The organism is Variovorax sp. YR634, from assembly GCF_900106655.1.
GTDB lineage: Bacteria > Pseudomonadota > Gammaproteobacteria > Burkholderiales > Burkholderiaceae_C > Variovorax.
In genome coordinates this window covers 1-113178 of sequence record NZ_FNOL01000004.1, presented here as the reverse complement: position 1 = coordinate 113178, position 113178 = coordinate 1, and the positions used below count along the sequence as shown (strand labels likewise).

Here is a 113178-nt window from a genome sequence, read left to right as displayed (position 1 = left end):
GCGCATCGAGCATCTGGCGGCGCGGGGCCTCGGGCACAGGCCAGCTCTTGGCGTGGGCGAGGTCGAGCAGCTGCACCGTGAGCATCTCGCTGCCGGACAGCGAGGACTCGGGGAAGTAGCGCGCCAGGCCCTTGCCATCGATGTACTTGGGCAGCTGGGTCATCAGCCGGTCCCAACTCGCGCGGTCGTCGAGCGACACGTAGCGCGAGCTCTGCTGCTCGAGGCAGCTGTACGGGTACTGCGCCATCCAGCGCGTCGATTCGGCGAGTGCCGCATCCACGAGGCTGGATTGCAGCGCCACGCGCACGCCGCCTGTGAGCGGCACGGCATCGCGCGGTTGCACGACGGGCACCGCGCCCGCGTCGGCCACCGACAGCAGCGTCGACTGGCGCACCGTGGCGGTCAGTGCTGGCACCACGCGCTGCGTGATCTCCAGCGCGTCGCGCTCTTCGCCGCCCTGCGCGCTGATGCGCCAGCGCAGCGTACTGGCACCACCGGGCACGGCCACAGGCCACAGCACTTCCTGCGTCTGGCCGGCCGCAAGCTGCACGCGGCGCTCGATCTTCAGGCCGCGCGCGGCCAATGCATCGGCGGGCACCACATCGCGTGCGCCGGACCATTCGCCATTGGGCTCGACGACGGCCTCGGCCTTGAGCACCACAGCGAGCGGCGACGCGCCGGTGTTGCGCAGGCTGAGCTTCTGCACGATGGCATCGTCCGCGCGCAGCAGCTCTGGCAGGCCGCTGAAGATCTGCAGCGGCTGCGTGCTGGTGATGGTGGTTTCGCCCTGGCCGAACTGCGCCTCGCCCGCACTGGCGATGGCGACGATGCGGAACTGGGTGAGTGCGTCGTTGAGCGGGACGGTGGCGCGGGCGATGCCTTGGGCGTCGGTGCGCAGGTCGGTGCGCCAGAGGATGAGCGAGGAGAGGTCAGTGCGCGGGGGCGGCTCGTCCGGCGCGTCCGGCTTCGAGGCGCGCATCGCGGCGGCCGCGACCGGGGCCGGAGCGCCCGGTACGGCGCCGAACAAGCCGCGCGCGGCCTCGTCGTCCGGCCGGTGCTGCGGCTGCAGACCGAGCTCGACCCGGCGCAACAGGCGGGCATCGAGCGCCGTGCTGATGACCGAGTTGCCGCGCGCCGCGAACATCGCCCGGGCCAGCGCCCAGGTGCCATTGGGCTTGAGCGCCAGCAGGGCCTGGTCCACCGCGACCAGCGTCACGCGCGCGCCCCCCACGGGCTGGCCGGCGACATCGCGCACCGCGACTTCCATCGGCAGCTGCGTACGCGGCCGCGCCGTTGCAGCCTCGGGACGCAAACCGACGGAAAGCGTCCACGCGTCGGGACGCACCGGCACCTCCGCGCGCTGCACGCTCGCCAGCGGTGCGTCCTTGCCTGCGTCCTGCAGCGGATACACATAGCGCGCCGCCAGATGCACGTTGGGCGCATGTTGCGCAGTCAGCGGCAGTTCGATGCGCTGCGCCATCGCGGTGATCGCATGCACGCTGGCTGCCATCACACCTTCGCGTTCCACGGTGAGCAGCAGGTTCGCCGGCAGACGCTCGGGACGCGCGATCACGATGGCGGTCTCGCCAGGGCCGAAGGCCGGTCCGTTCTCCAGCTGCAGCGCTGAACGGGCCAGCGCCTCCTGCCAGCCCAGTGTCCAGCGGTACTGCAGCATGTTGGTGCGCACGACGGCGCGGCTGTGCTTCAGGCTGCTGGCGCTCGCGCTGAACAGCCATTGCTCGGGCACCTGCTGGCCCGACACTGCAGCGGGTAACTGCCACTCGCAGGCCCACCGCCCTTGCGCGTCGGTGCGGGTGCTGCACACATCCACCTCGGGGCCGAGGTCGGTGATTCGCATCTGTCCGTTGTTCCAGTTCCGCTGCACCGGCTTGACACGCACGCTCACGGGTTCGTCGGCCACCGGCCGGTTCTGGTCGTCGAGTGCAATGCCTTCGATGGCCTGCGGCCGATCCCGGTCTTTCGCCCGCACGCGCAGGCCGAGCTTCATGCGGTCGGGCCACAGCATGGTGCTGGCGCCGACGGTCTGGGTTTCGCCGTTGGGGTCCTGGAACTTCAGCTCGGTCTGCAGCAGCATCGGCCGTTCCAGCGATGGCGCCTTGAGCCGCAGTTGCGTCCTGCCGGCGGCATCGAGCTTCGTGGCCTGCGGTGGAATGGACGGCGGCATGGCAGGCACGGCATCGAGCGTTTCGTCGTAGAACGCGTAGCCGGGCTGCGGACCTTGCACCTGGCGCGCCCAGCCCTGCTGCACGGTCACCGGCAGCCCGGCCGCGGCGCCGCCGGCGAAGTAGCTCAGCCGCGCATCGACCACCGCGAGTTGAGCGTCGCGCTCCCACAGCGCCTTGGTGCGCAGTTCGCTGTCGAACACCGGCGTGCGGAACTCCTCGACCTGGAACTGCGCACTGGCCAGCTGCCGGCCGCCCTGCAACACCAACACGGTGTAGTTGCCGAGCTTGGCGTCGAACGGGATCGTCCATTGGCTGGTGGCGCTCCCGTCGGGGCCGAGCGGCACACTGGACGTGCTCACCTTGTCGCTCCAGCTGTAGCGAATCTCGATATCGAGCGTGCCTGCCGGCGGCAGCGCGAAGCCGCGGCTTTCAAGCAGCCGCACGACGTGCTGCATGCTGACGGTCTCGCCTGCCTTGAACAGCGTGCGGTCGAGCACGGTGTGGGCACGGAAGTTCTGCGCATCGCGGCCTACGGGAAAGCCGTTCCACCCTGCGAAGACCTGCATCAGCGCCATGTCGTCGCCGGCGCGCACCACCACCCAAGGGCTGTTGTTGCCGCCGCCACCGTAGCGTGGCGTCACGGCGCGGGTGTTGTTGCTGCACGCCAGCTTGCCACGCAAGGCCTCGTCCGGCCGGGCCAGGCCCTGCGCGTCGGTCTTGCCGCGCCAAAGCAGTTCGCGGTTGCACGAGTACACGGCCACGTCGGCGCCCGCCACCGGCTTGGCGCTGTCGAACGCGGTGACCCAGATCACCGAAGCACCTGCATTGCCGAAGCTCGCGCCGGGGTTGAGGTTGGTGGCCTGCACCACCGCATAGCGCTGGCGTGGCGAGGCATCCCGGGTTTCGTTCGGACCAAGCGGGCGTGTGTCGATGTATTGCGTGAAGGCGGCGCTGTCGGCGCGCACCACGTGCAAGCCGGGCGCGGCGAGCGGCACGCCGACGAATTCCATTGCATCGCCCTGCGTGGCCAGCGTCGATGTACGCGGTGCCCCTGCCTTGGCGTTCAGCTCTTCGGTGGGCCATTGGCCGGCCTGCTGGTTCTGCAGCAGTTCGATGGCGTAGGCCTCGATGCCCACGCCCATCTCGCCGCCGAGCCGCCATTGCCGCAGCGGCACCGACTTCTCGACGCGGCGCACGGCAAAGGCCGCCACTGCGTCGGACTTGCCGGCTTGCCACGGCATGACGGCGAGAGAGTTGGCCACACCCAGATATGGCGGCAGGCGAGCGAATTCGACTGTCTTGGGAAACTCCGACGCGTTGACCAGCGGCCGGCCGAGCACGTCGCGGAAGTCTTCGGGCAGGCGCGCAGTGAAGCGGGTTCCCTCGCCGAAGCTGCCCTTGGGCGGCATCACGCGCAACTGCCGGACCTCGTCACGACGCCATGTGTCGACGGCATCGAAAGACAGGTCGGCGCCCGACGCGTCGGTCAGGCGAATGCCGCCGGACCTCATGAGGCCGATGCCGGCGGAGAAAGTCAGTTCGACCGGCCGTCGCGGGTCGCAGGCCTTCTGTCCCTGGGGGTAGTCGAGCACCGTGCACTCGACACGCGCGGTGAAGCGCGGACGAGTCGTGTAGTTGAAGAGCTTCGGCTCGGCACCGCCCACGGGCGCCTGGCGCAAGCGCAATTGCACGCCTTCGGGCAGCGGCTGCGCACAGCGCAGTGCCAAGGCATAGGTACCCGACTGGGCTGCGCGCAGCGCCGAGGCCAGGGCGGCCCCGGTGACCAGCTCTGCCGGCTGGCTCTGCACCTTGTCGCCGTCGCGCAGCTCGCAGGTGAAGCCGGCCGCCAGCGTCTGCGGATCACCCACGGGCTGGGGGTCGTAATGGCGCAGCAGGAAGACCTGGTCGGGCGCAACCTGCGAGCCCTCGGCCGGAAAGGAAGTAGAGAAACCATGGGGGCCGGCCACGAAGCTCGCGGCCGGCGGCGTGGTCACGGCCTCGCCCGCCAGCGTCTTCAGCCCAGCCTTGAACACGACATTGCATCGCGTCCCACCACGCACATCCTTCTCGAACTCGAAGGCCCAGGCGCGCGGACCGATCCAGCGCGCGCGCCCTGCCGGCGTCTGCGGCGAGCACTGCACGTTCGCGGGCTCGGCGCCTTCGCTCTGGCCCAGCGGCACCATGTCGGCGTCGAAGCGGATCGACACCTGCCGCACGTCGCGCGCTTCGCCTTGCGGGCTCACGCTGAGCACGCCGGCAGCGTGCAGCGTCGGCGCCGCAACGAGCGCCACGGCCAGGGCCAGCAGCCGCCAGAGCGCGCCGCCGGCCGAAGCCGGGTTTCGGAAAGTCCTCGTGTTGTTGTTCGCAGCCATGTCTCCTCGGTCCTCTCTGGTCTTCTGATGCTGGACGCGGGATGCGTCCGGGTTTCTAGGCGGTCATGGCGAACTCTACGGAAGAAACGTTTCAGAACCCGAAGGATCGGAGAGACCCCGGCGACGGTGGCCGGGGGGCCTGCTTTTACTTGGCAGTCGGCATCACGAACTCGGCGCCCTTGCCGATGCTCTCGGGCCAGCGCTGCATCACCGACTTCTGCTTGGTATAGAAGCGCACGCCCTCTTCGCCGTAGGCATGCATGTCGCCGAACAGCGAGCGCTTCCAGCCGCCGAAGCCGTGCCAGGCCATGGGCACCGGGATCGGCACGTTGATGCCGACCATGCCGACCTGGATGCGGCGGCTGAACTCGCGCGCCACGTTGCCGTCGCGGGTGAAGCAGCTCACGCCGTTGCCGAACTCATGCGCGTTGACCAGGTCGACTGCGTCCTTGAAGTTGGCCACGCGCACGCAGCTGAGCACCGGACCGAAGATTTCTTCCTTGTAGATGCGCATCTCGGGCGTGACGTTGTCGAACAGCGTGCCGCCCATCCAGAAACCGTCGCCGCAGCCTTCACCGGCGGTGCTGCCATTGAAGTTGCGGCCGTCGACCAGCAGCTTCGCGCCTTCCTTCTCGCCCAGGTCGATGTAGCCGGTGATGCGCTCGTGCGCGGCGCGCGTGACGATCGGGCCCATCTCGGCGGCGAGATTGGTGCCGTTGAGCACCTTCAGTGTCTTCGTGCGTTCGATGAGCTTGGGAATGATCTTGTCGGCCACGTCGCCGACCAGCACCGCCACGCTGATGGCCATGCAGCGCTCGCCGGCAGAGCCGTAGCCCGCGCCGATGAGGGCGTCGACCGTCTGGTCGATGTCGGCGTCAGGCAGCACCACCATGTGGTTCTTCGCGCCGCCCAGAGCCTGCACGCGCTTGCCGTGGCGGGCGCCGGTTTCGTAGATGTAGTTGGCGATGGGCGTGGAGCCGACGAAGCTGATGGCCTTGACGTCCGGATGCTCGAGCAGCGCGTCGACCGCAGCCTTGTCGCCCTGCACGACGTTGAACACGCCGTCGGGCAGGCCGGCTTCCGTCAGCAGTTCGGCCATGCGCAGCGAGGCGCTCGGATCGGTCGGGCTGGGCTTGAGCACGAAGGTGTTGCCCGCGGCAATGGCCACCGGGAACATCCACATCGGCACCATCACCGGGAAGTTGAAGGGCGTGATGCCGGCGACCACGCCGAGCGGCTGGCGCAGCGTCCAGTTGTCGATGCCGGTGCTCACCTGGTCGGTGAAGTCGCCCTTGAGCAGTTGCGGAATGCCGCAGGCGAACTCGACGATGTCGATGCCGCGGCTGACTTCGCCCTGCGCGTCGGTGAAGACCTTGCCGTGCTCGGCGGTGATGAGGTGGGCCAGCTCGTCCTTGTGCTCGTTGAGCAGCTGCAGGAACTTGAACATGACGCGCGCGCGGCGGATGGGTGGGGTGTCGGCCCAGGCCGGGAAGGCGGCCTGCGCGGCGGCGACGGCTGCGGAGACCTGCGCGGTGTCGGCCAGGCCGACCTTACCGGTGACGGCGCCGGTGGCGGGGTTGGTCACGTCCTGCGTGCGGCCGGAGGTGTTGGCGGCAGGCTTGCCTGCGATGAAGTGGTCGATGGAGGTGGGCATGGGGAGGGCTTTGAGAAGGCTTTACTGGCGGAGGAGTGCAATCAGTTTAGGCAGCACCTTGTTCCGCGCCTAGTCACGAAGACTGAACTTATTGTTCAGAATAGCGAACAATAGAACCATGAAACCCCAAAATATCGAGTCGCTCTGGACGCACCTTCACTGGCTCACGGTGCTGGCGCAGCAGGGCAGCTTCACGGCGGCGGCGCTGCGCCTGGGCGTGAGCAAGGCAGCCATGAGCCAGCGCATCGCCGAGCTGGAGCGCGCGGCCGGCGCGCCATTGGTGCAGCGCACCACGCGCAGCGTGCGGCTCACCGAGGCCGGCCAGCGGCTGGTGGAAGACATGCGCGGCCCCTTCGAGCAGATTGCCCACAGCTTCGCGGGCGTGCGCGATCTCGCGGGGGTGCCGCGCGGGTTGGTGCGGGTAACGGCGCCGGTGGCCTTCGCGCGCCAGCAGCTGGTGCCGCGGCTGGCCGACTTCCTGCGCGTGCAGCCGGAGGTGCGCCTCGAGCTCGATCTGTCGGACCGGCTCAGCTCGCTGGCGATGGAGGGCTTCGACCTGGCCATCCGCCACACGGCCGCGCCGCCCGACACGCACGTGGCCTGGACGCTGTGCGAAACCCGCTCGGTGCTGGTGGCCAGCCGTGCCTACCTGCGCCGCCGCGGCACGCCGCGCGAGCCGCAGGCGCTGGCGGAGCACGACTGCCTGCACTACCCGCGCGCGCAGGAAACGCCGACCTGGCACTTCGAGGCAAAGGCCTCGGCACCGCGCATCACGGTGCCTGTCTCGGGGCCGCTGGTCGCGAACAACAGCGAGGCGCTGCGCGATGCGGCCCTGAGCGGGCTTGGCATTGCGCTGGTGCCCGATTTCAGCGCGCAGGCGGCGCTGCAGTCGGGCAAGCTGCAACAGGTGCTGCCGCAGTGGCGCTCGGTGGGTGCTTTCGGCGAGCGGCTGTATGCAATACGGCCCTACGCCACGCATGTGCCGCAGGCTGTGACGGCCTTTGTGGGGTGGTTGCGTGAAGCCCTGTCCGAGGGCTTTTCAGCGTGATCGCACCTGCCCTGAAGAAAACCCGAAGAAACGGCGTTGTGCCCTACGCAAACGAGGGGTCTGGAGCACCTTCACACAGGATGCACCCGGTTACGATGCGCGCTTCCACCCCCGCCTTTGTTAACTTTCCCGCTCACCCGCCCTATGTCCCCTGCCACATCGACTGCCGACGCCTCCGCCGCCGACAGCGCGTGGCCTCGCGTCGAGCAGCGGGAGCAGGAAGGCCGCCAGTGGACGGTGGCCAGCGGCTGCTGGACCACGCTGGCGATGTCGTCCAAGCCGGCCTGGCAGGCGCTGGCCAAAAGCCTGGAAACCGCCCCGCCCGCCGACGACCGCGCCTGGGACCTGCGCCCCATCGGGCAGCTCGACCACATCGGCGCGCAGTTGCTGTGGGAACACTGGCGCCACCAGTGGCCGGCCACGCTCGAAATGTTGCCGCAGCACAAGGCCGTGCTCGACCAGGTGGCGCAGTACACCGTCGCCACGCCGGACGAGCCCCCGCCCTCGCTGAGCGACCGCATCCGCGCGTTCTCGCACAACGGGCCGCGCGCGATGTACGTGGTGCGCGACTTCACAAGCCTGATCGGCCAGCTGGCGCTCGACGTGGGCCGGCTGATTCGCGCGCCGCACCGCGGGCCGTGGCGCGATTTCTCGGGGCACCTGTATCAGTTCGGCGCCACGGCGCTGCACATCACGGCGCTGGTCGGGCTGCTGATCGGCGTGGTGCTGGCCTACCTGATCTCGCAGCAATTGCGGCAGTACGGCGCCGAGACTTTCGTGGTGAACATCCTCGGGCTCTCGCTGATCCGCGAACTGGGGCCGGTGCTGGCAGCCGTGCTGATCGCCGGGCGATCGGGCTCGGCCATCACGGCGCAGATCGGCGTGATGCGGGTAACGGAAGAACTCGACGCAATGCGCGTGATGGGCATCCCGCACGGCTTTCGCCTCGTGATGCCGCGCGTGCTGGCGCTGGCCATCGCAATGCCGCTGATCAGCCTCTGGACTTCGATGGCGGCGCTCGCGGGCGGCATGCTGGCGGCCGATGCGGCGCTCAATATTTCGCCCGCCTACTTTCTTTCGGCGCTGCCGCGCGCGGTGCCGATTTCAAACCTCTGGCTGGCGCTGGCCAAGTCGGCGGTGTTCGGCATTCTGATTGCGCTGATCGGCTGCTACTTCGGCATGAAGGTCAAGCCCAACACCGAGAGCCTCGGGCGCGGCACCACGCAGTCGGTCGTCACGTCGATCACCGCGGTGATCCTCGTAGACGCGCTCTTCGCAGTGCTCTTCAAGGGCATCGGATTCAGGGCCTGACACCATGAGCATGCCCGTACGCTCCGACACCTACACCACCGTGGTGGACATCCGCGGCCTGTGGACGGTGTTCCAGAGTCCCGACGGCGAACAAGTGGTGCACCGCGACCTGCAACTGCACATCGACCGTGGCGAGGTGCTGTCGCTGGTCGGCGGCTCGGGCACCGGCAAGACGGTGCTGTTGCGCCAGATCCTCGGGCTCGAGAAACCCACGCGCGGCCACGTCGAGGTGCTGGGCCAGGAGCCTGGCGAGCTCAGCGCATCGGGCGCGGCCAACGTGGGCATGCTGTTCCAGCACGGCGCGTTGTTCTCGGCCTTCAGCGTGCTGGAGAACATCGCCTTTCCGCTGCGCGAGCTGAAGCTGCTGCCCGACGAGCTGATCCGCCACGCGGCGCTGGTGAAGCTGCAGATGGTGGGCCTCGGCCCGCAGCATGCGAACAAGAGCCCGTCGGACCTCTCGGGTGGCATGATCAAGCGCGTGGCGCTGGCGCGCGCGCTCATCATGGACCCGCCGCTGCTGCTGCTCGACGAGCCCACGGCCGGCCTCGACCCCGAGGCGTCCGACAGTTTCTGCGACCTGCTGCGCGGCCTGCACCGCGAGCTGGGCCTCACGGTGGTGATGGTCACGCACGACCTGGACACACTGTTCGACCTGAGCACCCGCATCGCGGTGCTGGCCGACCAGAAGGTGATCGTCACCGGCGCGGCACGCGAAGTCATCGCGTACCCGCATCCCTTCATCCACGAATACTTTCTCGGCGGGCGCGGCCAGCGCGCCCTGGAGGCTCTGCACGACAAGCCCGCCGAACAATCTCCGTCGCAGCCCGCCGCCGAGGCGGGCCGCTGAAAGGTAGGTAGCCACCATGGAAAACAAGGCCCACGCCCTCGCCGCCGGCGCCTTCGTGCTCGGCCTGATCGCCGCGCTCGTCGGGCTGGTGATCTGGTTCACGCGCGACAACACCGTGCGCAACATCTACGAGCTGTCCACGCGCGACGCCGTCAGCGGCCTGCAGCCGCAGGCGATGGTGCGCTACCGCGGCATCGCGGTGGGCAAGGTGGCGTCGATCGACTTCGACCCCAAGGTGAAAGGCAATGTGCGCGTGCGCATCACGGTCGACGAGCGCGTGCCGCTCACCACCTCCAGCTTTGCCACGCTGAGCTACCAGGGCGTGACCGGCCTGGCCTTCATCGCCCTGGACGACAAGGGCGAGTCGACGGTGTCGCTGAAGCCGGACGACGACAACCCGCCGCGCATTCCGCTCAAGCCATCGATGCTGGCGCAGCTGCAGGACCGCGGCGAGGCCATCATCAACCAGGTCGAGGAAGTGACGAAGCGCGCCAACCAGCTGCTGAGCGACCCCAACCAGAAGCGCGCGGCCGAAGCGCTGGAGAACATCGCGGCCGCCTCGTCCAGCGCCAACACGCTGCTCAAGACGCTCGACAACACGGTGAAGACCGGACTGAATCCCGCACTGACGAAGCTGCCCGACACGCTGGCCTCGGTGAAGAAGGCGGCCGGCGACGTCTCGCGCGTGGCCACCAACTTCAACACCACCGTGGGCCGGCTGAACGCGCCCGACGGCCCGGTCGAGCGGCTGAGCGACGGCACCAAGGCGCTGGCGCAGGCGGTCGATTCGTTCAACGCGGCGACGCTGCCGCGCGTGAACCGCGTGGCCGACGACACCTCGCACGCCGTGCGCCGGCTGGGCCGCGCGGCGGACAACATCAACGACAACCCGCAATCGCTGCTGTTCGGCAACGGCGGCGCAGTCGCGGGCCCGGGCGAGCCGGGGTTCAGCGCGCCCGCTGCGACGCGGCCCTGAGCAGCATCCAGGGAGGACCACCCACCATGAAGAACGCCATTCGCTCCTTGATGAACCCGGCCGCCATCGCGCTCGGCGCCGCGCTGCTGGTCGCAGGCTGCGGTGCGCTGCCGGACAAGCCCGCACGCACCACGCTGTACGACTTCGGCCCCGGCCTGACGGCGCCTGCTGCTGCCGCTGCGCCTGCCGCGGCCACCCTTCCCACGCTGGCGCTGGCCGAGTTCGACAGCAACTCCCGCCTGGACGGCACGCAGATCCTCTACCGGCTGGGGTACGCCGACGCCAACGAGCTGCGCCCCTACGGCCAGTCGCGCTGGAGCCTGCCGCCCGCGCAGCTGCTGCGCCAACGGCTGCGCGACACGCTGTCGGAGCGCCGCACCGTGCTCGGCCCCGAAGAAAGCGCCACCATCTCGCGCAGCCGGGGCGAGACGCCCGACACGCTGCGCATCTCGCTCGACGAGTTCAGCCACTACTTCGATTCGGCCAGCGCCAGCGTGGGCCTGGTGCGCCTGCGCGCCACGCTGGTCCGCAGCGCGCCCGCCGGTGACCGCGTGCTCGGCCAGCGCACTTTCACCGTGCGCCGCCCTGCTTCCAGCGCCGACGCCCCCGGCGGCGTGAAGGCACTGATCTCGGCCAGCGATGCCGCGATGGCCGAGGTGGTGCAATGGGTGGACCAGTTGCAACAGCAGACACCGCAGCAACCCCGGCAATAGCAGCCATTCAACGGACGGAGGATCGACCCCATGAACGCAACACGCATCGTCGGCATCCTGCTGATCGTGGCCGGCATCGCCGCCCTGGGCCTCGGCAGCTTCAGCTTCACCAAGGAAACCCACGAGGCCAAGCTCGGCCCGCTGGAGTTCTCGATGAAGGAGAAGCAGACGGTCAACTTCCCCACCTGGGCCAGCGTGGCCGTGATCGTGGTGGGCGGAGCGCTGGTGCTGCTGGGCGGCAAGAAGGGCTGATCGCCCTCAGCCCCTGAGGCCTGGCAAGGCTGCCAGCAGCTGTGGCAGCAGGTCTTCCGAGGCGCCGCGCAGCACCACGGTCGCGGCCTCGTCCAGGTGCGGCAGCGGCTCCAGGTTGAGCGCGATGAGCCGCGCGCCATGCGCCAGCGCGGTCTGCGGCAGCTCGGCCGCCGGGTAGACGATGGTCGTGCTGCCGACCACCATGAACAGATCGCACTCCTGCGCGGCCACCTGCGCATCGAGCAGCACGCCTTCGTTCAGCATCTCGCCGAACATCACCACGTCGGGCCGCGCGTGCGAGCCGCAGCGCAGGCAGCGGTGAAAGGGCCATGGGCCGCTGCGGTTGCCACAGCGGTCGCAGCGCCAGCGGCGCAATGAGCCGTGGAGTTCGAGCACGTCTAGCCCGCCCGCCTGGGTCAGCAGGCCGTCGACGTTCTGGGTGACCAGCCGGGTGGCAGGGCGCAGCCTTTGCAGCAGCGCCAGCGCGGTGTGGCCCGGGTTGGGCTGCGCCGACTCGATCAGCGACAGGCGCTGCGCCCAGAATTTCGTGAAGCCCGAAGGGTCGCGCTGAAGGTCTTCGGCATGCGAGAACTGCAGCGCGTTCTGGTTCTTCCACAGGCCGTCGGCGTCGCGGTAGGTCGGGATGCCCGAGGCGCGCGACAGGCCGGCGCCGGAGAAGACGACGATGCGCCGGGCATTGTTCAGCAGCTCAATGGCTGCGCGAAGAGAAGAAGAGATGTCTGGTGTGACTGGCGTCATCGCTCTGGTCTGGGGGGATTCGCGGCAGGCGGGTTGGCGGTGGCGCCCAGGCGTTGCGACACGGTGTCCGCGCAGGCCTTGAGCGCGCGGGAAATTTCGCCGTCCCACGCGGTATTGAAGATGCCGGCAGGGCCGATGGCGGTCACGGCCAGCACGATGGCGCCAGTGTGGTCGAAGACGGGCGCCGCCATGGCGCTCACGCCTTCGATGACCTCGCCGTCGGAGCGGCTGATGCCGTGCGTGCGCACTTCCTGCAGCTGGCGCTCGAAGTCGCTCCACGAGGGCAGCGGCTGCACCGGCGGCATGCCGGCCGGAACGGGCTCGGAGGCCTTGCGCTGCTTCTGGCGCTGGCGCTCGTCCTCGAGCAGCTGGCGCACCGCGTCGGCATCGAGGAAGGCTGCGAACACACGGCCCGAGGCCGTGTTGGTCAGCGAGAACACCGTGCCGTGCCGCATGTTCACGTGCACCGGCGAGGGCGATTCGGCCGTGCGCACGATGGTCGCGCCGCGCGCGCCCCACACGGCCAGCGCCACGGTGTGGCCGGTCTGCTGGGCCAGTTGGGCGATCAGCGGGGTGGCAATGTGCACCGGGTCGGCCTGCTGCAGGCTGATGAGCCCCAGTTGCAAGGCGAGCGGGCCGAGCAGATAGTGGCCGCTGGCGCGGTCCTGCTCGATCAGGCCCAGGCGCCCGAAGCTGACCATGTACGGGTGCGCCTTGGCGGCCGTCATGTCGGCTTCCCGCGCCAGGTCTTTCAGCGCCATGGGCCGGCCGTGGTGCACCAGCGCGCGCAGCAGCTGGCCGCCGACTTCGATGCTCTGGATGCCGCGCTGGGCGCGGTCGGTGTCACTGGCTGCCATGGCCGGCCTCGCCTTCTGGTCGTTCGTTCATGAAGAAGGGATTAGACATTAACTGATCAGCGGCTTACACTGCAGAAAATTCGTTCACCGCGAATTCGTTCAGATTAGACGAATCGCAAAACCAACCTCACCCACCCTACCAACGGAGACAACCGATGAGCCAAGCCAAGAAATTCGCCAGCCAGGCCGACATGGAAGAAAAGAAGATCACCTTCAGCCAGATCTCCGAACATGCCTGGGCCTACACCGCCGAGGGCGACCCCAACACCGGCATCGTCATCGGCGACGACTGCGTGCTGGTAGCCGACACCCAGGCCACCCCCGCCATGGCGGCCGACGTGGTGCGCCGCATCCGCGAAGTGACCGACAAGCCCATCAAGTACGTGGTGCTCACGCACTACCACGCGGTGCGCGTGCTGGGCGCGGCAGGCTACGGTGCCGAACACATCCTGGCCAGCCAGGACACGCGCGACCTGATCGTCGAGCGCGGCGAACAAGACAAGGCCAGCGAAATCGGCCGCTTCCCGCGCCTGTTCCAGAACGTCGAGACAGTGCCGCCCGGCCTGACCTGGCCCACCATGACCTTCACCGGCAAGATGACGCTGTGGCTCGGCAAGCTTGAAGTGCAGCTGATCCAGCTCGGCCGCGGCCACACCAAGGGCGACACCGTCGTCTGGCTGCCGGGCGAGAAGACGCTGCTGTCGGGCGACCTGGTCGAGTTCGGTGCCACGCCGTATGCGGGCGACGCCTACTTCAAGGACTGGCCGCAGACGCTGGACAACATCGCCGCCCTGAAGCCCGCCGCGCTGGTGCCGGGCCGCGGCGCCGCGCTGACCACGCCGGCCGAAGTGGCCGAGGGCCTGACCGGCACGCGCAACTTCATCTCCGACGTGTACGCCAGCGTGCAAGAGGGCGTGAAGGCCGGGCGCGACCTGAACGCGGTCTACAAGGACACCTACGAGAAGCTCAAGCCCAAGTACAGCCAGTGGGTGATCTTCGACCACTGCATGCCCTTCGACGTGAGCCGCGCCTACGACGAGGCCTCGGGCCATGCCGACCCGCGCGTGTGGACGGCCGAGCGCGACATCGAGATGTGGAAGGCACTGGAAGGCTGATTGCGCGAGACGACAGAAGAAGACACGGAGACAACACGTGATCGACTATCAGAGCCTGCGCTTCGACTATCGCCGCCACGCTGACCAGGACTCGGCCACGCCCGCCCGCCACCCGGTGGTGATCGTCGGCGCCGGCCCGGTCGGCCTCGCGCTGGCCATCGACCTTGCGCTGCGGCAGGTGCCCGTGGTGCTGCTCGACAACGACAACACCCTCTCAAGCGGATCGCGCGCGATCTGCTTCGCCAAGCGCACGCTGGAGATCTTCGACCGCCTCGGCTGCGGCGACCGCATGGTCGACAAGGGCGTGTCGTGGAACGTGGGCAAGGTGTTCTTCCACGACGAGCAGGTCTACCGCTTCGACCTGCTGCCCGAGCCCGGCCACGAGCGCCCGGCCTTCATCAACCTGCAGCAGTACTACGTCGAGGGCTACCTCGTCGAGCGCGCGGCCACGCTGCCGCTGATCGACCTGCGCTGGAACAGCAAGGTCACGGGCATCGAGCAGCGCGACGACGGCGCGGTGCTGACCGTGGAGACGCCCGAGGGCGACTACCGGCTGCACGCGGACTACGTTGCCGCCTGCGACGGCTCGCGCTCCAACCTGCGCCAGCTGCTGGGCCAGGAAGCAAAAGGCCGCGTGTTCCGCGACCGCTTCCTGATCGCCGACATCACGATGGACGCGCACCTGCCCACCGAGCGGCGCTTCTGGTTCGACCCTTCGTTCCACCCCGGCCAGAGCGTGCTGCTGCACAAGCAGGCCGACGGCATGTGGCGCGTGGACTTCCAGCTCGGCTGGGACGCCGACCCGGTGGAAGAACGCAAGCCCGAGAACATCACGCCGCGCGTGCGTGCGCTGCTCGACAGCATCGGCTTCGAAGGCGTGCAGTTCCAGATCGGCTGGGCCAGCGTCTACACCTTCGCCTGCCAGCGCATGGAGCACTTCCGCCACGGCCGCGTGCTGTTCGCGGGCGACTCGGCGCACGGCGTGTCGCCCTTCGGCGCGCGCGGCGCCAACTCGGGTGTGCAGGACGCGGACAACCTCGCATGGAAGCTCGCGGCGGTGGTGCGGGGCGACGCGCCCGATGCGCTGCTCGACAGCTACGCCAGCGAGCGCGAGTTCGCGGCCGACGAGAACATCCGCAATTCCACACGCGCCACCGACTTCATCACGCCCAAGAGCGAGGTGAGCCGCCTCTTCCGCGACGCGGTGCTGGAGCTGACCAAGCGCCACGCCTTTGCGCGCACGCTGGTCAACAGCGGGCGGCTGTCGGTGGCCACGGTGCTGCGCGATTCGCCGCTCAACACGGCCGATGCCGAAGCCTTCGCCGGTGTGATGGTGCCGGGCGCCGCGGCGGCCGATGCGCCTGTCGTGCACGCCGATGGCAGCACCGGCTGGCTGCTGCGCGAGTGCCATGTCTCGCAGTTCACCGCACTCGTGTTCGGCCAGGGTGAGACGGCCGAGCGGAGCCTGCAGGCGCTGAAGGCGAGCGACTTTCCGCTGCACGTGGTGCACGTGGAAGGCGGCGGCGCCGACGTCGCACTCGCCACCCAGCGCTACGACGCGCAGCCCGGCACCGTCTACCTGCTGCGGCCCGACCAGCACGTTTGCGCGCGCTGGAGGCAACCCACGGCGGCAAACATCCGCGCAGCCATCGGCCGCGCACTGGCAAAGGCGTGAACACCATGCAGCAGCAACAGCACCTGACCACCGCACCGAACCTCGAAGCGCCCGACGACTTCTACGAAGCGCTCATCGAGGCGCATCAAGGGCTTTCCACCGAGGAAAGCCATGCCTTCAATGCGCGCCTCGTGCTCGTGCTGGCCAACCACGTAGGCTCACTCGCCGTGCTGCGCGAAGCCTTCGAGGCGGCGCGTGCCGGCTAGGCTGCACGCATCCCGACCTCCTCATTGCGACTTTCGAAAGAGAAGCCCATGACCCCAGCAACCCCAGCCTCCGAACGGCGCTACCAGAGCGGCTTCGGCAACGAATACGCCTCCGAGGCGGTGCCCGGCGCCCTGCCCCAGGGCCGCAACAACCCGCAGCGCGGGCCCTTCGACCTGTACACCGAGCTGATCTCCGGCACCGCCTTCACCGCGCCGCGCCACGAGAACCGCCGCACCTGGCTGTACCGTCGCCAGCCCTCGGTGGTCTCGGGCCGCTACCAGCCCTACGCGCAGGCGCACTGGACGACCGGCGCCGACCGTGAGATCTCCCTGCCGCCCGAGCCCCTGCGCTGGCATCCGCAGCCGCTGGACGGCGCGGCCGACATCGACTTCGTCGACGGCATGCGCACCATCGCGGCCAACGGCGATGCCGAGTCGCAGGTCGGCATCGGCTCGCTGATGTATCTCGCGGGCCGCTCGATGGAGCGCCGCGCCTTCGTCAACGCCGACGGCGAGATGCTGCTGGTGCCGCAGCAGGGCCGCCTCGTCATCACCACCGAACTGGGCGTGCTCGACGTGAAGCCTGGCGAAATCGCGGTGCTGCCGCGCGGCATGGCCTTCAAGGTGGCGTTGCCCGACGGGCTCTCGCGCGGCTACGTGTGCGAGAACTACGGCGCGCACTTCCGCCTGCCCGAGCTCGGCCCCATCGGCTCGAACGGCCTGGCCAACGCGCGTGACTTCCAGGCGCCCGTGGCGGCTTTCGAATCGGAAGAAGGCGCCTACGAAATCGTCAAGAAATTCGGCGGCCGCTTCTGGCAGGCGCCGATGAAGCAGTCGCCTTTCAACGTGGTCGCCTGGCACGGCAACCTGTCGCCGGTGAAGTACGACACGGCGCATTTCATGGTGATCGGCTCGATCAGCTTCGACCATCCCGATCCGTCGATCTTCACCGTGCTGACTTCGCCCAGCGACACGCCCGGCACGGCCAATTGCGACTTCGTGATCTTCCCGCCGCGCTGGATGGTGATGGAGAACACATTCCGCCCGCCATGGTTCCACCGCAACCTCATGAGCGAGTTCATGGGCCTGGTGCTGGGCGAGTACGACGCCAAGCCGGGCGGCTTCAAGCCCGGCGGCGCGAGCCTGCACAACTGCATGGTGCCGCACGGCCCCGACGAGGAAGCCTTCGACAAGGCCACGCACGCCGACCTGAAGCCGCACAAGCTGGACAACACGCTGGCCTTCATGTTCGAGAGCCGCTACCGCTTCATTCCGACGAACTTCGCGCTGAAGAGCCCTGCGCTGGACACCGACTACGCGGACTGCTGGGCGGGACTGAAGGACCAGTTCAAGGCATGAAGAACGCATTCACCCTCACCCGCCGGGCGGCGGCCGTGGCGCTGCTGGCGGCGCCCTTCCTCGTGCACGTCGCACAGGCCGCAGACTTTCCGTCCAAGCCCATCCGCTTCATCGTGCCCTACACGCCGGGCGGCACCACCGACCTGGTGGCGCGCACCGTGGGCCAGAAGGTGTCGGAGAAGCTGGGCCAGCCGGTGCTGATCGACAACCGCGGCGGCGCGGGCGGCAACATCGGCATGGACGCCGTGGCCAAGGCCGCGCCCGACGGCTACACCATCGGCTTCGGCGCCATCTCGACGAACGCGCTGAACCCGCACATCTACAAGTCGATGGCCTTCGACCCACGCAAGGATTTCACGGCCATCAGCCTGCTGGGCACCTCGACCATCGTGCTCGAAGTGCCGGCCGCCTCGGCCATCAGGACCGTGCCCGACCTCGTTGCCGCCGCGAAGAAGAACCCCGGCCTGCCCTACGCCACCGCGGGCGCCGGCACCTCGATGAACCTGGCCGGCGTGATGTTCGCGCAGATGACCGGCACCGAGCTCGTGCACGTCGCCTACAAGGGCAGCGGCCCGGCCATCACCGACATGCTGGGCAACAACATCGGCGTGATGTTCGACAACCTGCCGGCCTCGCTGCCGCACATACAGGCGGGCAAGCTGCGCGCGCTGGCAGTGGCGGGCCCCACGCGCTCGCCTTCGCTGCCCGACGTGCCGACGATGGCCGAAGCCGGGCTCAAGGGCTACGCGCTGGAGCCGTGGTTCGGCGTGTACGGCCCGGCGAAGCTGCCGGCGCCGATCGTCAAGGCGCTGAACGAGGCCTTGGTCGAAGCGCTTGCCATGCCCGACGTGAAGGCCAAGCTGGCGCAGGCCGGCTTCTCGCCGCGCGGCTCGACCCCGCAGGAGCTGACCACGCTGACCGAGACCGAATACAAGCGCCTGGGCGATGTGGCCAAGAAGGCCGGCATGACCGCAGACTGAACCGATTCACAGAAAGACATCCATGACCGCACTGAACGCCACCCATGACCCGAAGCTGCGCAGTTGGGTCGCCTCGGCCAATGAAGCCGGCACCGACTTCCCGATCCAGAACCTGCCCCTCGGCCGCTTCCGCACGGCCGGCAGCAGCGAGGCTTTCCGCATCGGCGTCGCCATCGGCGACCAGGTGCTGGACCTGCGCGCAGCGGGCCTCGTCGACACCGACGACATGAACGTGCTGATGAACGCCAGCATCAAGGACCGCCAGGCCCTGCGCGCCGCAATCTCCGCCGGCCTCGCCGAAGGCAGCGACAAGCAGGCCGCGTGGTCGAAGGCGCTGCTGGCGCAGGCCAAGGCCGAGATGACGGTGCCCTGCCGCATCGGCGACTACACCGACTTCTACACGGGCATCCATCACGCGACCACCGTCGGCAAGCTGTTCCGCCCCGACCAGCCGCTGCTGCCCAACTACAAGTGGGTGCCCATCGGGTATCACGGCCGCGCCTCGTCCATCGTCGTGAGCGGTCAGAGCTTCAAGCGCCCACAGGGCCAGACCAAGGCGCCCGACGCCGCATCGCCGAGCTTCGGCCCCTCGAAGCGGCTCGACTACGAGCTGGAGCTGGGCTTCCTGGTAGGCCGCGGCAACGCGCAGGGCGAACCCATTGCCATCGGCGAAGCCGAAGACCACCTGTTCGGTGTGACGCTGCTCAACGACTGGTCGGCGCGCGACGTGCAAGCCTGGGAGTACCAGCCGCTCGGCCCCTTCCTCTCGAAGAATTTCGCGAGCTCGCTGTCGCCGTGGATCGTGACGATGGAGGCGCTGGCGCCGTTCCGTGCGAAGTTCGAGCGGCCCGCGGAAGACCCGCAGCCGCTGCCGTATCTCGACTCGGCATCGAACCGCGAGAGCGGCGCGCTCGACATCACGCTCGAAGTGCTGCTGCAGACCGCGAAGATGCGCGCCGAGGGCGTTGCACCGGCGCTGCTCACGCGCGGCAACACCACCGAGGCCGCCTACTGGACGGCCGCACAGCTCATCGCTCATCACACGGTGAACGGCTGCAACCTGCAGCCCGGCGACCTGCTGGGCTCGGGCACGCTGTCGGGCCCGAAGCCCGACGAGGCCGGCTCGATGATGGAACTGACGCTGGGCGGCAAGCAGCCGATCACGCTGCCGAATGGCGAGAAGCGCACGTTCCTGGAAGACGGGGACACGCTGATCATTCGCGGTTACTGCGAGCGCGCGGGCGCCGTGCGCATCGGCCTCGGCGAAGTCAGCGGAACGGTGGTCTGAAGGGGTATCAGGGCGCGGTGGCGGGCGTCGCCACAGGCGCCGGCCACGCCACTTCACTTGCCACGCGCGGCTTGCCGATCGGCGCGGTCGCCTTGCCGGTCTTGATGGCCGCCAGGTCGGCCTCGCTCGGGTACTGGTTCGCAAGCCAGTAGTCGAACACCCGGCGCGCGATGGGGGCCGCGGCGCCCGCGCCCCAGCCGGCGTTTTCCACGATCACGGCCACGGCGATCTTCGGGTCGTTCACGGGCGCGAAGGCCATGAAAAGGGCGTGGTCGCGCTGGTGTTCTTCGAGGGCGCGCGCGTTGTACTTGGTGTTCTGCGCCTGCGTTACCGCCTGCGCCGTGCCCGTCTTGCCGGCTGCCTGGTAGGCTGCGCCCGCAAACACGCCACGCGCCGTGCCGGCAGTGACCACGCTGGTCAGGCCGTCGCGGACCACCGCGACGTTGGCGGCCGAGAAGCCGAGGTTTTCCGCCGGCGGCTGTGGCAGCGGCACCACCTGCCCGCTGACGGTGTTGCGCGTGGCCAGCACGAGGTGCGGCTTGTGCTTCAAGCCACCGTCGGCCACGATGGCCGTGGCCTGCGCCAGCTGCAGCATCGTGAAGGCGTTGTAGCCCTGCCCGATGCCCAGCGAGATGGTCTCGCCCGCGTACCACTTCTTTTGCTCGGGACGCTTGTAGGTGTTGCGCTTCCACTCGGTGCTGGGCAGCACGCCGCGCACCTCGCCACCCAGGTCGATGCCGGTGATCTGGCCGAAGCCCAATGGCTTCATGAAGTCGTGGATCAGGTCCACGCCCATCTCGTTGGCCAGCGAGTAGTAGTAGATGTTGCTCGACAGCTGGATCGAGCGGCGCATGTCGACGCCGCCCAGGTTGCCTTCGGGGCTGCCGAAGCGGTGGCCGCCGAAGTTGAAGTAGCCGGGGTCGTTCACCACCACGTTGGGTCCGCGCTTGCCGGTTTGCAAGGCCGCCATTGCCATGAAGGGCTTGTAGGTGGAGCCGGGCGGGTAGGTGCCGCGCAGGGCGCGGTTCAGGAGCGGCTTGTCGAGGGACTCGGTCAGCGCCGCCCAGCTTTCGTTGTCGATGCCTTCGACGAACAGGTTGGGGTCGAAGGTGGGCTTGCTCACGAAGGCCAGCACCTCGCCGGTCTTGGGGTCGATGGCCACCAGCGCGCCGCGCCGGTCGCCGTACATGTCTTCCACCAGCTTCTGCAGCTTGATGTCGAGTGACAGCATCACGGTGTTGCCGGGCGTGGCCGGGTGGCTGGCCAGGCGACGCACGGCGCGGCCGCCCGCCGAGGTTTCCATCTGCTCGACGCCGGTCTGGCCGTGCAGCGTCTTCTCGTAGCTCTGCTCGATGCCGAGCTTGCCGATGTAGTCGGTGCCCTTGTAGTTGGCCTGGTCTTCTTCGTCCCAGTCTTCCATCGCGGTCTTCTCGCGCTGGTTGATGCGGCCGATGTAGCCAAGCACGTGCGAGGCCAGCTCGCCCTGCGGGTAGTTGCGGAACAGGCGCGCCTTGATTTCCACGCCCGGGAAGCGGTAGCGCTGGGCCGCGAAGCGCGCCACCTCTTCGTCGCTCAGGCGGGTGCGGATCGGAATGGAGTCGAAGCTGCGCGAGTCTTCGCGCAGGCGCTTGAAGCGGCGGCGGTCGCGCGGCGAGACTTCGAGCACCTGGGTCAGGCTGTCGATGGTTTCCTCGACGTCGTTCACCTTCGAGGGCGTGATCTCCAGCGTGTAGGCCGAATAGTTCGAGGCCAGCACGATGCCGTTGCGGTCGAGGATCAGGCCCCGGTTGGGCACCACCGGCACCACGGCCGTGCGATTGCTCTCGGCCTGCTCGGCCAGGTCTTCGTGGCGCGTGACCTGCAGGTACACCAGCCGCGCGCACAGCAGGCTGAACGCGAAGAGCACCGCCAGGCCAATGACGATCACGCGGCGCTTGAAGCGCGCGAGGTCGGCGGCGACGTTGCGGATTTCGGTCATGGCGGTGGGAGCTTAGGCGCGTGCAGTCGCTTTTGGCAAATGCGGCAGGCAGGGCTTAGAGGGGGCGGTTCTCGTCCGGTTCCGGGGTGCGGCGCTGGGGCGCGAGCAACAACGCCGTGACCAGCGGCCACAGCGCAGCCTCGATGGCGGGCGAGATCAGCACGGTCCACCCCGGGAACACGCCACCGCCGATCATCCGCGTGACGACCTCGATCAGCTGCGACAGCGCAAAGAGCGGCAGCACCTGCAGCGCCTGCGACAGCACCGGATACCAGAGCAGGCGCCGGTGGATGGTGATCGCGAAGAAGCCCAGCGTGGTGTAGGACAGCGCATGCTGGCCCAGCATCGACGACTGATGCACGTCCATGCACAAGCCGAACACGAAGGCCGCGCCGATGCCCACGCGCGCGGGCTGGTGCACGCCCCAGAACACGATCACCAGCGCCAGCAGGTCGGGCATCCAGACCGCGCGGCCGATGGGGATCATGTTGATCAGCAGCGCCACCACGAGGCTGCTCCACATGAAGAGCGGGCTGACGGGCAGCAGGAGCTGCTGCTGGCCTGGACGCTTGATCATGGGCGTGCTCCCGCAGGCTTCTTTTCGTTCTTGCCCGCGCCGGGCTTGCCTTCAGGCCGCTTGCGCTGGGCGGCGGCGGGCGCGGCAGGCGGCGGCGCGGCCGGCGTGCCGGTGGGCTCGAGCACCAGCACATAGCGCGCGGCCGTCACATGGGCCAGCGGCACGCAGTAGATGCGGGCGAAGGCCGAGTCGGCACGCCGCTCGATACGCTCGATCTTCGCCACCGGCAGGCCGGCGGGGTAGATGCCGTCGACGCCGCTGGTGGAGAGCAGGTCGCCCTCCTGCAGGTCGGCATTGGCGGCCATGAAGCGCAGCTCCAGCCCGCCGCCGTGGGCCGAGGCGTCGCCGAAGGCCACGCTGCGCACGCCGGTGCGGGTGTTCTGCACGGGAATGGAAAGATCGCGGTCGATCACCAGCGTGACCTCGCTCGTGAAGGGCAGCACCTGCGTGACCTGGCCGAGCACGCCGCGCGCGTCGATCACCGGCGAGCCGGGCGCCACGCCCTGGGTCAGGCCCTGGTCGATGACGATCTTGCGGGTGTAGGGGTCGGCCGCGTCGTAGAGCACCTCGGCGGCGCGGCCCGGCGTGGCCGTGGTCTGGCGCAGTTCGAGCAGCTCGCGCAGGCGGGCGTTGTCCTGCAGCAGCGTGTCGGCCTGGGCAGCGCGTTCGGCCTGCATCATCAGCGCCTTGCGGGCGTCTTCCTCGTTGCGCTGCGCGGTCTTCAGGTCTTCGAGGTAGCGCCCGCCCCCCAGCACGGCCTGCACCGGCTTCAGCGCCACCCATTGCACCGGGTAGAGCACCGCGCCGATGGCCGCGCGGATCGGCTGCACGATGTGAAAGCGCGCATCGGCCACCATGAGGAACAGGGACAGCGCGCCGAAGAAGATCAGCTTGCTGAGCGCCGACTGCCCCTGGTTGAACAGGGGTGGCGCTGTGCGATCGAGCGTGCCCAGAGGCATGAATTCAGACCCGGCGGTGGTGCGGAATCAAATAACAAAAAGCCGGCCTGCGCAAGCAGAGGCCGGCCGATGATGGCTTTCGCCTTTTACTCGCTCGTGAAGATGCTGCCGAGACGGTCCATGCGCTCCAGCGCAATGCCGCAGCCGCGCACCACGCAGGTCAGCGGGTCTTCGGCCACCAGCACCGGCAGGCCGGTTTCCTCGGCCAGCAGGCGGTCGAGGTCGCGCAGCAGCGCGCCGCCGCCGGTCAGCATCATGCCGCGCTCGGCGATGTCGGCGCCCAGCTCGGGCGGCGTCTGTTCCAGCGCGTTCTTCACGGCCGAGACGATGTTGTTGAGCGGATCGGTCAGGGCTTCCAGCACTTCGTTGCTGCTGATGGTGAAGCTGCGCGGCACGCCTTCGGAAAGGTTGCGGCCCTTGACTTCCATTTCCTTGACTTCGGAGCCCGGGAAGGCCGAGCCGATGTTCTTCTTGATGACTTCGGCCGTCGGCTCGCCGATCAGCATGCCGTAGTTGCGGCGGATGTAGTTGATGATGGCTTCGTCGAAGCGGTCGCCGCCGACGCGCACCGAGCCCTTGTAGACCATGCCGCCCAGGCTGATGACGCCCACTTCGGTGGTACCGCCGCCGATGTCCACCACCATCGAGCCCGAGGCTTCGCTGACGGGCAGGCCCGCGCCGATGGCCGCGGCCATGGGTTCTTCGATGAGGTAGACGGAGGTGGCGCCGGCTGCTTCGGCCGCGTCCTTGATGGCGCGGCGCTCGACCTGGGTGGAGCCGCAGGGCACGCAGATGATGATGCGCGGGCTCGGCGTGAGCAGCGTGCGCGGGTGCACCATCTTGATGAACTGCTTGATCATCTGCTCGGTGATCACGAAGTCGGCAATGACGCCGTCCTTCATCGGGCGGATCGCCTCGATGTTGCCGGGCACCTTGCCCAGCATGGCCTTGGCCTCGCGGCCGACGGCCTGGATCACCTTCTTGCCGTGGGGGCCACCTTCGTGGCGAATGGCGACAACCGAGGGTTCGTCCAGCACGATGCCCTTGTTACGGGCAAATATCAGGGTGTTGGCGGTGCCGAGGTCGATCGCAAGGTCGGTGGAAAAATACCGACGGAAAGCTCCAAACATGTGCGGAATTCCTCTGAGTACGGCCTGCGCATCGGCAGGTCGTCACTCTATTTTTTGGGTCGTTTGACGGGGTGAATTGATCGTTTTTGGCGCAAAAGCCGGCGCGTTCGCGGGGGTTGCGGCAAAGGCGGGATAATACCCGAATCCCCTCTGATTCCTGTATTAGCACCCGCTTCGGCGTGCGATTACCCTCGCTTTTTTGGGCCGTTCCGACCTATGTCACTCTCCGCTTCCGATATTGAGCGCATTGCCTCTCTGGCGAGGCTGCAGCTTGCCTCCGATGAAAGCGAGCGCATGCTCAGCCAGATCAACGGCTTTTTCGATTTAGTCGAACGTATGCGTTCCGTGGACACCACGGGCGTCGAACCGCTGGCCCATCCGGTGGCCGCGCTCGAAGACATCACGCTGCGCCTGCGCGACGACGTGGTGAGCGAACCCAATAACCGCGAAGCCAACCAGAAGAGTGCCCCGGCCGTCGAAGCCGGCCTGTTTCTCGTGCCGAAGGTGATCGAATAATGAGCAGCGGTGAATTGCACCAGATGAGCGTGGTCGCGCTGGCCAAGGCGCTGGCCGAGCGCAAGGTTTCGGCCGTCGAGGCCTCGCAGGTTTTTCTCGGCCGCATGAAGGCGCACGAGTCGCTCGGCACCTTCGTCGACGTCAATGAAGAAGTCACGCTGGCCCAGGCCCGCGCCGCCGACGCACTGATTGCCACCGGCAACGCACCGACGCTGGCCGGCGTGCCGATCGCGCACAAGGACATCTTCGTCACCGCCGATTTCGCCACCACCGCCGGCTCGAAGATGCTCGCGGGCTACCGCTCGCCCTTCGACGCCACTGTGGTCAGGCGCCTGGCCGAAGCCGGGGCGGTCACGCTCGGCAAGCTGAGCTGCGACGAGTTCGCCATGGGCTCGGCCAACGAGAACATCGCCGTGCCCGCCGTGGGCCACGACAAGGCCGTGCCCGTGCAGAACCCCTGGAACCGCGAGCGCATTCCGGGCGGCTCTTCCGGCGCCAGCGCGGCTGCAGTCGCGGCACGCCTGGCCCCCGCAGCCACCGGCACCGACACCGGCGGCTCGATCCGCCAGCCCGCGTCGTTCTGCGGCGTGACCGGCATCAAGCCCACCTACGGCCGCGCCTCGCGCTACGGCATGGTGGCCTTTGCGTCGAGCCTCGACCAGGCCGGCCCGATGGCCCGCTCGGCCGAAGACTGCGCGCTGCTGCTGTCGGCCTTCTGCGGCCCTGACCTCGACCGCGATTCGACCTCGCTCGACAAGCCCGCCGAGAACTTCGGCCGCTCGCTGAACGACTCGCTCGAAGGCCTGCGCATCGGCGTGCCGAAGGAGTTCTTCGGCGAAGGCGTGGCGCCCGGCGTGCGCGCGGCCATTGACGCGGCGCTCGCGCAGTACGAGAAGCTCGGCGCCAAGCGCGTCGAGGTCACGCTGCCGCGCACCGAGCTGTCGATTCCCGTGTACTACATCATTGCCGCGGCCGAGGCCTCGAGCAACCTGAGCCGCTTCGACGGCGTGAAGTTCGGGCACCGCACGCAAGCCTCCTACGATCCGAAGGACGAACAAGAGAGAAGCGCGCTCACGCAGATGTACGAACGCACGCGCGCAGAAGGCTTCGGCGACGAAGTAAAGCGCCGCATCATGATCGGCACCTACGTGCTCTCGCACGGCTACTACGACGCCTACTACCTGCAGGCGCAGAAGGTGCGCCGCATGATCGCCGACGACTTCCAGCAGGCCTTCAAGCAGTGCGACGTAATCGCCGGCCCCGCTGCGCCCACCACCGCATGGAAGCTCGGCGAACACGGCGACGACCCCGTGGCCGACTACCTCGCCGACATCTTCACGCTGCCCGCCTCGCTGGCCGGCCTGCCCGGCATGAGCGTGCCCGCGGGCTTCGACGGCGGCATGCCCGTGGGCCTGCAGCTGATCGGCAACTACTTCGGCGAAGCGAAGCTGCTAAATGCGGCGCACCGCTTCCAGCAGGCCACCGACTGGCATGCACGCACGCCGGAGGGCTTTTGAGATGAGCGAGACCGTGAACACATTCGAAGCACAACAACAGGGCCGCCCGACCGGTCCGCTGGTGCGCGGCTATGAAGTCATCATCGGCTTCGAGACGCACGCGCAGCTGTCGACCGCGAGCAAGATCTTCAGCCGCGCTTCCACCGCCTTCGGCGCCGAGCCCAACACGCAGGCCTGCGCGGTCGACCTGGCACTGCCCGGCACGCTGCCCGTGATGAACAAGGGCGCCGTCGAGCGCGCCATCAAGCTCGGCCTCGCGCTGGGCTCGCACATCGCGCCGCGCAGCGTGTTCGCGCGCAAGAACTACTTCTACCCCGACCTGCCCAAGGGCTACCAGATCAGCCAGTTCGAGATCCCGGTCGTCCAGGGCGGCTCGGTTTCGTTCTTCCTCGGCGAAGAACAGAAGACCGTGCGCCTCGTGCGCGCCCACCTCGAGGAAGACGCGGGCAAGTCGCTGCACGAAGACTTCATCGGCCAGAGCGGCATCGACCTGAACCGCGCCGGCACGCCGCTGCTTGAAATCGTGACCGAGCCCGACATGCGCTCCACTGCCGAGGCCGTGGCCTACGCGAAGGAGCTGCACAAGATCGTCACGTGGATCGGCATCTGCGACGGCAACATGCAGGAAGGCAGCTTCCGCTGCGACGCCAACGTGTCGGTGCGCAAGCCCGGCGACAAGCTCGGCACGCGCCGCGAGATCAAGAACCTGAACAGCTTCAAGTTCATGCAGCAGGCGATCGACTACGAGATCCGCTGGCAGATCGAAGAGATCGAGGACGGCCGCGAGATCGAACAGGCCACCGTGCTGTTCGACCCCGACACAGGCGAGACGCGCGCGATGCGTGCCAAGGAAGACTCGGCCGACTACCGTTACTTCCCTGACCCCGACCTGCCCCCGCTGGTCATCGCCGCCGACTGGATCGAGCGCGTGAAGGCCACCATGCCCGAACTGCCGCGCGCGATGGCCGAGCGCTACGTGCGCGACCACGGCCTGTCGGAATACGACGCGGCGCAGCTCACGCAGAGCGCGGCGCTCGCCGCCTACTTCGACGAAGCCGTGAACGCGGGCGCCACGCCCAAGCTCGCCAGCAACTGGATCACCGGCGAAATGGCGCGCCGCCTGAACGCCGCCGAGATCGGCATCGAGGCCGCACCGGTGAAGGCACAGCAACTGGCACAGCTGGTGAAGCGCATCGCAGACGGCACGCTGCCGAACAACGCCGCGCGCCAGGTGTTCGAAGCCCTGTGGACCGGCGAAGGCAGCGATGTCGACGCGATCATCGAAGCCAAAGACCTGAAGCCGATGAACGACACCGGCGCGCTCGACAAGATCCTCGACGAAGTGATCGCGAAGAACGCCAAGAACGTCGAGGAATACCGCGGCGGCAAGGAGAAGGCGCTCAACGCCCTCGTGGGTCAGGTCATGAAGGCCAGCGGCGGCAAGGCCAATCCGGCGCAGGTCACCGAGCTGCTGAAAGCCAAGCTGGGCTGATGGCAGGAAACCGGGGCCTTGGTGCAAGGCCCCGGCAGGTTCATCAGCGGGGATTCCCGCCGTTCTGCGGCGACCAGAGCGTCTTCAGACGCGTGCGCTCTTCGTCGAAGCGCGCATTCACCCGCTTCTTCTCTTCTTCCTGCTCCGCAATGAAGCGGTTCTGCACCGCCACGCTCTGGGTGTTGTCTTCAAGCTTGCGGCGCACCGCGCCCGGCGCCTTGCTGGTGTCCTGCTTGTAGAACTCCATCTCCTCGTCGATCTTCTTGCGGTCTTCGCTCAGCTCGGCAATGCGCTTGCGCGCCGCCTGGGTCACCGCATCGATCTGCGCCAGCGCCTCGCTGCGCTCGCGGTCGTGCGTGGCGAGGTTGGGGTAGCGCACCAGCAGCGCACGTTCGCGGCGCCGCTCGTCGGTCAGGCGCGCGGTCTGGATAGCGGCTTCGCGGGCGCGGTCTTCGCGCTCCTGCAGCTCGCGCGCGGTGTAGGTCGGCTCGACTTTGCGGCGCACCGAGCCGCTCGGGTTCAACTCGCGCTGCTCGCGGTCGGTGCACTCGGCAATCGGCCGGTCGGCCGTCAGCGTGCGGCCGCGGGCATCGGTGCAGGTATAGATGCCGGGGGAGGCGCCTTCCACTTTCTGCGGTTGCGCTTGCAAGGCGCCGCAGAACGAGGAAACCGCCAGGAAGAAAGAAGCCGACGCCAGCAGGCGGATCGGCTTGCCGTGATCGTCGCGTGCGTCGTGCATGGGCGCCCTTGCCTCAGCTGGTGGCGCCGTAGCGCGTGCGGTAGGCCAGCACGCGCTCGCGGTGCGCGCCCAGGTCGGCAGCGGCGTTGCCCGAGAGGTAGCTCAGCAGGTCGTCCAGCGTGGCGATGGCAATCACCGACAGGCCGAGCTGGTTGCGCACGTACTGCACGGCGCTGTGGTTTACGTCGACACCGTTCTCGGTGGCCTTTTCCTGCCGGTCGAGCGCGATGGCCACTGCATGCGGCGTGGCGCCCGCTGCCTGGATCGCCGCGATCGACTCGCGCACCGCGGTGCCGGCCGACATCACGTCGTCGACGATCAGCACGCGGCCCTTGAGCGGCGCGCCCACCAGGTTGCCGCCCTCGCCGTGCGCCTTGGCTTCCTTGCGGTTGTAGGCAAAGGGGTAGTTGCGCCCGCGCCGGGCCAGCTCGGCGGCTACCGTGGCGCCCAGTGGAATGCCCTTGTAGGCGGGGCCGAAGATCATGTCGAATTCGAGCCCGCTTTCGATCAGCCGGTCTGCATAGAATCCGGCGAGCCGGGCGATCTTGCCGCCGTCGTCGAAGAGCCCCGAATTGAAGAAATAGGGGCTCATCCGACCGGCCTTGGTCTTGAATTCGCCAAAGCGCAGCACGCCGGCATCCAACGCAAACTGGACGAAGTCCTGTGCGACCGCGCTGCTTTTCTCACCATCTACAGCCATCGGGAATTCCTTGTGTTCAAACTGACCAGTCTCAATCTCAATGGCCTGCGTTCGGCCGCTACCAAAGGCGTGGCCGACTGGGTGGCCGAACTTGCGCCGGATTGTATTTGCATGCAGGAGATCCGCGTCCAGGCCAGCGACATCGAAGGCCGGTTTGAGGAAATGGCCGGCCTCAAGGGCCATTTCCACTTCGCCGAGAAAAAAGGCTACGCCGGCACCGCCATCTACACCAAGCACAAGCCAAGCCAGGTCGTGGTGGGCTGGGGCGACGCCGAGTTCGACGCCGAGGGCCGCTACCTCGAACTGCGCTTCGACACGCCCAAGCGCAAGTTCTCGGTCATCAGCTGCTACTTCCCGAGCGGCAGTTCGGGCGAGGAGCGGCAGGAGGCCAAGTTCCGCTTCCTGAAAGGCTTTTTCCCGCACCTGGTGGCACTGAAGAAGGAGCGCGAGTTCGTGCTGTGCGGCGACATCAACATCGCCCACAAGGAGATCGACCTGAAGAACTGGCGCGGCAACCAGAAGAACAGCGGCTTCCTGCCCGAAGAACGCGCCTGGATGACGAAGCTGCTCGACGCCGGTGCCGAGGGCGCCGGCCTGGTCGACGTGTACCGCATGCTCAAGCCCGACACCACCGGCGATGCCTACACCTGGTGGAGCAACCGCGGCCAAGCCTATGCGAACAACGTGGGGTGGCGGCTCGACTACCACCTGGCCACGCCGAAGACCGCGGCGCTGGCGCGTACCGAGCAGATCTACAAGACCGTGAAGTTCTCGGACCACGCGCCGATCACGGTGGATTACGACTTCAAGCTGTAAGCCGCGGCCTAGCCGCAGCAGCCACCCATCCGCCCGCGCCGATAGAACGGCCCGAGGTCCTCGGCCAGCGCCTTGACGGTCCCGCGCCACGACAGGGCGCCAGCAGCATCCGCCGCCAGTGCGCCGCGCATGCGTGCCAGCAGTTCGGCGCGCAGCGCGGGCTCGTCGATGCCCTGCACGCGGCCCGCATCGACCACCACGCGCCCGCCGACCAGCACCTTGGCGATGTGGCTGCCGTTGCCGCGCGCCAACAGCAGGTCGAGCGGATCCGTCTCGGCGAAGAGCGCGTCGTCGTCGAGCGCATCCCAGTCCAGCAACACCAAGTCGGCCGCGGCGCCGGGCACGATGCTGCCGCCGCCAGCCAGCCCGCCGCGCACGCTGCGCGGACCGTTGCACGCGGCAAAGGCCCAGAGCTGGTCGCGCGTCATCGTGGTGTCGTAGCCCCAGCCGCGGTGCAGCGAGTACGCCAGCCGCATCTCGCGCAGCGCGTCGTCGTCTTCATCGAAGGCCATGCCGTCCAGGCCCATGGCCACGCGGCATCCGTGCCGCAGCATCTCGGGCACCGGCGCAATGCCCGACTTGAGCCCCAGGTTGGAGCTGGTGTTGACCGCGATCGTCGCGCCGCGCTCGCCAATCAGCGCCAGTTCCTCGGGCCGCGCCCAGGCGCAGTGCGCGAGCGTGAGGCGCGGGCCCAGCAGCCCGATGTCGTCGAGAAAACGGACGATGCCGCCGGGGTGGTTGGCATCGGCCCAGTCGCGCTGATAGCGCGTTTCGAGCAGGTGCATGTGAACGGGCCGGCCCGTGTCGGCCGATGCCTGCGCAATTGCCTCGAGCAGCGGCGTGCTGCACCACTGCACCGCCGTCGGGCCGTACTGGACGGTCGCGTGGCCGCCATGGCCGTCCTCTTCCACCATGCGCGCGACCTCGTCGACCAGCGCAAGCTGCTGCGCGGGAGCCACCGGCTTCACCGCCAGCCGTTCGGCCACTGCATGGCGGATGCCGGGGCGCAGCGCCGCCAGAACGCTCGCGTCGTCGCAGTAGGCAATGCCGTGGCGGTCGCGCATGGCAATGGCGAAGCCGATGCGCACGCCGACGTCGCGCGCCGCGCGCGCCACCGCCCTAGCCTCGTCGACATAGGCCATGCCGCCCTGCACGCGCGTGTAGTGGACCATCAGGTTCGCCACGCCATGCCGCACCGAACGCGCGAACGAGGTCGCGGCGCAAAGGTACGGGTCCATGCCCGGCACCACGCCCAGGAACGGCAGCCAGCCTTCGAGCGGCTGGCCGAAGGCGCCCAGCGTGGCGCTGCGGAAGGTGCGCGCATGATCGTGCGCGTTGGTCAGCGCCGGCAGCGCGAGCAGGCGCGGCGTGCCCGTGCCGGCGACGGCCTCTTCCGCCAGCGGCGCGATCGACCGGATGCAGCCGTCCTCCAGCCCGATGCGCACATCCGATTGCGCAAGCTGCGCGCCGGGATCGGCCAGCAGCCATGCGCAGTCGAGCGGGCCTTCGTGCATGCGAGCGGACATGGCGTTTCCTTCGTAGTCGGGTGGGCGTTCAGAGCGCAGCGATCTTGCGCTCCGCAAGCGGCGGCAGGAAGCGCCGGTCGAAGACCTCGCCTGCGGTCGGTGCATTCGCCAGTTCGAACGCTTCCTTCACCTGCCCGATGGCACGCGTCATGCGCGCGTCGTTCACGTCACCGATACCGCCGGTGCCAACCTCGGGCGTCAGCATCACGGTGCGAAGCGTGTAGAGCAGGCGCCGCTTCTCCAGCGCCTGGTTGAGCAGCGGCTCGCGCTTCATCAGCGCGGCAATGGCCGCGTCGGGGTCGGCCACGGTGTCGCGCACCGCCTTGTTGACGGCACGCACCAGCCCGGCCACGGCCTGCGGCTTGTCCCTGAGCAACTGGCGGGACACCAGCACGCCGTTGCCGTACAGGTCGACGCCGTGGTCTCCGTAGTGGAACCAGCGGATGTCCTTGTCCGGGTCCACGCCCTGCGCCACCAGGTTCATGTAGCTGGTCACCGAGAACACGGCCGAGCCCTCGACGTGGTCCTTCAGCAGCATCTGCTCCTGCAGGTTGGGTGCCATGCTGGTCCACTTGACCTTGCCCGCGTCCACGCCGTTGCGGGCCGCCATCAGCGGGAACATGCGTTGCGCGGCGCCGCCGGCCGGCGAGCCCAGCGTGCGGCCCTCAAGGTCCTTGAGGGTCCTGATGGGGCTGCCCGCCTTCACGATGAGCGCGAACGGCGCGCGGTTGTAGACCATGTAGACCATCACGGGCGCGGCGCCGGGCTTGGCGGCCGCGTTCTGGATGACCGCATTCACGTCGCCGAAACCCGCGTCGTAGGCCCCGGCCATCACCTTGGTCACGGCCGCCGCCGAGCCGTCGCCCTGGTCGATCGTCACCGCGAGCTTTTCCGCGGCGAAGTAGCCCCGGTCTTCGGCGAGGTAGTACCAGGCATGGATGCCCTGCAACTTCCAGTCGAGGACGAACTTGATGGGTGTGAGCTGCTGGGCGCGTGCTTCGCGCACCGGAAGCGCCGCGAGCGATGCGCCCAACGCGGCGGACACCGCGACGACCGCTGCGCGGCGGGATACTGGAAAGGACATGCGAGGCTCCCGTGGGTTGAATCAGATGGCTTCGAAGAGAACGTCCTGCGCGCCTTCCCACAGCACCCTGGTGCCGAGCGTGCGCAACTGCTCCCGCCCTTCGACGATGGTGAGGAAGTGGTTGCCCGCAAGCGTGCCCATCTTGCTGGCGAAGCTGCAGGCGCCGTAGGCCAGGATGATCTCGGTCTCGCTGTAGCCGCCGGGGTAGAACAGGATGTCGCCCACCGACGGATGGCTGGTGTGGTTCTCGAAGCCCACGCCCAGCTGGAAGTCGCCCAGCGGCACCCAGCAGCCTTCGCCGCTCCAGCGCACGTGAATGAGCTTCTGCCGGTAAGGCAGCAGGCGGCGGAAAGCCGCGACGGTGAGCGGCGCGTCGGGGTGCGTCTGCGCCACGAAGCGCAGGCCGCCGGCGGTGATACGGACGAGATCGCTCATGTCGTTCATGCCATTGCCATGTCGGTCTTGCGCTGGGCCCAGCCCGTCATGCGCCGCTCGACCAGCGACGAGACGGCATACAGCGCCACCCCCATCGCCGCAAGCAGGAAGAGCCCGGCGAACACCATCGGCACATCGAAGTTGCCGCTGGCGATCATCATCACCGTGCCGATGCCCTGGTTGGACGCGACCGTCTCGCTCAGCACGGTGCCCACGAAGGCCAGCGTGATCGCGATCTTGAGCGAGGCGAACAGGTAGGGCAGCGCACGCGGCAGGCCCACGTTCCAGAGAATGTCGCGCTTCCTCGCGCCGAGCACGCGCAGCACGTCCTCCAGCTCGGGCTCGGTGCTCGCGAGGCCGGTGGCCACGTTGACCACCACCGGAAAGATGCTGATCACCATCGAGGTCAGGATCGCCGGCACCGTGCCCGCGCCGAACCACACCACGAACAGCGGCACCACCGCCACCTTCGGAATGCTGGAGAACCCCACCAGCAGCGGATAGGTCACGTCGTAGGCCAGCTTCGAAGAGCCGATCATCACGCCGATGACGATGCCCGCTCCCACGCCCAGCACGAAGCCGGCGAGCGTGGTGTAGAGCGTCTGCACGGTGTGCGGCCACAGCAGCGGCATCTTCTGGACCAGCACCGCCGCGATCTGGCTCGGGCGCGGCAGGATCAGGTCGGACACGCCGAAGGCCAGGCACACCACCTCCCAGAGCACGAAGAAGCCGACGAGCGCGCCCGCGGAAAGCAGGCGTTGCCGTGCGAGCGGCGCGATCATGCGGCCACCTCTTCGAGCACATTCCCAGGCGGCACCAGCATCGGTACTGGCACCGCATCGCTTTCGCGGCGCGCCTGCGCGATGCGCATGCGCAGCTGCTGCACCAGCGCCGCGAACTCGGGCGCATAGCTGCTCTCCAGCGTGCGCGGCCGCGCGAAGCCCACGTCGCGCGTTTCGAGAATGCGCCCCGGCCGCGCGCTCATCACGCAGATGCGGTTGGCCAGATAGGCCGACTCGCGCAGGTCGTGCGTCACCAGCAGCACGGTCGGGCGCTTGGCGATCCACAGCGTCTGCATGATGTCCCACAGCTCCTCGCGCGTGAACTGGTCGAGTGCGCCGAAGGGCTCGTCGAGCAGCAGCAGTTCGGGCTCGTGCACGAGCGCACGGCACAGCGAGGCGCGCTGCAGCATGCCGCCCGACAGCTGCCACGGCCGCTTGTCGCCGAAGCCCTTGAGTCCCACCTGCGCCAGCAGCGCATCGGCGCGCTCGGCGTATTCGCCGCGCTTCTTGCTGCGGTAGTGCTGCCGGAAGGGCTCGACGATCTTGAGCGGGATCATCACGTTCTCGCGGATCGTGAGCCACGGCAGCATGGTCGGGTTCTGGAAGGCGAGGCCGATGCGAAGGCGCGGCGCCGCCGACGCATGCGCACCCGCCGGGGCCAGCGTGCCGGCCGCGCCCACCTCGCGCCCGCCGGCAATCACCGCGCCCGCACTCGGCCTCAGCAGGCCGGCCACCAGCTTCAGGATGGTTGACTTGCCGCAGCCGCTCGGGCCCACCAGGGCAACGAAGTCGCCCTTCTCGATGTCCAGCGTCGTATGGTCCAGCGCGATGGTGCCGCCGCCATAGCGCAGCATCACGTCGGACAGTTGGATGAATGCGTTGCCCATGAGGTCCTTCAGGAAAATGTGGAGTCCGTGTCGTCCACCCGCAGGATCGCGGCCACCGGGCCGCCGCCCGCGGGCCCCTGGTGCTCGGCGCCGCCCGACACGTACAGCGCCGTATGGCCGGCCACCGAGGCCAGCACACCGCCCACCACGGCACGCGCATGGCGCGTCGAGTGAATGTCGGAGTCGTTGAGCATGGTGTGGCGCGTGTCGCGCACGCGGCCGTCGGGGCTGGCCTCGGCCTTCGCGAGCAGGTTCACGAGCCGCGCCGACAAGGCCTGCGCATCGCGCTCCGGGTCGAGCCCGAAGGCATCGCGCAGCAAGGCGCGCACGCTCGCGGCGTCGATCGCATCGCGCATCACCGCATGGGCGATGCGGAACGCCGACGCGCTGCCTTGCGCCTCGCCGAGCACGATGACGACGTTGTCTTCCAGCTCGATGCCGGCCGAGGCCGATGCGCGCGCGGAGAACAGCCGCCAATCGCTCATCACGCTGGCATCGCAGACCTCTTCGCGCGCGACTTCGCCAAGCGCGACCGCCACACCGAGCGCCGATGCGCCGCGCGAATAGCCCATCGACTCATAGCTGTCGTGGGTCACGGGTGCGGCGCCGCGTGCCAGCGCGGCGGAGACCTTGGCCGCGGTAAGCAACGGGCACTTGACCTGCACGAAGTGCACGTCGTCCGCGCTCTCGATGCCCGCATCGCGCATGGCCTCGGCCACGGCTTCGGCCGTGGCGTCGACCTGTGCGGTGCGGCCCAATTCCTCCGGCAGGAAGGCGCGCGTGTGCGCGACGCCGACCACGAGGCGCTTGCCCAGGCCAGCCGGCGCTTCGGCCACCCAGCGCCGCGTGAACACCGTGAAGTGCGGCGACAGCACGCCCTCGGTGCCGCCCGACATCACCAGCGCCACGCGGGCATGCACCGCGTCGGGCGTGCAACCCAGCGCGGGCGCCAGCAGATGGCACCAGGCACTGGATGCGTACTCGCGCGTGAAGTCGTTGACGCAGCCGTTGCCTTCGGTCTTTCCCATCACGGCCACGATGTCGGCCGCGACGATCTCGCCCGCATCGATCAGCGCCCTGGCGCCGCTCAGGTCGCCCGGGCCGTTGCACGGAATGCGCCATACCTGCACCTGCTGCACGCGGCCCGCGTTCATGCGGCGCTCCAATCCACTGCACCCACCGGCACGGCCGTCGCAGGCACACCGGCCGGCGTCTGCAGGATGGCGCTGCTGTAGTGCTCGGTGTTGCGCGGCTTCGGAGTGGGCATCTTCTGCACACCCTTCACCGTGCGCCCCCAGCCGACCGCATCGCTCACCAGCTTGCCTTCGCGCATCACGAAGCGCCCGCGCAGCAGCGTGTGCAGCGGATAGCCCTTCACCGCGCGGCCGTTCCACGGCGATATCTTGCTGATGCTCTGCAGCCGGTTCTGCGACAGCGTGCCGGCGCGCTGCATGTCGACGATCGCGATGTCGGCGTGCGCACCCGGCGCGATCACGCCCTTGGTGCCATACAGGCCCCAGGCCCTGGCCGGGTTCACCGCGCTCCAGCGCACGTAGTCCATCAGCGTGGCGCGCTCGCGGTTCACCTCGGTCAGCATCAGCGGCATCTGCGTCTCCACGCCCGGAAAGCCGCAGTCGCAGTCCCAGATGCTCTCGCGGGTCTTCTCTTCGGGGGTGTGCGGCGCGTGGTCGGTCGCGATCATGTCGAGCGTGCCGTCGAGCAGCGCGTCCCACAACGGCTGGTTGTGGCGCGCCTCGCGGATCGGCGGGTTGAGCCGCATCACGCCGCCGAGCTTCAGCATGTGGCTGGTGTTCAGCAGCAGGTACTGCGGGCAGGTCTCGGCCGTCACGTCGACGCCGCGGCGCTTGGCTTCGCGCAGCAGGAAGAGCGAATCGGCCGCGCTGTGGTGCGCGATGTGCACGCGCGCGCCGGTCCACTCGGCCAAGGTGAGCACGCGGCCAATGGCTTCGATCTCGGCCACCGCCGGGCGCGCGGCCAGGTGCGCCATCGCATCGATGCGGCCGGCGGCCTGCATCTGCTTCTGGCGGCGCTGCAGGATTGACGAGTTCTCCGCATGCACCACGGTGCGGATACCCAACGGGGCGAGCTTCTCGAAACCCTCGAGCAACGCACCATCGGTGGGCGCGGGCAGGTTGCCGAAGGTGTTGCCGACAAAGGCCTTGAAGCTGGTGACGCCGGCGTCGAGAAGTTCTTCGAGCCGCTCGACCGTATCGTCGCCCAACAGGCCGTGGATGCCGAAGTCGCAATACGACGACTCAGCTGCCTTCTGCTTCAGGCGCAGGGCCTCGACGGTGCCCGTCGCCGGATTGGTGTTGGGCATCTCGAACACGGTGGTCACGCCGCCCATCGCGGCCGCGGCCGAGCCGGTCTTCCAGGTTTCCTTGTTCGGGTAGCCCGGGTCGCGGAAATGCACGTGGCTGTCGATGGCGCCCGGCAGCAGGAACAGCCCGTCGGCGCGCATCTCCTCGCGCGCCGGCGGCATGGTGTCGTCATGGCCGACGGCCACGATGTGCTCGCCTGCGATGGCCACGCTGGCTTCGATGATCTGGTCTGCGGACACGACGCGCGCGCCGCGAATGACGAGGTCGACTTCTTTCATGCCGGTCTCCTCAGAGCATGGCCCAGCCGCCGTCGACGGGCAGGTCGACGCCGGTGATCTGTCGGGACACATCGCTCGCCATGAAGAGGCAGGCGTTGGCAACGTCGGCATCGGTGGAGACACGGCGCAGCGCATAGTCGGCCGCGTGCCGCGTCATCGCTTCTTCCAGCGTGATGCCGAGCTTGTCGGCCATGTTGGCGCACACCTTCTCGCGAAAGCGCGGCCCGTCGACCATGCCGGGCGCCACGCAATTCACGTTGATGCCGTACGGGCCGGCCTCCAGTGCAAAGCTCTTGGTGATGCCGCGCAGGCCCCACTTCGAGGCCGAGTAGGCCAGGCGGCCGGCGCGTCCGCGCATGCCGAAGGTGCCGCCGACGTTCACCACCTTGCCGCTCCTGCGCTCGATCATCGAGGGCAGGACGGCGCGCATTGTGTTGAAGCAGCCTGTCATGTTGAGCTGCACGATCTCGTCGAATTCCTCGCTCGTGGTTTCCCAGCCGGTCTTGCCGATCGGGCCCGAGCCGCCAGCCACGTTGACCAGCACGTCGATGCGGCCGAAGGCCTCCAGCGCATGCGCGGCCAGTGCCTCGGTCTGCGCGCCCACGGTCAGGTCGCAGGGCACGACGACCGCATCGACGCCGAGCACGCGCGCCTCTTCGGCCACAGGCTCGATGGCATCGGTGTCGCGCCCGGCCAGCACCAGCTTCGCGCCTTCCCGTGCAAAGGCCAGCGTCACGGCGCGCCCCATGCCCTTGGCCGGGCCGGTGATGAGCGCCACCTTGTCTCTCAGTTGCAGTTCCATGTCGTTTCTCGCTTTCAGTTCAAAGTCTTGGAGGGGCGCTCGGCGCGCGCGGGCAGGAAGCTGCGGTCGAACACTTCGGCAGGCGCCGGTGTGCGCGGCAGCTGGTTGGCGTCCACCACGATGTCGATGGATTTCTTCAATCGCGCGTCGTCCACGTCGCCCAGGCCGATGCGGGCCACCTCCGGGTGGCTCATGTCGTTGCGCAGCGTGGCGAGCAGCTTTTCCTTCTCGACCTCGCGCTTGAGCAGCGGCTCGCGCTTCATGACGTAGTCGATGCCCATGTCCGGGTCGGCAATGACTTCCTTCACCGCGCGGTTCAGCGCCTTCACGAAGCCTTGCACCGCCTTGGGGTTGTCCCGGGCGAAGACGCGCGAGAAGAACACGGCGTTCGAATACAGGTCCATGCCGTGGTCGCCGTAGCGGATGAAGCGCAGGTCCTTCGCCGGATCGAGCCCCATCGCCTTCGCGCTGAAGCTCACGGTGGTGACGTAGCCGAAGGCGGCGTCGATCTGCCCGCGCGTGAGCATCTGCTCGCGCAGGTTGGGCGCCATGTTGGTGATGCTTACCTTCGACGCATCGACCTTCGCGATCCTGGCGAAGGCCGGGAACAGCTTCAGCGCGCCGTCGTTGGCGGGGCCGCCGATGGTCTTGCCTTCGAGGTCCTTGGGCGTCTTGATGGGGCTGCCCTCCTTCACCACCAGCGTGAAGGGCGGCGTGTTGTAGAGCATGTAGACCGCCACCGGCGCATCGGCCGGGCGTTTCGATGCCAGGTCGACCAGTGCGTTCAGGTCGCCGAAGCCGGCCTGGTAGGCGCCCGCCGCCACCTTCGGGATCGAGGCCGCGGAGCCCTCGCCCTGGTCGATCTCGACATCGAGGCCCTCGGCCTTGAAGTAGCCCTTGTCCTGGGCGACGAAGAACCAGGCTTGCGGGCCTTCGTACTTCCAGTTGAGCACGAGCTTGACGGGCACCTGCGCGGCGGCGGAAACGGCCGCCAGGGCCAGGCCGGCGGCAGCGCCCAGCGAAGCGAGCGAACGCACGAGGCGCGAGTTGGCGAAGAAGGACAGCGGCATGCGGAGGACTCCTAGCGTTTCTTGGAGAGTGAGGAAAGCGAAGCGAGCAGCGACTCGGCGGTTGCAACGAAACCGTGCAGCTGCTGCACGATGAAATGAATGCCGCGCGTCACGTAGGCCGGCGACGGGGTGCCGCACGCGTCCTTCAGCAACACGCAGTCGTAGCCGAGGAAGTTCGCGTCCTGCAGCGTCGAGAACACGCAGCGGTCGGTGTTGATGCCCGCGAACAGCAGCGTCGTGATGCCCTGCTGGCGCAGGACGCTGTCGAGCTCGTTGTCCCAGAAGCCGCTGAGGCGGTGCTTGTGCACCGTGATGTCGCCGGGCGCTACAGCCAGCTCGTCGATCACCTGCGCACCCCACTCGCCCTGCACGAGCGACGGGCCGTGGTCGATGGGCGAATGCTCCGCATAGCCCACGCCGTCTGCGCTGCGCTTGCCCTTGAATTGCACCGTGGGCGACAGGTTGAGGCGGTCCGCGCGAATACCCCAGTTGAGCCACACCACGCCGCCGCCAGCCGCGCGCCATGCCGGCAGGAGCCGCGCGATGGTCGGAATGGGCTTGCGCGCCGCGCGAATGCCGATGCCCTTCTGCGCGAACCAGCCCTCGGGATGGCAGAAGTCGTTCTGCATGTCGACCACGACGAGCGCGCTGCGCGCCAGGTCGAACTCGATCGGCTGCGGCTCGGCGGGCATCTGCACGGGCCGTGGCCGCTTCGGGGAGCGCACGAGGCTGACCCGGCCGCCGGCGAGTGTCCAGGCGTTGTGGGGCGCCGGACCGAAACGGACGGGCGGTTGCGCCGCATTGGTGCGCGAGGGTGCAGATCGGCGTGTCATGCGAGATCGGCACGCAGTCGCCGTGCCAGAAGGTGCTCCGAATCCATACCGATTCACGTACTGCCCGTTGCCGTTGCGGCAACGGTAAAAGCGGCACTCCTGGCGCGCTTCGTGCAATCGCCACGGGCATGAACCACCTTCGCTTCCTGCGCTATGCAGACGAGGTCGCCCGGGCCGGCTCGATCCGCCAGGCGGCCGAGCGGCTCCATGTCGCGCCCTCCGCCGTCAACCGCCGCATCCAGGACCTGGAGGACGAACTGGGCACACCGCTCTTCGAGCGTTTGCCGCGCGGCATGCGCCTGACCGCCGCGGGCGAACTGTTCGTGCGCTACATCCGCGGCCGCTCTTCGGAGCTGGAGCGGGTGCGCTCCGAAATAGAAGACCTGCAGGGCCTGCGCCGGGGCGCCGTCCGGCTGGTCGCCAGCCAGGCGCTCGCGCCGCGCTTCCTGCCGGCGGCCGTGAATGACTTCGCTGCGGAGCACCCGCTGGTGGCTTTCGATGCGCGCATCGGCGACCACGTGCAGGCCGCCGACGCGCTGCGCAGCTTCGAGAGCGACCTCGCGCTGGTGTTCAACCTGGCGCCGGAGTCCGACATCGAGCGCGTGTGCGCGGTCGAGCAGAAGCTCATGGCCATCATGCACAAGCGCCATCCGCTGGCGAAGTCCAAGACCCTGCGCCTGAGCGATTGCGCCGACTACCCTGTGGTGCTGCCGAACCGCGACACCGGCGGACGCCAGATGCTGGAGCGCTTTCTCGCCCGCAGCTCCACGCGGATAAGGGCCATGGTGGAGAGCAACAGCTTCGAGTTCCTGCGCGGCTGCCTCTACGACGGGCGCTCGATCTCGTTCCAGATGGCCATCGGCGCCGCGGCCGAAGCCCCCGACATCGTGGCGCGGGACATCGAGGACCGCGGCTTTCCGCGTGGCGAACTGGTACTGGCCAGCCTGCGCGGCCGGCAGTTGCCGGTGATCGCCTATGCCTTCGCGGAGTTCCTGCGCAAGCGGCTCGCCGGGGCGCAGGCCGCGGACGCCCGCTAGCGCGACAGCGCGGGCAGCGCCTTCTCCAGCGTGGCGACGAAGGCCTGCATGGCTTCGGTCTCGCGCGCGCCGCGCTTGGTGATGCGGAAGAAGTCGAGCCCCACCTTCGGCTTGGTCAGCACGTCGGTGCGCACGCGGTGCCGGCGGCAGGCGGCCAGCGCGAAGGTCGGCATCACGGCCGTGCCGAAGCCGGCCTCCACCATCGAGATCAGCGTGCCGAAGAAGTTGAACGCGGGCCGCTGCGCGTCGGCACGGCCGATGGTGGCCAGATGCTGGTCGATCACCTTCTGGATCGGGTTGCCGGGCGGCAGGCCGAGGAGTTCGGCGCTGCGCAACACGGACCATGGCGCGGTGCCGATGGCAGGCGGCTCTTCGCCATCACCATCGCAAGGCGCCACCCGCATCAGGTGAAAGCGCCCTACCGGCGTGCGCTCCAGCCCCGCCGCGGCCTTGAAGAAAAAGCCCAGGCCCACGTCGGCATCGCCGGCCGCCACCATCGCCTCCACGTCGCGCAGGTCGGCGTCGAACAGGCGCAGGCTCACCTGCGGATGCGCCGCGCGGAAGGTGGTGAACACCTGCGGCAGCAGATGCGAGGACACCAGCGGCGTGGCCGCAATGCGCAGCGTCTGGCGCGCGGCGTCGCCCTCGGCACCCAGCTCGGCCGCCACGTCGTCGAGGTCGGTCACCAGCCGTTCGACCACCGGCAGCAGGCGTCTCCCCGCAGGCGTGAGGCTCACGACGCGCGTGGTGCGGTCGAACAGCCGGCAGCCCAGCTGCCTTTCCATCTCGCGGATCAGGATGCTGAGCCCCGCCTGCGTGATGTGCGCCTGCTCGGCCGCGCGTGTGAAGTTGCCCATGCGTGCCACCTGCAGGAATGCGCGCATCTGGCGGGTCGATAGGTTCATAAGGATTCATGATAAATCCATATCACATCTAAATTTCCCAAATGACCAGCTTGCGTTCCTAATGCGGCCCGAGACAAAACCGAACGCAACGACCGACCATTCATGAGCAACGAAGTCATCATCCTGGGCGCCGGCATCGGCGGCCTGACCCTGGCGCTGAGCCTGCACCAGGCCGGCATTCCCTGCCGCGTTTACGAGGCCGTGCCCGAGCTGAAGCCGCTGGGCGTGGGCATCAACCTGCTGCCGCATGCCGTGCGCGAGCTCACCGAACTCGGGCTGCTGGACGCCCTCGACAAGGTGGGCGTGCGCACGCAGGAGGCCGTGTTCTTCACCGAGCACGGCCAGTTGATCTTCCGCGAGGCCGCCGGCCAACACGCGGGCTACGACTGGCCCCAGTTCTCCATTCACCGCGGCGACCTGCAGACGGTGCTGTACGAAGAGACGCTGAAGCGCCTCGGCCCCGACAGCGTGGTGTGCAACCGCCGCTGCACGGGCGTGACACAGGACGCCGGGGGCGTCACCGTGCACTTTGCCGATGCGCCTTCGGTGCGCGGCGCTATCGCGGTCGGCTGCGACGGCATCCACTCGGCGCTGCGCAAGCAGCTGTACCCGGATGAAGGCGCACCGCGCTATTCGGGCGTGAACATGTGGCGCGGCACCGCGCGCTGGAAGCCCTTTCTCTCGGGCGGCAGCATGGTGCGCGCGGGCTGGCTCGCGGTCGGCAAGATGGTGATCTACCCGATCCGCAACGACATCGACGCCGACGGCAATCAGCTCGTGAACTGGGTCGCCGAGATCCACGCGCCACAGCCCGCCCTGCGCGACTGGAGCCGCGCGGGCCGGCTCGAAGACTTCCTGCCTGCGTTTGCCGACTGGCACTTCGACTGGCTCGACGTGCCCGCGCTGATCCTCGCGTCGGACACCATCCTCGAGTACCCGATGGTCGACCAGGACCCGCTGCCGCGCTGGACGCACGGCCGCCTCACGCTGCTGGGCGACGCGGCGCACCCCATGGTGCCGCGCGGCTCCAATGGCGCCGGGCAGGCGATCATCGATGCGCGCTTCCTGGCCGGTGCGCTGAAGGACCTGGGCGTAGGCACCGCCGCGCTGGAGGACTACGACCGCGTGCGCGTCAAGGCCACCACGAACGTGGTGCTGACCAACCGCAGCAACCCGCCCGACGCGATCCTGCGCGAAGTGTTCGAGCGCTCGGGCGGCAAGCGCTTCCGGAACATCGAGGACGTCGTGCCCGTCGCCGAGCTGCAGGCCATCTCGGACAACTACAAGCGCGTGGCCGGCTACGACCCGGTGGCGCTGAAGGCGCGCGCCTCCTACCTTTGAGCATCACTGAAAAGAACACGGAGACACGACCATGCGTTCGCTTATCAAAAAGACCCTTGCCGCCCTGCTCTTCGCAGCCGGCGCCACCGCCGCCTGCGCCTGGCCCGACCAGCCGATCACGCTGGTGGTGCCCTACACGCCCGGCACCGGCATCGACCTGGTGGCGCGCCAGCTCTCGGCCCGCCTGCCCGCCCTGCTGGGCCAGCCGGTGATCGTGGAGAACGTGGCCGGCGCCAGCGGCAACATCGGCAGCGAGCGCGTGGCTCGCGCCAAGCCCGACGGCTACACGCTGATGGTGCAGGTCAACACGCTGGTGATGAACCGCAGCCTGTATCGCTCGCTGAGCTACGACCCGGTGGCCGACTTCGCGCCGGTGTCGCTCACCTCGTGGGGCACGCTGCTCCTGGTGACGAACCCGAACGTGCAGAAGGCGACGACGGTGTCGCAGATGGTGAGCGCGGCCAAGGCGGCGCCCGGCAAGCTGACCTACGCCACGCCGGGCGTCGGCACGCCGCATCACCTGTCGATGGCGCTGTTCATGCAAGGCACGGGCACCGAGATGCTGCACGTGCCGTACAAGGGCACGGCCGGCGCGGTGACCGACCTGCTGGGCGGGCGCATCGACTACATGTTCCTGCCGGTGCACGTGGCGCTGCAGCACATCCAGGTGGGCAAGCTCAAGGCCATTGCCACCGGCAGCGGCAAGCGCCTGCCGCAACTGCCCGACGTGCCGACGCTGGCCGAAGCCGGCGTGACCGCCGACAACGTCGACATGTGGTACGGCGTGCTCGCGCCCAAGGGCACGCCGCCTGACGTGGTGGCGCGACTCAACAAGGAGATCGCGGCAGTGCTGAAGCAGCCCGAGGTAGCGAAGTCGTTCGAGTCGCAGGGCATGGTGCCGGCCAGCTCGACGCCGGCCGAATTCGGCACGCTGATGAAGAAGGATGCGGACCGCTGGGCCGCAGTCGTCAAGCGCGGCAACATCACCGCTGACTGAGGCAGCAGCAGGCTCGTTCAGCGCGGCGCCGAGGCCTTCCCCGCGTGCCGCGCCAGATGCACCTGGTGCAGCGTGATCTTGCGCACCTCGGCCTGGCTGGTCTCGATGTGCGCGCGCAGCAGCATCGCGGCCTGGTCGCCGCGATTGGCTCGCACGGCCTTCAAAATCTTCGCGTGCTCATCGTAGGTGGCATCGATGCGCGGCTGCTTGGTGAAGTCGAGCCGGCGGATGATGCGGATGCGGTCGGTCACGTCGCCGTGCACGCGCGCCATCTCGGCGTTGCCGGCAGCCGCCACGAGCGAACAATGAAAGGCTTCGTCCCACTGCGCCACCTGCGCCATGTCGCTGCTGCGCTGCGCCGCGGGCACCAGCCAGATGCCGGCCAGCGTGTCGAGCAGGCCGCGATCGATGTGGCGGTCGGTCTCGCACAGCCGGTGCACGGCGGTGGTCTCCAGCACCATGCGCAGGTCGTAGAGCTGCTCGAACTGGTCGAAGTCGAAGGGCAGCACGCGCCAGCCGCTGCGGAACAGCACTTCGACAAAGCCTTCCTGCTGCAGCCGGAACAGCGCCTGCCGCACCGGCGTGCGCGATACGCCGAGCCGGTCGCTGATCTCGCTCTCGGTAAAGCGGTCTCCGGGCACGAGGATGAAATCGGCCACGTCGCGCTTGAGCTGCGCGTAGACCTCGTCGGCCCGCGTGCGGAAAACGGCCGTATCGGTGGCAGTAACGGGAGATTCGGGGCGGGTTCGAACGGTAGACACGTGTGGAATGGTAGTCGCTGGCGTCGGCGTCAAGAAGAAGGGCTGCTGTTCAACGCCTCGAGCAGTGCGGCGCTCGGCGCGGTCCAGCCGACGATGCCGCCCTGGGCGCGCACCATGTCGAGCGTGGCCGCCTTGAATGCCGGGAAATAGCTTTCGGTGCAATCCTCCAGCAGCAGGCTGTCGTAGCCGCGGTCGTTGGCTTCGCGCATGCTGGTCTGCACGCAGACCTCGGTCGTGACGCCGCCGAACAGCAAGTGGGTGATGCCGCGCTGCTGCAGCAGTTCGTGCAGGCCGGTAGCATAGAACGCGCCTTTGCCGGGCTTGTCGATGACGATCTCGCCGTCGATGGGGGTGAGCGCTTCGATGATCTGGTTGCCAGGCTCGCCAGCCACGAGGATGCGGCCCATGGGGCCTTCGTCGCCAATGCGCAGCGTGGGATTGCCGCGGTTTCGCTTGGCCGGTGGGCAGTCGGAGAGGTCGGCGGCGTGCGCTTCCCTTGTGTGCACTACGAGGCCGCCGGCTTGTCTCCACGCCCGCAGTGCTTCTTTGGTTGCGGGGACGATGGCTTCGAGCAGCGAGACATCGTTGCCCAGCGTTTCGCCGAAGCCACCGGGCTCGATGAAGTCGCGCTGCATGTCGATGAGGACCAGCGCTGTCTTTGCTACGTCGAACTCGTAGGGGAAGGGGTTGGCTTCGTTTATGCGCATGCTGTTGCTCGCTGGTTCCGTGGGCGAGGGTGCGGCACCTCGAAAGAAAACAGAGCACTCATGCCGCCGCCTTCAACGGCTCGTGATGACCGCCGCCCATGTGGGCTCCGATCACATGCCGCTCGGCTCCGGCAGCCGGAGTCTCGAACACGATCTGGCCTTCGCTCATCACGACGATGCGGTCTGCCAGTTCGAGCAGTTCGTCCAGGTCTTCGCTGATCAGCAGCACCGCCCCGCCCTTCTCGCGTACCTGCACGATGCGTGAGTGGATTTCGGCGACGGCCGCGAAGTCCAAGCCGAACACCGGGTTCGCGGCGATCAGCACGTTGATGTCGCCGGCCAGCTCCCGGGCCAGCACCGCGCGCTGTACGTTGCCGCCGGAGAGGCTGCGGATCGGCGCGCCTTCGCCCTGCGTCTTCACGCCGTACTCCGCGATCCATTCGCGCGCCCTGCTGCGCCAATAGGGAAAGCTCAGTACACCGCCGCGCGACAAGGGCGGTTGATCAAAGTCTCGCAGCGCCATGTTTTCCGCGACGCTGAGGTCACCCACACAGGCGTTGCGCAGCGGCTCTTCGGGAAGGCTCCGGACCTTGAGCTTGCGGTTCTCGGCGCGATGCGCACCATAGGCCTGCCCCATTACCGTGACCTTGCCCGCAAGGCGCGGACGCTGACCGACGAGCGCCTCTACAAGCTCGCGCTGCCCATTGCCGGAGACGCCAGCCACGCCGAGGATTTCTCCTGCGCGCACGAACAAGCTCAGGTCGTGCAGAGCCAGCGTGCCGCGATCGCCTTGCGCCTTGAGTCCTTCGACCTTCAATGCAACCGGCGCATTGGCAGGCACGGGCTTCCTGGCAACAGGCGTCGATGTCGTTGCCTGCTCGCCGCCCATCATGGCCTGCGCCAGTTGCGCCGGGCTGGTGTCCACAACTCGGCAGTGATGCACCGCCTTGCCCCGCCGCAGCACCGTCACGCTGTCGGCATACGCCATCACCTCGCGGAACTTGTGCGTGATGATGAGCACCGTGCACAGCCCGCTGCGCGCGAACTCGCGCACATGACCCAGCACCTCGTCGGCCTCCTGTGGCGTAAGCACCGAGGTGGGCTCGTCCAGGATCAGCAGGCGCGGCTTCAGGTACAGCTGCTTGAGCAGTTCGAGCTTCTGCTTCTCGCCGGCCGCGAGCTCAGAAGGGCGCACGTCCAGGTCGAGGCTGAACGGCGTGGTCGCAAGAAAGTCTTTCAGTTCCGCGCGCTTCGTCTTCCAGTCGATCAGCGCCGGCGTCTTGCCGCCTGCGAGCAACAGGTTCTCCGCCACCGTCATGCCGGGCGCCAGCGTGAAATGCTGGTAGACCATGCCGATGCCCAGCGCGCGCGCCACGATGGGGTTGGCGATGTCCTGCTCGCGCCCGTCGATCAGGATGCTGCCCTCCTCCGCGCGCTGGAAGCCCGCCACGCACTTCACCAGCGTGCTCTTGCCCGCGCCGTTCTCGCCAAGCAGCGCATGCACCGTGCCGGGCTCGACGCGCATCGTCACGCGGTCCATGGCCGTGAAGGCGCCGAAGCGTTTGGTGAGCTCGTAGGTGTCGAGCGCGAGTGCACCAGTGCCTGAGGGAAGGCCGCCGATGGCGTGGGGTGATGTGGCGCTCATGTTCGTTTGCCATCCCTTCGGTGCGTGTTCGGGGTGCCGCCTATCAATAACCGCTCTGACCGATCACGTCGATGGGGTGCCTTGCGCAGCGAAATAAAGGAGGAGCCCGAAGGGCGGGGGACATTCGCGGAGCAAGGTACCCCGTCGGCGTGATCGTGCCCCGAACAAAGCAGCGTCATACAACCGCCAGCAAGGCCTGCGAGGTGGCATGCGCCCCGAACACGCCGCCCTGCATGGTGATCATCTTCAGCGCAGCAAGATGATTGCCGTAGTCCGTCGCAGCCGTGCAGTCCGACAACAACAGGCACTCGAACCCCCGGTCGTTCGCGTCGCGCATCGTGGTGTGCACGCAAACATCGGTCGTGATGCCCGCAAGGATGATGTTCTCGATGCCACGCGTACGCAGGATCAGTTCGAGGTCCGTCGCGTAGAACGACCCCTTGCCCGGCTTGTCGATCACGATCTCGCCCGGCAGCGGCGCAAGCTCGGGAATGATTTCCCATCCCGGCTCGCCCCGCACCAGGATGCGCCCGCACGGCCCGTCGTCGCCGATGCCCACGCCATTCGCACCGATCTGCCGCGACCGCCATCGCTTGTTGGCCGGCAGATCGCCGAGGTCGGGCCGATGCCCTTCGCGCGTGTGGATGATGTGATAGCCCAGCGGCCGCAGCACCGCCAGCGTACGCGCGATCGGCTTGATCGGCGCCTGCACCAGCGACAGGTCGTAGCCCATCACGTCGACGTACCCGCCCTTGCCGCAGAAGTCGGTCTGCATGTCGATGACGATGAGCGCGGTGTTGTCGGGCCGCAGCGCGCCGTTGTAGGGCCAGGCATAGGGCTCGGCGGCCACGTGGCGTTCGGTGGTATTGGCGATGGTGGTGGTCATGGTCGTCATCCTGCGTAGTTGCGTTGCGGCGGCGCGAAGCCGCAACTCGTGCCGTCGGTCACCTTCACCTCGGCGCTCCACGGCAGCCTGTAGGTGCCGGCGGCCATGTCGTGCATGTAGGTGTAGGGGCAGTCCTGTGCGCCGCCCTTCACCGCGACATACCCGCGGTGATAGAGCTGGTAGATGTTGTTCTCCACGCCCCAGCCGGTGCGGGCCTCGCGCACGAGGTCGGGGCGTAGCTCGGCGGTGATGATCTCGTCGACGCGGCCACCGCCCTCGACCAGCACGGTGCCGTCGAAATTGCAGAACATGCCCTCGCCCATCGAGTCGAAGCTGCCATCGCTGCCGCACAGGCACACGCTCGCGGTGTACGCGAGATTGCAGAAAGCGTTGGCCTGGTTGGTGATCTTCCACGCATGGCGGATGGGCGCGGTGTAGCCGGCCGTACGCAGGATGATGTCTGCGCCCTTGTATGCAGCCTCGCGCGCCATCTCGGGAAACATGCCGTCGTGGCAGATGATGAGCGACAGCTTGCTGCCGTTGGGTCCGTCGCACACCGGAATGCCCAGGTTGCCGGGCTCCCACGGCTCGACCGGCACCCACGGGTGCAGCTTGCGGTAGTAGAGCCTGATCTCGCCGCGGTCGTCGATGATCAGGCCACTGTTGTAGGGATTGCCGCCGGGGTTGGCTTCCATGATGGAGAAGCAGCCCCAGATGCGATGTTCGAAGCAGGCATTCTTGAAGGCCGCGACTTCAGGGCCGTCGAGCGTGCACATGATCTCGGGGTTGGTGTCCATCGAGAGTCCGTGCAGCGCGTACTCCGGGAACACCACGAGGTCCATGGTCGACTGGTTGCGGCGGGCCTTGCCCACCATCTCGCAGATGCGCTTCGCCTGTGCGGCGAGGTCGGCCGGCGTCTTCACGCTCGGCAGCTGCAACTGCACCAGACCGACGACGACGCCGTGCGGCGACTTGTTGAGGCCTCCGAGACCGCTCATGACGTTCAACTCCTTGTCGACGAGAGTTCGCCGGGGCTGCCGACGGCCGCGCTACCCGGCTTGCAGGTGAACACCAGAATCACCAGCGTGAGCACATACGGCACGGTGTTGAAGAGGTGGTAGCCCCAGCCGATGCCGATGGATTGCAGAGCCGGGCCGATGGCGCCCGCGCCGCCGAAGAGCAGCGCCGCACCCACGCAGCGCAGCGGGCTCCAGCGCGCGAAGATGACGAGCGCCACCGCGATCAGGCCCTGGCCGCTGGAGATGCCTTCGTTCCAGCTGCCCGGGTAGAACAGCGTGAGCGACGCACCGCCGAGCCCGGCGATGAAGCCGCCCGCCGTGGTCGCCGCGATGCGCAGGCCCGAGACCGAGTAGCCGAGCGCGCGCGTGGCCTGCGCCGAGTCACCCGCCATGCGCACCAGCAGCCCGGCACGCGTGCGCGCGAAGCCCCACCACAGCAGCACTGCGAGCGCGACGCCAATGGGCACCAGCGCATTGAGCTGCAGTGCCGAGCGCACGACAGTGTTGTCGCTCCAGAAGCCCAGCGGGATCGCGGGAATCTGCGGCGCCTGCGGCTGGATGAGCGGCTTGCCGAGATAGAACGCGAGCCCCGTGCCGAGCAGCATCAGCGCGATGCCGGTCGCCACGTCGTTCACACGGTCGAGCGAGCACAGCAGGCCGTGCAGCAGCGCAAGCGCCGCACCGGCCACCGCGCCGATCAGCACGCCGAGCCATGCGGAGTCGGTGAGGTAGGCACCGCCGAAGGCCGCCATGGCCGACAGCACCAGCACACCTTCGAGCCCGAGGTTGATGCGCCCCGATTTCTCGGTGAGGCATTCGCCCAGGCTCACGAAAAGGAACGGAGCGCCGACGCGCAGCGCGCCGCCGACGATGCCGGCAACCAGCGCGATCCATTGGTCGGCCGTCATGTGTAGCTCCTTGCCTCGGGCAGCATGCGGTCGCCGAACTTCTTCCAGTTGACCGTGCGCAGGCCCTCGCTCGCGAGGATCAGCACGAAAGCGATACCCTGCAGCACCAGCACCGACGCATCGGGCAACCCCAGCCGCCGCTGCAGCAAGCTGCCCGCCGCGCCGAAGCCGCCGAACAGGATCGCCACCGGCACGATGGCCACCGGGTTGTGCCGCGCGATGAAGGACACGAGGATGCCCGCGTAGCCATACCCCGCGATCAGCGAGGCATTGGCATTGGTGTGCACCGCCGCCACCTCGACCGCACCCGCCAGCCCCGCGCACGCACCGCCGAGTCCGCAGGCCGAAAGAATGAGCCGAGTGGCCGGCAGCCCCACAAGCTGCGCGGTGCGCGGATTGCCACCCACCACGCGCACCGAGAAGCCCGAAGCCGTGGCGCGCAGCCACCAGCCGAGCCCCAGGCAGGCCACGATGCCGATCACCAGGCCCCAGTGCACGTCGGAACCACCGATGCCGCCTATCAGCATCCCGTCGTTCAATGCATAGGTCGAAGGCTTGTTCAGGCTCGCCGGGTCGCGCAGCGGCCCTTCGACCAGGTGCTTGAAGATGCCGATGGCGATGTAGGCCAGCAGCAGGCTGCTGATGGTTTCGTTGATGCCGCGAAACTGCCGCAACCAGCCCGCGAGAACGATCCACACCGCACCGGCGATGGCGCCCGCAATGCAGACGATCACCGTGCCGATGACATTGCCGGGCAGCGGCACCGCATGCGCCAGCGCCGCGCAGGCCAGCCCGCCCAGCACCAGCGCGCCCTCGCCACCGATGATGATGAGCCCCGCGCGCGCGGGCAGCGCCACGCACAGCGCGGTGAGCATCAGCGGCGCAGCGCGCTGCAGCGTGTTCTGCCAAGAGAACCAGTCGCCGAACGCGCCCTTGAACAGCGTGGCCCAGACCTCCACCGGATCGACGCCCGCGAAGGCCACCAGCAGGCCGAACACCAGCAGTGCCGCCGCAATGGCGAACACCGGTAGTGCGAATTCCTTGAGCGCGTGGCGCATGGCGATGCTTGTTGCTGCGCGGCTCAGACCTGGCCGACGACGCCTTCGACGAGGTAGTTCATCTTCTCGAGTTCCAGGTCGGTCTGCTTGAGCACCTTGCCGGCCGGCACCACGACCGCACCCTTGTTGTCCTTGATGCCGTCCTTGAAGATGTCGAAAGTGCCCGCGATCATCTTCGCCTTGATGTCGTCGGCCTGCTTCTTCGCGGCGTCCGGCACCATGGGGCCGTAGGCGGACATCTTCACGTAGCCCTCCTTCAAACCGCCGCGCAGGAAGTTGGGATGCGGCTTGCCGGTTTGCGCGGCTTCGATGGCGGTCTTGTAGGCGGTGAGCCAGTTCCACTCGGCGCCGGTGAGGTATGCATTGGGTGCCAGCTTGGCCTGGCTCGCGTGGTAGCCGCAGACCATCTTGCCGCGCTTGGCTGCCGTCTCGACCACCACCTTGGGGCCGTCGACGTGCATGGTGAACACATCGCAGCCCTGGTCGGCCAGGCTGTTGGTGGCTTCGGCTTCTTTCACCGCCATCGACCAGTCGCCCGTGAAGATCACGCTGCAGGTGATGTTCGGCTTGACCGAGCGCGCGCCGAGCGTGAAGGCGTTGATGTTGCGCAGCACCTGCGGAATGGGCTTGGCGGCGACGAAGGCGATCTTGTTGCTCTTCGTCATGTGCGCGGCGATGACGCCGTTCAGGAACTGGCACTCGTCGATGTAGCCGAAGAAGCTGCCGACGTTCTTCGGGTGCTTGCCTTCGGTCCAGAGGCCGCCGCAGTGCGAGAAGCGCACGTCGGGGTTCTTGGGCGCGACCGCGAGGATGTGCGGATCGAAGTAGCCGAACGAAGTGGGAAACAGCAGCTTGGCGCCGTCCTGCGAAATCATGCCGGCCATGGTCTTCTGCACGGCGGCGGTCTCGGGCACGTTCTCTTCCTCGACCACCTTGATGCCGGGCAGCTTCTTGATCTCGGCTGCGGCCATGGCGTGCGCCTGGTTGTAGCCGTAGTCGTCGCGTGCGCCGACGTAGATCACGCCCAGGGTGAGCGGCTTGGGCTTGGCCTGTGCGCTGGCAAGGGCGCTCCAGCTTCCGAGGCTGCCTGCCGCGCCAAGTGCGGCCAGGGTCTTGAGGGAATCGCGGCGATTGAATTGGCTGGTCATGACGTACTCCGGTCTTGGATTTGAGGTGGGTGCAAAGAATGTGCCCGCGGGTCAGCCGAGCAGGCTCACGTGGGCGGCGACTACGCGCCAGCCATCGGCCGTGCGCAACCAGGTCTGGCTCTGGCGGCCGGTTTGGCGGCTGCCTTCGCGGCGGAACTCGACGTTGGCGGTCGCGAAGTCGCGGCCGTAGGTGGTGATGACGGTGCGCAGCAGTTCGCGCGGCGGGCTCTGCTGGGGCAGCGATGCGCGGAATGCGCTGATGTCGGCGTGGCCGTAGTGGTTCTCGGAGAAGCCGTAGCGCAGCGTGTGCGGACTGTTCCAGAAGAGCTCGTCGAGCACCGCGCGGTCGTTGCCGACCAGCGCCGCCTCGTAGCGCGCGAACACTGCGCTCACTTCAGCGAGCACATCGGGGATGTTGATCTCGGCTGTCACCGGCGAACCTCCCGCTGGAAGATGTCGAGGCTGAGCTTCTTCATGGCGACGAAGCTCTCGGTGCTCAGCGTCTCGACGGTGCGCGGGCGTGCGTCGCCATAGCGCAGGATCTCGGCGACCTTGGTGGGCCGCTTGGTCAGCAGCAGCACTTCGTCGGCGAGGTACACCGCCTCTTCGAGGTCGTGCGACACCAGCAGCATGGTGGTGCCGGTCTGCATGAACACCTCCTGCAGCTTCTCGCGGATGAAGAGCGTCATCTCGAAGTCGAGCGCCGAGAAGGGCTCGTCGAGAAACAGCACCTCGGGGTTGGGCGCGAGCGCACGCATGATCGACGCGGTCTGCTGCTGGCCGCCCGAGAGTTCGTACGGAAAGCGCTTCAGGTCGAACTTCACGTCGAAGGACGCCACCAGCTCTTCCATGCGCCGGTCGACCTCGGCCTTGCTGCGCCCTTCGAGCTTCAGCGGATAGGCGATGTTGTCGATGGTGCGCATCCACGGGAACATCGCCTCGCGGTAGTTCTGGAACACGTAGCCGATCTTGGTGTCCTTGCGCTGCTTGCCGTCGAACAGGATCTCGCCCGAATCGATGGGAATGAGCCCCGCGATCATGTTGATGAGCGTGGACTTGCCGCAGCCGTTCGGCCCGAACACCGAGACGATGGCGTGCTTGGGAATGTCGAGGTCGAAGTTCTCGTACAGCGGCCAGCCCGCGAAATACTTGGTGAGGCCACGGATGGTGATGTGCGTGCCTGCCGGGCCGGGCTTGAAGGCCGGCCTGGGCACGTCGGCGTATACCGGGCCGTTGACGACGATGTCTTGCGTGACTTTCATCTTCCGCTCCAGTGCACGATGCGGCGCTCGGCAATGAGGAAGAGGATATTGAGCGCATAGCCCAGCGCACCCGCCGCAAGAATCGCCGCGTACATGCTCTTCACGTTGAGCACCTGCTGCGCATCGATGATGCGGTGGCCGAGCCCCGTGTCGGAGCCGATGAACATCTCGGCCACGATGACGATCACCAGCGCCATCGACACCGCCGAACGCAGGCCGACGAAGCTTGGCTGCAGGCTTTCCCAGATCAGCACGTCCTTGAAGACCTGCCAGCGCGAGGCGCCCATGACGCGCGCCGCCATCACGCGCTGCTTGCGTGCGTTGATGACGCCGTAGGCACTGTTGAACACCACGATGAGCAGCGCGCCGAAGGCCGCGATGGCCACCTTGTTGACGTCGCTCACGCCGAAGATCAGCAGGAACAGCGGAATGAGCGCGGACGACGGCGTGGAGCGGAAGAAGTCGATCAGGAACTCCACGCTGCGGTACGCCTTCTCGTTGCTGCCGAGCAGCACGCCCAGCGGCACGCCGATGGCCGCCGCGATGACGAAGGCCTGCACGGTGCGCCACACGGTCATGGCGAAGTCGGTGAGCAGCGGGCCGCCGGCCAGGCCGGTGATGAGCGCGGCGATGGTGTCGGCGGGCGTGGGCAGCAATATCGGCTTGATGAAGCCGAGCCGCACCACCAGGTCCCACACGATGAACAGCACCACCGGGCCTATGAAGGGCAGCATGCGGTCGCGCAGCGGCGGCTTGGGCGCGGCAGTGGCCGTGCTGGCCGGCGGGGTCCACGGCGCGGCCGTGGTCGAGCTTGCTTCGGCCATGGTCGTCAGGCCTTGTAGAGGAGCGTGTCCACCACGACCTTCTTCTCGAAGATGCCCTTGTCGGTGAACAGGTCGTAGAACTTCTGGAAGTACGCGACGTCGCTGGGCTTGAACTCGTTGTAGAGCATGTACGACGCGAGCGGCACTTCCGCCGTGAGCTTGCCTTCGATGGCTGTGTAGCCCTTCATGAACTGGCGGGCCTCGTCGGGCTTGGTGCGCACCAGCTCCACGCCGCGCGCGTAGGCGGCGATGTACTTCTTGGCGATCTCTGGGTTCTTCTTGATGAACTCGGTGGTGAGGCTGGCTGCCCCGCCGTGCCAGGGCGCCATCGGGTCGCCGAGGATGTACTTGGCGACCACGCCGGCCTCGATGACGCGCGTGGTGCCGTTCATGCGGCCGACGGTGCCGGTGGGCTCCAGCGTGTAGCAGGCGTCGACCTGGCCCGCGACCAGTGCGGCCACGTGCTGGCCGATGGGCAGTTCGCTCACGGTCGCGCCCTTGGCGCCCGCGCGCTCCAGCATGGTCTTGCACAGCGTGACGTTCTGGATGCCGGGGCCCGAGGCGACCTTCTTGCCGGCCAGCTCGGCCATGGTCTTGATGGGACTGTCCTTGGCGACGATGAATTCGTCGAGCACGTATTTCGCGTTGCTCGGGTTGGTGCAGAAGATCTTGAAGAGGCCCGGCTGCGCGATCTCGCCGATGGCGAGGTTGGCCGAGCCGGTGCCGTTGGCGCTGCCGTCGCAGCGGCCGGCGAGCATGCCTTCCATTACCTGCTGCGCGCCGGCGAACTTGAGCGGTTCGACGTCGAGGCCGGCTTCCTTGAAGTAGCCCTTGTCGACCGCCGCGAAGAACGGCAGGCCGGCGGCCACGGGCCAGAAGCCGATGCGCAGCTTGGCGGCTCCCTGCGCACGCACGATGGCGGGCGCGGCCAGCACGGCCAGGCCCGCGGCGCCGGCCTGCAGCAGCTTTCGGCGACGCGATGCGGGAGGTTTGTCTTGGGTGCTCATCGGAACTCCTGGTCAGTTGGAACTCGGGGTGGCGCGGCTCGCGACGTATGCGCGCCAACCGCCATGGAGGGTCACGTCCTGCGCACCGGCCAGCGCGTGGCCCTCGCAGATGAAGCCTTTCACCCAGCTGCCGTCAGCCAGCTCGACGCTGCCGAGGCCCAGGGGCGGCGGAATGAGGGAGAGAAAGCTCCCGACCTGCGCCAGTGGCACAGCCCACACTTCGAGCGCGATGGCAGCGCCTTCATTGCCTTCGACCACACGCTGCAGGCCGGGCTTGGGCGGCACGGTGCCCGGCAGCGCATGCAGGCGGTAGGAGGACGAAGTGGTGGTGGCGCGCAGCAGCGTCGCCCCACGCTCGGTGAGCTGGCTGTTGAGCGGCATGCCCGAGAGATGCGCGCCGACCACGGCGATGGGCAGCGTGCCGGCGTCCGGCGCGGCGAGGCCAGGAATGGCACGCGGCTCGGGCAACGGCACGCCGGTCGCGCCTTGCGCGAGCCCGGTGGCGTGGTGGTAGCGCTGGCCCAGGTCGGCCAGCGCGAGGTCGCTGCCGCAGGGGCCGATCAGCGTGATGCCGAAGGGCAGGCCGTCCGCGCGCAGGCTACTGGGCACGGAGAGCGCGGCGTAGTCGAGCAGGTTGACGAAGTTGGTGTACGCGCCGAGGTTGCGGTTCAGCACCACCGGGTCGGCGCGCATCTGCTCGCGGGTGTAGTGCGTGGGCGCGGTGGGCACGAGCAGCACGTCGATGTCACGCCACATCGGCTCGACCTGTTGAGCGATGGCGCGCAGCCGCGTCTGGGCTTCGAACACGTCGGCGGCGCTGTAGTTGCGGCCACTCGCAAGGATGCCGCGCACGGGCTCGATCACGTCGTCGCCGTGTGCGTCGAAGAACTCGCGCACCGCGGCGTAGCGTTCGGCGACCAGCGCGCTTTCATAGAGCAGCGCGGCGGCCTCGGCGAGCGGGGCGTAGGAAATGGTGACTGGCGAGCCACCCATGGCCAGCAGCCGCGCGGTCGCGTCGTTGAACGCCCGTTCGGCGGCGGCGTCGCCGAAGAAGCTCAGCTTGTCGGGTACGCCGAAGCGAAAGTGCGCGGGCAGCGGCTTGCGGCTCAGGGCCAGGTCGCGCGAGTACGGGTCGCGCGCGTCGTGGCCGACTGCGGCGAGCAGCACGTCGACCGCGGTGGCGACGGTGCGCGCGAAGATCGAGACGCAGTCGGCGCTCTGCGCGGCGGGCACCACGCCGAAGGTGCTCAGCAGGCCGCGCGAAGGCTTGAGTCCGACGATGTTGTTGAGCCCGGCCGGCACGCGGCCCGAGCCGGCGGTGTCGGTGCCCAGCGCGAAGTCGACCTCGCCGGCCGCCACCACATAGGCCGAGCCCGAACTGGAGCCGCCCGAGACATAGCGCGCATCGAAGGCGTTGGGTACCTCGCCGTATGGCGAGCGCGTGCCGTTCAGGCCGCAGGCGAACTGGTCGAGGTTGGTCTTGCCAGCCAGGGATGCACCGGCTTCGAGCAGGCGCTGCACCACGGCTGCGTGGACCGTGGGGAGGCGGTCGAAGGCCGGGCAGGCGGCCGTGGTGGGCACGCCGGCGACGTCGATGTTGTCCTTGACCGCGAAGCTCAGCCCGGCGAGCGGCAGGGCAAAGCCCAGGGCCTTGCCAGCCGCTGCGTCCGCCACGGGGGCCGCGAATTTCGCGATCCAGGCGGCGGCGGGCGATCCGCTTTCTCCGTTTTCTTCATGCACCATCATTAGGCATCCAAACATGTGTACAAGTTGAGATGCAAGCGGCGTGCCAGCGGAAACGCGGTGTGGCGCGGATCTGAAACGTGTCGGGATTGGCTCCCTCTCCCCTCGGGGAGAGGACAGGTGCAGACGATGAGGCGCGGCTCTTATCTAGAGACCGCCGCCCTCTCCCCAAGGGGAAAGAGCGTCATGCAGGTCAGCTCTTCTTCGCGTCGCGGTAGAGCTGCTCGACCTTCGGCAGGTTCGCTTCAAGCTTCGTGATGCGATCCGGCCCACTCGGGTGCGTCGAGAGAAAGTTCAGGCTGCCCTGGTTCTTCGACGCCGCGGCCATCTTCTTCCACAGCGACACCGAAGCCTTCGGGTCATAGCCCGCGCGAGCCGCGAGTTCGAGCCCCACGAGATCGGCCTCGGTCTCGTCGCTGCGGCTGAACTTGAGCGTGAGGAGCTGCGTGCCGGCGCGCGCCGCCAGGTCGCCCACCTGGCCCCAGCCGAGCAGTTGCGCACCGATGGAGAGCGCCGCGCCCGTGCCCGCGCTCTTGGCCATGCGGGCGCGCGCATGCTCGCGCAGCGCGTGGGCCATTTCGTGGCCCATGACCATCGCGACCTCGTCGTCGGTGAGCTTGAGCTGTTCGAGGATGCCGGTGAAGAAGGCGATCTTGCCGCCGGGCATGCAGAAGGCGTTGATCTGCTTGCTGCCGATCAGGTTGACCTCCCACTTCCAGTCGCGGGCGCGCGAGTTCCACGGCGTGGCGAAGGGAATGAGGCGCTTGGCGATCGCGCGCAGGCGCTGCAGTTGCGGGTTGCTGTCGCCCGCGAGCGCATTCTTGGAGCGCGCCTGTTCGAGCAGTTGGCCGTATTGCTGCACGCCGGCAGCCTCGATCCTGTCGGCCGGCACGAGGTTGCGCGCCACCGAGGCGTTGCCGACATCGACCTGCGCCAGCGCCGGTGCGCTCAGGGCCGCGCCGGCGGCGGCCAGAAGAAAGGCCCGCCGGGGATTCCACGTGGAAGCGGCAGAAATGGCGGAAACAGGGCGATCGCAGCGTGTGCACATAGGAGGCGGATCATAGGAACAAATGAAGACAAAGGCCCTGGCCGATGTCCCCCGCCACTCATGGACAATCCGGGGTTCATGTCCGCCTCGCCCGCAGAAAACCCCACCGCCCCCTCACCGCCCTGGCGCGACGCGCTGAAGGTCTACCTGGAACCCGCCACCCTGCGCATGCTGGCGCTGGGTTTCTCGGCCGGGCTGCCGCTGCTGCTGGTGCTCGGCACCCTGAGCTTTCGCCTGCGCGAAGCGGGCATCGACCGCACCACCATCGGCTACCTGAGCTGGGTCGGCCTGGCCTACGGCTTCAAATGGGTCTGGGCGCCGCTGGTCGACCGGCTACCCCTGCCGCCGCTGACCACGCTGCTGGGACGCCGACGCGGCTGGCTGCTGCTGGCGCAGTGCGTGGTGATCGCCGGGCTGATCGGCATGGCGTTGAACGACCCCCGGCTGGGCCTCACGCCGCTGATCTGGTGCGCGCTGCTGGTGGCCTTCGGCTCGGCCACGCAGGACATCGCCCTCGACGCCTTCCGCATCGAATCGGCCGAAACGCGCAAGCAGGCCGCGCTGGCGGCCGCCTACCAGACCGGCTACCGGCTCGCGATGATCTGGGCCGGCGCGGGCGTCCTGTGGGTCGCGGCCTGGGCCGAGGTGGCACCGGCGGCCGTGGTCACGGGCGCGGCGGCCTACCAGAACGGGGCGTGGAAGACGGCTTACCTGGTGATGGCGGCCTCGATGGCGGTGGGCGTGATCACGGTGCTGCTGTCGCCCGAACCAGCGCCGAAGGAGCGCCAGATTGAAACGGCCGAGATGGCCGCTACGCGTGAGCAGATCGCAACGACCGGGATTCCCGTCTACGGCGCGATGCTTGCGCTGGCCGTCGTTCTGCTCGTTCCGGCTGCCGTGGCGCTCCAGATTCACTTTGTGATTCTCATCACGGCACTGTTGATCTTTGTGTCGCCGGTCGTGCTCGCCTACGCAGCGCTGGTTATATGGGCCGCGCGCATGAAATGGCGCGTGCGCATTCCCCAGCGGGCGCTCTCGCTGGTCGTCTGGTTCATTCACGCCTTCTACAAGCCCTTCGCCGACTTCATCCGCCGCTACAAATGGCAGGCCATGCTGATCCTTTCGCTGATCGCCATCTACCGCATCAGCGACGTGGTGATGGGCATCATGGCCAACCCCTTCTACGTGGACATGGGCTTCACCAAGGACGAGGTGGCCTCGGTCAGCAAGATCTACGGCGTGATCATGACGCTGGTGGGTGCCTTCGTCGGCGGCGTGCTGTCGATGCGCCTGGGCGTGATGCGGGTGCTGATGCTGGGCGCGGTGCTGAGCGCGGCCAGCAACCTGCTGTTTGCCTGGCTGGCCTCGCGCGGGCACGACCTGACGGCGCTGATCGCCGTGGTCTCGGCCGACAACCTGGCCGGCGGCATCGCCTCGGCGGCCTTCATCGCCTACCTGTCGAGCCTCACGAACATCAGTTATTCGGCCACGCAGTACGCCCTGTTCAGCTCGCTGATGCTGCTGCTGCCGAAGTTCATCGCCGGGTATTCGGGCGTCTTCGTCGACGCCTACGGCTACAGCACCTTCTTCGTCGCCACCGCGCTCTTGGGCGTGCCGGTCCTGGTGCTGGTGGCGCTGGCCTCGCGGATGACGGCCATCACAAGGCCCGCCGACCGTCAATAGGGCCTGGGCCCTATAGGAAACAGCCGACGCTGCGCGCGCCGCGCAACTGGTAGGCTGTGCCGGTATACATTCGTTTCTTTCATTCTCCTTTCCCCCTCGCGCCCTCTTCCTGCGCGCCCATCGTCCGCGAGCCTGCCAGCAAGCCCCTACAAGATCGTGCCGTCCCGAATTTCTCCTCTCCAAATCAGCGCCTACACGGCGACCTCCGCCGTGGGTGTCGGCAAGGACGTGCTGGCCGACGCGCTCGCGCAGTCGCGCAGCGGACTGCGCGCCAATGACTTCGGCGACGCCCCTCTGCCCACCTGGATCGGCCGCGTCGACGGGCTCGAGGAGATCCGCCTGCCCGAATCGCTCGCCCATTGGGACTGCCGCAACAACCGGCTCGCCTGGCTGGGCCTGCATGCCGACGGCTTCATCGAGGCGGTGGCTGCCGCGCGCGAAAAGTACGGCGCCTCGCGCATCGCGCTGATCCTGGGCACCTCGACCGCCAGCATCGGCGAGACCGAGCTGGCCTACACCCAGCTCGACGAACAGGGCATGTTCCCACCCAACCAGCGCCGCGCCGCAGTGCACACGCCGCACTCGCTGGCCATGTTCACGCAGCAGGTGCTGGGCATCAGCGGCCCGAGCGAGACCATTTCCACCGCCTGCTCGTCGAGCGCCAAGGTGTTCGCCTCGGCCGAGCGGCTGATCCGCCTGGGCCTGGCCGACGCGGCCGTGGTCGGTGGGGCCGACACGCTGTGCGGCAGCGTGCTGTTCGGCTTCAACTCGCTCGAACTGGTGTCGAGCGAGCCGTGCCGGCCCTTCGACGCCACCCGCAAGGGCATCAGCCTCGGCGAGGCCGCGGGCTTCGCGCTGGTCGAGCGCGTGCAGACCGGCGCCGACGCCGCGCCGCTGCACCTGCTGGGCTACGGCGAGGCCAGCGACGCGCACCACATGTCGACGCCGCACCCCGAGGGCCTGGGCGCCGAACGCGCGCTCGACGAGGCTCTGGCGCGCGCCGGCCTCGCGCCCGAGGCCATCGACTACATCAACATGCACGGCACCGCGAGCCAGAAGAACGACGAGGTCGAGGGCGCGCTGGTGGCGCGCCGCTTCCCGGCGCGCACGCACGCCAGCTCGACCAAGGGCTTCATGGGCCACACGCTGGGCGCGGCGGGCATCGTCGAGGCCGTCATCAGCCTGCTGGCCATCGAGCGCGGCGTGATGCCGGGCACCGTCAACACCCACACGCTGGACGAAGGCTTCGGCCCGCAGATCAGGCTCGAACCGGCGCGCGGCGAGGTGCGCTATGCGCTGACCAATTCATTCGGCTTCGGCGGCAACAACTGTTCGCTGGTGTTCGGCAAGGCGGCATGAGCGACATGAACCAAGCCCCCACGCCCCCGACCCTCTACATCGAAGGCCCCGCCTTCTGGACACCCACGCTGCCCGGCTGGGAGGCCGCGCGCGCCGCTTTCCGCGGCGAAGGCACGCTGGCCGACCCGCCCGCCAAGCGCCCGTCGCCACAGGTGCTGGCCCCGGCCGAGCGCCGCCGCGCGCCCGATACCGTGGCGCTGGCGCTCGAAGTGGCGGCCGCCGCCCTGGCCGGCTCGGGCCGCAACGCTGCCGACGTGCCCTGCGTGTTCACCTCGGCGCACGGCGACCTGTCGATCAACGACTACATGTGCAGCACGCTCGCGAGCGACCCGAAGATGCTGTCGCCCACCAAGTTCCACAACTCGGTGCACAACGCGGCCGTGGGCTACTGGACCATCGGCACCGGCTGCATGGCGGCCAGCAACGCCGTGTCGGCCTACGAGCACAGCTTTGCCTCGGGCCTGCTCGAAGCTGCGGTGCAATGCGCCTGCGACCAGGAGCCGGTGCTGCTGGTGGGCTACGACGCGCCCACGGTGGGTGCGCTGACCTCCGTGACCGACAGCCGCGGCCTGCTGGCGCTGGCGCTGGTGATCGCCAGCGAACCGACCGAACGGACCGTGGCGGCGCTCGACTGGTCGCTGGCCGGCAGCGAGCCCAACGACAACGCCACTCCGCCGCGCTCGGAGGCCGCGAAGTCACTCGCCGAAATCAACCCCATGGCGCAGGCGTTGCCGCTGTTCGAATCGCTGGCGCACATCGACAATGGCAACGGTTCGGCCCCCATCGACCTGCCGCTGTCTCCCACGCTGTCGCTGCGGCTGCAGCTGAGGCCGCACAGCCGGGGCTGAGTACCGTGCCCCCTGCCCCCGGCGCTATGCTTTTCGCAGCATCGCCGGTTGACAGGGATATTCGAGGTTTACCCAACTTTACGGAGCGTTCAAGCCTGCTTGCTCCCTGTGGACGACCATGAAGCGCATGAGCACCCCCCAACTCCTGATGATCGAAGACGACGCCCGCCTGGCGCAGATGGTGGGCGAATACCTGACGCAGTCGGGCTTCGCGTTCAACCATGCCGGCGACGGCGCCGCCGGGCTCGAGCAGCTGCAGCAGCACGCGCCCGACCTGGTGATCCTCGACCTGATGCTGCCCGACACCGACGGGCTCGAAGTCTGCCGCCGCATCCGCGCGCTGCCCGGCCCGCTGTCGAAGGTGTCGGTGCTGATGCTGACGGCCAAGGGCGACCCGATGGACCGCATCATCGGCCTCGAAATCGGCGCCGACGACTACCTGCCCAAGCCCTTCGAGCCGCGCGAGCTGCTGGCGCGCATCCGCGCCGTGCTGCGCCGCCGCAGCGAGAACGCCACCGAGGCCGAAGCCTCCACGGTGATGCGCTTCGGCACGCTGGAAATCGACCGCAATGCACGCACCGTGTCTGTGGCCGGAGCGCTGGCCGACCTGACCTCCTACCAGTTCGACCTGCTGGTGGCGATGGCCGAGCGCGCGGGCCGCGTGCTCACGCGCGACCAGATCATGGAGGCCGTGCGCGGCCGCGAACTCGAAGCCTTCGACCGTTCCATCGACGTGCACATGGGCCGCATCCGCGCGGCCATAGAAGTCGACGCGAAGAACCCCAAGCGCATCCTCACGGTGCGCGGCGTGGGCTACGTGTTCGCGAAACAGCAAGACTGAGCGGCTGCCGATGCTGCGCAGCCTTTACTCACGCCACCTCTACGTCCGCATCTGGCTCGCGGTGGTGGGCGGCGTCGTCATCCTCACGCTGATGGCCAACTGGATCGTGCGCGAAGCAGCGGAGGCCGAGCGCGAGCGCCTGGCACCGGTGCCGCGCAACGTGGTCGTGCTGGACGCACAGGACAAGCCGATCGGCGCGGGCACCGCCCTGCGCGTACCGGGCCAGGGCCTGGAGTTCGACGTGACGCTCAGCGACGGCAAGGCCATCACGCTGCGCGTGGCGCCACGCGAGCGACCCACCGGCTCCGGCGGCTTCGCGCCGTGGCGCACGCCCTTCGGGCTGGGCTGGATGATCGCGCTGGTGGGCGTGGCGGTGGCATTAGGCGTGTACCCGATCGTTCGGCGCATCACGCAGCGGCTGGAATCGCTGCAGCGCGGCGTGCAGCGATGGGGCGAGGGCGATCTCTCGGTGCGGGTGACCGAAGAAGGGCAGGACGAAGTGGCTGATCTCTCAAAACGATTCAACGCGTCGGCAGAACGCATCGAACAGCTGGTGCGTTCGCACAAATCGCTGCTGGCCAACGCCTCGCACGAGCTGCGTTCGCCGCTCACACGCATCCGCATGGGCCTGGAGCTGATGGGCGAGCGCCCGAGCCCGGCCGCTCGCGAGGAAATTTCGCGCAACATCGGCGAGCTCGACCAGCTCATCGACGAAATCCTGCTGGCCAGCCGGCTCGACGCCAGCGAGGCCGACATGGGCACCATCGAGGCCGTGGACCTGACCGGCCTGGCGGCCGAAGAGTGCTCGCAGGTAAATGCCGAGCTCGACCTGGCCGAAGGCACCGACAACGCCACGCTCACCGTGCCGGGCGTGTCGCGCCTGCTGCGCCGCGCGATCCGCAACCTGCTGGAAAACGCCCGCCGATACGGCGCCGGCGAAATCGCGGTGGAGCTGGGCAGCGCCAACGGCTATGCCACCGTGCGCGTCAACGACCGCGGCCCCGGCGTGCCCACGGCCCTGCGCGAACGCATCTTCGAACCCTTCTACCGTCTGCCGGGCGCCAGCGAGCGCAACGGCGGCGTGGGCCTGGGGCTGGCGCTGGTGAAGTCGATCGCCGAACGGCACGGCGGCACGGTGCGCTGCGAAGACCGCCCGGGCGGCGGCGCCAGCTTCGTGATCCGGTTGCCGGCCGTAGCGCGCGGGCACTGACCGCGCCACCCTCGCCCGCACGGGGCCGTGGTCAGGTTGGCTCCCAGATGCCAACCTAAAATCCCGCCCCTATGCAGAGATCGCACATCGTTCGGCCCGCGGCCATGTTCTGGGGGCTGGTGGTGTTCATGCCGGTCGGCGTCACCTACCTTTCGGCCATCTTGCTGCTGCTCACCATGCTGGTGGCCGGCGGCTTGCGCGAGCGCTACGCGCGGCTGCGCGCCAACCCGCTGTGGTGGCCGGTGGTGGCCTACCTGGCCTGGACCTTCCTCGTGCTGGCCTTCGGGCGGCACTACCCCGAAACCGGCTCCAACCTGTTCCACGGGGTGCGCATCGGCCTCACGATATTGATGGCGATGGCGCTCACGCGCGAAGAAGCGATATGGGCGCTGCGCGGCTTCCTGCTGATCGCGGCGCTGAATATCCTGCTGATCGTGGCCTACTACGCCATCGGCTTTCCGGTCTGGTCGCCGCTGCGCGCGGTGGTCATGGAGGTGGGCAACAAGTCGATCAGCAACGCCCTGCTGTTCAGCGTGGTGGCGTCCACCGCCGCCGTGTGGGGCATTGCACAGATCGCCGCGCACAAGCCGCTGCGTGCCATTCCGGCCTTCGTGCTGCTGCTCGGACTGGGCGTGGTGGTGGCGCTGCCGCTGACTTCGCGTACCTCGGTGCTCGCGTTGCTGCTGGTGATTCCGGTGGTGTGCATCCACCAGTGGCGCAACCACCTGAAGATGCTGGTGAGCGCGCTGGTGCTGGGGGCCGTGGTGCTGGGGGCCGGGCTGTACCAGTTGCCGCAGCTCCAGCACAAGGTCGAGACCGGCGTGCAGGAAATCGAAGAGGCGCAGGCCGGCGCCATCTTCAAGGGCAGCTGGGTCATCCGCTACTACATGTACAAGGACACGGGCCTCATGATTGCCGACCGGCCGCTCACCGGCTGGGGCATCGGCGGCTGGACCGAGCAGTGGCACAAGCGCGGCCCGGCGCTGTTCGCCGACTCGAACATGCCGCACAACGACTTCCTGTGGGTCGGCGCGCAAGGCGGGCTGCCGGCCTTGCTGAGCCTGCTGGTCATCATGGTCGCCGCCGTCTGGCAGGCGTGGAAACGGCCCGACATGGCGGGCCGTTATGCGCTGGCAGCTACGTTGATCGCGCTGATCGCGTCGAGCGTGAATTCGGCCATGCGCGACGCGCAGATCGGCCTGGCACTGCTGTTCATCGCGATGGTCTACCTGCGGCTGGCGCAGGAGAAGCAAGACCCGGATCCGTGGCGCGACCTGCTGCCGTCGCGTTGGCGCAAGAAAGAAACCGCCCCCCAGGCTGCTGCCTGAACTGCAGTAAAGGGGCGGTTGCGTCGGCTCGGCTCAGTGCCGCGCCGACACCGTCTCGCCGGCCTTCAGCCGGTACACCGTGCCGCAATACGGGCACTTGGCCTCGCCGGTGCGCGCCACGTCGAGGTACACCTTCGGGTGGCTGTTCCAGAGCTTCATGTCGGCCTTGGGGCTGGGGCAGAAAACGCCGCCCTGATGGTTGAGCTCCTTGGCCAGGAGTTCGACGACTGCATTGGTGGACATGGGTTCTCTCAGACTTTCGTGAGCCAGTGGGCGTACTTGGGGTTCTTGCCGTTCACGATGTCGAAGAAGGCAGACTGGATTTTCTCGGTGATCGGGCCACGGGCACCGCCGTCGCCGCGGTTGCCGATCTCGACGCGGTCGAGTTCGCGGATGGGCGTCACTTCAGCAGCGGTGCCGGTGAAGAAGGCCTCGTCGGCGATGTAGACCTCGTCGCGCGTGATGCGCTTTTGCACCAGCTCCAGGCCCAGGTCCTTGCACACGTGCAGGATGGTGTTGCGCGTGATGCCGTTGAGCGCACCGGCCGAAAGGTCGGGCGTGTACACCACGCCCCCCTTGACCACGAAGATGTTCTCGCCCGCGCCTTCCGACACGAAGCCGCTCGCGTCGAGCAGCAGCGCCTCGTCGTAGCCGTCGTCCAGCGCTTCCATGTTGGCCAGGATCGAGTTGGTGTAGTTGCTCACCGTCTTGGCCTGCGTCATCGTGATGTTGACGTGGTGGCGGGTGTAGCTGGAGGTTTTCACGCGGATGCCGCGCTTCATGCCCTCTTCGCCCAGGTAGGCGCCCCAGGACCAGGCCGCGACCATGGCGTGGATCTTGTTGCCCTTGGGGCTCACGCCGAGCTTTTCGGAGCCGATCCAGATCAGCGGACGCAGGTAGCAGCTTTCGAGCTTGTTCTCGCGCACCACCTGTTTCTGGGCCTCGTTGAGCTGTTCGGGCGTGAACGGGATCTTCATGCGCAGGATCTTGGCGCTGTTGAACAGGCGCTCGGTGTGCTCTGCCAGGCGGAAGATCGACGTGCCGCCGTCCGCCGTCTTGTAGGCGCGCACGCCCTCGAAGGCGCCGCAACCGTAGTGCAGCGTGTGGCTCAGCACGTGGATCTTGGCGTCGCGCCAGTCCACGAGTTCGCCGTCCATCCAGATCTTGCCGTCACGGTCGTCCAGCGAGGGGGGGATCGAGCTCATTTCCTGATTCCTTTGTTTGGGAAGCGGTGTGGGGTGGGGTGCGACGGGGGAAGTCGCAAAAGCTTTCGATTTTACGGCCGGGGCCGGAACGGGGTGCCCGACAATGGCCGGTTGTGCAAACCAGTGGAAAAAGGGTTTCCGTGTCCGTATTCAAGAACGTCATCGTCTATCGCATCGAACCTGCCTGGTCCCAAACACTGGCCGAGGCGGAAGAAGGGCTCGGCAAGCAGCGCTTCGAGCCCTGCGGCCCCTCGCAGGAAAAGTCCGCCGGCTGGGTCGAGCCCCGCGGCGAAGCCAACGGCCCGTTGGTCGAATCCATCGACGGCCAGTGGCTGGTCGAATACATGATCGAGAGCAAGACCGTGCCCGGCTCCGTGGTGCGCCGCAAGCTCGACGAGCGCTGCGCGCAGATCGAAGCCACCACCGGCCGCAAGCCCGGCAAGAAGGAAAAGAAGGAGCTCAAGGAAGACATCACCCTGGAGCTGCTGCCCATGGCCTTCACGCGCAGTGCGCGCGTGGCGGTGTGGATCGACAAGGCCGAGAACCGCCTCGTGATCAACAGCGGCAACGCCGCACGCGCCGATGAAGTGGTCACCAGCCTCGTGAAGTCGCTCGACGGCTTTGCCGTGGCCCTCATCAACACGCAGATCGAGCCCGCAGCCGCCATGGCCAACTGGCTGCTGACGCAGGAGCCGCCGGCCGGCTTCACCATCGACCGCGAGTGCGAGCTCAAGGCCTCCGACGACTCCAAGGCCGTGGTGCGCTACGCCAAGCACCCGCTGGACATCGACGAGGTGAAGCAGCACATCACCGACGGCAAGCGCCCGACGCGGCTCGCGTTGACGTGGGACGACCGCGTGTCCTTCGAGCTGACGCACGGCATGCTGATCCGCAAGATCACCTTCCTCGAAGGCACGGGCGACGGCGCCGCGGGCGGCAAGAAGGAAGATAACTTCGACGCAGACGTGGCAATTGCCACGGGCGAACTGGGCCAGCTGGTGCCGGCGCTGCTCGATGCTCTAGGTGGCGAGGCGGCGTTCTCGGCGGCATTGCCCGACGAAGCGCAGAAACCGGCTGTGGCAGCCGCACCCACGACGACCGTGCCTGCCGATGCGCCCGAGGAAGAAGACGCGCCGTTCTAAGGCCGCTATGGCTCAGGCGACCAGGTAGGTCTGCGCCAGCCGCACCCAGCATGCGGCTCCAAGCGGCAGCACCTGGTCGTTGAAGTCATACCCGGGGTTGTGCACCATGCAGCCCCCGAACTCGCCCTCCCCGTTGCCGAGCAGCAGATAGCAGCCCGGCAACGCATCGAGCATCCACGCGAAGTCCTCGCTGCCCGCGAAACCCCGGGGCACTTTCGTGATGACGCTCTCCTCGCCCACCAGCTCGGTGCATACCTTTGCCATCAGCTGCGTCTCGGCCGCGGTGTTGACCACCGGCGGCACCAGCTGGCGGTAGTCGATCTCGGCCTCCACGCCGTGCGCCTGCGCGGTGAGGCTCACGATCTCGCGGATGCGCTGCTCGACCAGCGCGCGCGTCTCGGGCTGCGCCGCGCGCACGTTCAGGCCCAGCGACACCGACTGCGGAATCACGTTGTGCGTGGCGCCGCCGCGAATGAAGCCGACCGACACCACCGCCGTGTCGTCAGGCGCCACGTTGCGCGCCACCACGGTCTGCAGCGCTGTCACCACCGCCGCAGCCGCCGCGACGGGATCGCGCGCGCGGTGCGGCATGGCACCGTGTCCACCCACGCCCTTGATCGTGACGTCGGCCACGTCGGACGACAGCGTGACCGGGCCTTCGACCGCCAGCACCGTGCCCACCGGCACGCCCGGCGCGTTGTGCAGCGCGTACACCGCATCGCAGGGGAAGCGCTCGAACAGGCCGTCCGCGATCATCGCGCGCGCGCCGCAGAGGTTTTCTTCATCGGGCTGGAAGATCAGGTTCAGCGTGCCGTCGAAGTTGCGCGTCGTCGCCAGCGCCTTGGCCGCGGCCAGCAGAATCGCCGTGTGGCCGTCGTGGCCGCAGGCATGCATGCGGCCGGGGTTGCGGCTGGCATACGGCAGGCCGGTGGCCTCGATGATGGGCAGCGCGTCCATGTCGGCGCGGATGCCGAGGCGGCGCGTGCCGCTGCCGAGCTTGAGCTGCGCCACGATACCGGTCTTGCCGATGCCGGTGTGCACCTCGTAGCCCCAGCTGCGTAGCAGGTTGGCAACGAGTTCGCTGGTGGCGCTCACCTCGAAGCCGAGCTCCGGGTTCGCGTGGATCTGGCGGCGGATGTCGACGAAAGCCTGTGTGTCGACATCGGCCTGGGGGAGCAGGCGCGACAGGAGCTTCGTGGTCTGGGGGCTGAGTTCGCGGGTCATGTGAAAGGGTTCGCTCTCGGTGAAGTTCTTCGATCAATCGGCCTTGCGTTCGCGCAGGCTCAGCAGCGCGCACAGGCTTAGCACGCCGCAGACCATCATGTAGAAGGCCGGCGACATCGGGTTGTCCGTCTTCGCGAGTAGCCAGGTGACGATGAACTGCGAGGAGCCGCCGAACACCGTCACGCCCACGCTGTAAATCACCGAGATGCCGCTGGCGCGCACGCCGGCCGGCAGCATCTCGAGCAACATCAGAAACATCGGCGTGGTGCCGATGTTCACGCTCGCGGTCAGCAGTGCCGACAGCGCCAGCACCAGCGGCACGCTCGGGTAGTGGCTGATGATCCAGAACACCGGGTAGACGGCGACAACGCTGAACAGCAGCGAGCCGATCACCAGCGGCTTGCGGTTCGGCAGCCTGTCGGCCAATCGCCCCGCCACCAGCGACACCACGAACAGCGTGATGCCCGTGACGCAGCCCGACAGCAGCGACAGCGACGGCGGCATGTGCAGCACGCGGATCATGTAGGTGGGCATGAAGAACACCACGAGGTACATCGTCGCCGTGCCCGCCGTGGTGGCGAGGATGCCCTTGAGCACCAGGCCGCCGTGGTTGCGCATCAGCCGCCCGATGGGGCTGGACTCGTGGCTTTCGGCAACGTGCGTTTCCTCCAGTTGCGAGCGGATGTACAGGCCCACCGGCGCGATCAGCAGGCCGAGCAGGAACGGCAGGCGCCAGCCCCAGCTTTCGAGCGACGCCTGCGGCAATGCGGCGTACAGCGCGGCGCCCGTGAGCGCGCCCAGCAGCGCAGACACGCCCTGGCTCGCAAGCTGCCAGCTCACGCGGAAACCCCGTCCCTTGATGCCTCCGGCCTCCATCAGCATCGAGGTGGCCGCACCCACCTCGCCGCCCAGCGAGAAGCCCTGCAGCAGCCGGCCCGCGACGATCATCAGCGAGCCGAACACGCCGGCCGACGCATAGCTGGGCGCGAACGCGATGCACAGCGTGCCGAGCACCATGAGGCCGATGGTCAGCGTCATCGCGGCCTTGCGGCCCTTGCGGTCGGCGTAGTTGCCGATGATCACGCCGCCCAGCGGCCGCATCACGAAGCCGATGCCGAAGGTGGCCACGGCCAGCAGCAGCGAGCCGTACGGGCTGTCGGAGGGGAAGAACAGCTTGCCGATCAGCAGCGCGAAGAAGCTGTAGACGGTGAAGTCGTACATCTCCAGCGCATTGCCCAGCGAGCAGGCGGCGATCAGGCGGAACTGGCTCTGCCTTCCCTTGCCTTGCACGGCAGTAGCGGCGGCTGGTGAAGGGCCCCGGATCGGGCTTGCGGGCAATGCGGCTTCGCTCATCTAATGTCACTCCACGAACAGGTTGCGGGGGGCCGGATCGGCCTCTGGCGGCGGAGTATTCAGGCAAAGCGCTGCGGCAAAGAATCACATATTTTCATGCTGATAACCAAACGGCATCCCCGTCATAAACAGGCACCGGAAGCCATCGGGACAACCCTCAGGACGCCTTTTTTCGGGAGATCGGCACCACGATGAAGCTGCAACAGTTGCGCGTTCTGCTGGCGGTGGCACAGCACGGCAGCATCCATGAGGCGTCGCGCAGCCTGCACACTACGCAGCCCGCGCTGTCGAAGACCATTTCGGAACTGGAGCGCGAACTCGGCGTGACGCTGATGTCGCGCTCCACGCGCGGCGTGAGCCTCACCCCCTACGGCGCGGCGCTGGTCAAGCGCGCGAGCCTTGTCGAGCAGGAACTGCGGCATGCGCTCGAAGACATCGAGGCGATCCGCGGGCACGACGAGGCGCAGCTCAACATCGGCTTCACCGCGGTGGCATCGAGCGGGCCGCTGCCCGATGCGATGGCTTCGTTCCGCCAGCGCTTTCCCAACGTGGCGATGCGCGGCTTCGAGCTGCGGCCGCAGCAGATCTTCGAAGGCCTGCGCGAGGGCCGGCTCGACCTGGGACTGGTTTCCACCTGCAACGGGCCGGGCACCAGCGCCCTCCAGTGGGAGCCGCTTTTCTCAGTGGCGATGCATTTATCGGTGCGTGCCGGCCATCCGCTGCGGCGCGTGCGCAAGCTGCAGCCGCTGCTCGACGCCGACTGGTTGGTGCTCGACCCCGTCGACGACGCCGGCAGCCCGCTGGTGAGCACGATGCGCCTGCACGGCCTGGAGATGCCCAGGCGCATGGTGCACAGCGCTTCGAATCTGCTGGGCCTGCAGCTGGCCACGCAGACCGACCTGATCAGCATGTGGTCGGATTTCGTCTTCCACGGCGCGGGGCCGCTGCGGCTGCAGCCCGGCCTGCTGGAAAAGCTGTCGATCACCGATGCGCTGCCGGACTTCGACGTGTTCCTGGTCTACCGCTCGGCCGACCTCATGACGCACGTGTGCACCGAATTCGTGAAGGAGGCGCGTCACCATGCGAAAGCGAATCCGCCTTGGCGGCAGCCAAGGCGCAAGGCGGGCGCGGGCTGATCAGGCCGCGGGGGTCTGCGTGCTGTCGTCTTCGGGCGCCGTTTCGGGCCGCGTCATCGTCCAGCTCTGCAGCTTGCCGCCGTTGAACACGGTATCGACATACGAGCCGCCGCCGTCGGTCCAGCGATAGTGCTCGGGCTGCTCGTCCTTGGGCGAGCGCAGCTCGCCGAGGGCGCGCGTCATCGCGATCACGTGCATCAGCGTCACGCCCGGCTTGAGCTTGGCATTGAGCATCACGGCGCTGGCCACATAGCCCACCGGCCGTTCGGCCGCGCGCTTGAGCACCTGCATCGCGCGGTTGAAGTGCAGCAGCAAGAACATCACGATCGCGCCGCCGGCCAGGGCAACACCGCCCCAACCGCCGCTGCGCCAGGCCAGCCCCAGGAGAAGGATGGCACCCACGGGCACCAGAAGTTTCTTGAAATCCATGGCGCGCATTGTCGCCGCCCCGGGGCGGGCGCCGAAGTAGCGGCCCTGACTACCCCTGGGCGCGCTGGACGGTACTCACCCCGAAAAGCGCATGGCACGCGAGCGCCACGCGGCACATTTCGCTTCACGGGCACAGCAAGCCCGGGCCACCGAAAAGCGTATGACCATCCCGCGTTCCGTCACCTTCGTTCGTCTCACCCTCGTCGGCACGGCGATCAGCAGCATGGACGGCCGCGAACAGTTTCAGGGAGAGGCAACCCGGGTCGCAGGCTCGCAAGGCACCGGCATGGCGAACGCCACCGGCAGCCGCAGCGGCGACCCGGGATGCCAGTACACGATGAACCCGGCCACGTTGGGCAGCGGCCAATGCGTACCCAGCAGCGGACCGGCGTTCACGACACACATCGGGGGATAGGGAGGGTAGCCCGGCGCGTCACAGGCGCGCCGGGCATTTTTTTCCCGACGGTCAATCGAGGCGGCGGACCACGTCCATCGCCTCTTCGATGCGTTCGACGGCGTGGATCGTCAAACCTTCGATCTCTTTCGTACCCTTGCGCGGCGCATTCGCCTTGGGCACCACGGCCACGCTGAAACCGAGCTTGGCCGCTTCACGCAAACGCTCCTGCCCGCGCGGCGCGGGCCGCACCTCGCCGGCCAGCCCCACTTCGCCGAAAGCGATGAAGCCCTTGGGCAGTGGCTTGCCGCGCAGGCTCGACGTAATGGCGAGCATCACGGCCAGGTCGGCCGCAGGTTCGCTGATGCGCACGCCGCCCACCGCATTGACGAACACGTCCTGGTCCATGCAGGCCACGCCCGCGTGGCGGTGCAACACGGCCAGCAGCATGGCGAGGCGGTCGCGGTCCAGGCCCACCGACAGGCGACGCGGGCTGGGCCCGCCGTTGTCGACCAGCGCCTGGATTTCCACCAGCATCGGCCGCGTGCCTTCGAGCGTGACCAGCACCACGCTGCCGGGCACCGGCTCGGGGTGCTGGCTCAGGAAGATCGCGCTCGGATTGGTCACGCCCTTCAGGCCGCGCTCGGTCATGGCGAACACGCCGATCTCGTTGACCGCACCGAAGCGGTTCTTGATGGCGCGCACGAGGCGAAAGCTCGAATGCGTGTCGCCTTCGAAGTACAGCACCGTGTCGACCATGTGTTCGAGCACGCGCGGGCCCGCGAGAGCGCCCTCCTTCGTGACGTGACCCACCAGCACTACGGCCGTGCCGCTGGTCTTGGCAAAGCGCGTGAGGTGCGCCGCGCATTCGCGCACCTGCGCCACCGAGCCGGGGGCCGAGGTGAGCTGATCGGAATACACCGTCTGGATCGAGTCGATCACCGCGATGGCGGGGCGCGTGGCGTCGAGCGTGGCGATGATTTTCTCGAGCTGGATCTCGGCCAGCACCTGCACCTGCGAGTGATCGAGGCCGAGCCGCCTGGAGCGCAACGCCACCTGCGAGCCGCTTTCCTCGCCCGTCACGTACAGCGCGTTCTGCCCCGCGCGCTGCAACGCATCGACCGCCTGCAGCAGCAGCGTCGATTTGCCGATGCCCGGGTCGCCGCCGATCAGCGTGACGCCGCCCGAGACGATGCCGCCGCCCAGCACGCGATCGAGCTCGTCGATGCCGGTGGGCGTGCGCGCGATGTCGGTCGCCTCGATTTCGGAAAGGGTCGCGAGCTCCGACGCGCCCGCGAGTGACGCGAACTGCGTGCCGAAACGGTTGTTGGCTGGCCCGTTGCCCGCGCCCGCGACCTGCTCGATGAGTGTGTTCCAGGCGCCGCAGCTCGGGCATTTGCCGAGCCACTTGGGGCTGGTGCCGCCGCATTCGCTGCAGACGAAAGTTGTTTTGTCCTTGGCCATCCTTTGAGTTTAGGTGTCCGCACAAACCCTGATGCCCGGTGCCTTGGAAAGAAACGGCCAATCATTTAACATGTTAAGTAATTTCGGAAGAGACAAGCCTTGAGCACGACATTCACGCACCGCAATTTGCCGCGCCTGCTGCTGCAGGCCCGCGAAGCCGTGATGGCCCACACCCGGCCCAGCCTGCGCGAGCACGCGCTGTCCGACCAGCAATGGCGCGTGCTGCGCGTGCTGGGCGAACACGGCGCGGTCGATACCGGCCGGGTCGCACGAGAGGCCTTCATCCTCGGCCCCAGCCTTACCGGCGTGCTCGCGCGCATGGAGCGCGACAACCTCATCACCCGCGCCCGCGATCCGGCCGACCAGCGCCGCACCGTGGTCGAGGCCACGCCGCACGGCATGAAGCTCGTGAAGCGGCTGTCGACCAGCATCGAGTCGCACTACGAGTGGATGGAGAAGTCGCTCGGCAAGGCCAAGCTCACGCAGCTCTACGGGCTGCTCGACGAACTGATCGCACTGGAGCAACCCTCGCCATGAGCCATTTCCTGCCCACAGGCACGGTGTACGGCACCTTGCTGAACTTCCGCACCGAAGTGGATGCGCTCGCGCCGCAGATGACGCAGCCGCCCTACAAGGCGCCGCCGAAGGCACCCGTGCTCTATGTGAAGACGGCCAACACATGGAGCCCGCACGGCAGCGACATCGCCGTGCCGGCTGCGGTGCCCGAGGTGGAAATCGGCGCGAGCATCGGCATGGTGATCGGCGCAGAGGGCAACGTCGAAGGCTTCGTGCTGATGAACGACCTGTCGATACCGCATGCGAGCTTCTTCCGGCCGCCGGTGAAGTTCAAGTGCGTCGACGGCTTCCTGGGCATCGGCCCCGTGCTGCGCGACGCGCAAGAGGTCGCCGACCCGGCGAGCTTCCGAGTCGAGGTGCGCATCAACGGCGATCTGAAGCAGTCCATCGACTTTTCGCAGCTCGTGCGGCCGGCGCAGCAGTTGCTCGCCGACGTCGGCGACTTCATGACGCTCGCACACGGCGACGTGCTGATGCTCGGCTGCGGTCCCGGCCGCCCGCTGGCCCGCGCCGGCGATCGTATCGACATCTCCGCGCCGGGGTTCGAGACATTGAGCAACACGCTGGTGAAGGAAGCCGCATGAAGCACGCACGCGTCATCTTCGAAGGCCGCGAGCACACCGGCACGAGCCACGAATTCAACGGCCAGCAAGACGCTGCCGTGCGCCTGGACGACGGCCGCATCGTGCCGCAGGATCAGCTCACCTGGCTGCCCCCGCTCGCGCCGACTGCACGCCCCCGCACCATCCTCGCGCTCGGCCTCAACTACGCCGACCACGCGAAGGAACTCGAATTCAAGGCCCCCGAAGAACCGCTGGTGTTCGTCAAGGGCCAGAGCACGCTCATCGGCCACCGCCAGCACACGCACCGCCCGGCCGACGTGAAGTTCATGCACTACGAATGCGAGCTCGCCATCGTCGTCGGCAAGACCGCGAAGAACGTGAAGCGCGACGACGCCTACGACTTCATCGGCGGCTACACGGTAGCCAACGACTACGCCATCCGCGACTACCTCGAGAACTGGTATCGCCCCAACCTGCGCGTGAAGAACCGCGACACCTGCACGCCACTGGGCCCGTGGTTCGTCGACGCCGCCGACGTGCCCGACCCCATGGCGCTCGCGCTGCGCACCACCGTCAACGGCACCGTCACGCAGCAAGGCAGCACGCGCGACATGATCTTCGACGCGCCCTTCCTCATCGAGTACTTCAGCCGCTTCATGACGCTGTCGCCGGGCGACCTGATCCTCACCGGCACGCCCGACGGCGTGGTCGATTGCCAGCCGGGCGACGTCGTCGTCACCGAGATCGAGCGCATCGGCGCGCTTCAGAACACCATTCAAGGAAAAGCATGAGAGTCGATCACCTGATCGCCGGCAAGAGCGTGGCCGGCACGGACTACTTCGAAACCGTCAACCCCGCCACGCAGGAAGTGCTGGCCGAGGTCGCCTCGGGCGGCGAAGCCGAAGTGAACGCGGCCGTGGCCGCCGCGAAGGAAGCCTTTCCGAAGTGGGCCGGCATGCCCGCGCCCGAGCGCGCGAAGCTGATCCGCAAGCTCGGCGACCTGATCGCCAAGCACGTGCCCGAGATCGCGCAGACCGAAACCAACGACTGCGGCCAGGTGATCGCGCAGACCGGCAAGCAGCTCATTCCACGCGCGGCCGACAACTTCTATTACTTCGCCGAGATGTGCACGCGCGTGGACGGCCACACCTACCCCACGCCCACGCACCTGAACTACACGCTGTTCCATCCGGTGGGCGTGTGCGCGCTCATCAGCCCGTGGAACGTGCCCTTCATGACGGCCACCTGGAAGGTCGCGCCCTGCCTCGCCTTCGGCAACACGGCAGTGCTGAAGATGAGCGAGCTCTCGCCGCTGACGGCCGCGCGCCTGGGCGAGCTGGCGCTCGAAGCCGGCATTCCGCCCGGCGTGCTGAATCTGGTGCACGGCTATGGCAAGGAAGCGGGCGAACCACTGGTGGCGCACCCCGACGTGCGCGCCATTTCGTTCACCGGCTCCACCGCCACGGGCAACCGCATCGTGAAGAGCGCGGGCCTGAAGAAGTTCAGCATGGAGCTGGGCGGCAAGAGCCCCTTCGTGATCTTCGACGACGCCGACCTCGACCGCGCGCTCGACGCGGCCGTGTTCATGATCTTCAGCAACAACGGCGAACGCTGCACGGCCGGCTCGCGCATCCTGGTGCAGCAGTCGATCTACGCCGACTTCGCGGCGAAGTTCGCCGAGCGCGCAAAGCGCATCACCGTGGGCGACCCGCTCGACGAGAAGACCATCGTCGGCCCGATGATCTCGCAGGCCCACCTGGCCAAGGTGCGCAGCTACATCGAGCTGGGCCCGAAGGAAGGCGCAACGCTGCTGTGCGGCGGCCTCGAAGCGCCGAGCAACTTGCCCGATCGCGTGAAGAAGGGCAACTACGTGGTGCCCACCGTATTCGCCGACGTCGACAATCGCATGAAGATCGCGCAGGACGAGATCTTCGGCCCTGTGGCCTGCCTGATTCCTTTCAAGGATGAGGCCCACGCCATCGAACTGGCCAACGACATCCAGTACGGCCTGAGCAGCTACGTGTGGACCGAGAACATCGGCAAGGCGCACCGCGTGGCCGCCGCAGTGGAAGCCGGCATGTGCTTCGTCAACAGCCAGAACGTGCGAGACCTGCGCCAGCCCTTTGGCGGCACCAAGGCCTCGGGCACGGGACGTGAAGGCGGCACCTGGAGCTACGAAGTGTTCTGCGAGCCGAAGAACGTGGCGGTGTCGCTGGGCTCGCATCACATTCCGCACTGGGGCGTGGCGTGAGCATTCAACGCCGCACGCTGCTGCAAGGCGCGGCCTCATTCGCGGCCCTGCCCTCGCTGGCGCGTGCACAGGGCACCTGGCCCAGCAAGCCGATCCGCGTGATCGTGCCCTTCACGCCCGGCGGCACCACCGACTTCGTGGCGCGCCTCGTCGGCGTCGAGCTGTCGAAGACGCTGGGCCAACCCGTCATCGTCGACAACAAGCCCGGCGCAGGCACGGTGATCGGCGTCGATGCAGCGGCCAAGGCCGCGCCCGACGGCTACACCTTCGTCTGCGTGGCCAACAGCTTCACGGCCAACCAGACGCTGATCCGCAAGCTGCCCTACGACACGCAGAAGGACCTGCGCCCCGTCGCTCTCATGGGCATGTCGGAACACGTGCTCGCCACGCATCCGGCCAGCGGCCTGAAGACGCTCGCCGACTTGCGCAACGCAGCCAAGGCGAAGCCCGGCACGCTGAGCTTCGCCTCCTTCGGCAACGGCACCTCGGCCCATCTGTCGGGCGAGATGCTCAAGCTGCAGATGGGCCTGGACATCGTGCACGTGCCCTACAAGGGCCAGGGCCCGGCGCTCACCGACCTGCTCGGCGGGCAGATGACGATGATGTTCGGCAACTGGCCCGAGTTCCGCAGCCACATCCAGAACGGCAGGCTCGTCGCGCTGGGCATGGCGACAGCGCAGCGCTCGCAGTACGCACCGGCCATACCCACACTGGCGGAACAGGGTGTGCCCATCGAGTCCAATTCATGGAACGGCTTGCTGGCGCCCGCCGGCACGCCCGACGCCGTGGTGCAACGCATGAACGCCGAAGTGAACCGCGCGCTGGCGGGGCCGGTGGTGACGGAGGCCTTTCACAAGGGAGGCATCGCGTCGCTGTCGGGCACGCCGGAGCGCTTTGCGGCTTTCATACAGAGCGAGATTGCGAAGTACGGCGACGTGATCCGCAAGGCCAACATCCAGGTGGAGGGCTGAACGATGAGCCTCTATGCGATGCAGAAATTCCTGTTCGCGCTGAATCGCGAGCAGGAAGTGCAGCGGCGCTATGCCGAAGGTGGCGAGACGCGCGCTACGCTGCTGGGCGCCTATGACTTCACCGATGAAGAGCGCGAGGCCATCGACACCGGCGACATCGGCAAGCTCTACGTGCTCGGCTGCAATGGCCAGCTGCTGATGCACTTCGCACCGCTGCTCGGCATTCCATGGGCCGACTACCTCGAAGCCATGCGCGAAGGCGTGCGCAAGTACGGCCCGGTGCGCGCCGGCATCTACGCCATGACAACCGGAACCGACGAGAAGGTGGCAGGCGTATGAGCCTCGTATTCGCAGGCGTGTGCAGCCACGCCCCCGGCATCACCGGCCGCGCACATCTCGCCGACCCGGCGGTGAAGGACGAGTTCCACGCGCAGTTCCACCGCTTCGGCGAAGCGATGCGTGCAACGAAACCCGACGCGGTGATCGTGATCGCCGCCGAGCACTTCGCGAACTTCTTCATGAACAACATGCCGGCCTATGCAATTGGCATGGCCGACAGCTACGAGGGCCCGATCGAAGACCCGAAGTGGCTGGGCATCGAGAAGCACAGGATCCCTGGCGATGCCGCGCTGTCGCAGCGCCTGATCCGCGAGGTGATGCAGACGGCGGACGTGGCCTACGCGGAGGAGTGGAAGTTCGACCACGGCATCATGGTGCCGCTGAACTTCCTCACGCCGGAGTTCGACACCAAGGTCATCCCCGTCAACATCAACTGCCAGGGCCCGCCGCTCACGCCGCTACACCGCGCCTGGGCTTTCGGCGAGGCGCTGCGCCGCGCCTGCGACAAGGCGCCCGAGCGCATCGCGCTGGTGGGAACGGGCGGCATCTCGCACTGGCCCGCCACGCCCGATTCGGGCAAGGTCAATGCCGCGTGGGACGCTGAGTTCATGAAGCGCTGGTGCGCCAACGACCGCGAGGGCCTGCTCTCGCAGGACGACTACGGCGACGAGGCCACCTACCGCGAAGCGGGCCAGGGCGGCTTCGAGATCCGCACCTTCATCAGCGTGGCCGCGGCCGCGCGCGGCAAGGGCGAGATTCTTCACATGAAGGCCATCCCGATCTTCGCCGTGACGTGTACGGCCGCGACGATGTCGGTGGAATAAACGGAGAGCACTCATGCCCCATCTCGTGATCCTCTACACGCCCAACATCGAAACCGAGACCGACATGTCGGCGCTGTGCCGCACGCTGGCCGACACCATGCTGAAGCAGCGCGACGAGGCCGACAAGCCGGTGTTCCCCATCGGCGGCACGCGCGTGCTGGCCTACCCTGCCGCGCACTACGCGGTGGCCGACGGCAAGGCCGACTACGCCTTCGTGTACCTCAACATCCGCATGGCCGCGGGGCGCTCGGAGGCGGTGAAGAAGAAAGCCGGCGACGAACTGTTGGCCGACGTGCGCGCGCATTTCGCGCCGATCTTCGAGAAGCGCCACATCGGCATCACGCTGCAGATCGACGAAAGCCCGGGGCAGGTGTACGACGGCAAGCACAGCAACCTGCATCCCCTGTTCAACAAGACCTGAACGAAGCCAGTCCATGCTCTCCCAAGCCACCATCGCCCAACTGGCCGCCGAACTGCACGAAAGCGAAAAGTCGCGCGTGCAGGTCGAGCACTTCTCCAAGCGCTTTCCAGAGATGACCATCGAGGACGGCTACGCCATCTCGCGCGAATGGGTGAAGAACAAGATCGCCGAAGGGCGCGTCGCGCGCGGCCACAAGATTGGCCTCACCTCGCGCGCCATGCAGCAGTCCAGCCAGATCGACGAGCCCGACTACGGCACGCTGCTCGACGACATGTTCTTCGAGCAGGGCGGCGACATTCCGTTCAAGCGCTTCATCGCGCCGCGCATCGAGGTGGAGCTGGCCTTCATCCTCGGCAAGAAGCTGCAGGGGCCGAACGTGACCATCTTCGACGTGCTGGCCGCCACCGACTACGTGGTGCCCGCCATCGAGATCATCGACGCGCGCATCGAACAGTTCGACCGCCACACCAAGGCGCCGCGCAAGGTGTTCGACACCATCTCCGACAACGCAGCCAATGCCGGCATCGTGATGGGCGGCCGGCCGGTGAAGCCCGATGCGGTGGACCTGCGCTGGGTGAGCGCGCTGCTCTACAAGAACGGCGTGATCGAGGAATCGGGCGTGGCCGCGGCCGTGCTCAACCATCCGGCCACCGGCGTGGCGTGGCTCGCGAACAAGCTGGCGCCGTGGGAAGAATGCCTGGAAGCCGGCGAAGTGGTGCTGGCCGGCTCGTTCACGCGGCCCACCACTGCCGTGCCGGGCGACACCTTCCACGCCGACTACGGCCCGCTCGGCGCCATCTCGTTCCGCCTTGTCTGAAAGAAGAAAGACGCCATGCAAACACCCATCAATACCTTCAAGCAGGCCCTTCAAGCGGGCAAGCCCCAGATCGGCCTCTGGGTCGGACTGGCCGACGGCTACGTGGCCGAGATCCTCGCCGGCACCGGCTACGACTGGCTGCTGGTCGACGGAGAGCACGCACCCAACGACGTGCGCTCGGTGCTCGCCCAACTGCAGGGCATCTCCAGCGCGTGGTCTGCGCAGGCCGAGTCGGAGCGCTCGCACCCCATCGTGCGCATTCCGGTCGGCGACACCACGCTGATCAAGCAGTACCTCGACATCGGCGCGCAGACGCTGCTGGTGCCGATGGTCGACACGGCCGAGCAGGCCGCGCGGCTGGTGCAGGGCATGCGCTACCCGCCCGAAGGCATCCGCGGCATGGGCAGCGCGCTGGCGCGTGCCTCGCGCTGGCAGGCCTACCCCAACTACCTGCACGAAGCCAACGCGCAGACCTGCCTTCTGGTGCAGGCCGAAACGGTGGAGGCGATGAAGAACCTCGACGCCATTGCGGCCACGCCGGGCGTGGACGGCGTGTTCATCGGGCCGGCCGACCTGTCGGCCTCGATGGGCTTCGTGGGCCAGCCCAACCACCCCGAGGTGCAGGCCGTGATCGCCGACGCCATCGCACGCATCCGCAAGGCCGGCAAGGCGCCGGGCATCCTGTCGACCACCGAGGAGCAGGCGCGCAAGTGGCTTGCGGCCGGCGCGCTGTTCGTGGCGGTGGGCGTGGACACCATCGTGCTGGCGGCGGCGGCGAGGCAGCTGCTGGCCAAGTACAAGACCACGCCGGGCGCTGCCTCGCCCAACGGCTACTGATTTCCTTCACACCGGAGCACCCTTGATGCAACGCATGACTTTGGCGGCCATGGCCGCGACAGCCGCCCTGTTCCTCGCCGCCTGTGCACCCATGGGCGCCGGCAAGCAAGGCCCCACCGCCCAGCAGGAAGCCAACCGCCAGACCGTGCTCGCCTTCTACGAGAAGGGCCTGAACCAGAAGGATGCCGATGCGGCCCTGCAATACGTGGGCAACCGCTACGTGCAGCACAACCCCACGGCGGCCGACGGCCCCGAGGGCTTTCGCAAGTTCATCGGGTTCCTGCGCGAGAAGTTCCCGAACTCGAAGAGCGAGATCAAGCGCAGCTTCGTCGACGGCGACTACGTGATCCTGCATGTGAACGCGGTTCGCGAGCCCGGCACGCGCGGCAGCGCCATCGTCGACATCTTCAAGCTGGAGAACGGAAAGATCGTCGAGCACTGGGACGTGGTGCAGCCCGTGCCCGAGACCGCCGCGAACAAGAACGGCATGTTCTGACCCGTCCGTAATCCAGCCAGCAGCCAACGCCAGCCTGATGACCACGCCCACCGACCCCACCAAGCGCTTTCGCTCCGCCACCATTCGCGAGGGCACGATCCGCGCGACCACGCGCAGCTTTCTCCATGCGCTGGGCCAGGACGACGAGGACATCGCGCGCCCGCACATCGGCGTGTTCCATACGGGCGGCGAGATGAGCCCGTGCAACCTCAACCTGCGCGACCAGGCGCAGCATGCCAAGACCGGCATCTACGCCGGCGGCGGCACGCCGCACGAATGCCCCGTGGTGTCGATCAGCGACGGGCTGACGATGGCGCATTCGGGCATGCGCTTCTCGCTGATCTCGCGCGAGCTGATCGCCGACAGCGTGGAAGCCTCCACGCGCGGCCACCAGTGGGACGGCATCTTCGCCATCGGCGCGTGTGACAAGAACCTGCCGGGGCTGATGATGGGCATGGTCCGCTGCAACGTGCCGAGCGTGTTCGTGCACGGCGGCTCCGCACTGCCGGGGCAGATGCCGGGACCGGACGGCCGCGACCTGAACGTGGTCGACACCTACGAGACCATCGGCAAGGTGCTGGCCGGCACCGCCACGCACGACGAACTCGACGCCATGAGCCGCGCCTGCCTGCCCACGGCCGGCGCCTGCGCGGGGCAGTTCACGGCCAACACGATGGGCATGGTGTCGGAGGCGCTGGGCCTGGCGCCCATCGGTTCCAGCATGGTGCCGGCCGTGTTCAGCGAGCGCGCGCCGCTGATGCGCCGCGCCGCAAAGACGCTGATGAAGGCGGTGATGGGCGACAGCCCGCTGCCGCGCGACATCGTCACGCGCAAGGCGCTGGAAAACGCCTGCGCCGTGGTGTCGGCCACGGGCGGCTCGACCAACGCGGCGCTGCATCTGCCTGCGATTGCGCACGAGGCGGGCATCAAGTTCCACCTCGACGACGTGGCCGAGGTTTTCGCGCGCACGCCGCTCATCGCCGACCTGCGTCCGGGCGGCCAGTACCTGGCGCGCGACGTGTTCTACATCGGCGGTGCGGGCGTCATCCTGCGCACGCTGCTGGAGCAGGGCTTCCTGCATGGCGACGCGCTCACCTTCACCGGCCGCACGATGGCCGAGGAACTGACCAGTGCCCTTGCACCCGACGGCCGCGTGGTGCGCGAGGCCGGCAACCCGATCACACGCGACGGCGGGCTGGCGGTGCTCAAGGGCAACCTCTGCCCGGACGGTGCCCTGCTCAAGACGGCGGGGCTCAAGGGCCTGGTGTTTCGCGGCCCGGCGCGCGTCTTCAATTCCGAGGAAGAAGCGCAGACCGCTGTGCAGAACCGGCTGTACGAGGCCGGCGACGTGATCGTGATCCGCAACGAAGGCCCCAGGGGCAGCCCCGGCATGCGCGAAATGCTGGGCATTACCGCCCTGCTCTACGGCCAGGGCATGGGCGACAAGGTGGCGCTGCTGACCGACGGGCGCTTCTCGGGCGCGACGCGCGGCCTGTGCATTGGCTACGCGGGGCCTGAAGCCGCGGACGGCGGCCCGATTGCGGCGCTGCGCGACGGCGACGTGATCGCCATCGACGCGCGGGCTGACGCACGCTCGATCACGGTCGAACTCACGGCTGAAGAAATCACGGCGCGGCTCGCCGGACGTGAGGTAAACGTGGGGGTCGCCCGAGGTGGCTTGCTGGAAAAATACGCGCTCACCGTGCGCCCTGCCCACCAGGGCGCCGTGACCCACTCGGGCGCGGTCACCTGGCTGCGCGACGAGTCTTGATCCTCCATAACCAACGTCCGGAGAGAGACACCATGAGCTTCACGCGCCGCCAGATCCTGCAGACCACCAGCGCCTCGGCCTTGATGGCCAGCCTTGGCCAGAACGTTTTCGCGCAAGCGATGAACATCGAGACCGCAACCATCGTCACCGGCTTCGCGGCCGGCGGCACGTCGGACACCACCTGCCGGCGCCTTGCGACAAGGCTCAGCCCCGAATACGCGAAGACCGTGGTGGTCGAGAACCGCACCGGCGCGGGCGGCCAGATTGCCGTGAGCTACGTGAAGAGCCGCCCGGCCGACGGCAGCACCATCCTGCAGACGCCGACCTCGATCCTCACGATCTACCCGCACATCTACAAGAAGCTGCCGTACGACCCGATGGTCGACATCACGCCGGTGAGCCTGGCCTGCATCTTCGACTTCGGCTTTGCCGTGGGCCCGGCCGTGCCGGCCAGCGTGAAGAGCGTGCCCGAGTTCCTGGCCTGGGCCAAGGCCAACCCGGCCGGCGCCAACTTCGGCTCGCCCGCTGCCGGCTCCACGCCGCACTTCATCGGTGCGCTGCTGGGCCAGAAGGGCGGCGTCGAACTGAAGCACGCGGCGTATCGCGGCACGCAGCCGGCCATGCTCGACCTGCTGGGCAGCAACATCTCGGCGGTGTCTGGGCCCATCGGCGACATCACGCAGCATCTGCTGTCGGGCAAGGTGCGCATCCTGGGCGTGTCGGGCTCCAAGCGCAGCCGCTTCGCGCCCGACGTGCCGACCTTCGGCGAGCAGGGCATCAAAGACATGGCCCACAGCGAATGGTTCGCCTTCTTCCTGCCGGCCAAGGCCTCGCCCGAACTGGTGGCGAAGCTGAACACGGCCATGAAGAACGCGCTGGCGCAGAAGGACGTGATCGACGGCCTCGGCACCTTCGGACTGGAAGCGATGTCTTCCACGCCGGCCGAGCTGACCGAACTGCTCAAGAAAGACACCGCCAAGTGGGCGCCGATCGTCAAGGAAGTCGGCTTCACCGCGGAAGGTTGAAACACATGAAGGAACTGCCATGAACACACTCGCCACTCCAGCACCCTCGGCGCTGGTCCATCCCTCGATCCACCCCGACGAGCGCGCCGCGCGCGAAGAGCTCGCGGCCTGCTATCGCGTGTTCGCGATGCTGGGCTGGGTCGAGATGATCTACAACCACATCACGGTGCGGCTGCCCGACAGCGTGACGGGTGGCGAGAAGCAGTTCCTCATCAATCCTTTCGGCCTGCACTACAGCGAGGTCACGGCCAGCAATCTCGTAAAGATCGACTTGCAGGGCAAGGTGCTCGACGGCTCGACCTACCCGGTGAACCCGGCCGGCTTCACGGTGCACGCGGCCATTCACGACGGCCTGCCCGGCGCGCACTGCGTGATGCATACGCACACGACCGCAGGCGTGGCCGTGGCCTGCCTGCAGGGCGGCCTGCAGCAGACCAATTTCTATACCGCGCAACTGCACGGCATGGTGGCGTACCACGACTTCGAGGGCATCACGATCCATGCCGATGAAGGCCCGCGCCTGCTCAAGAGCATCGGCGACCGCAATGCGGTGATCCTGCGCAACCACGGCCTGCTGGCCTGGGGGCAGACGCTGCCGCAGACTTTTGCGATTTTGTGGACACTGCAGCGCGCCTGCGAAATCCAGATGGCGACCTTCTCGATGGGCCAGGCGATTCCGGTGAGCGAGGAGATCGCGCGGCGCTGCACGCGCGACGCGCTGCAGTTCAGCCCCGAGCACGGCGCCGGGCAGGATGTGTTCAATGCACTCGTCCGCCAGGTGGACCGCATCGACCCTACGTACCGCAACTGAACCTGAAGCGACGGACCCCCATGAAGATTTGTATTTACGGCGCCGGCGCGATCGGCGGATGGATCGGCGTCGGCCTCGCGCAGGCGGGCCAACGGCTGAACGTGGTGGCGCGCGGTGCCACGCTCGAGGCATTGCAGCGCGACGGCCTGTCGCTCATGCGCGGCAGCACGGGTGGAGAGGTGCGCACGCGCGTGCCCGTCAACGCCGTGGCCGACCCCGAGGCGCTCGGCGTGCAGGACCTGGTGGTCATCGCCGTGAAGGCACCGGCCCTGGCCGCCGTTGCCGAACGCATCGGGCCGCTGATCGGCGCCGACACCATCGTGCTGGTCGCGATGAACGGCGTGCCGTGGTGGTTCCTCGAAGGCGGCTTCGGCGGCGAGATCACGGGCCACAGGCTCGCGGCGGTGGACCCCGAAGGCGCCATTGCCCGCGCCATTCCGTCGCGCAACGTGATCGGCTGCGTGGTGCACGCGAGCTGCTCGCTCGACGGGCCGGGCGTGGTGCGGCATCACTTCGGCAACGGGCTGATCGTTGGCGAGCCTTCGGGCGAGGCCACGCCGCGCGTGCAGAAGCTGGTCGAGCTGCTGAAGAGCACGGGCATCGACACCACGCTGTCGCCGCAGATCCAGAAGGACGTGTGGTTCAAGCTGTGGGGCAACATGACGGTGAACCCGATCAGCGCGCTCACCGGCTGCACCACCGACCTGATCATGGGCGACGACTACGTGCGCGGCTTCATCTCGGCGGTGATGCTGGAGGCCAAGGAGATCGGGCGGCGCATCGGCATCGAGATCACGCAGAGCCCGGAAGACCGGCACGCCATCACCATGAAGCTCGGGGCGTTCAAGACCTCGATGCTGCAGGACGTGGAAGCCGGGCGTTCGGTGGAGCTCGATGCGCTTGTAACGGTGGTGCGCGAACTGGGCGAGCTGACGGCGGTGGCAACGCCGTTCACCGATGCGCTGCTGGGGCTGGCACGCCTGAGAACGCGGCAACTCGGGCTTTACTGAGCGCCGGCGCAGCGCACCGGGATCCAAGGTCAGGCGGCGCACAGGTTCGGTCCGCAGACTGCAAATGCAGCGTCTGCAGAACCCTGTACACCCTTTTTTCTTCTTGGGCTATCCTCTCGCCATTCGAATGCACGTAGCGATTTCTTACACACCAACAAGGCTATATGCGTGCTTGAGCGAAGGGGGAGACAGATAGATGCGCTTGATCTTCATCGAACTTCTGGTGGCCTTGGTGCTGCTGCCCATCAGCGGCCTGTTCTGGTGGTGGGCCTTCGGCATGGGCGGCTTGGCTGTGGCCGGCTTTCTGCTGGTTGGCGGCGGCGCTCTGTACCTTGTCTTGCGGGGCGTGCGCTCGGCGAAGAACCAGCTCGGCCACCCCGGCGACGACCGTGAGCAATAGGCTTTGAGCCTTTTCGCCTGACACATTCGCATTCAATTTGGCAGGGAATTGGTGCAATTTGTTTTTTCGATCTCACCTGCCACGGCGTCGGCACGGCCGGATCTGAATTCTTTTTTCTGATTTGCCCGGCCTCGCGATGAGCCAGGCACAGTTTCATTGATTGAAATCTGAAACATCCTTCGGCTCCCGAATGATGCAAATAAAAAACACTACAAAAGTCTCAATCAGGCTGTCGCAAATCGCATTTCCCCTGAATTGAATCGGCAATTAGCCTGAAATCATTCATCGATTTCCTGGGCAGATTTCGCACGGTCTTGGTGCTCCTGGCCCCGGCGAAGGGCAAGGAATTCGGAAGTAATTCAAAAATCCTACCGCCAGTTCACCTTGGGCAGCGGCCGACTAGGTACCCTCCCGCGTCGTTGCTCGACGCTCAAACTGGACGAACTGAAGCTCATAGCCCACGATTTGTCGGCTACGTCCTACTCAGTTGACAATTGCTTACAAAGTAGAACGCAATGTCAAAAACCCTATGCGGGTGGCCTCTGTGGTTCGAGAGCCACGATTTCCCGTATCAATGGGGTAATTAATAAGTTGCATTTTCCATTTCGGCTGACGGCATCCTGACCAGCCGTTTGCCCCCTCGCTTCCCAATGAAAAAGGGTCTCCGGAAGGGGAAGCAAGGGATAACCCTGCCCCCGGCGTGGTCGCACCACGAATGGACACGCCTTTTGCGTCTACTCCACGAAATAGGGCTGCCGCGAAGGCAGCGACAATTTCTTTTTCATTGCTCTCCCGATAAATCTCCGGTCAAGCCGGAAAAGCGTCTTGGTAATAAAAAGAATTACCGGCGCAAATCGGGCTCGGGCTTTGCATATGAATCGCAGTTGTTGAAAAAACCAAGTTCGCAATGGAGTTCCATTTGACACGCTACCTGTACCTGATGGGGTGGAGTGCCGCCTTGGCCGGCGCGTTGATGCTTCAGGGCTGCGCACCGGGCTTTGGCTCCGTGGTGGCTTACGAGCCCGATCAGAGTCCGGCGCCATCTCTTGCTGCCGACGGCACGCCGCAGGAGGCGCTCGTCCCCATCTCGCCGAGCCTCATCCGCGCGATGGCCGAGGCGCAGCCGGCGGCGATTCCGCCCGACGTGAAGGCCCTGTTCGGCGAAGCCCCGGTCTACACGATCGGCCCGGGCGACGTCGTGGGCGTCATCGTCTACGACCACCCCGAGCTGCTGCCCAACGCCGGCGCCGTGATTTCCCAGCAGACGGACCCCACGGGCATCAGCGTGGCGCCGGGCTTCATCGTCGGCGCCAACGGGCAGATCAGTTTTCCGTACATCGGCCGGGTCCAGATGCAGGGCCTGACCGAGATCGAGGCGTCCGACGTGATCGCCAAGCGCATCGCGCGCTACATCAAGGACCCGCAGGTGACGGTGCGCATCCAGTCCTTCAGAAGCCGCCGTGCATTCGTGGAAGGCGAAGTGCGCACGCCGGGGCTGCAGCTCTTCACCGACGTTCCGATGACGCTGTCCGAAGCGCTCAACCGGGCCGGCGGCATCACGTCCAGCGGCGACCGTTCGTTCATCACGCTGACACGCGGCGACAAGACCACGCTCATCGACCTGCCCAAGCTGCAGGACCTGGGCAGCAACGCCAGCAAGATCCCGCTGCAGAACGGCGACGTGGTGCAGGTGCGCAACCGCGACGAGAGCAAGGTGTTCGTGATGGGCGAAGTCGCCAAGCCCTCGGCGCTGACCATGCACAACGGCAGGCTCACCCTCAACGAGGCGCTGGGCGAGGCCGGCAGCGCAAGCCTGGGCACGGCGAACACGGGGCAGATCTACGTCGTGCGCAACAACGCCAACAACACGAAGGGCTCGCCGTCGGTCTTCCACCTGAATGCGAAGAACCCCGCCGCGCTGGCGCTGGCCGAGCGCTTTCCGCTGCAGCCGCGCGACGTGGTCTACATCGACTCGGTGCCGCTGGCCACCTGGAGCCGGGTGGCCAGCCTGATCCTGCCGGCGACCCAGGCGCTCTACTACAGCGACCAGGTCTACATGAACCACCGATGAGATCCGTACTGACAGTCTGCATCGGCAACATCTGCCGAAGCCCGATGGCGGAAGGCCTGCTTGCCGCGGGATTGCCGCATCTGCGCGTGTTCTCCGCGGGCACCGGCGCGCTCGTCGGCAAGCCGGCCGACCCGATGGCGCAGGCGCTCATGCGAAAGCGCGGCATCGACATCTCGGACCACGTCGCGCAGCAGGTGAGCCAGATGCTGTGCCGGCAGGCCGACCTGATCCTGGTGATGGACCGGGAGCAGCGCCGCCATCTCGAATCGACCTACCCCTTCGTGCGCGGCAAGGTCTTCCGCATTGCCGAGTTCTCGGTCGCGCAGGACGTGCCCGACCCGTATGGAAAAGACGAGGCAGCGTTCGAGCACGCCCTGGCCCTGATCGATGCCGGCGTCCGGACATGGATCGACCGCATTCTGAAAATCACAAAACCCGAGCAGCAACCTACATGAACGCACCCCCGCAAGCCGCGCCGATGCCGATGCAAGCGCTGGAAGAGGATGGCGACGGCATCAACCTGGCCGAGTACCTGGACATCCTGATCGACCACCGCTGGCTCGTCGCGGCCATCGTTGCCGTGACCGTGCTCCTGGGCGCGGCCTATGCCTTCCTCGGCAAGCCCCTCTACGAAGCCAACGTCGCGGTGCAGGTGGAAGACTCCGGCAACTCCGCAGGCAGCTTCCTGGGCGATGCCGCCTCCTCGTTGCTGAGCGTGAAGACGCCGGCCGCGGGCGAGATCGAAATCCTTCGCTCGCGCGCCATCCTCGGCAAGGCCGTGGAGAACACCAAGCTCTACATCAGCGCACGGCCGCGGTATGCCCCCATCGTGGGCAGCTGGCTTGCCCGCCGCGCCACCGAGCTGTCGGACCCTGGCTTCATGGGGCTTTCGGGCTACGTGACGGGCACCGAGAGCATCCTCGTTCCGAGGTTCGACGTTCCCGCTGATTTCGAGGAGAAGCCGTTCACGCTGACCCTCGGGGCCGACGGGCAGTACGAGCTGAGCAACCCCGACATCGACACGCCGATGAAGGGCTCCATCGGCACCTTGCTGGTAGCGAACGTTCCCGGCGTTCCGAACGGAAGCGTGAGCCTGCTGGTCAGCAGCATCAACGCGAAGCCGGGCGCGCAGTTCCAGCTCGTGCGGTCTTCGACCCAGCTCACGCTCCTGGCGCTGCAGGACAACCTGAAGGTCGTGGAAAAGGGCAAGCAGTCGGGCGTGCTCGATGTCAGCTGGAGAAGCGGCGACGCAGAAAAGCTGACGCAGCTGCTCAACGAAATCGGTCGCCTCTACGTTCGCCAGAACATGGAGCGCAAGGCGGCCGAGGCCGAGAAGACACTGGGCTTCCTGGACGGCGCGCTGCCCCAGTTCAAGAAGCAGCTGGAGCAGTCCGAAGACATCTACAACCGCTACAGAAACCAGAACGGCACGGTCAGTCTCGACGACGAGGCAAAGAACGCGCTGACCCAGACCATCGACCTGCAGTCCAAGCTGCTCGAGGCCGAACAGAAGCGGCGCGAGCTCACGGCGCGCTTCACGAGCGAGCATCCCGCCGTCCAGACGCTGGACACCCAGGTCGCCGCATGGAAGAGCGCGCTCGCAACCGTCGATGCGCGCATCCGCAAGATGCCGGAGCTGCAGCAGAACACCGTTCGCATGCAGCGCGACATCAAGGTGAACACCGACCTGTACGTATCGCTTCTCAACAGCTCGCTGCAAATGCGGCTGGCCAAGGAAGGCAAGGTGGGCAACGTGCGCCTGCTGGACGACGCCATCGTTCCGGAAGAACCGGTGTGGCCCAAGCGGCCCCTGGTCATCGCGCTGGCTGTGATCCTGGGGCTGGCTGCCGGCATCGGCGCCGCGATTGCAAGGAACTCGTTCTTCGGCGGCATCCGCAATCCGGGAGAAATCGAAAGCCACACCGGGCTCAACGTCTACAGCAGCATTCCGCTGAGCGCCGCCCAGCGCACGGTCGAGAGGAACATCGAGAACAAGGTCGTCGGCAAGCATGTCCTGGCGCACCTGTTCCCCGAAGACCCCGCGGTGGAAAGCCTGCGCAGCCTTCGCACCGCGCTGCAGTTCGCCATGCTGGAAGCGACCAACAACCGCCTTCTCATCTCCGGCGCGACGCCTGGCGTGGGCAAGACCTTCATCTCGGTCAACTTCGCGGCGATCACCGCGGCAACCGGCAAGAAGGTTCTGCTGATCGACGCGGACTTGCGCAAGGGCCGCGTGAATCAATTCCTTTCGATCCAGCGGTCTTCCGGCCTGTCCGAATTGATCGCCGGCACGCTCGACCTCGAGAAAGCGATTCGCCCGTCGGCCCTGCCGAATCTGGACATCATTACCACGGGTGTGCTTCCGCCCAATCCGGCCGAGCTGCTGACGAGCGATTCCTTTGCCCAGGTACTGGAAAAGTTATCTCCGCTATACGACCTCGTCATCATCGACACGGCCCCGGTCCTCGTTGCCGCGGATACCGCATCGGTCGCCCCGCTTGCGAGCACTTTGCTACTCGTTGCACGCGCCGAAAAGACCCAGCTCGGCGAATTGAATGAGAGCGTCAGAAGACTTGCGCATGCAGGTCGCACGGTAAATGGCGTAATTCTGAATGCTATTGATCTAACCCGCCGCCACGCCGGCAGCGGGAGTTACAAATATGGGGCTTACAAGCATTTACAATATACATACAATACCAACAGGGATTCCACCTAGACCGTGAAAATTGGAGTTAAATTCAAAATCATGAGCCGGGATTTCGCCCTGACTCATTGATTAAATACTCAATTAGTATTCGGAGTAATAAGGCACTACAAATGGCAATTAGTCCATTCGTATTGCCTTCATCGAGTCATTTGGCCGCGCAATAGTTTCTGCATTGCAGATCCTACGAGGCATTTGTGCGGGTCGTCTCGGCCAAAAAACCAAGGCCATAACAGAGGACATGCAGGCTTTTGCCTGCGTGAGGAAAGGTGCGTCAAAAATGAAATCATTTCGACGAGAAATCTTGTCGCGCTTCAAATCCGGGCGGGGAAATCCCATGGGAAATCTCCACCCTGAAGAATCGCTGGTACCGCAAGGCTGGAATATTTCGGACGCAAGCGGCGAAATGTCCCGAGGCGGCTCGCAAACCGGAATTCATCATCCGGCCGTACTGCGGATCGGGAAAAGGTCGGTAGACATTGCCGCCGCGCTGTTCTTTTTTGCGGCATTCGGCTGGCTCTTCGTGCTGATCGGCCTCTTCGTGCTGATCAGCTCCGGATCTCCGGTCCTGTATTACCAGTCGCGCTACGGAAAAGATGGGCGAATATTCAGGTTCTACAAGTTCCGCTCGATGATCGCCAACTCGGCCCAGGTGCTCGAGGAGCATCTGAAAAGCAATCCGGAGGCACGCCGCCAATGGGATGAATACCAAAAGCTGGACGACGATCCACGGATCACGCGTTTCGGCAAATTCATCCGCAAGACCAGCCTGGACGAACTGCCGCAATTCTGGAACGTGCTGACGGGCGACATGAGCCTCATCGGCCCCCGCCCCTGCATGCTCGAGCAGAAGGAGCTCTACGGCCAGAACTGGTCGCACTACTGCGCTGTTCGCCCCGGGATCACGGGCCTGTGGCAGGTCAGCGGTCGCAATCAGCTGACCTACAACGCACGCGTTGCGTTGGACGTGAGGTATGTCGAGACCCTTTCCGTCGGGAAGGACGTGGACATCTTCTTCAGAACCATCTGGGTGGTTGCTGCCGGTCACGGGTCCCGATGAATTTCATCGGTCCCGGATGATCGGCTCCGGCCGGGCCGGCCGGACAGATTTTCCTTCGCTTTCGAAATGATTGGATTGGAATCCACATGCGGATGAGCCACGCCATTCCGGGACCGGTGGTGAGAAGAAGAAGCACGCGCCGCTTCAATCAATTCTCGATTGCCGGAATACTGATCGTGCTCGTATACACGATCATCTACGCGTATTTCAGGGAAATGCTTCCCGAGAAATGGAGCGTGGACTCGGCAAAGATCATCGAGATTCTCAATTACGGCGGCACGGGCGACATGGACAACTCGTTTGCTGTCACCGCCGCGCTGTTCGCCATTATTGGGGTCGACAACCTGGACGTTTTCACCTGCGGCGTGAGCGTCATATTTTTGTTTTTCGCGACTCACGACGTTCGCAAGGCTGGTGACTTTTTCGCCAGGCTGCTGCTGATTGCGCCTTGCATCATGCTGAACATGTTTGCGCCGTCCAAGGAGACGGTCGTGCTCATCATGACCATGTTCATCACCGTTTCGACCATCTATTTTCGAACGTCGAAAGTACTTACCGTCGGCGCCTTCCTTTTTCTTTACGCGATCTACGGGGTCTTCGTACGGCAATATTATTTGCTGATTGTCGGTGTGTTTTTCATGGTCTATTACCTGTGGCGGCGCCCTCTTAAATATCACATTCTGGCCGCCATCGTGGTCGTCGGAGCGATCATGGCGGCGCCTTCCAGCATTTTGCAGACGCTTCAATCGCCGCGAGATACATCGAATGCCTACGCGGAACAGATCGGCAGCGATAACAGAACGGCTTTTACCAATATTGCGTCTCCCGCCAGTGGCCCCGGATTTCTGGTCAATTACGTCTATGCCGCAACAGTGCTGATCACGCCGGTTCTTTATTTTCAGACTGCGAGCGACGCGTTCATGCAATTGATGATCGCAGCCATGCTGATCATTTTGTACAGAGCCCGGCGAAAGTCCAAACGCGATCCGGATCGATTCGAGCCGCGGTTTTTCGGCAGCCTTTTCATGGCGCACATTCTTGTGCAATTGATATTTGAACCAGATCTCGGCAGCTTCACCAGGCATTTGACCTCCGTAATGCTCTACATCATTGCCATCAAAGTTTCCGAGAACAAAGCAGTCTCCAGATGAAAAAAATCCTGATTTGTGCGGTGCCGTACAGCGACAACCTGGGTGACGGGGTCATCGCGGCGTCGCTGGCTCACATCGCCAGCATGAAATATCCGGAGGCGAAGGTGGAGTTCCTCGACATCGCCGGCCGCGTCGCGTTCGACGAATCGAATCTGCGTGGCGGCGGCGCGTTCGAAATCTTCCAGAAGATGCCGGCCCTGCTGCGATCGGCAATCGTTTTCGCGTATTGCCTCAAGAACTACCTCCTGGGCTGGCGCAGGCAATGGAGCGTCGCGGTCAACGATGCGGATCTGGTCCTCATCGGCGGTGGCCAGCTGTTCTGCGACGTGGCGCTGAACTTTCCCGCCAAGCTGTTTCTGCTGAGCAGGTTGCTTCGCGGCAAGAAGGTCGCGGTGGTCTCGGTTGGCGTCACGGCCAAATGGTCGTTCTGGGGGAAATTTCTGGTCAAGAAATTCCTCAGGAACGCTGCCCCCGTTTTCTACGCGACGCGCGATGTGGACTCGGCGAACAACCTGCACGCGTTCTTCGACATCCCGCGCAGCGAGATCAAGGTCGTTCCCGACCCCGCGCTGGTTTGCGCGAGCGCCTTTTCGGAAGAGCTCTCCCCGGACAAGAAGTGGGACGTGGGAATCTGCGTCAGCAGCCTCGATGCGCTGGTGATGAATTCCGAATATGGCGACACGCGCACCAGCGGGTCCGCAGAATTCTTCTCGGGCCTGGCAGAAGCATTGCAGGCGGAAGGCGCGCGGGTGCTGTATTTCACGAACGGCGCGGCGGAGGACAACAAGATCCTTGCCGAGATTTCTTCTTCGCGGGCAGCCGCACCGGGCTTCTCGTTCGTCGTTCCGAAACGCCCCGACGATCTTGTTGCGCTGATCAGCGCCTGCTCGTGCATTGCGGCGCACCGGCTGCACGCAAACATCGTCGCCTACAGCCTGAACATTCCCTCCATCGGGATGAATTGGGACAAGAAGGTCGAGTCCTTTTTCCAGCTGACGGACCGAACCCAGTATTTGTTCGGCCTGTCGCCGCGCCGGGAAGAGCTGAAGGCCTCCGTACTGAATCTGCTCAACGAAAAAAATGCCGACCGCAGAAGACTCGACGAATTGAAGACCGAAGTCATCGCCGGAACCCACGCATTGATCTGAGGAGCGAATCTCCATGAAAGTACTGCACGTTGCCGAAACGCTCAAGGGCGGGTTGGAAACCTATCTTCGGATCGTTTCGAATTTCCAGAAGAACTCTCCGGAAATCAGCCAGGTGAAGTTCATATTGCCCGGAACGGTCGATTGGCTGAACCCCGAGAGCGCACACGTGGTGCCCACCGCCCGCAGCCCCCTGTCCCTGGTTGGCTACGCCGCGCGCGTCAAGAAGATCATCGAATCGGAGCGCCCTTCCGTGCTCCACCTGCACAGCTCGATTGCCGGGGGCATCGTCCGGGTCATGGCCATGCTCGGGCAGATACCCAGCGAAGTGAAGATCGTCTATTGCTCCCACGGCTGGGCCTTCGATCAGGCTGCGTCCCGCTACAAGAAGTCGGCCTATCGCTGGATCGAGCGGCTGCTTTCCTCGCGCAGCGACGCCATCATCTGCATCAGTCGCCATGAGGTCAGGATCGCGTCGAAATCCGGCATCAGGCGATGCACATGCATTCCCAACGGGATCGACTCCGTCAGCCCCAGGCTGCCGAGTCAATTGCTTCCTGATGAAGCCGAACGCAGCCAGCGAAAAGTCCTGTTCGTCGGCCGCCTGGACCGGCAAAAGGGAATCGACGTCCTGCTCGACTCGTACAACAGGGTGAAGCCGAACTTCAAGCTGATCGTCGTCGGCGAGGCCGTGCGGAATGACCTTTTTCTTCCCAAGTCCGATCGGGTCGAGTTCAAGGGCTGGCTGGAAAAAGACGAGCTGGACGCCGTCTACCAGGACTGCGACGCCATCATCGTTCCGTCGAGATGGGAAGGCTTCGGGCTCGTTGCTGTCGAAGCCATGGCGAGGAGCAAGGCGGTTTTTGCATCCGCTGTGGGCGGCCTCGTCGACATCGTTGAAGACGACAGGAGCGGCCGGCTCTTTTCCCTGGAGCAGATGGACCAGATGCTGCGGGAAATCGACGGCATCCCCAATGAAACCCTGCGGCAGATGGGACAGACCGGGCGAAAGATCTTCGAAGAGAAGTTCACTTCGCAGCGAATGAACACCGCCATCGTCGATCTGTACAAGGAGTCGGTCCTGCCATGAAGATTTCTGGATTCTTTGCCCGAGGCCTCGTCGGGCTGCTGGGCACCCTGCTGTTCATTGCAGCGTCGATCAGCACGGCCAATGCCCGAGGCATCGACGGCTTGACCTCGGAGTACCCGGTTGCGCTGAGCGTGCAGATCGATCCCGCGACCATCACGGACGACGACCTGCATGAAATACGTGCGGCCGGTTTCGAATTCGTGCGGTTCGGCGTGCGGCCTCCGCTGAAAAGCGTCAACCCCAATTTGATCGACTACCCGGGCCTGATCCAGCGCGTGCGCAAGGCCAGGCTCGAAGCCATCGTCACGTTGTTCGGCGGCCGCGAGATCTGGGGACACGAGCCCTCGGACCTGCGTGGTGGCAGCCGCAGCAAGGAAACCATGTTCGCGGACTTTGCGAGCGACTTCATGAAGGCGCACACCACAGATGTCGCCGTCTGGGAGATATGGAACGAGCCGGACAACAAGACCTTCCTGCAGCCCAACCTTCTTTCGAACTTCGGGACTGCCTCGTCGGAGCTGTGCAACAAGCTGGCGCAGCAAAAGATCCAGCCGAACATCGTCATCGGATACGGCTTCGCGAAGCTGCCCTTCGCCGGAGGCAAGGTTCCTTCGGAGCTGGAGGATGCCTTTGTCTCGGCCGCCAGGACCGACTGCCTGACGGACATCTCGATCCATCCATACCGCTCGGTTCCCGAAACAGCGCTGGCCGACTACCAGAAGCTGCGTGCGCAACTGGACCAGCGGCAACTGAAGAAGACCGGCATCGTCGCTTCGGAATGGGGCTACGCCTCGTACATGCCGGTTCGCGACCGCAACGCACAGGCTTCGCTGATCTTCAGGGAGTACCTGATCAATGCCGCCGCGGGCATCAAGCTCCTGAACCTCTACTCGTGGCGCGACAGGGGCCAGTCTTACTTTTCGAAGGAAGACAACTTCGGAATCAAGTCCAAAGCCGGAGAAAAGAAAGAGGCCTATTCCGCGCTGACCGAGTTTCTCAAGATCGCCAAGCACTCCCAGAAGGTTTCGTACCAGGATGCCAAGGGCATGAGCCAACTGGTGCTGCGTCGCGGCGAGTCCTTGCTGCACGTGGTCTGGACGCAGGGCCCCGAACAAACCGTGTCGGTCCCCGCAGGCAGCGGCAAGAAATGCACGCGCGTCGACTTCTTCCCCCAGATGCGTGAAGGCAGTTGCGGAAACCCGTCGGGCGGGAGCTTTTCTGTCAAGGCGACTGCCAATCCCGTTTTGCTGTCCATATCGGACTGAGCGGGATGAAGCATCTGTCCGGACTCGGAAAACGCCTTGGTGGTCCGATCTACGCCGTTGCAGACCAATGCATATACAGCGCGAGCCAACTGCTCCTGAGCTTTGCGCTGGCTCGCGTGCTTTCGCCTTCGGATTTCGGCGTTGCCTCCGCATTCCTGGCGGTGAGCAGCTTTCAATACATCCTGCACATGGCCATGGTGCATGAGCCCTTGCTGATCAAGCGCTACTACGCGCATCGATCCGCGGCATGGCTCTCGTGGGCCCTGGTGGTTCTTTTTTCTTTTCTGGGGTACGCGGCCTGGCAAGTGGCGGCTTTTCCCGGGCAGCTGCACTGGGTGGGCGTGGCCCTGATCGTCGGCTACGAGATCTTCTGGATCTCGCGCAGCCTCCTGCTCACTGGGCGGCGGTACGGGATTCTTTGCGTCACCGGTGTGCTGGTCGGCGTGGGATATGTCGCCATCCTGAAAGCCGAAAAGCCCGCGACGTGGATGGAAGCCCTGCTGCTGATTTCCATCATCCAGGTCCCGTTTCTTTTTCTGGTGCTCAGGAGTGCGGGGAACGTGATGCTTCCGCTCCCGGCAGCGAAGAATGCGCAAGGGCTGACGGTCGGCGAATCGATGGCTTATGGCTGGAAAGCCAGCCTCTCCCAGTTCATGAGCTGGATCATGACGGGAGGGGCCATCCTGCTGCTTGGGTCCTCGGCAGACTCCGAGCAGGGTGGCTTGCTCAAGATCTACATCACCTTCCTGCTGCCGATGCAGTACGTGCTGTCGGCGCTTGGCTACTACCTGCTTCCGCAATTGGCGGCGAACTGGAATTCCGAAGGACGAAAAAAAGCCTTCCGCGATTTCATCAAGTTCGTGCTGCTCGGGTTCGTGATTGCCGAAGGGGTCGGCGTCTTGCTGGGCCTGCTGGGGCCCCGCCTCGTCGTTCTGGCATTCGGCCCGAACTACAGGGGAATGGATTTTTCCCCCTTCTTCTATGCGCCCGCGATCTTCGGGCTGACCATGTGCCTGCGGACGGGCTTCAGGGCGGCCGCGCGGCCAGGTGCCCTCTTGCTGTGCTCGATCGTCGGCGCCGTGGTGTTCGCCATTCTGATGTTCGCGGCAACGCCGCCCATCTCCTACATCCAGACCATCCGCGCCATGACCTGGGGCTTCGCCTGCATGGCCGCTTTGATGATCGGCTGGCTGTTCTATTTCATGCGAGCGACAACGACAGGGGAGAGTGCCTGAAAACGGGCAAGCAGGCCTTGGAGATCTTTATGAGCAACCCTTTGCTTCGCAGCGTAAGCATCGACGAGCGCCTTCGGTTCCTGAGGGATGGCGTGGTGTGCCTGCGCAAGATCATCTCGCCCGAATGGATCCAGCTGGCCCAGGACGGCATCGAGCAGCAGCGCCGCGCTCCTTCGCCCTACGCGACCGTGGTGGATGCCGACCCGCTCTATCTGCTGATCGACCAGATGCCTTCGATGAAGAACGGCATGCTCCAGCGCGTGGTGTTCGAGTCAGGCGCCGGCGAGATCGCCAAGCAGCTGACCGTGACGAGACGGCTGCGCTGGATTTACGACCAGCTGTTCTACAAAGGCCGCGGCCCTGCCGCCGAGACGCCCTGGCACCAGGACACGTCCTATGGATTGGCGGACAGCCACCGCATCGTGCGTGTATGGATGCCGGTCGACCACATGCCGCGCGAGACCGCCATCGAGGTGGTGCGCGGCTCGCACCTCTGGAAAACGCACTACGGGCTGAGCGGCAGCAAGATCGAGGTGCTGGACGATGAATTCGAACTGCCGGACATCGAAGCCAATCGCAGCGCCTTCGACATCGTGGGCTACGAGGTGGACCCGGGCGACGTGGTGGTCTTCAACTACCGGGCGCTGCACCATGCCGGCCCCGGCGTGAACTTCAACGAGAAGCGCAGGGCCTTTGCCATCCTCTACGCCGACGACGAACTCAGGCTGAGGCATCGTCCGTCCTTGTTGCCCGGGCCGTTGGACACCGCGGGCCTCGCGTGGCGCGACGGACAGAAGACGGGCGATTTTCCTGAGGTGTTTCGCGCCGTGTGAACTCAGTGCTTCTTCAGCAGAACGCGCACCGCCTCGGGCAAGGAGTTGACCTGCGGCATGAAGTGATCGAGCAGCGCGCCGAGGATCACCGCGCTCGCGACCGCGCCCAGCAGCGGCTTCCACGTGAGCCGCACGGCGGCAATGAGCCAGCCTTCGCGCGCCACCCGCACCGCGGCGCGCGCCGACACGTACGAGAAGGCGACTTCGATGGCCACGGCCAGAAGAGCGTCCCAGCTGAAGTACAGCAGCACGAGCGAGCCGGCGCCGAACAAGATGGCCACGCAGATCAGGAAAATGGCGACCACCGGCACGACGATGATCGCGCCTTCGTCCGCGGAACCGGCGACTTCGAGCGCGCCGCTCGCCACGTCGGACAGGGCACTGCCATCGCCGCCGCCACCACCGCCATGGGCATCGCCGACGCTCACGTGGCTCTGGGAGCCGCCGCCGCGTCCGCTGCCGAAGTCAACGTCGGGCGCATCGACATCGAAGTCCGTCCTGCGGCCCTCGACCAGCCGCCTGGCCCACCAGCGCAGCACCAGCAGATAGCCCAGGTACCCCACGCCCAGCGTGAGGAAGTAGCGCACCGCCAGCGAATCGACATGCAGCAGGTGCATCTGCAGCGCCGACACGCCCCACATCAGCAGCAGCGTGAAGGTGCCGATCAGGATGCCGTGCGTGCGCAGGCTGTAGTCGCGATGCAGGTCGCGTTCGACCTGCGTTTCCCACAGGCGCACGGAGCGCCAGTTGGAAAGGATCTTCATTGACCTTCGACGGGAGCGAAGGGTACGCGCTGCGCCACGGCGCACATCAGTTCATAGCCGACGGTGCCCGCGGCTCGCGCGACGTCGTCAATGGGGAGCACGGCGCCCGTCTTGGCCGACTTGCCCCACAGCGTGACCTCGCTGCCGAACTTCGCGTCGGGCACGTTCGTGAGGTCGACGGTGATCATGTCCATGCTCACGCGGCCGACCATGCGGGTGCGCACGCCGTTCACCAGCACCGGCGTGCCGGTGTTGCAGTGGCGCGGATAGCCGTCGGCATAGCCGACTGCCGCCACGCCGATGGTGAGCGGGCCCTCGGCCGTGAAGTTGGAGCCGTAGCCGATGGTGTCGCCGGCCTTCAGCGTCTGCACCGAGATGAGCTGGGTCGACAGCGTCATGGTGGGCTGCAGCTGCCAGTGCGCCGAATCGTGTTCGGGAAAGTCGGGCGCGCTGCCGTACAGCAGGATGCCGGGGCGCACCCAGTCGCCACGCGTCTGGTCGGCGTGGCGCAGGGTGGCGGCGCTGTTGGCGATGGAGCGTTCGCCCGGCAGGTCGCGGGTGACGCGCTCGAAGGTCTCGACCTGGTGGCCGATGCCGCGCGCGCCGTCGGCGTCGCTGAAGTGGGTCATGAGCGAAATCTCGTCGACCTGCGTGAGCGCGTTGAGACGGGTCCAGGCGGAGCCGAAGCGCTCGGGCGTGAAGCCCAGGCGGTTCATGCCCGAATTCATCTTCAGGAACACGCGCTGCGGCTTCAGGGTCTTGTGGGCGGCGAGCATGTCGATCTGCTCGTCGCAATGCACGGTGTGCCAGAGGTCCAGCCGCGAGCACAGCTCCAGGTCGCGAGCGTCGAACACGCCCTCCAGCAGCAGCACCGGGCCGCGCCAGCCGAGGGCGCGCACGCGCTCGGCTTCGGCCAGATCGAGCAGCGCGAAGCCGTCGGCGCCGCGCAATCCCTCATAGACCCGCTCGATGCCATGGCCATAGGCGTTGGCCTTGACGACGGCCCAGACGCGGGCTTCAAGGGCCGAGCGGCGCGCCCGGTCGAGGTTATGACGCAGGGCGTCGGTATGGACAGTGGCGAGTATGGGACGCGGCATGGGTGGTTCCGGGAGAGACTCGGGGACAATGCAGACCACGTTTTAGCATCTTCGGGAATGAGGTCGAACACCGTGGGGACGCCGGATTCCGCGTCGCACCCCCGTGCTATAACCGCCCATTCGCCCGCAACGCGACACTTTTTCACTACCGCCAGCAGACCCTCTGGCCAGCCAGCCCATCGATGAAGCGCGGTTTCTACACGATCATGTCGGCCCAGTTCTTTTCGTCGCTGGCCGACCAAGCGCTTTTCGTTGTTGCCGTCGATCTCATGCGAAGTTCGGGCGCGCCTGAATGGCAGCGCGCGGCACTGGTGCCGATCTTCGCGGTCTTCTATGTGGTGCTGGCGCCGCTGGTGGGGGCCTTTGCCGACGCCCTGCCCAAGGGCAAGGTGATGTTCATCAGCAATGCCATCAAGGTGGTGGGCTGCCTGATGATGCTGTTCGGCTCGCACCCGCTGCTGTCCTATTCGATCGTGGGGCTGGGCGCTGCGGCCTACTCGCCGGCCAAGTACGGCATCCTGACCGAGCTGCTGCCGGCGTCCCAGCTGGTCAAGGCCAACGGCTGGATCGAGGGGCTGACCATCGCGTCGATCCTGCTGGGCATCGTGCTCGGCGGCACGCTGGTGGGGCATGCCATTTCCAGCAAGCTGCTGGCCTTCGATCTCCCGTTCATCGACACCGGCATCGACACGCCGGCCGAGGCCGCAATCGCGGTGCTGATCTTCGTCTACGTGCTGGCGGCCTGGTTCAACACGCGCATTCCGCACACCGGCGTCGAGATGCGCCCGCTGCGCTCCAACCCCGAGCACGGCATGGCGCGCAACATCGCCGCGCTGCTGCCCGACTTCTGGCATTGCAACGCCCGCCTGTGGCGCGACCGCCTCGGCCAGATCTCGCTGGCCACCACCACGCTGTTCTGGGGCGCTGGCGGCAACCTCAAGTACATCGTGCTGGCCTGGGCTTCGCTGGCGCTGGGCTACAACACCACGCAGGCCTCGGCGCTGACGGGTGTGGTGACCATCGGCACGGCCGTGGGCGCCATCGTCGCCTCGATGCGCATGCGGCTGGACATGGCCACGCGCGTGATCCCCATGGGCATCGCGATGGGGCTGATGGTGATCTGCATGAACTTCATCAGCAACGTGTGGCTGGCGGTGCCGTTCCTGATTCTGCTTGGTGGCCTGGGCGGCTTCCTGGTGGTGCCGATGAATGCGCTGCTGCAGCACCGTGGCCACAACCTGATGGGCGCGGGCCGCTCCATCGCGGTGCAGAACTTCAACGAGCAGGCCTGCATTCTTCTGCTGGGCGGCTTCTACAGCGTGTGCACGGGGCTGGGCCTCTCGGCCTATGGCGCAATCAGCGCATTCGGTCTCGTCGTGGCGGGCTGCATGTGGCTCATCAAGCGCTGGCACGAGAACAACCTCAAGAAGTACCCTGAAGAGGTCGAGCACCTCCTGGCCATCGCCCGTAGCGACAAGCATCACTGACATCGCGCGCCCGCGTTGGTGAAACGGCCGGCGCGCCCGGCGCTCCACCCTTTTCCAACGCCACCATGCCCGCGCTCGCCCTGATCTTCAATGCCTTCGTCTGGGGCGTTTCGTGGTTTCCCTTCCGCCAGATCGCAGGCCATGGCATGCATCCGCTGTGGGCCACCTGCCTCATCTACCTGGCCATCGCGACGGTGATGGGCCTCATGCGCCGGCACGCGTGGAAAGGCTTCGCGGCCTTTCCGATGCTGGCGGTGCTGGGCTTCGCGGCCGGCTTCACCAACGTGGGTTTCAACTGGGCCGTGACGCAGGGCGACGTGGTGCGCGTGGTGCTGCTGTTCTATCTGATGCCGCTGTGGAGCGTGCTGCTGGGCTGGCTGCTGCTGGGTGAGCGGCCGACCGGCGGCGCGCTCGCGCGCGTGGCGCTGGCGCTGACCGGCGTGGTGGTGGTGCTGAAGGCGCCGGGCGCCGACTGGCCGGTGCCGTCGAGCCTGCCCGACTGGCTGGGCGTGGCGGCGGGCTTCGGCTTTGCCGTTACCAACATCGCGCTGCGCCATCTGCGGCAGGCTCCGGGCGAGTCGCGCGCGCTGGCGATGTTCTGCGGCTGCGCCCTCGTGGCCGGCATCACGGCGCTGGGCGGCACCGCGCTCGGCGCGTTCGATTCGCCGCTGCACGCCTCGCCGGGCTGGCTCGGCTGGGCGGTGCCGCTGGGCATAGCGTTCGTCTTCGCCAATGTGTGCCTGCAGTACGGCGCAGCCCGGCTCGCGGCCGCCGCGACCTCGGTGATCATGCTGTCGGAGGTGCTGTTCGCGAGCGTGTCGTCGGTGGCGCTGGGTGCGGCCGAGATGAGCCCGCGCATCCTCGCCGGCGGCGCGCTGATCGTGCTGGGCGCCGTCTGGGCGGCGTTTGCACGAACGCCCGCGCGGCGCGATGATCGCGCCTCTTCTCCCATCTGAGGAACAACAGCATGACCAGCGTCTACGACTTCGAGGCCAACCAGATCGACGGCAAGCCGGTGAAGCTCTCCGCCTTCAAGGGCAAGGTGCTGCTGATCGTCAACACCGCCAGCAAATGCGGCTTCACGCCGCAGTTCGCGGGGCTGGAGGCGCTGCATGAGAAGTACGCCGACCAGGGGCTCACGGTGCTGGGCTTTCCGTCGAACCAGTTCGGCGCGCAAGACCCGGGCAGCAACGAGGAAATCGGCGCCTTCTGCACCAGGAACTACGGCGTGAGCTTCCCGATGATGGAGAAGATCGACGTGAACGGCAGCAACGCCGCGCCGCTCTACCAGTGGCTCACCAAGGAAAAGCCGGGCCTGCTGGGCAGCACGGCCATCAAGTGGAACTTCACCAAGTTCCTGATCGGGCGCGACGGCAACGTGCTCAAGCGCTATGCGCCGCTGGACACGCCAGCCTCGCTCACGCGCGACGTAGAGGCCGCGCTGGCGGCGGGCTGAAGCCCCCTGCCCTGCCCTGGCCGCTCAGAACCTGAAGTCGGCCGTCTTCGAGCCCCCGCCCACCGTCACGCTCTGGGTCTTGGCGCCTTCGCCGGGCATGGCCGCATCGATCACGTAGCGCCCGTTCGGCAGGTCGACCAGGCAAACCGGGCCGCTGGCGCGGAACGCCAGGGCTGCGGCGTTGTTGGCGTCACCGCCCTTGATCGTCACGTCGACATTGGCCAGGTAGGCGCCATCGGCACGCGCGAACAGCAATGCCAGCGGATGGTCCTTCATGGCGGCGCGCATGGCCGTCGATTCGTCGGAGCCGATACCACCGCACACATAGCGCGCCGGGCCCGCGCCCTGCCAGGGCGGCATGGCGCCTTGCGCCTGCGCGGCCATCGCACCGGCCGCGCAGGTGCAGGCCAGCAGCACGCGCCGCAGCGTGGAAGGAATAAGGGATGCGACAACATGGGACATGGCACTGGCTCCTTGCAGATTCGGTGCAGCCATGATGCGCCGCGAACCGGCTTCGCGCGAGTCGGACCAACACCCTCCTGCTTGTGCGATCAGGCCTTGTCAGACAGCGCCGCATCCAGCAGTTCGACCCAGTGCCGCACCGGCGTGTCGCCGCTGCCGCTTTGCAGGTGCGTGATGCAGCCGATGTTGGCCGACGCGATGGTGGTGGGCTGCAGCTGCTTCAGGTGGCCCAGCTTGCGGTCGCGCAGCGGATAGGCCAGCTCGGGCTGCAGCACCGAGTAGGTGCCGGCCGAGCCGCAGCACAGGTGCGATTCGTTCATTGCCACGCGCACGTCGAAGCCGAGCGCGCGCAGGTGCGTCTCGACGCCGCCGCGCAGCTTCTGGCCGTGCTGCAGCGTGCACGGCGGGTGATAGGCCACCACGCCCGCAGGCGCCTTCACGCGGGCCTTGAGCGCGGGCACGAGATCGGGCAGCAGCTCGCTCAGGTCGCGCGTGAGCTCGCTGATGCGCGCGGCCTTCAGCGCATAGGCAGCGTCGTGCTGGAGGATGTGGCCGTACTCGCGCACGGTGACGCCGCAGCCCGACGCGTTCATGACGATGGCTTCGACTCCACCTTCGTCAGGACGGCGCTCCACCAAGGGCCACCACGCGTCGATGTTGGCGCGCATCTGCGCCTTGCCGCCGTCCTGGTCGTTCAGGTGGAACTTCACCGCGCCGCAGCAGCCGGCCGCCGGCGCAATCACCGCCTGGATGCCGGCTGCGTCGAGCACGCGCGCGGTGGCGCTGTTGATGTTGGGCATCATCGACGGCTGCACGCAGCCCGCGAGCATCAGCACCTTGCGTGCATGCGTGGCAGTGGGCCATGCGCCGGCTTCCTGCTTCGCGGGCACCTTGGCTTTCAGCGCCTCGGGCAGGAGGCCGCGCACCGATTGGCCGAGCTTCATCGCGGGGCCGAAGAGCGGCGACGACAGGCCCTCCTTCAACAGCCAGCGCTGTGCCGACTCCATCGCGGGGCGCGGCACCTTCTGGTCGACGATCTTGCGGCCGATGTCGACGAGGTTGCCGTACTGCACGCCGCTCGGGCAGGTGCTTTCGCAGTTGCGGCAGGTGAGGCAGCGGTCGAGGTGCAGCTGCGTGCTGCGCGTGGGCTCCTTGCCCTCGAGCACCTGCTTGATGAGGTAGATGCGCCCGCGCGGACCGTCCAGCTCGTCACCGAGCAGCTGGTAGGTCGGGCAGGTGGCGGTGCAGAAGCCGCAGTGCACGCATTTGCGCAGGATGGCTTCGGCTTCGCGGCCTTCGTCGGTGCCGCGAAATTCGGGGGCGAGCTCGGTTTGCATGTCTGTCGGTTCTTGTTGTTTTACGTGGGGGCGAGCAGGCGGCCGCGGTTGAAGATGCCGTGAGGATCGAACTCGCGCATCAGCGCGCGCTGGATGCGTTCGACAGGAGAGCTCAGTACATCGAAGCGCGGGACACTGCCTTGTTGCGTGCCTAGGTCGGGCAGACGGAACAGCGTGGCATGGCCACCCGCCGCGCGTGCGATCTCGCGGATGCGCGCGGCCTGTTCGGGCGCAGCCTTGTACCAGCGCTGGCCGCCGTGCCATTCGATCAGCGGCGCGGCGCCGTCGAGCGAGAGCATGGGCGCGGTCTGCGGCACCGACAGGCGCCACAGCGCATCCGTGCCTTCGTTCGTGGCGAACCACGGCAGTTGCTGGTCGCGCAGCGATTGCCAGTCGGCGGCGGCGCGCGCGTTGTCCTTGCGCTCGCCGCCGAGGTGCGTGCATGCCGCTTCCACCGCGGCGACCGCACCGCGCAAACGCAGATAGAGCGTGCCCTGCCCTTCGTATTCGAACCAGCAACTCGCGTTGAGCGGCAGCGGCCGGCCGCCCCACTCATTGAGCAGCCGCAACGCATCGGTCTGGTTGCAAGCGAACTCGAGCGTGGCTTCGGCGGGCGCCACGGGCAGCACCTTGAGACTCACCTCGGCGATCACGCCCAGCGTGCCGAGCGAGCCGGCCAGCACGCGTGAGACGTCGTAGCCCGCGACGTTCTTCATCACCTGGCCGCCGAAGGTCAGCACCTCGCCGCGGCCGTTGACGATCATGGCGCCGAGCACGTAGTCGCGCACCGCGCCGACGCTGGCGCGCGCCGGGCCGCTGAGGCCTGCGGCGACCATGCCACCGACGGTGCCGTTGCTGCCGAAGCACGGCGGCTCGAACGGCAGGCACTGGCCCTTCTCCGCCAGCGCCGCTTCGAGTTCGGCGAGCGGCGTACCGGCGCGCGCGGTGACGACCAGCTCGCTGGGCTCATAACTGGTGATGCCGGCGAGCGCGCGCGTGTCGAGCAGCTCGCGTTGCGGCGTCTCCCCGTAGAAATCCTTGGTGCCGCCGCCGCGAATGCACAGCGGCGTGGCGTCGGCAGTGGCGGCGCGGATGCGCTCGACGATCTGGTGGAGTGCGTTGTCCGTCTCCATCAGAACCTCGGCAGATCCGGGTGCTGCAGCTTGCCCCCGCGCACCACCTGCTTGCCGTACTCGGCGCAGCGCTGCAGCGTGGGAATCACCTTGCCGGGGTTCAGCATGCCCTCGGGATCGAAGGCGCGCTTGACGCCGAACATCTGCTCGTTCTCCGCGGCGGTGAACTGCACGCACATGCTGTTGAGCTTTTCCACGCCCACGCCATGCTCGCCCGAGACGGTGCCGCCCATCGCGACGCTGGTCTCCAGGATGTCGGCGCCGAACAGCTCGCAGCGGTGCAGCTCGTCGGGGTCGTTGGCGTCGAACAGCACCAGCGGATGCAGGTTGCCGTCGCCCGCGTGGAACACGTTGCAGCAGCGCAGGTTGTATTTCTTCTCCATCTCCTGGATGGCCAGCAGGATGTCGGCCAGGCGCTTGCGCGGAATGGTCGAGTCGAGGCACATGTAGTCGGGGCTGATGCGGCCCGAGGCGGGGAACGCGTTCTTGCGCCCGCTCCAGAACTTCATGCGCTCTTCTTCGCTGCTGCTCACCGCGATGGCGGTCGCGCCGCAGCCACGCAGCACGCCGGTCATGCGGCCGATTTCTTCTTCCACTTCCTCGGGCGTGCCATCGGATTCGCACAGCAGGATGGCGGCGGCATCGAGGTCGTAGCCCGCGCGCACGAAGTCTTCGACGGCGGCGGTCATGGGCTTGTCCATCATCTCCAGCCCTGCCGGAATGATGCCGGCCGCGATCACCGCGGCCACTGCGTCGCCGGCTTTGCGCACGTCGTCGAAGCTGGCCATGATGCAGCGCGCGAGCTGCGGCTTGGGCACGAGCTTGACGGTGACTTCGGTGGTCACGGCCAGCATGCCTTCGCTGCCGATGACGAGCGCGAGCAGGTCGAGCCCCGGCGCGTCGAGCGCCTCGCCGCCGAATTCGATGGGCTCGCCTTCGGCGGTGAAGCCACGCACGCGCAGCACGTTGTGCAGCGTCAGGCCGTACTTCAGGCAGTGCACGCCGCCCGAGTTCTCGGCCACGTTGCCGCCGATGGTGCAGGCGATCTGGCTCGACGGATCGGGCGCGTAGTAGAGGTTGAAGGGCGCGGCCGCCTCGCTGATGGCGAGGTTGCGCACGCCGCACTGCACGATGGCCGTGCGGCTGACCGGATCGATCTTCAGGATGCGGTTGAACTTGGCGAGCGACATGGTCACGCCCATGGTGTGAGGCATGGCGCCGCCCGAGAGCCCGGTACCCGCCCCGCGCGCCACCACGGGCACGCCGAGCTGGTGGCAGGTCTTGAGCACGGCGGCCACCTGCGCCTCGGTTTCGGGCAAGGCCACCACGAGCGGGCGGGCGCGGTAGGCGGTGAGGCCGTCGCACTCGTAGGGGGTGGTGTCTTCTGCGTGCCAGATCAGGGCGTGGGCTGGCAGATGAGCCTGCAGCGCTCGCACCACCTGGGACTGGCGCTCTGTTTTCTGTAGCGAATCGTTTTGCGTGGGGGTGAGCGGCGCGTTCATGCGGCGACCTCTTTTCTTCTGCTCGCGGGATGTCTCGGTTCTACCCGCACTCTACGGACATTGCGGCAGGCCCGGGTTGATGGATTTTTGCCGGGCGCTTGAAAGAACTTCGCGGGTTCAGCGCAGGCTCTGCTCGAGCCAGTCGGCAAAGGCCGCGCATTCCCAGCGCTCGAGCGTGCCCGGCTGCCAGCAGATGTAGTGCCGGTGCGGCGACAGCACAGCCTGGTCGGACAGCGCCACCAGCCGACCCGATTCGAACCACGCCGCGCCCATCTTCTGCCGTACCAGCGCCACGCCGAAGCCGCTGGCCGCGGCGTCGTACACAAGCCCCAGGTCGTTGAACTGCGAGCCGATGTTGGGCTCGGGCTGGTCGAGCCCGCAGCTCGCGAACCAGGTGCCCCAGGGTTCGAGCGGGCTGCGGATCAGCCGTGCGCTGGCAATCTCCGCCGCAGTGCGAAAACCGGTGAAGGGGCCGAACTCGTTGAGGTAGCTCGGGCTGCAGGCGGGCACGACCTGCTCCTCGAGCAGGAGCCGGTGCTCACAGTCGGCGTACCCGCCGGGGCCGTAGCGCACTTCGAGGTCGGCCTGCTCGGCCGTGACGTCGAGCAGCGGGATCGACACCTGCAGCACCAGTTCGATGTCTGGATAGATGTTGCGGAACAGCTCCAGCCTCGGCATGAGGAACTGGCGGCTGAAGGTCGGCGTGACGGCGATGCGCAGGCGCGTGGCGCGTTGGGCTGCGTTGGCGCCGAGCGGCGTGGCCTGCAGCGCAGCAAGCCCCGTGCGCACGTTCGCGAGGTAGGCTGCACCGTCGGCCGTGAGGCTGAAGTCGCTGCGGCCGAAGAGCTTGAAGCCGATGTGCGATTCGAGCTGTCGGATGCGGTGGCTCACCGCACTGGGCGTGACGCACAACTCATCGGCTGCGCGGCCCGCGTGACGCAGCCGGGCCACTGCCTCGAAGGTCAGCAGGCACTGGATGGGTGGGATGTGTTGCAGGGCCATGCGGTTCTTGTGCTTTTGTTCAGGGCGCGTGCGAATGACACCGGGTACTCCCCTGCGCGAATGTCCCCCGTCGACGTGATCGCGCGCCCTGAACAAACCACGTCACAACCCACCCTAGTCCTCGAAGAAGCTGACCGGCAACCCAGGCGTATCGACCCGCATGGAAATCACCGTGCCCGAGGCGGGAAGTCGCTCGATCTCGGCAGCAGGCCGACCCTTGCGGCCGCTGGTGACGAACAACGTCTTCAGGTCATCGCCGCCGAAGCAGGGCATGGTCGGGCATTGAACAGGCACGGGAACAGAGGCCACGATTTCGCCCGAAGGTGCAAAGCGCAGCAGCTGCGCGCCTTCGAACATGGCAACCCAATAGTGGCCTTGCGCGTCGATGGTGGCGCCGTCGGGGCGGCCTTGGTAGCCCATCGGTGCTTCGGGCGTCCAGCCCTCAGGCTTGGCGTCGAACTGGTGGAACACGCGGGCGTGCGAGAGCGAGTTGCCCTCGGCGTCCCAGTCCCACGCGCACACCACGTGCGCAGCGGTGTCGGCCCAGTAGAGGGTGCGGGCATCGGGCGAGAAAGCGAGGCCGTTGGCGGTGGTGGACTCGTTGGCCATCTGCGTCAGCGTGGGCGAGACGCCGGTGTCGGGGCGTGCATCGAAGCAATAGAGCGCGGCATTGGCGCGGTCCTTGGCTTCGTTGAGCGAACCGCCCCAGAAGCGGCCCAGCGCGTCGCACTTGCCGTCGTTGAAGCGCATGGTGCGCACGTCGTGCTCCACGCGCGCCATCGCGACCAGTTCGCCGCCCCACTCGCGCGCGCGGTAGATGCCGTCGCGCAGCGCAATCACGAGGCCGCCACTGCGCGCGGGCGCCATGCAGCCGGGCTCGGTGGACAGCGGCCATCGCTCGACCCTGGCATTGGCGGAGCCGATGTCGCCGCAGGTGCGCAGCACGGCGCGGCCGGGAATGTCGAGCCAATAGAGCGAGCGCTCCTGGGGATGCCAGAACGGCGACTCGCCGAGTTCGCAGAGGCTGTCTTCGAGGGAGGTCCACATGGTGTCGCGATTGTGCCCCCGGCCATCGCGGCAAAGGGCAAAAAAAAGCCCGCTGGCGCCGGAGCGCTTGCGGGCTGAACATCCAAAGGAGACCTCGCTTGAAAAACTCGTTACGAAGAATTGTTCTTGTAAAAGGTGGTGGTGGTCGTTTCAGTGGCGGGGCTGCCCGAAGGCAACCCGGCCAGAGCAGATCAGCGGTTGTAAGCCGTTTCGCCGTGCGACGAGATATCGAGGCCTTCGCGCTCTTCCTCTTCCGACACACGCAGGCCGAGGGTCAGGTCGGCGATCTTGTAGGCGATGAAGGCAACCACGCCGGACCACACGACGGTGAGCGCCACGCTCTTGATCTGGATCCAGACCTGTGCGCCCATCGCGAAGGTGTCGGGCGTTGCGCCGCCGGTGCCGCCAAGGCCCTTGGCCGCGAACACACCAGTCAGGATGGCACCCAGGATACCGCCCACGCCGTGCACGCCGAACACGTCGAACGCGTCGTCGGCACCGAGCATGCGCTTCAGACCGCCCACGCCCCACAGGCAGACCAGGCCGGCCAGCAGGCCCAGCACGATCGAACCCATCGGGCCGATGAAACCGGCGGCAGGCGTGACGGCCACGAGGCCGGCAACGGCACCGGACGCAGCGCCCAGCATCGAGGCCTTGCCCTTGTGCAGGCTTTCACCCAGGATCCACGACAGGGCCGCGGCAGCGGTGGCGAGCACCGTGTTGATGAAGGCCAGGCCGGCGACGGCGTTGGCAGCACCAGCCGAGCCGGCGTTGAAGCCGAACCAGCCAACCCACAGCAGCGAAGCGCCGACCATGGTGAGCGTGAGCGAGTGAGGCGTGAACGCTTCCTTGCCGTAGCCGACGCGCTTGCCGACCATGTAGGCGCCGACCAGGCCGGCCACACCGGCGTTGATGTGCACCACGGTGCCGCCAGCGAAGTCGAGTGCGCCGTCCTTGCCCAGCAGGCCGCCGCCCCACACGATGTGGGCAATTGGCACGTAGCTGAAGGTGAACCACAGCACCGAGAACAGCAGCACGGCCGAGAACTTGGCACGCTCTGCGAACGCGCCGACGATCAGCGCCACGGTGATGGCCGCGAAAGTGCCCTGGAAGGCGACGAACACGTATTCGGGAATCGTGGTCAGCGCGCCGAAGGTCTCCTGCGTGATGCCCTTCATGAAGATCTTGTCGAATCCTCCGAAGAAGTTGCCGTCACCGGAGAAGGCCAGGCTGTAGCCGTAGATGGCCCACAGGATGCTGATCAGCGAGAAGATCACGAAGACCTGCATCAGCACCGACAGCATGTTCTTCGAGCGGCCCAGGCCACCGTAGAACAGCGCGAGGCCGGGAATGGTCATCAGGATCACGAGAAGCGTCGAAGTCAGCATCCAGGCGGTGTCGCCGGAGTCGATCTTCGGAGCGGGTGCGGCGGCGGGCGCCGCGGGAGCTGCGTCGGCGGCAGCGGCCGGAGCTGCTGCGGCTGCAGGCGCGGCAGCGGGGGCCGATGCCGACGCGGCCGGTGCTTCGGCCGTGGCCGCAGCGGGGGTTTGCGCGAAGCCGGCAGTACCGGCAGCCAACACGCTCAAGCCGAGCGCAAGAGAGACAAGCAGTTTTTTCATAATCGTTGTTCTTTCGGGCCTGGACTCGATCAGAGGGCTTCGCGGCCCGTTTCGCCGGTGCGGATGCGCACGACTTGTTCGAGGTTGTAGACAAAAATCTTGCCGTCGCCGATCTTGCCGGTGCGTGCCGCGCCTTCGACAGCCTCGATCACGCGATCGACCAGGTCGTCGGAGACGGCCGCTTCGATCTTGACCTTGGGCAGGAAGTCGACCACGTACTCCGCGCCGCGGTAGAGCTCGGTGTGCCCCTTCTGGCGACCGAAGCCCTTGACCTCAGTGACGGTAATCCCCTGCACGCCGATGGCCGACAGTGCTTCGCGCACCTCATCGAGCTTGAACGGTTTGATGATGGCTGTGACCAGCTTCATGAGTTTTCTCCTTCGGATGGAAATGGAATGGTGCGGCAGCTTGGGCCGCACCTCGTTGTTGTATGGATTACAGCGTCTTCGTCAGCGTGAGGATGAAGCGCGCCTTGTTCGGCGAGTAGGTCGTCTGGCCGAAGGTGCCGAAGCCGAGGTCGACGCCCGGGTTGGCCACCGCGAGGTACGAGCTCTTCTTGTTGGCGCCCTGCACCGAGCCGGTCAGCGACAGGCCGTTGCCGAAGTCGTAGCTCGCGCCGACGTTGTAGTCGAC

At 66.9% G+C, this 113178-nt stretch carries 108 protein-coding genes and 1 pseudogene (1 of these 109 only partly in view); 57 read left to right on the top strand and 52 right to left on the bottom strand.

The window, feature by feature from the left end; all coding sequences use genetic code 11:
- Both BLV60_RS09525 and BLV60_RS09520 read right to left on the bottom strand, forming a co-directional pair.
- Positions 1-4558, bottom strand: partial view of an alpha-2-macroglobulin family protein gene (locus tag BLV60_RS09525; protein WP_093053590.1) — the 5' portion only. Its footprint begins 1145 nt before the window's first position; 4558 of the gene's 5703 nt are visible here — the first part of the coding sequence; it begins with the start codon at positions 4556-4558; its stop codon lies off the left edge, out of view.
- A gap of 145 nt (positions 4559-4703) precedes the next feature.
- The gene (locus BLV60_RS09520; RefSeq protein WP_093053588.1) at positions 4704-6212 is read right to left on the bottom strand and encodes a CoA-acylating methylmalonate-semialdehyde dehydrogenase; all 1509 of its coding nucleotides are present in this window, start codon (positions 6210-6212) and stop codon (positions 4704-4706) included.
- A 118-nt stretch (positions 6213-6330) separates the two neighbouring features.
- Between BLV60_RS09520 and BLV60_RS09515 the strand changes: the two genes are divergently transcribed.
- From BLV60_RS09515 to BLV60_RS09490, 6 genes are all read left to right on the top strand, one after another.
- Positions 6331-7260 carry a LysR family transcriptional regulator gene (locus tag BLV60_RS09515; RefSeq protein ID WP_093053586.1) on the top strand — a complete coding sequence of 310 codons (930 nt, stop codon included), beginning with the start codon at positions 6331-6333 and terminating at the stop codon, positions 7258-7260.
- A 144-nt stretch (positions 7261-7404) separates the two neighbouring features.
- A complete protein-coding gene (locus tag BLV60_RS09510; RefSeq protein WP_093053583.1) occupies positions 7405-8571 on the top strand; it encodes an MlaE family ABC transporter permease in 1167 nt (388 codons plus the stop codon).
- Positions 8572-8575: 4 nt separating this feature from the next.
- Entirely contained in the window at positions 8576-9418 is an 843-nt protein-coding gene (locus BLV60_RS09505; RefSeq protein ID WP_093053581.1) for an ABC transporter ATP-binding protein, read from the top strand.
- A gap of 16 nt (positions 9419-9434) precedes the next feature.
- Positions 9435-10394 carry an MlaD family protein gene (locus BLV60_RS09500; protein WP_093053578.1) on the top strand — a complete coding sequence of 320 codons (960 nt, stop codon included), beginning with the start codon at positions 9435-9437 and terminating at the stop codon, positions 10392-10394.
- A 26-nt stretch (positions 10395-10420) separates the two neighbouring features.
- Complete coding sequence (locus BLV60_RS09495; RefSeq protein WP_093053575.1) at positions 10421-11107, top strand: ABC-type transport auxiliary lipoprotein family protein; 687 nt, start codon at positions 10421-10423, stop codon at positions 11105-11107.
- 30 nt (positions 11108-11137) lie between these two features.
- Complete coding sequence (locus BLV60_RS09490) at positions 11138-11359, top strand: hypothetical protein (protein WP_093053572.1); 222 nt, start codon at positions 11138-11140, stop codon at positions 11357-11359.
- A 6-nt stretch (positions 11360-11365) separates the two neighbouring features.
- Here the strand turns inward: BLV60_RS09490 and BLV60_RS09485 are convergent, their stop codons facing one another.
- On the bottom strand, positions 11366-12118 hold the full coding sequence (locus tag BLV60_RS09485; protein ID WP_093053570.1) for an SIR2 family NAD-dependent protein deacylase: 753 nt from the start codon (positions 12116-12118) through the stop codon (positions 11366-11368).
- The gene (locus BLV60_RS09480) at positions 12115-12975 is read right to left on the bottom strand and encodes an IclR family transcriptional regulator (protein ID WP_093053566.1); all 861 of its coding nucleotides are present in this window, start codon (positions 12973-12975) and stop codon (positions 12115-12117) included. The genes BLV60_RS09485 and BLV60_RS09480 overlap by 4 nt, the downstream gene beginning before the upstream one ends.
- 155 nt (positions 12976-13130) lie before the next feature.
- On the opposite strand from BLV60_RS09480, the gene BLV60_RS09475 reads away from it, so the two are divergent.
- The 6 genes from BLV60_RS09475 to fahA are packed head-to-tail and all read left to right on the top strand — an operon-like array spanning position 13131 to position 19598.
- A complete protein-coding gene (locus tag BLV60_RS09475; protein WP_093053563.1) occupies positions 13131-14090 on the top strand; it encodes an MBL fold metallo-hydrolase in 960 nt (319 codons plus the stop codon).
- A gap of 37 nt (positions 14091-14127) precedes the next feature.
- Positions 14128-15765, top strand: a complete 1638-nt coding sequence (locus tag BLV60_RS09470) for an FAD-dependent oxidoreductase (RefSeq protein WP_093053560.1) — start codon at positions 14128-14130, stop codon at positions 15763-15765.
- A gap of 5 nt (positions 15766-15770) precedes the next feature.
- Positions 15771-15971, top strand: a complete 201-nt coding sequence (locus tag BLV60_RS09465; RefSeq protein WP_093054237.1) for a DUF2783 domain-containing protein — start codon at positions 15771-15773, stop codon at positions 15969-15971.
- 48 nt (positions 15972-16019) lie between these two features.
- On the top strand, positions 16020-17330 hold the full coding sequence (gene hmgA, locus BLV60_RS09460) for a homogentisate 1,2-dioxygenase (protein WP_093053557.1): 1311 nt from the start codon (positions 16020-16022) through the stop codon (positions 17328-17330).
- Positions 17327-18310 carry a Bug family tripartite tricarboxylate transporter substrate binding protein gene (locus tag BLV60_RS09455; RefSeq protein WP_093053554.1) on the top strand — a complete coding sequence of 328 codons (984 nt, stop codon included), beginning with the start codon at positions 17327-17329 and terminating at the stop codon, positions 18308-18310. Before hmgA ends, BLV60_RS09455 begins: the two co-directional genes overlap by 4 nt.
- Positions 18311-18332: 22 nt before the next feature.
- The gene (gene fahA, locus BLV60_RS09450; RefSeq protein WP_093053551.1) at positions 18333-19598 is read left to right on the top strand and encodes a fumarylacetoacetase; all 1266 of its coding nucleotides are present in this window, start codon (positions 18333-18335) and stop codon (positions 19596-19598) included.
- A gap of 7 nt (positions 19599-19605) precedes the next feature.
- Here the strand turns inward: fahA and mrdA are convergent, their stop codons facing one another.
- The 4 genes from mrdA to BLV60_RS09430 form a co-directional block, all read right to left on the bottom strand.
- Positions 19606-21576, bottom strand: coding sequence for a penicillin-binding protein 2 (mrdA, locus tag BLV60_RS09445; RefSeq protein ID WP_093053547.1), 1971 nt, complete (start codon positions 21574-21576; stop codon positions 19606-19608).
- Positions 21577-21631: 55 nt separating this feature from the next.
- Complete coding sequence (mreD, locus tag BLV60_RS09440; protein ID WP_093053544.1) at positions 21632-22153, bottom strand: rod shape-determining protein MreD; 522 nt, start codon at positions 22151-22153, stop codon at positions 21632-21634.
- The gene (mreC, locus tag BLV60_RS09435) at positions 22150-23112 is read right to left on the bottom strand and encodes a rod shape-determining protein MreC (protein WP_093053541.1); all 963 of its coding nucleotides are present in this window, start codon (positions 23110-23112) and stop codon (positions 22150-22152) included. The genes mreD and mreC overlap by 4 nt, the downstream gene beginning before the upstream one ends.
- Positions 23113-23198: 86 nt before the next feature.
- Positions 23199-24242, bottom strand: a complete 1044-nt coding sequence (locus BLV60_RS09430) for a rod shape-determining protein (protein WP_007833435.1) — start codon at positions 24240-24242, stop codon at positions 23199-23201.
- A 216-nt stretch (positions 24243-24458) separates the two neighbouring features.
- On the opposite strand from BLV60_RS09430, the gene gatC reads away from it, so the two are divergent.
- From gatC to gatB, 3 genes are read left to right on the top strand one after another with little or no spacing between them, the layout of a single operon-like run.
- Entirely contained in the window at positions 24459-24758 is a 300-nt protein-coding gene (gene gatC / locus BLV60_RS09425) for an Asp-tRNA(Asn)/Glu-tRNA(Gln) amidotransferase subunit GatC (protein ID WP_093053537.1), read from the top strand.
- Positions 24758-26275, top strand: a complete 1518-nt coding sequence (gene gatA / locus BLV60_RS09420) for an Asp-tRNA(Asn)/Glu-tRNA(Gln) amidotransferase subunit GatA (RefSeq protein WP_093053534.1) — start codon at positions 24758-24760, stop codon at positions 26273-26275. Before gatC ends, gatA begins: the two co-directional genes overlap by 1 nt.
- 1 nt (position 26276) lies before the next feature.
- Positions 26277-27767: an Asp-tRNA(Asn)/Glu-tRNA(Gln) amidotransferase subunit GatB gene (gene gatB, locus BLV60_RS09415; RefSeq protein ID WP_093053532.1), complete on the top strand. Its 1491-nt coding sequence runs from the start codon at positions 26277-26279 to the stop codon at positions 27765-27767.
- Positions 27768-27810: 43 nt separating this feature from the next.
- On the opposite strand, the gene BLV60_RS09410 is transcribed toward gatB, so the two are convergent.
- Positions 27811-28506 (bottom strand): DUF4124 domain-containing protein, encoded by a 696-nt coding sequence (locus BLV60_RS09410; protein WP_176928763.1) that lies wholly within the window; start codon positions 28504-28506, stop codon positions 27811-27813.
- 13 nt (positions 28507-28519) lie between these two features.
- Positions 28520-29206: an orotate phosphoribosyltransferase gene (pyrE, locus tag BLV60_RS09405; protein WP_093053529.1), complete on the bottom strand. Its 687-nt coding sequence runs from the start codon at positions 29204-29206 to the stop codon at positions 28520-28522.
- 12 nt (positions 29207-29218) lie between these two features.
- On the opposite strand from pyrE, the gene BLV60_RS09400 reads away from it, so the two are divergent.
- On the top strand, positions 29219-30022 hold the full coding sequence (locus BLV60_RS09400; protein ID WP_093053526.1) for an exodeoxyribonuclease III: 804 nt from the start codon (positions 29219-29221) through the stop codon (positions 30020-30022).
- An 8-nt stretch (positions 30023-30030) separates the two neighbouring features.
- On the opposite strand, the gene BLV60_RS09395 is transcribed toward BLV60_RS09400, so the two are convergent.
- From BLV60_RS09395 to BLV60_RS09350, 10 genes are read right to left on the bottom strand one after another with little or no spacing between them, the layout of a single operon-like run.
- Positions 30031-31548 carry an amidohydrolase family protein gene (locus BLV60_RS09395; RefSeq protein WP_256328915.1) on the bottom strand — a complete coding sequence of 506 codons (1518 nt, stop codon included), beginning with the start codon at positions 31546-31548 and terminating at the stop codon, positions 30031-30033.
- A 28-nt stretch (positions 31549-31576) separates the two neighbouring features.
- The gene (locus BLV60_RS09390) at positions 31577-32632 is read right to left on the bottom strand and encodes an ABC transporter substrate-binding protein (protein WP_093053520.1); all 1056 of its coding nucleotides are present in this window, start codon (positions 32630-32632) and stop codon (positions 31577-31579) included.
- Positions 32633-32653: 21 nt separating this feature from the next.
- Entirely contained in the window at positions 32654-33067 is a 414-nt protein-coding gene (locus BLV60_RS09385) for a DUF3830 family protein (protein ID WP_093054233.1), read from the bottom strand.
- A gap of 5 nt (positions 33068-33072) precedes the next feature.
- On the bottom strand, positions 33073-33849 hold the full coding sequence (locus tag BLV60_RS09380) for an ABC transporter permease (protein ID WP_093053517.1): 777 nt from the start codon (positions 33847-33849) through the stop codon (positions 33073-33075).
- Positions 33846-34736, bottom strand: coding sequence for an ABC transporter ATP-binding protein (locus tag BLV60_RS09375; RefSeq protein WP_093053514.1), 891 nt, complete (start codon positions 34734-34736; stop codon positions 33846-33848). Before BLV60_RS09375 ends, BLV60_RS09380 begins: the two co-directional genes overlap by 4 nt.
- Positions 34737-34744: 8 nt before the next feature.
- Positions 34745-35890, bottom strand: coding sequence for a cyanuric acid amidohydrolase (locus tag BLV60_RS09370; RefSeq protein WP_093054231.1), 1146 nt, complete (start codon positions 35888-35890; stop codon positions 34745-34747).
- Positions 35887-37356, bottom strand: a complete 1470-nt coding sequence (gene allB / locus BLV60_RS09365) for an allantoinase AllB (protein ID WP_093053511.1) — start codon at positions 37354-37356, stop codon at positions 35887-35889. Before allB ends, BLV60_RS09370 begins: the two co-directional genes overlap by 4 nt.
- A 10-nt stretch (positions 37357-37366) precedes the next feature.
- Positions 37367-38158, bottom strand: a complete 792-nt coding sequence (locus BLV60_RS09360) for an SDR family NAD(P)-dependent oxidoreductase (protein ID WP_093053508.1) — start codon at positions 38156-38158, stop codon at positions 37367-37369.
- A gap of 14 nt (positions 38159-38172) precedes the next feature.
- Entirely contained in the window at positions 38173-39228 is a 1056-nt protein-coding gene (locus BLV60_RS09355) for an ABC transporter substrate-binding protein (protein WP_093053504.1), read from the bottom strand.
- 11 nt (positions 39229-39239) lie between these two features.
- Positions 39240-40061: a cysteine hydrolase family protein gene (locus BLV60_RS09350; RefSeq protein ID WP_093053501.1), complete on the bottom strand. Its 822-nt coding sequence runs from the start codon at positions 40059-40061 to the stop codon at positions 39240-39242.
- Positions 40062-40189: 128 nt separating this feature from the next.
- On the opposite strand from BLV60_RS09350, the gene BLV60_RS09345 reads away from it, so the two are divergent.
- A complete protein-coding gene (locus BLV60_RS09345) occupies positions 40190-41098 on the top strand; it encodes a LysR family transcriptional regulator (protein ID WP_093053498.1) in 909 nt (302 codons plus the stop codon).
- Here the strand turns inward: BLV60_RS09345 and BLV60_RS09340 are convergent.
- Positions 41095-42003 (bottom strand): LysR family transcriptional regulator, encoded by a 909-nt coding sequence (locus BLV60_RS09340; RefSeq protein ID WP_093053428.1) that lies wholly within the window; start codon positions 42001-42003, stop codon positions 41095-41097. The two genes, BLV60_RS09345 and BLV60_RS09340, sit on opposite strands and share 4 nt — an antisense overlap.
- Before the next feature lie 102 nt (positions 42004-42105).
- Here BLV60_RS09340 and BLV60_RS09335 point away from each other — a divergent pair, with 102 nt between their 5' ends.
- Together BLV60_RS09335 and BLV60_RS09330 are read left to right on the top strand one after the other, a co-directional pair.
- The gene (locus tag BLV60_RS09335; protein ID WP_093053425.1) at positions 42106-43344 is read left to right on the top strand and encodes a flavin-dependent oxidoreductase; all 1239 of its coding nucleotides are present in this window, start codon (positions 42106-42108) and stop codon (positions 43342-43344) included.
- A gap of 31 nt (positions 43345-43375) precedes the next feature.
- Positions 43376-44341 (top strand): tripartite tricarboxylate transporter substrate binding protein, encoded by a 966-nt coding sequence (locus BLV60_RS09330; RefSeq protein ID WP_093053422.1) that lies wholly within the window; start codon positions 43376-43378, stop codon positions 44339-44341.
- A 17-nt stretch (positions 44342-44358) separates the two neighbouring features.
- On the opposite strand, the gene BLV60_RS09325 is transcribed toward BLV60_RS09330, so the two are convergent.
- The 14 genes from BLV60_RS09325 to BLV60_RS09260 form a co-directional block, all read right to left on the bottom strand.
- Positions 44359-45102, bottom strand: a complete 744-nt coding sequence (locus tag BLV60_RS09325; RefSeq protein ID WP_176928762.1) for a GntR family transcriptional regulator — start codon at positions 45100-45102, stop codon at positions 44359-44361.
- 29 nt (positions 45103-45131) lie between these two features.
- The gene (locus BLV60_RS09320) at positions 45132-45809 is read right to left on the bottom strand and encodes a cysteine hydrolase family protein (RefSeq protein ID WP_093053416.1); all 678 of its coding nucleotides are present in this window, start codon (positions 45807-45809) and stop codon (positions 45132-45134) included.
- A gap of 58 nt (positions 45810-45867) precedes the next feature.
- Entirely contained in the window at positions 45868-47454 is a 1587-nt protein-coding gene (locus BLV60_RS09315) for an ABC transporter ATP-binding protein (protein WP_093053414.1), read from the bottom strand.
- A 175-nt stretch (positions 47455-47629) separates the two neighbouring features.
- The gene (locus BLV60_RS09310; RefSeq protein ID WP_093054229.1) at positions 47630-48340 is read right to left on the bottom strand and encodes a biuret amidohydrolase; all 711 of its coding nucleotides are present in this window, start codon (positions 48338-48340) and stop codon (positions 47630-47632) included.
- Positions 48341-48345: 5 nt separating this feature from the next.
- Positions 48346-49338, bottom strand: coding sequence for a formamidase (locus BLV60_RS09305; protein WP_093053411.1), 993 nt, complete (start codon positions 49336-49338; stop codon positions 48346-48348).
- 5 nt (positions 49339-49343) lie between these two features.
- The gene (locus BLV60_RS09300; protein ID WP_093053407.1) at positions 49344-50267 is read right to left on the bottom strand and encodes an ABC transporter permease; all 924 of its coding nucleotides are present in this window, start codon (positions 50265-50267) and stop codon (positions 49344-49346) included.
- On the bottom strand, positions 50264-51325 hold the full coding sequence (locus tag BLV60_RS09295) for an ABC transporter permease (protein WP_093053404.1): 1062 nt from the start codon (positions 51323-51325) through the stop codon (positions 50264-50266). The genes BLV60_RS09300 and BLV60_RS09295 overlap by 4 nt, the downstream gene beginning before the upstream one ends.
- Positions 51326-51348: 23 nt before the next feature.
- On the bottom strand, positions 51349-52473 hold the full coding sequence (locus tag BLV60_RS09290) for a BMP family ABC transporter substrate-binding protein (protein ID WP_093053401.1): 1125 nt from the start codon (positions 52471-52473) through the stop codon (positions 51349-51351).
- 51 nt (positions 52474-52524) lie between these two features.
- The gene (gene hpxZ / locus BLV60_RS09285) at positions 52525-52905 is read right to left on the bottom strand and encodes an oxalurate catabolism protein HpxZ (RefSeq protein WP_093053398.1); all 381 of its coding nucleotides are present in this window, start codon (positions 52903-52905) and stop codon (positions 52525-52527) included.
- A complete protein-coding gene (locus tag BLV60_RS09280) occupies positions 52902-53735 on the bottom strand; it encodes an ABC transporter ATP-binding protein (protein WP_093053396.1) in 834 nt (277 codons plus the stop codon). Before BLV60_RS09280 ends, hpxZ begins: the two co-directional genes overlap by 4 nt.
- A complete protein-coding gene (locus tag BLV60_RS09275; RefSeq protein WP_093053393.1) occupies positions 53732-54559 on the bottom strand; it encodes an ABC transporter permease in 828 nt (275 codons plus the stop codon). Before BLV60_RS09275 ends, BLV60_RS09280 begins: the two co-directional genes overlap by 4 nt.
- Before the next feature lie 5 nt (positions 54560-54564).
- Positions 54565-55566 (bottom strand): ABC transporter substrate-binding protein, encoded by a 1002-nt coding sequence (locus BLV60_RS09270; RefSeq protein WP_093053390.1) that lies wholly within the window; start codon positions 55564-55566, stop codon positions 54565-54567.
- A gap of 12 nt (positions 55567-55578) precedes the next feature.
- On the bottom strand, positions 55579-57312 hold the full coding sequence (gene atzF / locus BLV60_RS09265; protein ID WP_093053387.1) for an allophanate hydrolase: 1734 nt from the start codon (positions 57310-57312) through the stop codon (positions 55579-55581).
- A gap of 190 nt (positions 57313-57502) precedes the next feature.
- Positions 57503-58357 (bottom strand): M48 family metallopeptidase, encoded by an 855-nt coding sequence (locus BLV60_RS09260; protein ID WP_093053384.1) that lies wholly within the window; start codon positions 58355-58357, stop codon positions 57503-57505.
- Between the two features lie 60 nt (positions 58358-58417).
- Here BLV60_RS09260 and BLV60_RS09255 point away from each other — a divergent pair, with 60 nt between their 5' ends.
- The 6 genes from BLV60_RS09255 to BLV60_RS09230 all read left to right on the top strand — a co-directional run bounded on the left by BLV60_RS09255 (position 58418) and on the right by BLV60_RS09230 (position 65626).
- Positions 58418-60040: an AmpG family muropeptide MFS transporter gene (locus tag BLV60_RS09255; RefSeq protein ID WP_093053381.1), complete on the top strand. Its 1623-nt coding sequence runs from the start codon at positions 58418-58420 to the stop codon at positions 60038-60040.
- A gap of 156 nt (positions 60041-60196) precedes the next feature.
- Positions 60197-61399 (top strand): beta-ketoacyl-[acyl-carrier-protein] synthase family protein, encoded by a 1203-nt coding sequence (locus BLV60_RS09250; RefSeq protein ID WP_093053378.1) that lies wholly within the window; start codon positions 60197-60199, stop codon positions 61397-61399.
- A gap of 5 nt (positions 61400-61404) precedes the next feature.
- A complete protein-coding gene (locus tag BLV60_RS09245) occupies positions 61405-62247 on the top strand; it encodes a beta-ketoacyl synthase chain length factor (protein WP_256328913.1) in 843 nt (280 codons plus the stop codon).
- A 118-nt stretch (positions 62248-62365) separates the two neighbouring features.
- On the top strand, positions 62366-63088 hold the full coding sequence (locus BLV60_RS09240) for a response regulator transcription factor (protein ID WP_093053372.1): 723 nt from the start codon (positions 62366-62368) through the stop codon (positions 63086-63088).
- 10 nt (positions 63089-63098) lie between these two features.
- Positions 63099-64298, top strand: a complete 1200-nt coding sequence (locus BLV60_RS09235; protein WP_093053369.1) for an ATP-binding protein — start codon at positions 63099-63101, stop codon at positions 64296-64298.
- A 71-nt stretch (positions 64299-64369) separates the two neighbouring features.
- The gene (locus tag BLV60_RS09230; RefSeq protein ID WP_093053366.1) at positions 64370-65626 is read left to right on the top strand and encodes an O-antigen ligase family protein; all 1257 of its coding nucleotides are present in this window, start codon (positions 64370-64372) and stop codon (positions 65624-65626) included.
- 33 nt (positions 65627-65659) lie between these two features.
- Here the strand turns inward: BLV60_RS09230 and BLV60_RS09225 are convergent, their stop codons facing one another.
- Positions 65660-65869, bottom strand: a complete 210-nt coding sequence (locus BLV60_RS09225; RefSeq protein ID WP_081270012.1) for a zinc-finger domain-containing protein — start codon at positions 65867-65869, stop codon at positions 65660-65662.
- An 8-nt stretch (positions 65870-65877) separates the two neighbouring features.
- Positions 65878-66831 (bottom strand): branched-chain amino acid transaminase, encoded by a 954-nt coding sequence (locus tag BLV60_RS09220; RefSeq protein WP_093053364.1) that lies wholly within the window; start codon positions 66829-66831, stop codon positions 65878-65880.
- A gap of 140 nt (positions 66832-66971) precedes the next feature.
- On the opposite strand from BLV60_RS09220, the gene BLV60_RS09215 reads away from it, so the two are divergent.
- On the top strand, positions 66972-67973 hold the full coding sequence (locus BLV60_RS09215) for a recombination-associated protein RdgC (protein WP_093053361.1): 1002 nt from the start codon (positions 66972-66974) through the stop codon (positions 67971-67973).
- 12 nt (positions 67974-67985) lie between these two features.
- On the opposite strand, the gene BLV60_RS09210 is transcribed toward BLV60_RS09215, so the two are convergent.
- On the bottom strand, positions 67986-69197 hold the full coding sequence (locus tag BLV60_RS09210; RefSeq protein ID WP_093053358.1) for a M20 aminoacylase family protein: 1212 nt from the start codon (positions 69195-69197) through the stop codon (positions 67986-67988).
- A 33-nt stretch (positions 69198-69230) separates the two neighbouring features.
- Complete coding sequence (locus BLV60_RS09205; protein WP_093053355.1) at positions 69231-70550, bottom strand: MFS transporter; 1320 nt, start codon at positions 70548-70550, stop codon at positions 69231-69233.
- Between the two features lie 191 nt (positions 70551-70741).
- Here BLV60_RS09205 and BLV60_RS09200 point away from each other — a divergent pair, with 191 nt between their 5' ends.
- Complete coding sequence (locus BLV60_RS09200; protein WP_093053352.1) at positions 70742-71686, top strand: LysR family transcriptional regulator; 945 nt, start codon at positions 70742-70744, stop codon at positions 71684-71686.
- Here the strand turns inward: BLV60_RS09200 and BLV60_RS09195 are convergent, their stop codons facing one another.
- Positions 71687-72124 (bottom strand): glycerate kinase, encoded by a 438-nt coding sequence (locus BLV60_RS09195; RefSeq protein ID WP_093053349.1) that lies wholly within the window; start codon positions 72122-72124, stop codon positions 71687-71689.
- A 151-nt stretch (positions 72125-72275) separates the two neighbouring features.
- On the opposite strand from BLV60_RS09195, the gene BLV60_RS09190 reads away from it, so the two are divergent.
- On the top strand, positions 72276-72530 hold the full coding sequence (locus BLV60_RS09190; RefSeq protein WP_093053347.1) for a hypothetical protein: 255 nt from the start codon (positions 72276-72278) through the stop codon (positions 72528-72530).
- Positions 72531-72581: 51 nt separating this feature from the next.
- On the opposite strand, the gene radA is transcribed toward BLV60_RS09190, so the two are convergent.
- Complete coding sequence (radA, locus tag BLV60_RS09185) at positions 72582-73973, bottom strand: DNA repair protein RadA (RefSeq protein WP_093053344.1); 1392 nt, start codon at positions 73971-73973, stop codon at positions 72582-72584.
- 99 nt (positions 73974-74072) lie between these two features.
- Here radA and hpaR point away from each other — a divergent pair, with 99 nt between their 5' ends.
- The 26 genes from hpaR (at position 74073) to BLV60_RS09055 (ending at position 99639) form a co-directional block, all read left to right on the top strand.
- Positions 74073-74510, top strand: a complete 438-nt coding sequence (gene hpaR, locus BLV60_RS09180; RefSeq protein WP_093053341.1) for a homoprotocatechuate degradation operon regulator HpaR — start codon at positions 74073-74075, stop codon at positions 74508-74510.
- Positions 74507-75133, top strand: a complete 627-nt coding sequence (locus BLV60_RS09175) for a fumarylacetoacetate hydrolase family protein (RefSeq protein ID WP_093053338.1) — start codon at positions 74507-74509, stop codon at positions 75131-75133. The genes hpaR and BLV60_RS09175 overlap by 4 nt, the downstream gene beginning before the upstream one ends.
- Positions 75130-75903 carry a fumarylacetoacetate hydrolase family protein gene (locus BLV60_RS09170; RefSeq protein ID WP_093053335.1) on the top strand — a complete coding sequence of 258 codons (774 nt, stop codon included), beginning with the start codon at positions 75130-75132 and terminating at the stop codon, positions 75901-75903. Before BLV60_RS09175 ends, BLV60_RS09170 begins: the two co-directional genes overlap by 4 nt.
- Positions 75900-77363 carry a 5-carboxymethyl-2-hydroxymuconate semialdehyde dehydrogenase gene (gene hpaE, locus BLV60_RS09165; protein WP_093053332.1) on the top strand — a complete coding sequence of 488 codons (1464 nt, stop codon included), beginning with the start codon at positions 75900-75902 and terminating at the stop codon, positions 77361-77363. Before BLV60_RS09170 ends, hpaE begins: the two co-directional genes overlap by 4 nt.
- 2 nt (positions 77364-77365) lie before the next feature.
- Positions 77366-78334 (top strand): tripartite tricarboxylate transporter substrate binding protein, encoded by a 969-nt coding sequence (locus BLV60_RS09160; protein WP_371127360.1) that lies wholly within the window; start codon positions 77366-77368, stop codon positions 78332-78334.
- 3 nt (positions 78335-78337) lie between these two features.
- Positions 78338-78673, top strand: coding sequence for an aromatic ring-opening dioxygenase subunit LigA (locus tag BLV60_RS09155; protein WP_093053328.1), 336 nt, complete (start codon positions 78338-78340; stop codon positions 78671-78673).
- A complete protein-coding gene (locus BLV60_RS09150) occupies positions 78670-79497 on the top strand; it encodes a DODA-type extradiol aromatic ring-opening family dioxygenase (RefSeq protein WP_093053325.1) in 828 nt (275 codons plus the stop codon). The genes BLV60_RS09155 and BLV60_RS09150 overlap by 4 nt, the downstream gene beginning before the upstream one ends.
- A 13-nt stretch (positions 79498-79510) precedes the next feature.
- On the top strand, positions 79511-79918 hold the full coding sequence (locus BLV60_RS09145) for a 5-carboxymethyl-2-hydroxymuconate Delta-isomerase (RefSeq protein ID WP_093053323.1): 408 nt from the start codon (positions 79511-79513) through the stop codon (positions 79916-79918).
- A gap of 13 nt (positions 79919-79931) precedes the next feature.
- Positions 79932-80735 (top strand): 2-oxo-hept-4-ene-1,7-dioate hydratase, encoded by an 804-nt coding sequence (gene hpaH / locus BLV60_RS09140; RefSeq protein ID WP_093053320.1) that lies wholly within the window; start codon positions 79932-79934, stop codon positions 80733-80735.
- Between the two features lie 15 nt (positions 80736-80750).
- Positions 80751-81572 carry a 4-hydroxy-2-oxoheptanedioate aldolase gene (gene hpaI, locus BLV60_RS09135; RefSeq protein WP_093053317.1) on the top strand — a complete coding sequence of 274 codons (822 nt, stop codon included), beginning with the start codon at positions 80751-80753 and terminating at the stop codon, positions 81570-81572.
- 25 nt (positions 81573-81597) lie between these two features.
- Entirely contained in the window at positions 81598-82068 is a 471-nt protein-coding gene (locus BLV60_RS09130) for a nuclear transport factor 2 family protein (protein WP_093053314.1), read from the top strand.
- 37 nt (positions 82069-82105) lie between these two features.
- On the top strand, positions 82106-83839 hold the full coding sequence (gene ilvD / locus BLV60_RS09125) for a dihydroxy-acid dehydratase (RefSeq protein ID WP_093053311.1): 1734 nt from the start codon (positions 82106-82108) through the stop codon (positions 83837-83839).
- Between the two features lie 32 nt (positions 83840-83871).
- Complete coding sequence (locus BLV60_RS09120; RefSeq protein WP_093053309.1) at positions 83872-84864, top strand: Bug family tripartite tricarboxylate transporter substrate binding protein; 993 nt, start codon at positions 83872-83874, stop codon at positions 84862-84864.
- A gap of 19 nt (positions 84865-84883) precedes the next feature.
- The gene (locus BLV60_RS09115) at positions 84884-85675 is read left to right on the top strand and encodes a class II aldolase/adducin family protein (RefSeq protein WP_093053307.1); all 792 of its coding nucleotides are present in this window, start codon (positions 84884-84886) and stop codon (positions 85673-85675) included.
- Between the two features lie 20 nt (positions 85676-85695).
- Positions 85696-86685 (top strand): 2-dehydropantoate 2-reductase, encoded by a 990-nt coding sequence (locus BLV60_RS09110; protein ID WP_093053304.1) that lies wholly within the window; start codon positions 85696-85698, stop codon positions 86683-86685.
- A 196-nt stretch (positions 86686-86881) separates the two neighbouring features.
- Positions 86882-87085 (top strand): hypothetical protein, encoded by a 204-nt coding sequence (locus BLV60_RS09105; protein ID WP_176928761.1) that lies wholly within the window; start codon positions 86882-86884, stop codon positions 87083-87085.
- Positions 87086-87992: 907 nt separating this feature from the next.
- On the top strand, positions 87993-89156 hold the full coding sequence (locus BLV60_RS09100) for a polysaccharide biosynthesis/export family protein (protein WP_093053301.1): 1164 nt from the start codon (positions 87993-87995) through the stop codon (positions 89154-89156).
- The gene (locus tag BLV60_RS09095) at positions 89153-89611 is read left to right on the top strand and encodes a low molecular weight protein-tyrosine-phosphatase (RefSeq protein WP_093053299.1); all 459 of its coding nucleotides are present in this window, start codon (positions 89153-89155) and stop codon (positions 89609-89611) included. The genes BLV60_RS09100 and BLV60_RS09095 overlap by 4 nt, the downstream gene beginning before the upstream one ends.
- Complete coding sequence (locus tag BLV60_RS09090) at positions 89608-91872, top strand: polysaccharide biosynthesis tyrosine autokinase (protein ID WP_093053297.1); 2265 nt, start codon at positions 89608-89610, stop codon at positions 91870-91872. The genes BLV60_RS09095 and BLV60_RS09090 overlap by 4 nt, the downstream gene beginning before the upstream one ends.
- 268 nt (positions 91873-92140) lie before the next feature.
- Positions 92141-92920 (top strand): sugar transferase, encoded by a 780-nt coding sequence (locus BLV60_RS09085; protein WP_256216746.1) that lies wholly within the window; start codon positions 92141-92143, stop codon positions 92918-92920.
- 92 nt (positions 92921-93012) lie between these two features.
- A complete protein-coding gene (locus BLV60_RS09080; RefSeq protein ID WP_256328910.1) occupies positions 93013-94071 on the top strand; it encodes a hypothetical protein in 1059 nt (352 codons plus the stop codon).
- Positions 94068-95219, top strand: a complete 1152-nt coding sequence (locus BLV60_RS09075; protein WP_093053291.1) for a polysaccharide pyruvyl transferase family protein — start codon at positions 94068-94070, stop codon at positions 95217-95219. The genes BLV60_RS09080 and BLV60_RS09075 overlap by 4 nt, the downstream gene beginning before the upstream one ends.
- A 13-nt stretch (positions 95220-95232) precedes the next feature.
- Positions 95233-96306: a glycosyltransferase gene (locus BLV60_RS09070; RefSeq protein ID WP_093053288.1), complete on the top strand. Its 1074-nt coding sequence runs from the start codon at positions 95233-95235 to the stop codon at positions 96304-96306.
- Positions 96303-97571 (top strand): hypothetical protein, encoded by a 1269-nt coding sequence (locus tag BLV60_RS09065; protein ID WP_093053285.1) that lies wholly within the window; start codon positions 96303-96305, stop codon positions 97569-97571. Before BLV60_RS09070 ends, BLV60_RS09065 begins: the two co-directional genes overlap by 4 nt.
- A gap of 5 nt (positions 97572-97576) precedes the next feature.
- Positions 97577-98806 (top strand): lipopolysaccharide biosynthesis protein, encoded by a 1230-nt coding sequence (locus BLV60_RS09060; RefSeq protein ID WP_093053282.1) that lies wholly within the window; start codon positions 97577-97579, stop codon positions 98804-98806.
- Between the two features lie 29 nt (positions 98807-98835).
- Positions 98836-99639: a phytanoyl-CoA dioxygenase family protein gene (locus BLV60_RS09055; protein WP_093053279.1), complete on the top strand. Its 804-nt coding sequence runs from the start codon at positions 98836-98838 to the stop codon at positions 99637-99639.
- Positions 99640-99641: 2 nt separating this feature from the next.
- Here the strand turns inward: BLV60_RS09055 and BLV60_RS09050 are convergent, their stop codons facing one another.
- Positions 99642-100403: a hypothetical protein gene (locus BLV60_RS09050; RefSeq protein WP_093053276.1), complete on the bottom strand. Its 762-nt coding sequence runs from the start codon at positions 100401-100403 to the stop codon at positions 99642-99644.
- On the bottom strand, positions 100400-101500 hold the full coding sequence (gene alr / locus BLV60_RS09045) for an alanine racemase (protein WP_093053273.1): 1101 nt from the start codon (positions 101498-101500) through the stop codon (positions 100400-100402). Before alr ends, BLV60_RS09050 begins: the two co-directional genes overlap by 4 nt.
- A 182-nt stretch (positions 101501-101682) precedes the next feature.
- Here alr and lplT point away from each other — a divergent pair, with 182 nt between their 5' ends.
- The 3 genes from lplT to BLV60_RS09030 all read left to right on the top strand — a co-directional run bounded on the left by lplT (position 101683) and on the right by BLV60_RS09030 (position 104443).
- Positions 101683-102987: a lysophospholipid transporter LplT gene (gene lplT / locus BLV60_RS09040; RefSeq protein ID WP_093053270.1), complete on the top strand. Its 1305-nt coding sequence runs from the start codon at positions 101683-101685 to the stop codon at positions 102985-102987.
- Between the two features lie 65 nt (positions 102988-103052).
- The gene (locus BLV60_RS09035; RefSeq protein WP_093053267.1) at positions 103053-103943 is read left to right on the top strand and encodes a DMT family transporter; all 891 of its coding nucleotides are present in this window, start codon (positions 103053-103055) and stop codon (positions 103941-103943) included.
- A gap of 11 nt (positions 103944-103954) precedes the next feature.
- Complete coding sequence (locus BLV60_RS09030; RefSeq protein ID WP_093053264.1) at positions 103955-104443, top strand: glutathione peroxidase; 489 nt, start codon at positions 103955-103957, stop codon at positions 104441-104443.
- A 24-nt stretch (positions 104444-104467) separates the two neighbouring features.
- Here BLV60_RS09030 and BLV60_RS09025 read toward each other — a convergent pair whose 3' ends face one another.
- The 9 genes and pseudogenes from BLV60_RS09025 to BLV60_RS08985 all read right to left on the bottom strand — a co-directional run.
- Complete coding sequence (locus BLV60_RS09025; protein WP_093053261.1) at positions 104468-104905, bottom strand: hypothetical protein; 438 nt, start codon at positions 104903-104905, stop codon at positions 104468-104470.
- 89 nt (positions 104906-104994) lie between these two features.
- The gene (gene glcF, locus BLV60_RS09020) at positions 104995-106242 is read right to left on the bottom strand and encodes a glycolate oxidase subunit GlcF (protein WP_093053258.1); all 1248 of its coding nucleotides are present in this window, start codon (positions 106240-106242) and stop codon (positions 104995-104997) included.
- Positions 106243-106262: 20 nt separating this feature from the next.
- Entirely contained in the window at positions 106263-107375 is a 1113-nt protein-coding gene (glcE, locus tag BLV60_RS09015; protein ID WP_093053255.1) for a glycolate oxidase subunit GlcE, read from the bottom strand.
- Complete coding sequence (locus BLV60_RS09010; RefSeq protein ID WP_093053252.1) at positions 107375-108877, bottom strand: FAD-linked oxidase C-terminal domain-containing protein; 1503 nt, start codon at positions 108875-108877, stop codon at positions 107375-107377. Before BLV60_RS09010 ends, glcE begins: the two co-directional genes overlap by 1 nt.
- A gap of 117 nt (positions 108878-108994) precedes the next feature.
- Complete coding sequence (locus BLV60_RS09005) at positions 108995-109879, bottom strand: LysR substrate-binding domain-containing protein (protein ID WP_093053249.1); 885 nt, start codon at positions 109877-109879, stop codon at positions 108995-108997.
- Positions 109880-109993: 114 nt separating this feature from the next.
- Positions 109994-110926 (bottom strand): SMP-30/gluconolactonase/LRE family protein, encoded by a 933-nt coding sequence (locus BLV60_RS09000; protein WP_093053244.1) that lies wholly within the window; start codon positions 110924-110926, stop codon positions 109994-109996.
- A gap of 191 nt (positions 110927-111117) precedes the next feature.
- Entirely contained in the window at positions 111118-112545 is a 1428-nt protein-coding gene (locus tag BLV60_RS08995) for an ammonium transporter (RefSeq protein WP_093053241.1), read from the bottom strand.
- Between the two features lie 29 nt (positions 112546-112574).
- Entirely contained in the window at positions 112575-112913 is a 339-nt protein-coding gene (gene glnK, locus BLV60_RS08990) for a P-II family nitrogen regulator (protein ID WP_007833403.1), read from the bottom strand.
- Positions 112914-112980: 67 nt separating this feature from the next.
- Positions 112981-113178: pseudogene (locus tag BLV60_RS08985) on the bottom strand (hypothetical protein); the annotation flags it as partial.

Coding starts and splice junctions, on each gene's coding strand:
- BLV60_RS09385 (WP_093054233.1), bottom strand. CDS start 33,067: ATGAGCGATCTCGTCCGTATCACCGCCGGCGGCCTGCGCTTCGTGGCG.
- BLV60_RS09295 (WP_093053404.1), bottom strand. CDS start 51,325: ATGCGCCACGCGCTCAAGGAATTCGCACTACCGGTGTTCGCCATTGCG.
- BLV60_RS09485 (WP_093053570.1), bottom strand. CDS start 12,118: ATGACGCCAGTCACACCAGACATCTCTTCTTCTCTTCGCGCAGCCATT.
- BLV60_RS09495 (WP_093053575.1), top strand. CDS start 10,421: ATGAAGAACGCCATTCGCTCCTTGATGAACCCGGCCGCCATCGCGCTC.
- BLV60_RS09130 (WP_093053314.1), top strand. CDS start 81,598: ATGCAACGCATGACTTTGGCGGCCATGGCCGCGACAGCCGCCCTGTTC.
- BLV60_RS09330 (WP_093053422.1), top strand. CDS start 43,376: ATGCGTTCGCTTATCAAAAAGACCCTTGCCGCCCTGCTCTTCGCAGCC.
- BLV60_RS09315 (WP_093053414.1), bottom strand. CDS start 47,454: ATGAGCGCCACATCACCCCACGCCATCGGCGGCCTTCCCTCAGGCACT.
- BLV60_RS09005 (WP_093053249.1), bottom strand. CDS start 109,879: ATGGCCCTGCAACACATCCCACCCATCCAGTGCCTGCTGACCTTCGAG.
- BLV60_RS09150 (WP_093053325.1), top strand. CDS start 78,670: ATGAGCCTCGTATTCGCAGGCGTGTGCAGCCACGCCCCCGGCATCACC.
- BLV60_RS09505 (WP_093053581.1), top strand. CDS start 8,576: ATGAGCATGCCCGTACGCTCCGACACCTACACCACCGTGGTGGACATC.
- BLV60_RS09050 (WP_093053276.1), bottom strand. CDS start 100,403: ATGAAGATCCTTTCCAACTGGCGCTCCGTGCGCCTGTGGGAAACGCAG.
- BLV60_RS09490 (WP_093053572.1), top strand. CDS start 11,138: ATGAACGCAACACGCATCGTCGGCATCCTGCTGATCGTGGCCGGCATC.
- BLV60_RS09230 (WP_093053366.1), top strand. CDS start 64,370: ATGCAGAGATCGCACATCGTTCGGCCCGCGGCCATGTTCTGGGGGCTG.
- glcF (WP_093053258.1), bottom strand. CDS start 106,242: ATGCAAACCGAGCTCGCCCCCGAATTTCGCGGCACCGACGAAGGCCGC.
- BLV60_RS09080 (WP_256328910.1), top strand. CDS start 93,013: ATGAGCCACGCCATTCCGGGACCGGTGGTGAGAAGAAGAAGCACGCGC.
- gatB (WP_093053532.1), top strand. CDS start 26,277: ATGAGCGAGACCGTGAACACATTCGAAGCACAACAACAGGGCCGCCCG.
- BLV60_RS09225 (WP_081270012.1), bottom strand. CDS start 65,869: ATGTCCACCAATGCAGTCGTCGAACTCCTGGCCAAGGAGCTCAACCAT.
- BLV60_RS08995 (WP_093053241.1), bottom strand. CDS start 112,545: ATGAAAAAACTGCTTGTCTCTCTTGCGCTCGGCTTGAGCGTGTTGGCT.
- BLV60_RS09430 (WP_007833435.1), bottom strand. CDS start 24,242: ATGTTTGGAGCTTTCCGTCGGTATTTTTCCACCGACCTTGCGATCGAC.
- glnK (WP_007833403.1), bottom strand. CDS start 112,913: ATGAAGCTGGTCACAGCCATCATCAAACCGTTCAAGCTCGATGAGGTG.
- BLV60_RS09035 (WP_093053267.1), top strand. CDS start 103,053: ATGCCCGCGCTCGCCCTGATCTTCAATGCCTTCGTCTGGGGCGTTTCG.
- radA (WP_093053344.1), bottom strand. CDS start 73,973: ATGGCCAAGGACAAAACAACTTTCGTCTGCAGCGAATGCGGCGGCACC.
- pyrE (WP_093053529.1), bottom strand. CDS start 29,206: ATGGCTGTAGATGGTGAGAAAAGCAGCGCGGTCGCACAGGACTTCGTC.
- BLV60_RS09345 (WP_093053498.1), top strand. CDS start 40,190: ATGAACCACCTTCGCTTCCTGCGCTATGCAGACGAGGTCGCCCGGGCC.
- hpaE (WP_093053332.1), top strand. CDS start 75,900: ATGAGAGTCGATCACCTGATCGCCGGCAAGAGCGTGGCCGGCACGGAC.
- BLV60_RS09235 (WP_093053369.1), top strand. CDS start 63,099: ATGCTGCGCAGCCTTTACTCACGCCACCTCTACGTCCGCATCTGGCTC.
- BLV60_RS09060 (WP_093053282.1), top strand. CDS start 97,577: ATGAAGCATCTGTCCGGACTCGGAAAACGCCTTGGTGGTCCGATCTAC.
- BLV60_RS09115 (WP_093053307.1), top strand. CDS start 84,884: ATGAACACACTCGCCACTCCAGCACCCTCGGCGCTGGTCCATCCCTCG.
- BLV60_RS09475 (WP_093053563.1), top strand. CDS start 13,131: ATGAGCCAAGCCAAGAAATTCGCCAGCCAGGCCGACATGGAAGAAAAG.
- hpaI (WP_093053317.1), top strand. CDS start 80,751: ATGCAAACACCCATCAATACCTTCAAGCAGGCCCTTCAAGCGGGCAAG.
- BLV60_RS09195 (WP_093053349.1), bottom strand. CDS start 72,124: ATGCGCGCCATGGATTTCAAGAAACTTCTGGTGCCCGTGGGTGCCATC.
- BLV60_RS09200 (WP_093053352.1), top strand. CDS start 70,742: ATGAAGCTGCAACAGTTGCGCGTTCTGCTGGCGGTGGCACAGCACGGC.
- BLV60_RS09085 (WP_256216746.1), top strand. CDS start 92,141: ATGAAATCATTTCGACGAGAAATCTTGTCGCGCTTCAAATCCGGGCGG.
- BLV60_RS09205 (WP_093053355.1), bottom strand. CDS start 70,550: ATGAGCGAAGCCGCATTGCCCGCAAGCCCGATCCGGGGCCCTTCACCA.
- mreD (WP_093053544.1), bottom strand. CDS start 22,153: ATGATCAAGCGTCCAGGCCAGCAGCAGCTCCTGCTGCCCGTCAGCCCG.
- BLV60_RS09010 (WP_093053252.1), bottom strand. CDS start 108,877: ATGAACGCGCCGCTCACCCCCACGCAAAACGATTCGCTACAGAAAACA.
- mreC (WP_093053541.1), bottom strand. CDS start 23,112: ATGCCTCTGGGCACGCTCGATCGCACAGCGCCACCCCTGTTCAACCAG.
- BLV60_RS09375 (WP_093053514.1), bottom strand. CDS start 34,736: ATGGGCAACGCATTCATCCAACTGTCCGACGTGATGCTGCGCTATGGC.
- BLV60_RS09000 (WP_093053244.1), bottom strand. CDS start 110,926: ATGTGGACCTCCCTCGAAGACAGCCTCTGCGAACTCGGCGAGTCGCCG.
- BLV60_RS09355 (WP_093053504.1), bottom strand. CDS start 39,228: ATGCCGCTGTCCTTCTTCGCCAACTCGCGCCTCGTGCGTTCGCTCGCT.
- fahA (WP_093053551.1), top strand. CDS start 18,333: ATGACCGCACTGAACGCCACCCATGACCCGAAGCTGCGCAGTTGGGTC.
- BLV60_RS09210 (WP_093053358.1), bottom strand. CDS start 69,197: ATGACCCGCGAACTCAGCCCCCAGACCACGAAGCTCCTGTCGCGCCTG.
- BLV60_RS09175 (WP_093053338.1), top strand. CDS start 74,507: ATGAGCCATTTCCTGCCCACAGGCACGGTGTACGGCACCTTGCTGAAC.
- BLV60_RS09110 (WP_093053304.1), top strand. CDS start 85,696: ATGAAGATTTGTATTTACGGCGCCGGCGCGATCGGCGGATGGATCGGC.
- BLV60_RS09370 (WP_093054231.1), bottom strand. CDS start 35,890: ATGAACGCGGGCCGCGTGCAGCAGGTGCAGGTATGGCGCATTCCGTGC.
- BLV60_RS09055 (WP_093053279.1), top strand. CDS start 98,836: ATGAGCAACCCTTTGCTTCGCAGCGTAAGCATCGACGAGCGCCTTCGG.
- BLV60_RS09090 (WP_093053297.1), top strand. CDS start 89,608: ATGAACGCACCCCCGCAAGCCGCGCCGATGCCGATGCAAGCGCTGGAA.
- ilvD (WP_093053311.1), top strand. CDS start 82,106: ATGACCACGCCCACCGACCCCACCAAGCGCTTTCGCTCCGCCACCATT.
- BLV60_RS09500 (WP_093053578.1), top strand. CDS start 9,435: ATGGAAAACAAGGCCCACGCCCTCGCCGCCGGCGCCTTCGTGCTCGGC.
- BLV60_RS09300 (WP_093053407.1), bottom strand. CDS start 50,267: ATGACGGCCGACCAATGGATCGCGCTGGTTGCCGGCATCGTCGGCGGC.
- BLV60_RS09220 (WP_093053364.1), bottom strand. CDS start 66,831: ATGAGCTCGATCCCCCCCTCGCTGGACGACCGTGACGGCAAGATCTGG.
- BLV60_RS09340 (WP_093053428.1), bottom strand. CDS start 42,003: ATGAACCTATCGACCCGCCAGATGCGCGCATTCCTGCAGGTGGCACGC.
- BLV60_RS09455 (WP_093053554.1), top strand. CDS start 17,327: ATGAAGAACGCATTCACCCTCACCCGCCGGGCGGCGGCCGTGGCGCTG.
- BLV60_RS09190 (WP_093053347.1), top strand. CDS start 72,276: ATGACCATCCCGCGTTCCGTCACCTTCGTTCGTCTCACCCTCGTCGGC.
- BLV60_RS09310 (WP_093054229.1), bottom strand. CDS start 48,340: ATGACCACCACCATCGCCAATACCACCGAACGCCACGTGGCCGCCGAG.
- BLV60_RS09380 (WP_093053517.1), bottom strand. CDS start 33,849: ATGATCGCGCCGCTCGCACGGCAACGCCTGCTTTCCGCGGGCGCGCTC.
- BLV60_RS09520 (WP_093053588.1), bottom strand. CDS start 6,212: ATGCCCACCTCCATCGACCACTTCATCGCAGGCAAGCCTGCCGCCAAC.
- lplT (WP_093053270.1), top strand. CDS start 101,683: ATGAAGCGCGGTTTCTACACGATCATGTCGGCCCAGTTCTTTTCGTCG.
- BLV60_RS09070 (WP_093053288.1), top strand. CDS start 95,233: ATGAAAGTACTGCACGTTGCCGAAACGCTCAAGGGCGGGTTGGAAACC.
- BLV60_RS09305 (WP_093053411.1), bottom strand. CDS start 49,338: ATGAGCGGTCTCGGAGGCCTCAACAAGTCGCCGCACGGCGTCGTCGTC.
- BLV60_RS09100 (WP_093053301.1), top strand. CDS start 87,993: ATGGAGTTCCATTTGACACGCTACCTGTACCTGATGGGGTGGAGTGCC.
- BLV60_RS09290 (WP_093053401.1), bottom strand. CDS start 52,473: ATGACCAGCCAATTCAATCGCCGCGATTCCCTCAAGACCCTGGCCGCA.
- BLV60_RS09350 (WP_093053501.1), bottom strand. CDS start 40,061: ATGACACGCCGATCTGCACCCTCGCGCACCAATGCGGCGCAACCGCCC.
- BLV60_RS09480 (WP_093053566.1), bottom strand. CDS start 12,975: ATGGCAGCCAGTGACACCGACCGCGCCCAGCGCGGCATCCAGAGCATC.
- alr (WP_093053273.1), bottom strand. CDS start 101,500: ATGCCGCGTCCCATACTCGCCACTGTCCATACCGACGCCCTGCGTCAT.
- BLV60_RS09025 (WP_093053261.1), bottom strand. CDS start 104,905: ATGTCCCATGTTGTCGCATCCCTTATTCCTTCCACGCTGCGGCGCGTG.
- BLV60_RS09280 (WP_093053396.1), bottom strand. CDS start 53,735: ATGAAAGTCACGCAAGACATCGTCGTCAACGGCCCGGTATACGCCGAC.
- BLV60_RS09360 (WP_093053508.1), bottom strand. CDS start 38,158: ATGGAACTGCAACTGAGAGACAAGGTGGCGCTCATCACCGGCCCGGCC.
- BLV60_RS09395 (WP_256328915.1), bottom strand. CDS start 31,548: ATGTCCGCTCGCATGCACGAAGGCCCGCTCGACTGCGCATGGCTGCTG.
- BLV60_RS09240 (WP_093053372.1), top strand. CDS start 62,366: ATGAAGCGCATGAGCACCCCCCAACTCCTGATGATCGAAGACGACGCC.
- BLV60_RS09065 (WP_093053285.1), top strand. CDS start 96,303: ATGAAGATTTCTGGATTCTTTGCCCGAGGCCTCGTCGGGCTGCTGGGC.
- allB (WP_093053511.1), bottom strand. CDS start 37,356: ATGAAAGAAGTCGACCTCGTCATTCGCGGCGCGCGCGTCGTGTCCGCA.
- BLV60_RS09390 (WP_093053520.1), bottom strand. CDS start 32,632: ATGTCCTTTCCAGTATCCCGCCGCGCAGCGGTCGTCGCGGTGTCCGCC.
- BLV60_RS09075 (WP_093053291.1), top strand. CDS start 94,068: ATGAAAAAAATCCTGATTTGTGCGGTGCCGTACAGCGACAACCTGGGT.
- glcE (WP_093053255.1), bottom strand. CDS start 107,375: ATGGAGACGGACAACGCACTCCACCAGATCGTCGAGCGCATCCGCGCC.
- BLV60_RS09245 (WP_256328913.1), top strand. CDS start 61,405: ATGAACCAAGCCCCCACGCCCCCGACCCTCTACATCGAAGGCCCCGCC.
- BLV60_RS09275 (WP_093053393.1), bottom strand. CDS start 54,559: ATGGCCGAAGCAAGCTCGACCACGGCCGCGCCGTGGACCCCGCCGGCC.
- BLV60_RS09120 (WP_093053309.1), top strand. CDS start 83,872: ATGAGCTTCACGCGCCGCCAGATCCTGCAGACCACCAGCGCCTCGGCC.
- BLV60_RS09030 (WP_093053264.1), top strand. CDS start 103,955: ATGACCAGCGTCTACGACTTCGAGGCCAACCAGATCGACGGCAAGCCG.
- BLV60_RS09270 (WP_093053390.1), bottom strand. CDS start 55,566: ATGAGCACCCAAGACAAACCTCCCGCATCGCGTCGCCGAAAGCTGCTG.
- BLV60_RS09320 (WP_093053416.1), bottom strand. CDS start 45,809: ATGCGCATAAACGAAGCCAACCCCTTCCCCTACGAGTTCGACGTAGCA.
- BLV60_RS09145 (WP_093053323.1), top strand. CDS start 79,511: ATGCCCCATCTCGTGATCCTCTACACGCCCAACATCGAAACCGAGACC.
- BLV60_RS09410 (WP_176928763.1), bottom strand. CDS start 28,506: ATGCACGACGCACGCGACGATCACGGCAAGCCGATCCGCCTGCTGGCG.
- gatC (WP_093053537.1), top strand. CDS start 24,459: ATGTCACTCTCCGCTTCCGATATTGAGCGCATTGCCTCTCTGGCGAGG.
- BLV60_RS09255 (WP_093053381.1), top strand. CDS start 58,418: ATGGACAATCCGGGGTTCATGTCCGCCTCGCCCGCAGAAAACCCCACC.
- hmgA (WP_093053557.1), top strand. CDS start 16,020: ATGACCCCAGCAACCCCAGCCTCCGAACGGCGCTACCAGAGCGGCTTC.
- BLV60_RS09155 (WP_093053328.1), top strand. CDS start 78,338: ATGAGCCTCTATGCGATGCAGAAATTCCTGTTCGCGCTGAATCGCGAG.
- BLV60_RS09335 (WP_093053425.1), top strand. CDS start 42,106: ATGAGCAACGAAGTCATCATCCTGGGCGCCGGCATCGGCGGCCTGACC.
- BLV60_RS09170 (WP_093053335.1), top strand. CDS start 75,130: ATGAAGCACGCACGCGTCATCTTCGAAGGCCGCGAGCACACCGGCACG.
- hpaH (WP_093053320.1), top strand. CDS start 79,932: ATGCTCTCCCAAGCCACCATCGCCCAACTGGCCGCCGAACTGCACGAA.
- gatA (WP_093053534.1), top strand. CDS start 24,758: ATGAGCAGCGGTGAATTGCACCAGATGAGCGTGGTCGCGCTGGCCAAG.
- BLV60_RS09105 (WP_176928761.1), top strand. CDS start 86,882: ATGCGCTTGATCTTCATCGAACTTCTGGTGGCCTTGGTGCTGCTGCCC.
- mrdA (WP_093053547.1), bottom strand. CDS start 21,576: ATGACCGAAATCCGCAACGTCGCCGCCGACCTCGCGCGCTTCAAGCGC.
- BLV60_RS09465 (WP_093054237.1), top strand. CDS start 15,771: ATGCAGCAGCAACAGCACCTGACCACCGCACCGAACCTCGAAGCGCCC.
- atzF (WP_093053387.1), bottom strand. CDS start 57,312: ATGATGGTGCATGAAGAAAACGGAGAAAGCGGATCGCCCGCCGCCGCC.
- BLV60_RS09510 (WP_093053583.1), top strand. CDS start 7,405: ATGTCCCCTGCCACATCGACTGCCGACGCCTCCGCCGCCGACAGCGCG.
- BLV60_RS09260 (WP_093053384.1), bottom strand. CDS start 58,357: ATGTGCACACGCTGCGATCGCCCTGTTTCCGCCATTTCTGCCGCTTCC.
- BLV60_RS09515 (WP_093053586.1), top strand. CDS start 6,331: ATGAAACCCCAAAATATCGAGTCGCTCTGGACGCACCTTCACTGGCTC.
- BLV60_RS09095 (WP_093053299.1), top strand. CDS start 89,153: ATGAGATCCGTACTGACAGTCTGCATCGGCAACATCTGCCGAAGCCCG.